108 protein-coding genes and 1 pseudogene (2 of these 109 only partly in view) are annotated in these 112,123 nt (G+C 71.0%); 47 read left to right on the plus strand and 62 right to left on the minus strand.

Features of this window, described 5'->3' with window-relative positions; translation table 11 throughout:
• The 5 genes from ACQB60_RS00535 to ACQB60_RS00555 all read left to right on the plus strand — a co-directional run.
• On the plus strand, positions 1-342 hold the 3' portion of the coding sequence (locus tag ACQB60_RS00535; RefSeq protein ID WP_496923782.1) for a GNAT family N-acetyltransferase. It extends 231 nt beyond the left edge of the window; 342 of the gene's 573 nt are visible here — the last part of the coding sequence; its start codon lies beyond the left edge, outside the window; the stop codon is at positions 340-342.
• Between the two features lie 82 nt (positions 343-424).
• On the plus strand, positions 425-1,423 hold the full coding sequence (locus ACQB60_RS00540) for a hypothetical protein (protein ID WP_496923783.1): 999 nt from the start codon (positions 425-427) through the stop codon (positions 1,421-1,423).
• Positions 1,420-2,733 (plus strand): sensor histidine kinase, encoded by a 1,314-nt coding sequence (locus tag ACQB60_RS00545; protein WP_496923784.1) that lies wholly within the window; start codon positions 1,420-1,422, stop codon positions 2,731-2,733. The genes ACQB60_RS00540 and ACQB60_RS00545 overlap by 4 nt, the downstream gene beginning before the upstream one ends.
• A gap of 16 nt (positions 2,734-2,749) precedes the next feature.
• Positions 2,750-3,427 carry a response regulator transcription factor gene (locus ACQB60_RS00550; RefSeq protein ID WP_496923785.1) on the plus strand — a complete coding sequence of 226 codons (678 nt, stop codon included), beginning with the start codon at positions 2,750-2,752 and terminating at the stop codon, positions 3,425-3,427.
• A gap of 93 nt (positions 3,428-3,520) precedes the next feature.
• Positions 3,521-4,969 carry a peptidoglycan D,D-transpeptidase FtsI family protein gene (locus tag ACQB60_RS00555; RefSeq protein WP_496923786.1) on the plus strand — a complete coding sequence of 483 codons (1,449 nt, stop codon included), beginning with the start codon at positions 3,521-3,523 and terminating at the stop codon, positions 4,967-4,969.
• 62 nt (positions 4,970-5,031) lie between these two features.
• On the opposite strand, the gene ACQB60_RS00560 is transcribed toward ACQB60_RS00555, so the two are convergent.
• Together ACQB60_RS00560 and ACQB60_RS00565 are read right to left on the minus strand one after the other, a co-directional pair.
• Complete coding sequence (locus tag ACQB60_RS00560; protein ID WP_496923787.1) at positions 5,032-5,832, minus strand: HAD family acid phosphatase; 801 nt, start codon at positions 5,830-5,832, stop codon at positions 5,032-5,034.
• 124 nt (positions 5,833-5,956) lie between these two features.
• Positions 5,957-6,556, minus strand: a complete 600-nt coding sequence (locus tag ACQB60_RS00565) for a TIGR03086 family metal-binding protein (protein ID WP_496923788.1) — start codon at positions 6,554-6,556, stop codon at positions 5,957-5,959.
• A 156-nt stretch (positions 6,557-6,712) separates the two neighbouring features.
• On the opposite strand from ACQB60_RS00565, the gene ACQB60_RS00570 reads away from it, so the two are divergent.
• Positions 6,713-7,921, plus strand: coding sequence for an MFS transporter (locus ACQB60_RS00570; RefSeq protein ID WP_496923789.1), 1,209 nt, complete (start codon positions 6,713-6,715; stop codon positions 7,919-7,921).
• On the opposite strand, the gene ACQB60_RS00575 is transcribed toward ACQB60_RS00570, so the two are convergent.
• The 4 genes from ACQB60_RS00575 to ACQB60_RS00590 all read right to left on the minus strand — a co-directional run bounded on the left by ACQB60_RS00575 (position 7,896) and on the right by ACQB60_RS00590 (position 12,857).
• Entirely contained in the window at positions 7,896-9,218 is a 1,323-nt protein-coding gene (locus ACQB60_RS00575) for a S28 family serine protease (RefSeq protein WP_496923790.1), read from the minus strand. The two genes, ACQB60_RS00570 and ACQB60_RS00575, sit on opposite strands and share 26 nt — an antisense overlap.
• Before the next feature lie 103 nt (positions 9,219-9,321).
• A complete protein-coding gene (locus tag ACQB60_RS00580; protein WP_496923791.1) occupies positions 9,322-10,671 on the minus strand; it encodes a S28 family serine protease in 1,350 nt (449 codons plus the stop codon).
• A 72-nt stretch (positions 10,672-10,743) separates the two neighbouring features.
• Complete coding sequence (locus ACQB60_RS00585) at positions 10,744-11,916, minus strand: hypothetical protein (protein ID WP_496923792.1); 1,173 nt, start codon at positions 11,914-11,916, stop codon at positions 10,744-10,746.
• Positions 11,913-12,857 carry a 5-dehydro-4-deoxyglucarate dehydratase gene (locus ACQB60_RS00590; protein ID WP_496924742.1) on the minus strand — a complete coding sequence of 315 codons (945 nt, stop codon included), beginning with the start codon at positions 12,855-12,857 and terminating at the stop codon, positions 11,913-11,915. The genes ACQB60_RS00585 and ACQB60_RS00590 overlap by 4 nt, the downstream gene beginning before the upstream one ends.
• Before the next feature lie 253 nt (positions 12,858-13,110).
• On the opposite strand from ACQB60_RS00590, the gene ACQB60_RS00595 reads away from it, so the two are divergent.
• The gene (locus ACQB60_RS00595; RefSeq protein ID WP_496923793.1) at positions 13,111-13,935 is read left to right on the plus strand and encodes an NAD-dependent epimerase/dehydratase family protein; all 825 of its coding nucleotides are present in this window, start codon (positions 13,111-13,113) and stop codon (positions 13,933-13,935) included.
• A 118-nt stretch (positions 13,936-14,053) separates the two neighbouring features.
• Positions 14,054-15,247: an alpha/beta hydrolase family protein gene (locus ACQB60_RS00600; RefSeq protein ID WP_496923794.1), complete on the plus strand. Its 1,194-nt coding sequence runs from the start codon at positions 14,054-14,056 to the stop codon at positions 15,245-15,247.
• 25 nt (positions 15,248-15,272) lie between these two features.
• Here the strand turns inward: ACQB60_RS00600 and lysA are convergent, their stop codons facing one another.
• On the minus strand, positions 15,273-16,619 hold the full coding sequence (gene lysA, locus ACQB60_RS00605; RefSeq protein ID WP_496923795.1) for a diaminopimelate decarboxylase: 1,347 nt from the start codon (positions 16,617-16,619) through the stop codon (positions 15,273-15,275).
• 14 nt (positions 16,620-16,633) lie between these two features.
• A complete protein-coding gene (locus ACQB60_RS00610) occupies positions 16,634-16,984 on the minus strand; it encodes an SAV_915 family protein (protein WP_496923796.1) in 351 nt (116 codons plus the stop codon).
• 440 nt (positions 16,985-17,424) lie between these two features.
• Here ACQB60_RS00610 and ACQB60_RS00615 point away from each other — a divergent pair, with 440 nt between their 5' ends.
• The 8 genes from ACQB60_RS00615 (at position 17,425) to ACQB60_RS00650 (ending at position 25,192) form a co-directional block, all read left to right on the plus strand.
• Entirely contained in the window at positions 17,425-18,195 is a 771-nt protein-coding gene (locus tag ACQB60_RS00615) for a DeoR/GlpR family DNA-binding transcription regulator (RefSeq protein ID WP_496923797.1), read from the plus strand.
• A 115-nt stretch (positions 18,196-18,310) separates the two neighbouring features.
• The gene (locus tag ACQB60_RS00620; protein ID WP_496923798.1) at positions 18,311-19,687 is read left to right on the plus strand and encodes an ABC transporter substrate-binding protein; all 1,377 of its coding nucleotides are present in this window, start codon (positions 18,311-18,313) and stop codon (positions 19,685-19,687) included.
• Positions 19,684-20,631, plus strand: coding sequence for a carbohydrate ABC transporter permease (locus ACQB60_RS00625; protein ID WP_496923799.1), 948 nt, complete (start codon positions 19,684-19,686; stop codon positions 20,629-20,631). The genes ACQB60_RS00620 and ACQB60_RS00625 overlap by 4 nt, the downstream gene beginning before the upstream one ends.
• Entirely contained in the window at positions 20,628-21,461 is an 834-nt protein-coding gene (locus ACQB60_RS00630; protein ID WP_496923800.1) for a carbohydrate ABC transporter permease, read from the plus strand. Before ACQB60_RS00625 ends, ACQB60_RS00630 begins: the two co-directional genes overlap by 4 nt.
• Positions 21,458-22,447, plus strand: a complete 990-nt coding sequence (locus tag ACQB60_RS00635) for a zinc-dependent alcohol dehydrogenase family protein (RefSeq protein WP_496923801.1) — start codon at positions 21,458-21,460, stop codon at positions 22,445-22,447. Before ACQB60_RS00630 ends, ACQB60_RS00635 begins: the two co-directional genes overlap by 4 nt.
• A 60-nt stretch (positions 22,448-22,507) precedes the next feature.
• Positions 22,508-22,729, plus strand: coding sequence for a hypothetical protein (locus ACQB60_RS00640; RefSeq protein WP_496923802.1), 222 nt, complete (start codon positions 22,508-22,510; stop codon positions 22,727-22,729).
• Between the two features lie 72 nt (positions 22,730-22,801).
• A complete protein-coding gene (locus ACQB60_RS00645; protein ID WP_496924743.1) occupies positions 22,802-24,043 on the plus strand; it encodes a TerD family protein in 1,242 nt (413 codons plus the stop codon).
• A gap of 135 nt (positions 24,044-24,178) precedes the next feature.
• The gene (locus ACQB60_RS00650; protein ID WP_496923803.1) at positions 24,179-25,192 is read left to right on the plus strand and encodes a DUF4073 domain-containing protein; all 1,014 of its coding nucleotides are present in this window, start codon (positions 24,179-24,181) and stop codon (positions 25,190-25,192) included.
• Positions 25,193-25,214: 22 nt separating this feature from the next.
• Here ACQB60_RS00650 and ACQB60_RS00655 read toward each other — a convergent pair whose 3' ends face one another.
• The gene (locus ACQB60_RS00655; RefSeq protein ID WP_496923804.1) at positions 25,215-26,675 is read right to left on the minus strand and encodes an alkaline phosphatase PhoX; all 1,461 of its coding nucleotides are present in this window, start codon (positions 26,673-26,675) and stop codon (positions 25,215-25,217) included.
• A gap of 118 nt (positions 26,676-26,793) precedes the next feature.
• Between ACQB60_RS00655 and ACQB60_RS00660 the strand changes: the two genes are divergently transcribed.
• The 4 genes from ACQB60_RS00660 to ACQB60_RS00675 all read left to right on the plus strand — a co-directional run bounded on the left by ACQB60_RS00660 (position 26,794) and on the right by ACQB60_RS00675 (position 29,742).
• Complete coding sequence (locus tag ACQB60_RS00660; protein ID WP_496923805.1) at positions 26,794-27,561, plus strand: SDR family NAD(P)-dependent oxidoreductase; 768 nt, start codon at positions 26,794-26,796, stop codon at positions 27,559-27,561.
• A gap of 331 nt (positions 27,562-27,892) precedes the next feature.
• Entirely contained in the window at positions 27,893-28,042 is a 150-nt protein-coding gene (locus ACQB60_RS00665; RefSeq protein WP_384839985.1) for a hypothetical protein, read from the plus strand.
• 78 nt (positions 28,043-28,120) lie between these two features.
• A complete protein-coding gene (locus tag ACQB60_RS00670) occupies positions 28,121-29,263 on the plus strand; it encodes a chymotrypsin family serine protease (RefSeq protein WP_496923806.1) in 1,143 nt (380 codons plus the stop codon).
• 29 nt (positions 29,264-29,292) lie between these two features.
• Positions 29,293-29,742 carry a hypothetical protein gene (locus ACQB60_RS00675; RefSeq protein WP_496923807.1) on the plus strand — a complete coding sequence of 150 codons (450 nt, stop codon included), beginning with the start codon at positions 29,293-29,295 and terminating at the stop codon, positions 29,740-29,742.
• Positions 29,743-29,834: 92 nt separating this feature from the next.
• Here ACQB60_RS00675 and ACQB60_RS00680 read toward each other — a convergent pair whose 3' ends face one another.
• Entirely contained in the window at positions 29,835-31,295 is a 1,461-nt protein-coding gene (locus ACQB60_RS00680; protein ID WP_496923808.1) for a hypothetical protein, read from the minus strand.
• Between the two features lie 252 nt (positions 31,296-31,547).
• Here ACQB60_RS00680 and ACQB60_RS00685 point away from each other — a divergent pair, with 252 nt between their 5' ends.
• On the plus strand, positions 31,548-33,386 hold the full coding sequence (locus tag ACQB60_RS00685) for a DUF8508 domain-containing protein (RefSeq protein ID WP_496923809.1): 1,839 nt from the start codon (positions 31,548-31,550) through the stop codon (positions 33,384-33,386).
• A 28-nt stretch (positions 33,387-33,414) separates the two neighbouring features.
• Here ACQB60_RS00685 and ACQB60_RS00690 read toward each other — a convergent pair whose 3' ends face one another.
• Positions 33,415-34,155, minus strand: a complete 741-nt coding sequence (locus ACQB60_RS00690; RefSeq protein WP_496923810.1) for an SRPBCC family protein — start codon at positions 34,153-34,155, stop codon at positions 33,415-33,417.
• A gap of 254 nt (positions 34,156-34,409) precedes the next feature.
• Between ACQB60_RS00690 and ACQB60_RS00695 the strand changes: the two genes are divergently transcribed.
• Positions 34,410-34,880, plus strand: a complete 471-nt coding sequence (locus tag ACQB60_RS00695; RefSeq protein ID WP_496923811.1) for a GNAT family N-acetyltransferase — start codon at positions 34,410-34,412, stop codon at positions 34,878-34,880.
• Between the two features lie 45 nt (positions 34,881-34,925).
• Here ACQB60_RS00695 and ACQB60_RS00700 read toward each other — a convergent pair whose 3' ends face one another.
• Entirely contained in the window at positions 34,926-35,678 is a 753-nt protein-coding gene (locus ACQB60_RS00700; protein WP_496923812.1) for an SDR family NAD(P)-dependent oxidoreductase, read from the minus strand.
• Positions 35,679-35,846: 168 nt separating this feature from the next.
• On the opposite strand from ACQB60_RS00700, the gene dapA reads away from it, so the two are divergent.
• Entirely contained in the window at positions 35,847-36,764 is a 918-nt protein-coding gene (gene dapA, locus ACQB60_RS00705; RefSeq protein WP_496923813.1) for a 4-hydroxy-tetrahydrodipicolinate synthase, read from the plus strand.
• An 80-nt stretch (positions 36,765-36,844) separates the two neighbouring features.
• Positions 36,845-37,159, plus strand: coding sequence for a hypothetical protein (locus ACQB60_RS00710; RefSeq protein WP_496923814.1), 315 nt, complete (start codon positions 36,845-36,847; stop codon positions 37,157-37,159).
• Positions 37,160-37,301: 142 nt separating this feature from the next.
• Here ACQB60_RS00710 and ACQB60_RS00715 read toward each other — a convergent pair whose 3' ends face one another.
• From ACQB60_RS00715 to ACQB60_RS00735, 5 genes and pseudogenes are all read right to left on the minus strand, one after another.
• Positions 37,302-38,543, minus strand: a complete 1,242-nt coding sequence (locus ACQB60_RS00715; protein ID WP_496923815.1) for a tyrosine-type recombinase/integrase — start codon at positions 38,541-38,543, stop codon at positions 37,302-37,304.
• Positions 38,543-38,737, minus strand: a complete 195-nt coding sequence (locus tag ACQB60_RS00720; RefSeq protein ID WP_496923816.1) for a helix-turn-helix domain-containing protein — start codon at positions 38,735-38,737, stop codon at positions 38,543-38,545. The genes ACQB60_RS00715 and ACQB60_RS00720 overlap by 1 nt, the downstream gene beginning before the upstream one ends.
• Positions 38,734-40,123 (minus strand): annotated as a pseudogene (gene repSA / locus ACQB60_RS00725) (replication initiator protein RepSA). Before repSA ends, ACQB60_RS00720 begins: the two are co-directional and overlap by 4 nt.
• A gap of 35 nt (positions 40,124-40,158) precedes the next feature.
• Positions 40,159-40,911 (minus strand): hypothetical protein, encoded by a 753-nt coding sequence (locus ACQB60_RS00730; RefSeq protein WP_496923817.1) that lies wholly within the window; start codon positions 40,909-40,911, stop codon positions 40,159-40,161.
• Entirely contained in the window at positions 40,908-41,237 is a 330-nt protein-coding gene (locus tag ACQB60_RS00735) for a hypothetical protein (RefSeq protein WP_496923818.1), read from the minus strand. Before ACQB60_RS00735 ends, ACQB60_RS00730 begins: the two co-directional genes overlap by 4 nt.
• A 223-nt stretch (positions 41,238-41,460) precedes the next feature.
• Between ACQB60_RS00735 and ACQB60_RS00740 the strand changes: the two genes are divergently transcribed.
• Both ACQB60_RS00740 and ACQB60_RS00745 read left to right on the plus strand, forming a co-directional pair.
• Positions 41,461-42,303 carry a GntR family transcriptional regulator gene (locus tag ACQB60_RS00740; RefSeq protein WP_496923819.1) on the plus strand — a complete coding sequence of 281 codons (843 nt, stop codon included), beginning with the start codon at positions 41,461-41,463 and terminating at the stop codon, positions 42,301-42,303.
• A 14-nt stretch (positions 42,304-42,317) separates the two neighbouring features.
• Entirely contained in the window at positions 42,318-42,824 is a 507-nt protein-coding gene (locus ACQB60_RS00745) for a nucleoside deaminase (protein ID WP_496923820.1), read from the plus strand.
• A gap of 1,627 nt (positions 42,825-44,451) precedes the next feature.
• Here the strand turns inward: ACQB60_RS00745 and dapD are convergent.
• Both dapD and ACQB60_RS00755 read right to left on the minus strand, forming a co-directional pair.
• Entirely contained in the window at positions 44,452-45,441 is a 990-nt protein-coding gene (dapD, locus tag ACQB60_RS00750) for a 2,3,4,5-tetrahydropyridine-2,6-dicarboxylate N-succinyltransferase (protein ID WP_496923821.1), read from the minus strand.
• A 9-nt stretch (positions 45,442-45,450) separates the two neighbouring features.
• Entirely contained in the window at positions 45,451-46,773 is a 1,323-nt protein-coding gene (locus tag ACQB60_RS00755; protein ID WP_496923822.1) for an MFS transporter, read from the minus strand.
• A gap of 67 nt (positions 46,774-46,840) precedes the next feature.
• Between ACQB60_RS00755 and ACQB60_RS00760 the strand changes: the two genes are divergently transcribed.
• Positions 46,841-47,737, plus strand: a complete 897-nt coding sequence (locus ACQB60_RS00760; protein WP_496923823.1) for a winged helix-turn-helix transcriptional regulator — start codon at positions 46,841-46,843, stop codon at positions 47,735-47,737.
• Here ACQB60_RS00760 and ACQB60_RS00765 read toward each other — a convergent pair.
• The 12 genes from ACQB60_RS00765 to ACQB60_RS00820 form a co-directional block, all read right to left on the minus strand.
• Entirely contained in the window at positions 47,709-48,296 is a 588-nt protein-coding gene (locus ACQB60_RS00765) for a TetR/AcrR family transcriptional regulator (protein ID WP_496923824.1), read from the minus strand. The two genes, ACQB60_RS00760 and ACQB60_RS00765, sit on opposite strands and share 29 nt — an antisense overlap.
• Complete coding sequence (locus ACQB60_RS00770; RefSeq protein ID WP_496923825.1) at positions 48,296-48,616, minus strand: DMT family transporter; 321 nt, start codon at positions 48,614-48,616, stop codon at positions 48,296-48,298. Before ACQB60_RS00770 ends, ACQB60_RS00765 begins: the two co-directional genes overlap by 1 nt.
• Before the next feature lie 110 nt (positions 48,617-48,726).
• Complete coding sequence (locus ACQB60_RS00775; RefSeq protein ID WP_496923826.1) at positions 48,727-49,098, minus strand: VOC family protein; 372 nt, start codon at positions 49,096-49,098, stop codon at positions 48,727-48,729.
• A 45-nt stretch (positions 49,099-49,143) separates the two neighbouring features.
• On the minus strand, positions 49,144-50,466 hold the full coding sequence (locus tag ACQB60_RS00780; protein ID WP_496923827.1) for a hypothetical protein: 1,323 nt from the start codon (positions 50,464-50,466) through the stop codon (positions 49,144-49,146).
• Between the two features lie 219 nt (positions 50,467-50,685).
• On the minus strand, positions 50,686-51,024 hold the full coding sequence (locus ACQB60_RS00785) for a metal-sulfur cluster assembly factor (RefSeq protein WP_030687191.1): 339 nt from the start codon (positions 51,022-51,024) through the stop codon (positions 50,686-50,688).
• Complete coding sequence (sufU, locus tag ACQB60_RS00790; protein WP_496923828.1) at positions 51,021-51,488, minus strand: Fe-S cluster assembly sulfur transfer protein SufU; 468 nt, start codon at positions 51,486-51,488, stop codon at positions 51,021-51,023. Before sufU ends, ACQB60_RS00785 begins: the two co-directional genes overlap by 4 nt.
• Positions 51,489-51,503: 15 nt before the next feature.
• Positions 51,504-52,760: a cysteine desulfurase gene (locus ACQB60_RS00795; protein WP_496923829.1), complete on the minus strand. Its 1,257-nt coding sequence runs from the start codon at positions 52,758-52,760 to the stop codon at positions 51,504-51,506.
• A complete protein-coding gene (gene sufC / locus ACQB60_RS00800) occupies positions 52,757-53,521 on the minus strand; it encodes a Fe-S cluster assembly ATPase SufC (RefSeq protein ID WP_496923830.1) in 765 nt (254 codons plus the stop codon). Before sufC ends, ACQB60_RS00795 begins: the two co-directional genes overlap by 4 nt.
• A 7-nt stretch (positions 53,522-53,528) precedes the next feature.
• Complete coding sequence (locus tag ACQB60_RS00805; protein WP_496923831.1) at positions 53,529-53,846, minus strand: bifunctional 3-phenylpropionate/cinnamic acid dioxygenase ferredoxin subunit; 318 nt, start codon at positions 53,844-53,846, stop codon at positions 53,529-53,531.
• Entirely contained in the window at positions 53,843-55,024 is a 1,182-nt protein-coding gene (gene sufD / locus ACQB60_RS00810) for a Fe-S cluster assembly protein SufD (protein ID WP_496923832.1), read from the minus strand. The genes ACQB60_RS00805 and sufD overlap by 4 nt, the downstream gene beginning before the upstream one ends.
• 71 nt (positions 55,025-55,095) lie before the next feature.
• The gene (gene sufB, locus ACQB60_RS00815) at positions 55,096-56,520 is read right to left on the minus strand and encodes a Fe-S cluster assembly protein SufB (protein WP_496923833.1); all 1,425 of its coding nucleotides are present in this window, start codon (positions 56,518-56,520) and stop codon (positions 55,096-55,098) included.
• The gene (locus tag ACQB60_RS00820; protein ID WP_496923834.1) at positions 56,517-57,254 is read right to left on the minus strand and encodes a helix-turn-helix transcriptional regulator; all 738 of its coding nucleotides are present in this window, start codon (positions 57,252-57,254) and stop codon (positions 56,517-56,519) included. The genes sufB and ACQB60_RS00820 overlap by 4 nt, the downstream gene beginning before the upstream one ends.
• Positions 57,255-57,426: 172 nt before the next feature.
• On the opposite strand from ACQB60_RS00820, the gene ACQB60_RS00825 reads away from it, so the two are divergent.
• Complete coding sequence (locus ACQB60_RS00825; protein WP_496923835.1) at positions 57,427-58,233, plus strand: AAC(3) family N-acetyltransferase; 807 nt, start codon at positions 57,427-57,429, stop codon at positions 58,231-58,233.
• 3 nt (positions 58,234-58,236) lie between these two features.
• On the opposite strand, the gene ACQB60_RS00830 is transcribed toward ACQB60_RS00825, so the two are convergent.
• On the minus strand, positions 58,237-59,016 hold the full coding sequence (locus ACQB60_RS00830) for a formate/nitrite transporter family protein (protein WP_496923836.1): 780 nt from the start codon (positions 59,014-59,016) through the stop codon (positions 58,237-58,239).
• A gap of 111 nt (positions 59,017-59,127) precedes the next feature.
• Between ACQB60_RS00830 and ACQB60_RS00835 the strand changes: the two genes are divergently transcribed.
• The 3 genes from ACQB60_RS00835 to ACQB60_RS00845 all read left to right on the plus strand — a co-directional run bounded on the left by ACQB60_RS00835 (position 59,128) and on the right by ACQB60_RS00845 (position 61,926).
• Positions 59,128-60,051 (plus strand): ABC transporter ATP-binding protein, encoded by a 924-nt coding sequence (locus ACQB60_RS00835; protein WP_496923837.1) that lies wholly within the window; start codon positions 59,128-59,130, stop codon positions 60,049-60,051.
• Entirely contained in the window at positions 60,048-60,818 is a 771-nt protein-coding gene (locus ACQB60_RS00840; protein ID WP_496923838.1) for an ABC transporter permease, read from the plus strand. The genes ACQB60_RS00835 and ACQB60_RS00840 overlap by 4 nt, the downstream gene beginning before the upstream one ends.
• 100 nt (positions 60,819-60,918) lie before the next feature.
• Positions 60,919-61,926 carry a COX15/CtaA family protein gene (locus ACQB60_RS00845; RefSeq protein WP_496923839.1) on the plus strand — a complete coding sequence of 336 codons (1,008 nt, stop codon included), beginning with the start codon at positions 60,919-60,921 and terminating at the stop codon, positions 61,924-61,926.
• On the opposite strand, the gene ACQB60_RS00850 is transcribed toward ACQB60_RS00845, so the two are convergent.
• The 3 genes from ACQB60_RS00850 to ACQB60_RS00860 form a co-directional block, all read right to left on the minus strand.
• Entirely contained in the window at positions 61,906-63,003 is a 1,098-nt protein-coding gene (locus tag ACQB60_RS00850) for an amidohydrolase family protein (RefSeq protein ID WP_496923840.1), read from the minus strand. The two genes, ACQB60_RS00845 and ACQB60_RS00850, sit on opposite strands and share 21 nt — an antisense overlap.
• 112 nt (positions 63,004-63,115) lie before the next feature.
• Positions 63,116-63,478 (minus strand): hypothetical protein, encoded by a 363-nt coding sequence (locus tag ACQB60_RS00855; RefSeq protein ID WP_496923841.1) that lies wholly within the window; start codon positions 63,476-63,478, stop codon positions 63,116-63,118.
• A 106-nt stretch (positions 63,479-63,584) separates the two neighbouring features.
• Positions 63,585-64,538 carry a heme o synthase gene (locus ACQB60_RS00860; protein WP_496923842.1) on the minus strand — a complete coding sequence of 318 codons (954 nt, stop codon included), beginning with the start codon at positions 64,536-64,538 and terminating at the stop codon, positions 63,585-63,587.
• Between the two features lie 468 nt (positions 64,539-65,006).
• Here ACQB60_RS00860 and tkt point away from each other — a divergent pair, with 468 nt between their 5' ends.
• From tkt to pgl, 5 genes are read left to right on the plus strand one after another with little or no spacing between them, the layout of a single operon-like run.
• Positions 65,007-67,100 carry a transketolase gene (gene tkt, locus ACQB60_RS00865; RefSeq protein ID WP_496923843.1) on the plus strand — a complete coding sequence of 698 codons (2,094 nt, stop codon included), beginning with the start codon at positions 65,007-65,009 and terminating at the stop codon, positions 67,098-67,100.
• A gap of 35 nt (positions 67,101-67,135) precedes the next feature.
• A complete protein-coding gene (gene tal / locus ACQB60_RS00870) occupies positions 67,136-68,254 on the plus strand; it encodes a transaldolase (protein ID WP_496923844.1) in 1,119 nt (372 codons plus the stop codon).
• Between the two features lie 4 nt (positions 68,255-68,258).
• Positions 68,259-69,791, plus strand: coding sequence for a glucose-6-phosphate dehydrogenase (gene zwf, locus ACQB60_RS00875; RefSeq protein ID WP_384843724.1), 1,533 nt, complete (start codon positions 68,259-68,261; stop codon positions 69,789-69,791).
• The gene (gene opcA, locus ACQB60_RS00880) at positions 69,788-70,810 is read left to right on the plus strand and encodes a glucose-6-phosphate dehydrogenase assembly protein OpcA (protein ID WP_496923845.1); all 1,023 of its coding nucleotides are present in this window, start codon (positions 69,788-69,790) and stop codon (positions 70,808-70,810) included. The genes zwf and opcA overlap by 4 nt, the downstream gene beginning before the upstream one ends.
• The gene (gene pgl, locus ACQB60_RS00885) at positions 70,807-71,589 is read left to right on the plus strand and encodes a 6-phosphogluconolactonase (protein WP_496923846.1); all 783 of its coding nucleotides are present in this window, start codon (positions 70,807-70,809) and stop codon (positions 71,587-71,589) included. Before opcA ends, pgl begins: the two co-directional genes overlap by 4 nt.
• A gap of 67 nt (positions 71,590-71,656) precedes the next feature.
• Here the strand turns inward: pgl and ACQB60_RS00890 are convergent, their stop codons facing one another.
• The 14 genes from ACQB60_RS00890 to ACQB60_RS00955 form a co-directional block, all read right to left on the minus strand.
• Complete coding sequence (locus ACQB60_RS00890) at positions 71,657-72,151, minus strand: DUF2087 domain-containing protein (RefSeq protein WP_496923847.1); 495 nt, start codon at positions 72,149-72,151, stop codon at positions 71,657-71,659.
• A gap of 219 nt (positions 72,152-72,370) precedes the next feature.
• The gene (locus tag ACQB60_RS00895) at positions 72,371-72,643 is read right to left on the minus strand and encodes a hypothetical protein (RefSeq protein WP_496923848.1); all 273 of its coding nucleotides are present in this window, start codon (positions 72,641-72,643) and stop codon (positions 72,371-72,373) included.
• Between the two features lie 32 nt (positions 72,644-72,675).
• A complete protein-coding gene (gene pgi / locus ACQB60_RS00900) occupies positions 72,676-74,328 on the minus strand; it encodes a glucose-6-phosphate isomerase (protein ID WP_496923849.1) in 1,653 nt (550 codons plus the stop codon).
• 189 nt (positions 74,329-74,517) lie between these two features.
• On the minus strand, positions 74,518-74,853 hold the full coding sequence (locus tag ACQB60_RS00905) for an RNA polymerase-binding protein RbpA (protein WP_003957010.1): 336 nt from the start codon (positions 74,851-74,853) through the stop codon (positions 74,518-74,520).
• Between the two features lie 237 nt (positions 74,854-75,090).
• Positions 75,091-75,324 carry a preprotein translocase subunit SecG gene (secG, locus tag ACQB60_RS00910; RefSeq protein ID WP_384843709.1) on the minus strand — a complete coding sequence of 78 codons (234 nt, stop codon included), beginning with the start codon at positions 75,322-75,324 and terminating at the stop codon, positions 75,091-75,093.
• Between the two features lie 158 nt (positions 75,325-75,482).
• Positions 75,483-76,259 carry a triose-phosphate isomerase gene (gene tpiA, locus ACQB60_RS00915; protein ID WP_384843706.1) on the minus strand — a complete coding sequence of 259 codons (777 nt, stop codon included), beginning with the start codon at positions 76,257-76,259 and terminating at the stop codon, positions 75,483-75,485.
• 6 nt (positions 76,260-76,265) lie between these two features.
• On the minus strand, positions 76,266-77,477 hold the full coding sequence (locus ACQB60_RS00920; protein WP_496923850.1) for a phosphoglycerate kinase: 1,212 nt from the start codon (positions 77,475-77,477) through the stop codon (positions 76,266-76,268).
• A gap of 99 nt (positions 77,478-77,576) precedes the next feature.
• On the minus strand, positions 77,577-78,587 hold the full coding sequence (gap, locus tag ACQB60_RS00925) for a type I glyceraldehyde-3-phosphate dehydrogenase (RefSeq protein ID WP_496923851.1): 1,011 nt from the start codon (positions 78,585-78,587) through the stop codon (positions 77,577-77,579).
• Between the two features lie 509 nt (positions 78,588-79,096).
• On the minus strand, positions 79,097-80,086 hold the full coding sequence (gene whiA, locus ACQB60_RS00930) for a DNA-binding protein WhiA (RefSeq protein ID WP_384843697.1): 990 nt from the start codon (positions 80,084-80,086) through the stop codon (positions 79,097-79,099).
• Positions 80,077-81,105 carry a gluconeogenesis factor YvcK family protein gene (locus tag ACQB60_RS00935; RefSeq protein WP_496923852.1) on the minus strand — a complete coding sequence of 343 codons (1,029 nt, stop codon included), beginning with the start codon at positions 81,103-81,105 and terminating at the stop codon, positions 80,077-80,079. Before ACQB60_RS00935 ends, whiA begins: the two co-directional genes overlap by 10 nt.
• Positions 81,102-82,037 carry an RNase adapter RapZ gene (rapZ, locus tag ACQB60_RS00940; RefSeq protein WP_496923853.1) on the minus strand — a complete coding sequence of 312 codons (936 nt, stop codon included), beginning with the start codon at positions 82,035-82,037 and terminating at the stop codon, positions 81,102-81,104. Before rapZ ends, ACQB60_RS00935 begins: the two co-directional genes overlap by 4 nt.
• On the minus strand, positions 82,034-84,109 hold the full coding sequence (uvrC, locus tag ACQB60_RS00945; RefSeq protein ID WP_496923854.1) for an excinuclease ABC subunit UvrC: 2,076 nt from the start codon (positions 84,107-84,109) through the stop codon (positions 82,034-82,036). Before uvrC ends, rapZ begins: the two co-directional genes overlap by 4 nt.
• 84 nt (positions 84,110-84,193) lie before the next feature.
• Positions 84,194-85,021, minus strand: a complete 828-nt coding sequence (locus tag ACQB60_RS00950; protein ID WP_496924744.1) for a hypothetical protein — start codon at positions 85,019-85,021, stop codon at positions 84,194-84,196.
• Positions 85,022-85,026: 5 nt separating this feature from the next.
• Positions 85,027-85,698 carry a C39 family peptidase gene (locus ACQB60_RS00955; RefSeq protein WP_496923855.1) on the minus strand — a complete coding sequence of 224 codons (672 nt, stop codon included), beginning with the start codon at positions 85,696-85,698 and terminating at the stop codon, positions 85,027-85,029.
• Positions 85,699-85,927: 229 nt separating this feature from the next.
• Between ACQB60_RS00955 and ACQB60_RS00960 the strand changes: the two genes are divergently transcribed.
• Positions 85,928-86,917 carry a hypothetical protein gene (locus ACQB60_RS00960; protein WP_496923856.1) on the plus strand — a complete coding sequence of 330 codons (990 nt, stop codon included), beginning with the start codon at positions 85,928-85,930 and terminating at the stop codon, positions 86,915-86,917.
• 80 nt (positions 86,918-86,997) lie between these two features.
• On the opposite strand, the gene ACQB60_RS00965 is transcribed toward ACQB60_RS00960, so the two are convergent.
• On the minus strand, positions 86,998-87,420 hold the full coding sequence (locus tag ACQB60_RS00965; protein ID WP_496923857.1) for a Rieske (2Fe-2S) protein: 423 nt from the start codon (positions 87,418-87,420) through the stop codon (positions 86,998-87,000).
• A 212-nt stretch (positions 87,421-87,632) separates the two neighbouring features.
• Here ACQB60_RS00965 and ACQB60_RS00970 point away from each other — a divergent pair, with 212 nt between their 5' ends.
• On the plus strand, positions 87,633-88,559 hold the full coding sequence (locus ACQB60_RS00970; protein WP_496923858.1) for a carbohydrate kinase family protein: 927 nt from the start codon (positions 87,633-87,635) through the stop codon (positions 88,557-88,559).
• 60 nt (positions 88,560-88,619) lie between these two features.
• Here ACQB60_RS00970 and ACQB60_RS00975 read toward each other — a convergent pair whose 3' ends face one another.
• Positions 88,620-89,477, minus strand: coding sequence for a helix-turn-helix domain-containing protein (locus tag ACQB60_RS00975; protein WP_496923859.1), 858 nt, complete (start codon positions 89,475-89,477; stop codon positions 88,620-88,622).
• Between the two features lie 101 nt (positions 89,478-89,578).
• Between ACQB60_RS00975 and ACQB60_RS00980 the strand changes: the two genes are divergently transcribed.
• On the plus strand, positions 89,579-90,148 hold the full coding sequence (locus ACQB60_RS00980; RefSeq protein ID WP_496923860.1) for a YceI family protein: 570 nt from the start codon (positions 89,579-89,581) through the stop codon (positions 90,146-90,148).
• 116 nt (positions 90,149-90,264) lie between these two features.
• Here the strand turns inward: ACQB60_RS00980 and ACQB60_RS00985 are convergent, their stop codons facing one another.
• Both ACQB60_RS00985 and uvrA read right to left on the minus strand, forming a co-directional pair.
• Positions 90,265-91,047: a crotonase/enoyl-CoA hydratase family protein gene (locus ACQB60_RS00985; protein ID WP_496923861.1), complete on the minus strand. Its 783-nt coding sequence runs from the start codon at positions 91,045-91,047 to the stop codon at positions 90,265-90,267.
• Positions 91,048-91,168: 121 nt separating this feature from the next.
• The gene (uvrA, locus tag ACQB60_RS00990) at positions 91,169-94,213 is read right to left on the minus strand and encodes an excinuclease ABC subunit UvrA (RefSeq protein WP_496923862.1); all 3,045 of its coding nucleotides are present in this window, start codon (positions 94,211-94,213) and stop codon (positions 91,169-91,171) included.
• 224 nt (positions 94,214-94,437) lie between these two features.
• On the opposite strand from uvrA, the gene ACQB60_RS00995 reads away from it, so the two are divergent.
• Both ACQB60_RS00995 and ACQB60_RS01000 read left to right on the plus strand, forming a co-directional pair.
• Entirely contained in the window at positions 94,438-95,163 is a 726-nt protein-coding gene (locus ACQB60_RS00995; protein ID WP_496923863.1) for a maleylpyruvate isomerase family mycothiol-dependent enzyme, read from the plus strand.
• 9 nt (positions 95,164-95,172) lie between these two features.
• Entirely contained in the window at positions 95,173-95,829 is a 657-nt protein-coding gene (locus ACQB60_RS01000; RefSeq protein WP_496923864.1) for an MBL fold metallo-hydrolase, read from the plus strand.
• Between the two features lie 45 nt (positions 95,830-95,874).
• On the opposite strand, the gene aroQ is transcribed toward ACQB60_RS01000, so the two are convergent.
• A complete protein-coding gene (aroQ, locus tag ACQB60_RS01005; protein ID WP_496923865.1) occupies positions 95,875-96,357 on the minus strand; it encodes a type II 3-dehydroquinate dehydratase in 483 nt (160 codons plus the stop codon).
• Positions 96,358-96,455: 98 nt separating this feature from the next.
• Here aroQ and ACQB60_RS01010 point away from each other — a divergent pair, with 98 nt between their 5' ends.
• Both ACQB60_RS01010 and ACQB60_RS01015 read left to right on the plus strand, forming a co-directional pair.
• The gene (locus ACQB60_RS01010; RefSeq protein ID WP_496923866.1) at positions 96,456-97,514 is read left to right on the plus strand and encodes a S66 family peptidase; all 1,059 of its coding nucleotides are present in this window, start codon (positions 96,456-96,458) and stop codon (positions 97,512-97,514) included.
• Between the two features lie 83 nt (positions 97,515-97,597).
• The gene (locus tag ACQB60_RS01015) at positions 97,598-98,896 is read left to right on the plus strand and encodes an MFS transporter (RefSeq protein WP_496923867.1); all 1,299 of its coding nucleotides are present in this window, start codon (positions 97,598-97,600) and stop codon (positions 98,894-98,896) included.
• Here the strand turns inward: ACQB60_RS01015 and ACQB60_RS01020 are convergent.
• The 7 genes from ACQB60_RS01020 to ACQB60_RS01050 form a co-directional block, all read right to left on the minus strand.
• Positions 98,886-99,986 carry a calcium:cation antiporter gene (locus ACQB60_RS01020; protein ID WP_496923868.1) on the minus strand — a complete coding sequence of 367 codons (1,101 nt, stop codon included), beginning with the start codon at positions 99,984-99,986 and terminating at the stop codon, positions 98,886-98,888. The genes ACQB60_RS01015 and ACQB60_RS01020 overlap by 11 nt on opposite strands.
• Positions 99,987-100,045: 59 nt before the next feature.
• Positions 100,046-100,348 carry a hypothetical protein gene (locus ACQB60_RS01025; protein WP_496923869.1) on the minus strand — a complete coding sequence of 101 codons (303 nt, stop codon included), beginning with the start codon at positions 100,346-100,348 and terminating at the stop codon, positions 100,046-100,048.
• A gap of 126 nt (positions 100,349-100,474) precedes the next feature.
• Positions 100,475-101,464: a TerC family protein gene (locus ACQB60_RS01030; protein ID WP_496923870.1), complete on the minus strand. Its 990-nt coding sequence runs from the start codon at positions 101,462-101,464 to the stop codon at positions 100,475-100,477.
• 234 nt (positions 101,465-101,698) lie between these two features.
• Positions 101,699-103,654: a TerD family protein gene (locus tag ACQB60_RS01035; protein WP_496923871.1), complete on the minus strand. Its 1,956-nt coding sequence runs from the start codon at positions 103,652-103,654 to the stop codon at positions 101,699-101,701.
• A 50-nt stretch (positions 103,655-103,704) separates the two neighbouring features.
• On the minus strand, positions 103,705-104,283 hold the full coding sequence (locus ACQB60_RS01040; RefSeq protein WP_384843638.1) for a TerD family protein: 579 nt from the start codon (positions 104,281-104,283) through the stop codon (positions 103,705-103,707).
• Positions 104,284-104,410: 127 nt separating this feature from the next.
• A complete protein-coding gene (gene uvrB, locus ACQB60_RS01045; protein ID WP_496923872.1) occupies positions 104,411-106,570 on the minus strand; it encodes an excinuclease ABC subunit UvrB in 2,160 nt (719 codons plus the stop codon).
• Positions 106,571-106,618: 48 nt separating this feature from the next.
• Entirely contained in the window at positions 106,619-107,506 is an 888-nt protein-coding gene (locus ACQB60_RS01050) for an MHYT domain-containing protein (protein WP_496923873.1), read from the minus strand.
• A gap of 272 nt (positions 107,507-107,778) precedes the next feature.
• On the opposite strand from ACQB60_RS01050, the gene ACQB60_RS01055 reads away from it, so the two are divergent.
• From ACQB60_RS01055 to ACQB60_RS01065, 3 genes are all read left to right on the plus strand, one after another.
• Positions 107,779-108,705: a glycerophosphodiester phosphodiesterase gene (locus tag ACQB60_RS01055; RefSeq protein WP_496923874.1), complete on the plus strand. Its 927-nt coding sequence runs from the start codon at positions 107,779-107,781 to the stop codon at positions 108,703-108,705.
• Between the two features lie 48 nt (positions 108,706-108,753).
• Positions 108,754-109,323, plus strand: a complete 570-nt coding sequence (locus ACQB60_RS01060; protein WP_496923875.1) for a methylated-DNA--[protein]-cysteine S-methyltransferase — start codon at positions 108,754-108,756, stop codon at positions 109,321-109,323.
• A 118-nt stretch (positions 109,324-109,441) separates the two neighbouring features.
• Positions 109,442-110,731, plus strand: coding sequence for an MFS transporter (locus ACQB60_RS01065; RefSeq protein WP_496923876.1), 1,290 nt, complete (start codon positions 109,442-109,444; stop codon positions 110,729-110,731).
• 30 nt (positions 110,732-110,761) lie between these two features.
• Here ACQB60_RS01065 and ACQB60_RS01070 read toward each other — a convergent pair whose 3' ends face one another.
• Entirely contained in the window at positions 110,762-111,136 is a 375-nt protein-coding gene (locus ACQB60_RS01070) for a cupin domain-containing protein (RefSeq protein WP_496923877.1), read from the minus strand.
• 95 nt (positions 111,137-111,231) lie between these two features.
• Between ACQB60_RS01070 and ACQB60_RS01075 the strand changes: the two genes are divergently transcribed.
• A protein-coding gene (locus ACQB60_RS01075; RefSeq protein WP_496923878.1) for a pseudouridine-5'-phosphate glycosidase crosses the window boundary here: on the plus strand, positions 111,232-112,123 show its 5' portion. Its footprint extends 17 nt past the window's final position; 892 of the gene's 909 nt are visible here — the first part of the coding sequence; its start codon is at positions 111,232-111,234; its stop codon lies beyond the right edge, outside the window.

Raw genomic sequence — 112,123 nt, forward strand, 5'->3', positions numbered from 1 at the left:
GACGGCGACGTGGCGGGGCACGCGGGGGTGTGGGGCGAGCGGGGCCGCCGCGAGGTCACGTACTGGGTGGACCGCTCCCAGTGGGGCCGGGGCATCGCCACGGGGGCGCTGCGGCTGCTGCTCGCGGAGATCGTGGAGCGGCCGCTGCGGGCGCGGGCCGCTGCGGACAACGCGGGGTCGCTGCGGGTGCTGGAGAAGTGCGGGTTCCGGCCGGTGGGGCGGGAGCGGGCGTACGCGCATGCGCGGGAGGGAGAGGTGGAGGAGGTACTGCTGGTGCTTTCCCCGGGGCAGGCTGTCCCCGCCCGTCCGGCGACCGAGGACGACGCGCGCAGCGCCGAATGACGGTGCCGCCTCCCCCACGCGGCGGAGGCGGATCATCGGCGGGCAGGATGTCCGGCGGCCCCGGCCACGCGAGTGTGGACGTATGACGCCGACGACCCTCCTCCCCGCAGCCACCGCCACCAGCGACGCCCCCCGGCGAACCTGGCGCGCCCGCCGCGCCCTGCGCACCCTCGCCATCGCCGCCTGCCTCCCCTACATCGCCCTCAAGATCGCCTGGGTCGCGGGCAGCCACATCGGCATCCCCGACGGCAGCTCGCTGCTCGACCACCGCGCGACCATGGTCGTCGCCAACAGCGTGACGATCCTGATGGACGCCGCCGTCGTCGCCCTCGCCCTCCTGCTGACCCGCCCCTGGGGCCTGCGCGTGCCCGCCTGGCTGCTCGGGCTGCCGATGTGGGCCGCGAGCGGGCTGCTCGCGCCGATCATGACCGGGTACCCGCTGCAACTGCTGGTGAAGGCGGCGGGCGGCACCGTGAACAAGCCCGCGGACACGGGGCGCAGGGCGTTCCTCGACGACTGGGTCTTCGGCGTCGTCTACACCGGGTTCATCCTCCAGGGCCTCGCCCTCGGCACCCTCTTCGTGCTGTACGCCCGGGACCGCTGGGGCCACCTGTGGCGGGGCAGGGTGCGGGACCTGCCGGGCAGCGCCACGGGCCACACGCAGCGCACCCTCGCCGTGGCCGCCGCCGTCGTCGCGCTGTTCCCGGTGGTGACGCACCTGATGTGGGCCTGCGACTCGCGGTGGGGGCTGAGCGAGAGCCGCTCCGGCGGGCTGACCAGCGACGCCCACGTCCTGGAGGCCATGTACGCGGTCTTCCTGCTGGCCGCCGCGGCCGGCGGCCTCCTGCTCGCCTTCCGGGCCGGGCGGACGCTGCCCGTGAAGGTGCCGCTCGCCCTGGCCTGGGTGGGCTCCGGCGCCGCGGCCTGCTGGGGCGGCTGGCTCGGCCTCGCCGCGGTCAGCGGGGTCTCCGAGCAGCCCACGCCGGTCATGAACCTCACTTACGCTGGGCACATGATCGTCGGGATCCTCGTCGCCGCCATCGGTGTGCGGCACTTCAGGGAACGGGCGAACGCCGCGTGAACTCCCGCGTACGGGCCGCGAGTTCGGCCCTGTTCGGGCACCGGGCGCGCCGCCGCTGGATCCATCTGATCCTCGGCGGCGCGCTCGCCATGCCGTACGTCCTCGTGGGCTCCGTCATCATCGGTCCGCTCCTCGGCGACGGCGCCATCCTGAGCTCGATCGGCTCCCAACTCCTCTCCTTCGCCATCGGGTTGCCGCTCGCCGCCGTCACGGCGCTGTTCCCGCTGACCCGGCCCATGTCCGCGGCGGCGGTGCGGGCGCTGTGCGCGGTGCCGGACGAGGCGCTCGCGGACGGGCCCGCGCGATCCCGGGCCGCGAAGCAGCGGACCGTCGCCTGGTTCACGCTGCACCTGGGGTTCGGCGGCGTGATCAGCGGGATGTCGATCGCGCTGCCCCCGTTCGCGCTGTTCCTGATCGCCCTGCCGTTCGCCGCCCTCCTCACCGGCAGCAGGCTCGGGCTTCCCCCGCACCTCGACCACACCTGGGTGCTGGCCGTCGCCCCGGTCGCCGGTGTGCTCTTCCTGGTGGCGCTCGCGGCGTGCGCGGCGGCGGCCGGGGGGCTGCTCGCCCGCTGGGCGCCCGCGCTGCTCGGGCCGACCCCCGCCGACCGGCTCGCCGAGGCCGAGCGGCGCGCCGCCGACCTCGCCGTGCGCGGCCGCATCGCGCGCGAGCTGCACGACTCGGTCGGCCACGCGCTGAGCGCCGTGACGCTCCAGGCGAGCGCGGCACGCCGGGTCCTGGACCACGACCCCGAGTTCGTGCGGGAGGCGCTCGCCGCCATCGAGGACACCACCCGGCGCACCGTGGGCGAGCTGGACGCGGTCCTCGGGGTGCTGCGCGAGGCGGGCGACGCCGGGTCCACCGCGCCCGCCCCCACCCTCGCCGCCGACCTCGACGGGCTGCTCCGGCGCACCCGCGCGGGCGGCCTGAAGGTGAGCGCCGACATCGGCCTGGACCCGGCGGAGCTGCCGCCGCTGGTCTCCCGGGAGGCGTACCGCATCGTGCAGGAGGCGCTGAGCAACGCGCTGCGGCACGGCGGCGAGGGCACCGACGTCACCCTGCGCATCGCCCGCGACGGGACCGACCTGGCCATCAGTGCCGAGAACCCGCTGCCGCCCCACTCCCCGGGCGCCCGCCCCGGCGGCGGTCACGGACTGCGCGGCATCGCCGACCGGGCCCGGGTGCTCGGCGGCGCCGCCGAATGGGGTCTCCCCTGCTCGAACGAGGTTGAGAGCTTGGGGAAGGAGCCCGACTCCGCCGCCGGGCTGTGGCGGCTGACCGTACGACTTCCGCTGAAGGGACATCCGTGACCGTGAAGGGACATCCATGACCGAGCCCGCCCGCGACCGCCTCCGCATCGTCCTCGCCGACGACGAGCGCATGGTGCGCACCGCGCTGCGCGCGATCCTCTCCGCCGAGCCGGGCCTGGAGGTCGTGGGCGAGGCGGCGAACGGCGCGGAGGCCGTCTCCGTCGTGCGCGACCTGGAGCCCGACGTGGTGCTCATGGACGTCCGGATGCCGGAGATCGACGGGATCCGCGCCACCGAGCAGATCCTCAAGGGCATGGCGCGCCCGCCCCGGATCGTCGTCGTGACGACCTTCGAGAACGACGCCTATGTGTACGAGGCGCTGCGCGCCGGCGCCTCCGGGTTCCTGCTGAAGCGGGCCGACGCGGACGAGCTGGTGCAGGCCGTGAAGCTCGTCGCGCGCACCGACTCGCTGCTCTTCCCGGCCGCCGTGCGCGCCCTGGCCGCCGAGCACGCCCGCGCCCGGCCCGCCGCCCCGCCCTGGGTGGCCCGGCTCACCGGGCGTGAGCACGACACCCTGCGCCTGATGGCCGAGGGCCTGACGAACGCGGAGATCGCCGCGCGCCTCGGGGTCGGCCCCGCCACGGTGAAGACCCATGTGGCCGGGATCCTGTCGAAGACGGGGGCCCGGGACCGCACCCAGGTGGTGATCGCGGCGTACGAGGCGGGACTCATGAACGACCGCAATGGTTCCTGAGCACCCGGTGAGAACCTGAGAACTCACTGAGAAAACCGCCACAACCGCGCCAGAGTGGAACGAATCGCTCCACCCCGCTCGTCATCCCGTGAGATGAACAAGACGATCAGGCGCGTCTCGGTCTTCACACTGCTCCTCGTCCTGGCCCTGCTGGTCCGGGTGAGCTGGGTGCAGTTCTACGAATCGAAGGCGCTCGCGGACGACAAGCACAACCGGCGCAACGCGATAGAGCAGTACGCGTACCCGCTGGGCAACATCATCGTGGGCGGTGACTCCATCACCGGCTCCGCGCGGACGAAGGGCGGCGACCTCGCGTACAAACGCACCTACAAGAGCGGTTCCCTGTACTCGGCCGTGACCGGCTACAGCTCGCAGGTGTACGGCGCCACGCAGCTGGAGGGGATCTACAAGGACATCCTCGACGGCACGGACACCCGCCTGAAGAACCCCCTGGACGTCCTGACCAACAAGCGCGCCGACCCCGGTGACGTGGTCACGACCATCGACCCGGCGGTGCAGAAGGCCGGCTACAAGGCGCTCGGGGACACCAAGGGCGCGGCCGTCGCCATCGACCCGAAGACCGGCCGGATCCTCGGCATGGTCTCGACGCCGTCGTACGACCCGTCGAAGATCAGCGGGTCCACCGACGGCGACGCCTGGAAGAAGCTCCAGGCGGACAAGGAGAAGCCGATGGTGAACCGCGCGCTGCGCCAGCCGCTGCCGCCCGGCTCGACCTTCAAGCTGGTCGTCGCGGCCGCCGCCCTGGAGGACGGCCTGTACGGCTCGGTGGACGCCAAGACGAACAGCCCGAACCCGTACCGGATGCCGGGCACCGTCACGGACCTGAGGAACGAGAACCCGTCGGCCCCCTGCGAGAACGCCGACATCCGCACGGCCCTGCAGTACTCGTGCAACAACGTCTTCGGCAAGATGGCCGTCGACCTGGGCCAGGACAAGGTCAAGTCGATGGCGGAGAAGATGGGCTTCAACGCCGACAAGCTGGACATCCCGGTGCGGGCGGGCGAGAGCGTCTACCCGTCGAAGATGAACAAGTCGCAGACGGCCCTGTCCGGCATCGGCCAGTTCGACGTGACGGCGACGCCGCTGCAGATGTCGATGGTCTCGGCCGCGATCGCCAACGGCGGCGAGCTCGCGAAGCCGCACATGGTCTCGCAGGTCACCGACTCCTCCGGCAACGAGCTGCAGAAGTTCGGCGACGGCGACAGCCAGCGGGTGATGAGCGAGTCCACCGCCGAGGGGCTGCAGTCCGCGATGCAGACGGTCGTCGAGAAGGGCACCGGCACCAACGCCAAGATCAGCGGCGCGACGGTCGGCGGCAAGACCGGTACGGCGCAGCACGGCGAGAACAACAGCAAGACGCCGTACGCCTGGTTCACGTCCTACGCCAAGGGCAGCGACGGCAAGGAGGTCGCCGTCGCGGTGATGATCGAGGACTCGGGCGCGGCCCGCGCCGAGGTCAGCGGCAACGGCCTGGCGGCGCCGATCGCCAAGGCGATGATGCAGGCGGCCCTGAAGGGCTGACGGGCGGCGGGGGCGCCCCGGGACGGGGCGCCCCCGCCGGGCCCGGCCTGTCTGGACCCGGTCTACTCCACGAAGTACGTCGGGTTCGGGAGCTTGTACGTCTTGTCCGCGTAGCCGCCCGCGAGGTCCGATGCCTGGTCGCCGAAGCTGCCGACGATGTCGTAGCCCGTCGACTCGATGTGCTTGCGGGTGCCCTCCTTGAACTGCACCGTGTCGCACTTCCAGGCGGCGGGCGTCGCGCAGTGGCTCAGGTACGCGGGCGGGTTGGGCTTGTTCTTGGTGAAGACGTGCGTCGGGTCGAGCTTCGTGTCGTAGCCCGCCCTGGCGAGGTTGGTGACGGCGCCCTCGCGCTGCGACTCGGCGAGGCCGGTGAGGAAGAAGACCTCGACGCCCTTGCTCTTGGCGTACTTCACGAGCTGCGGCATGCCGAAGACGGCGGGCCGCTTGGCCGCCTTGACGTAGGCGTCCCAACTGTCGTTGTTGTACGTGAAGTTGGTGCGCTTCTCGTAGTCGAAGCTGAGCAGCGCGGTGTCGTCCACGTCCAGGACGATCGCGGGCTTCTTGCCGTGCTTGCCCTTCCCGGCGTGCGCGGCGGCCCGCTTGATGTCCTTCTTGGCCTTGGCCTGGATGCGCGCCAGGTCCTTGGCGTACGGGCTGTCGGGCGAGGAGTGCCACACGCCGTCGGCGTCCTGGGAGGCGCCGTAGTACTCGTCGATCTGGCGGACGAGCAGGGCGATGTTCTGGGGCTCCGAGGTGTGCCGGGCCCCGGCGTTGTCGGCGGTGGCGGCGCCGGTGCCGTAGAGGGCGGCGCCGGCGACGGCACAGGTGGTGGCGATGCCCGCGATGCGCAAGGACTTCCGCATAGAGCGATTCTCCCGATCTGGGGTCTGGTGCTGCTGATCTCTCTCAGCAGGTCAACGACTGTCTACGCGCATCACACGCCCGCCCACCAGACGCTGCCCGTACCCTTTACTCGATCGTTAGGCCCTACGGGGTCCAGCGCGGGTCCCGGCCGCTCAGGCCGAGCACCCGGTCAAGGAGCGGCGCGTCGTCCGGCACCGCCACGGGCGGGCCGAACGGGCCCTCGCCGGGCGGCAGTTCGGCGAAGGTGCCGATCAGGCCGTGGCAGGTCTCGACGTCGGCCGGGGCGGGGGCGTACTCCTGGCCGGTGGCACGGGCCAGGTCCCAGCCGTGCAGCAGGAGTTCGTCGAGGACGACCGTCGCGGCGACCGCGCCCGGCATGGTGAAGCCGCCCGCCTGGGTCTCGCCCGCCCAGGCCGCCGGGTCGCGCCACGCCTCCACCAGGCCGTCGAGGTGCCCCGGCAGCCGGGTGCGCCAGTCGTCCGGCAGCTCGGGGATGTCGCTCCCGGGGGCGCCTTCCGTGACCGGCCCGAGGTTCTTGCGGGCCACGTCCTGGAAGGCCCGGCTCAGGTGCACCACGTGCGCCAGCAGCCGGTCGACGCGGAACTCCGAGCAGGGGGTGGGCGCGTCGAGGCGGTCGTCCGCGACGCTCTCGGCGATCCGGGCCATGAGGCGGGCCTGCGGGGCGAGGTCGAACATTTTGGCCGTGGGGGTCGCTTCCGTCATGGGTTCCTCCGTGGGTCCTGGGTCCTGGGTCCGGGCCCGGTCCGGGTCCTGGAAGGTAGACCTCAGGCGTGGCCCGAACTCATCGGCGCACGGGAGGTGTTCCTAGGGCGACTGCCCGATCCGGCGGCGGGGGCCTTACGGCCAGCATCACCCACCATGACGACGACGTTCGGGCGGATCCTGCGGGACCGCAACGCGGGGCTCTATCTGGGCGCCGTCCTGGTGTCGGGCTTCGGGTCCACGGCGATGTGGCTGGCCTCCGGGATCTGGGTGAAGGAGCTGACCGGCTCCAACGGCCTCGCCGCGCTCTGCCAGCTCGCCCTCTGGCTGCCCACGCTCCTCGGCCCCCTGCTCGGCACGCTCGCCGACCGGACCCGGCGCAGACCGCTGCTCGTCGCGGTCAACCTGGGCCTCGCCGTGCTGCTCCTGCCCCTGTTCGCGGTCGACGCGGCGGACCGGCTGTGGATCCTCTTCGTGGTCCTCGTCGCGTACGGGGCGTGCGGCGTCGTCGCCGACGCGGCCGAGGCCGCGCTGGTGGCGACGGCCGTCGACAAGGAACTGCTCGGGGACTTCAACGGGCTGCGGATGTCCGCGAACGAGGGCATGAAGCTGGTCGCGCCGCTCGCCGGGGCGGGGCTCTTCGCCGCGTACGGGGGCTCCCGGGTGGCGCTCCTGGACGCGGTGACCTTCGTGCTCGCCGCCGGGATGTACCTGCTGCTGCGGGTGCGGGAGAGCACCCCGGTGCGGGACGCGGCAGGGTGGCGGGCCCAGACCGCCGAGGGGGCACGGTACCTGTGGGGGCACCGGGAGCTGCGGCCGCTGGTGCTCGCGGGCGGCCTGACGATGCTGGCCTCGGGGCTGGGCTCGGGCACGCTCTACGCGATCATCGACGGGCTCGGGCACTCCCCCGCGTACTCGGGGGTGCTGTATGTGGCGCAGGGCGCGGCGACGGTGCTGCTGGGGGCCGTGTCGGGGCCGGTGATGCGCCGCTTCGGGGAACGCGTGTTCGCGGGTGCGGGTATCGCGCTCACCGGTCTGTCGGCGGCGCTCCAGGCGCTGCCCAGCGACGCGGCGGTGCTCGCGGGGAGCGTCGCGAACGGTCTCGGCCTGCCGTGCGTACTGATCGCGGGGCTCACAGTGGTGCAGCGCCGGACCCCCGACGCCCTCGTCGGCCGGGTCGCGGCCACCGCCAACACCCTGATGTTCGCGCCCACCGCACTCGGCGTCGCCTTCGGCGCGGTGCTCGTCGAGACGGTCGACTACCGGCTGCTGCTGCCCGCCCTCGCGGGGGCGCGGCTGCTGGTCGCCGCGCCCCTGCTCAAGTCCCGGACAAAGACGGCTACTTCACGTCCGCCCAGCGCTTGACCGTGGCGACCGCCTCGGCCAGCTGGGCGGGCGGCAGCTTCTCGATCGCGTTCGCGTGGTTGGCGCCGGGTGCGACATAGCGGTACGAGTCGTGCTTGCTGGGCGTGAATTTCTCCGCGCTCCAGGGGTCATTCTCGGCGTAGATGAACATCATCCGCTCGCCCTCGGTCTTCACCCAGCGGTCGACGTCGGTGGCGGTCCTGCCGTCGTAGCGGCCGCGCAGGGCGGCGGGCAGCAGCGAGTTGGGCTGCCGCAGGCCGGGGTAGCGGCGCAGGCCGTCGAGGTGCTCGAACCTCAGGTCTGCCCAGCCGAGTTGGGTGGCCGCCTGGCGGTTGTAGGGGTCGCCCACGTTGGCCCCGGGGGCGTCGTCCGCCGCAATGGCGAGGCCGTGCTCCTTCGACCAGGAGTACAGCTCGTCGTCGGTGGCCTTCTTGGCGTCGGGCACGGTCGCGCAGTGTCCGTCCTCCACGTACTGCCAGAAGCCCCACACCTGGTCGAGGACGGCGTACTCGTAGGCGCGGTCGACGGTCCCGAGGCCCTTCTCGAAGGAGGCGCCCTCGGCCTTCGCCTGCGCCGCGAACTTGGGGAGCAGCGCGTCGCGGCGCACGAGCATCTCGCGCTGCACGGCGTTCAGGGCGTCCCGGCACGCACGCGTGCCGACCGTCCTGAAGAAGCGCTCGTAACCCCGGTCGCCCCGGGCCACGGTGTCGTTCGGCGCGACCACCGCGACGACCCCGTCCAGGTCCTCGGGGTAGTAGCGCTCGTGGTACGTCACCGTGTCGCCGCCCTTGCTGCCGCCGGCGCCGATCCAGTTTCCCTTCTCGACGGTGCGCAGGGCCTGCGTGAGGCGGTGCTCGTCGGCGGCCTCCTGCTGGACGGTGAGCCTGGACCAGTCGTCGCCCGCGGCTCCGGCAGGGCGGGACTTCCCGAAGTAGCGGTGTTCCAGGCTGACTTGGTTGCCGTCGACCATCTGCGTGAGGGGCGTGACATCGGAGAGCAGCGCGTAGCCGCCCGTGAGGAGAACCGTCGGCTTGTCCGTGGCCTTGTGCCACAGGGTCAGCCGCTGGGTGAAGGTGCCCGCGCCGGGGTCGTCGTGGTCCACGGGCTGCTCGTAGGTGAGCTCGTACAAGGGGTGGCCCGCCTGGTCCTGCACTCCGGTGACCGTCATGCCCGGCAGCGATTCGAGCCGTTCGCGGAAGTCGTCGGCAGCGGCGGCCGTGGCCGTCGGCCCGGCGAGCACCGCCGAACCCGCCATCAGTCCGGCACAGACCAGCGTGGATATCCCCTTGTTGCGCACCTTGGTGCCTCCTTGGGCTGAAGTGACGCCTGGTAAAGAAAGTGTAAACGGCAGCCACTTCAGCCCTACGGGCACCCCTTGCCCAAGTCCCTTTCCAGATGGGCTACTTCACGTCGGCCCACCGCTTGATGGTCGCCACCGCCTCCGCCTGCTGCTTCGCGGGCAGCTTGGCGATGGACGCGCCGTGGTTGGAGCCGGGCACCACATAGCGGTGGGAGTCTCGGTGGCTGGGGGTGAACTTCTCGGCGCTCCACGGGTCGTTCTGCCCGTAGACGAACATCATCCGCTCGCCCTTGGTCCGCACCCAGCGGTCGACTCCGGCGGTGGTCCTGTTGGAGTAGGTGCCGCGCATCGCGGCCGGGAGCACCGAATTGGGCTGGTAGATGTCCGGGTAGTGGCGCACGCCCTTGAGATGCTTGAACTTGAGGTCGGCCCAGCCGAGTTGGGTGGCGGCCTGGCGGTAGTAGGGGCCGGTGCCGTTGGTGCCGAGGTCCTCGTCCCGGTACACGCTGAAGCCGTGCTTCTTCGACCAGGAGTACAGCTCGTCGTCGCTCGCCTTCTTGGCGTCGGGGACGGTCGGGCAGTCGGCGGCGGTGCCGCCCTGCCAGAAGTTCCACACCTGGTCGAGGACCGCGAACTCGTAGGCCCGGTCGGTGGTTCCGAGCGTCTCCTCGAAGGTGTTGCCCTCGGCCTCGGCGTCCGCCTCGAACTTGGGGAGCAGCGTCTCCCGGCGCAGCAGCATCTCGCGCTGCACCGCGTTCAGGGCGTCCCGGCACGCGCGCGTGCCGACCGTCCTGAAGAAGCGCTCGTAGCCGCTGTCGTCCTTGTTGTTCGCGTCGTTCGGGGCGACGAAGGCGACGACCGCGTCCAGGTCCTTCGGGTAGAAGCGCTCGTGGTACGTCGCCGTCATGCCGCCCTTGCTGGCCCCCGTGCCGAGCCACTTGCCCTTCTCGACGGTGCGCAGGGCCCGGGTGATCCGGTGCTCGTCGGCGGCCTCCTGCTCGACGGTCATCTTGGACCAGTCGTCGCCCGCGGCTCCTGCGGGGCGGGACTCCTCGAAGTAGCGGTGTTCGACGCTGACTTGGTTGGCGTCGATCAGCTTGGTGAGGGCGGTGGTGTTCGAGGCGAGGGTGTAGCCGCCGGTGTAGAGGACGGTCGGCTTGTCAGTGGCCTTGTGCCACAGGGTGAGGCGCTGGGTGAAGGTGCCCGCGCCGGGGTCGTCGTGGTCGACGGGCTGCGCGTAGGTGAGGGAGTAGAGGGGGTGGCCCTCGACCTCCTTCACCGCGGTGACCTTCATGCCCGGGATGTGCTCCAGGCGGTCGCGGACGTCGTCGGCCCGGCCGGAGCGGGCGGGGGCGCCGCCCTGCGCCGTGGCGGACGCCGATCCGGCGAGCACGGCGGTGCCCGCCATGAGCCCGGCGCAGACCAGCGCGGATATTCCCTTGGTACGCACCGTTCCTCCGATGGTGATCGGTTGTGGTGATCAGTGTGCTGATCAGCCGTGGTGCGCGGATCGTAACCGTGATCACTCCGGTCGCGACAGGGTCTCCCGCAGCGCAGCCCGGACGAGGGCGAGGTCCGTGTCCGAGGCCAAACCGGCGTGGTAGAGCCGCAGTTCGCCGGCGCCGAGCTCCGCCGCGCGGGCCGCGTCCCGGGCGAGCGCGGCCGGGCTTCCGCCCATCCCGGAGACGACGGTGAAGTTGGCGGCCACCACGCCGCGGCCCTGCGCGGCGAACGGCTCCAGGGCCCGGGTGCCGCCCGTGCACGGGACGACCACGCCGTCCGCCACGGACAGGATGTGTTCCGGGTCCACCCCGGCGTTGGCCCCGCAGCGGTACGTCAACGGATCGGCGTGCAGCAGCACTTGGAAGTCCTCGGGGGCGGCGGCCCGTACCGCCGCGACACACTCCTCCTGGAGGGTGCGCGCCGCTTCCTCGCGCCACGCGCGCGTGGCGGCCGCCGTCCCGTCGCCGAGCAGCTTCTCGACCCCGGCCCACCCCTCGGTGGGCTCCTCCCCCTGCCATACGGGTTCCAGGGCGCCGCGGACGCGCACCGCGAGCCCGTCCGGGTCCAGGCCGTGCCGCGCGTACCCCGCACGGCAGTCGGCGCAGAAGCAGAGCGACATCAGATACTGCCCGGCCTCCCCCACGTCGACCCCGGCGGTCTTGTCGTGGGCGTGCAGGTGCGCGAGCCCGTACCAGCCGCAGGACTCCAGCTCGGTGCCGCGTGCCCCGGGCCGCACCGCCGCCTCGGCCGCGAGGGCGACGAGGTACGCGCGCGTGGCGGGCTGTGCGATGCAGGGCGCCCACGGGTAGCGGTCGCCGTACGCGTTCACCACGGCGGTATGCGGATGCTCGGCGCCCAGGCGGGAGTTGTGGGCGAGCACGACCCAGGTGTGCACGTCGAGCCCGGCCTCGGCGAGGGCATGGGCGGCCTCCCCGTAGGAGTCGCCGGGGGCCCACTCCCCCGCCGGGTACGGGCGCAGCTCCCGGCCGTCCCAGCGCGCGCCGGGCTCGTACAGGACCGCCGCGTGCTCCGCCGTGACGACGCGGTGGCGCGGGTGGCGCGGGGTGAGGGCGCGGGTGGAGTGGTAGGCGGCGGCGAGGGTGACCTGCTGGACGCCGAGGTCCGCGGTGCGGGCGGCGGCCCCGGGGTCGCCGGCGACGTCCCACGGGTACAGGAAGGCGGCCGCCCTCACACGCCCTCCCCGAGCAACGCGCGGCCGCGCTCGACGAGTTCGGCGAGCCGCTTGACGTGCTCCTCGGCGGGCTCGTGCAGCGGCGGCCGGACCGGCCCGACGTCGAGGCCGCCGAGGCGCACCCCCGCCTTGACGAGCGAGACGGCATAGCCGCGGCCCTCGTTGCGCAGGTCCACGAAGGGGCGGTAGAAGCCGTCGAGGAGGCGGTTCGCGGTGGTGTCGTCGCCGGAGTTCAGGGCCCGGTGGAAGGCGAGTGCGATGTCGGGCGCGAAGCAGAAGACGGCCGAGGAGTAGAGGGTCACGCCGATGCCCCGGTAGGCGAGGCCGGTGAGCTCGGCGGTCGGCAGGCCGTTGAAGTAGAGGAATCCGCCCGGGACTTCGGCGCGCACGGCGCTGACGGTGCGCTGCATCAGGTCGAGGTCGCCGACGCCGTCCTTGAAGCCGATGATGCCCTCGGTGCGGGCGAGGCGGACCACGGTCTCGGGGGTGAAGACGGCGTTGTCGCGCTGGTAGACGACGAGTTCGAGGGAGGTGGCTGCGGCCAGCTCGGCGTAGTGCCGCAGCAGCCCCTCCTGCCCGGCCACGACGAGGTACGGGGGCATGGCGAGCAGCCCGTCGGCGCCCGCCTCCTCGGCGAGGCGCGCGTACCGCACGGCGAGCGCGGTGCCGTACCCGGCGCCGGCGACGACGGGGACGCGGCCCGCGGTCTCCTCGACGGCGGCCCGCACGCAGTCCTGGAACTCCTCGGGTGTGAGCGCGTGGAACTCGCCCGTGCCGCAGCAGGCGAAGACCGCCGCCGCGCCCGCGTCGACGCCCGCGCGCACGTGTGCGCGGAAAGCTTCGAGGTCGACGGCGCCTTCGGGCCCGAAGGCGGTGACCGGGAAGAACAGCGGCCCGCTGGGGATGCTGAGCCGAGCGGCGAGGGACACTGGGGGCGGCACTGACGTCACGGGCTCTCCCTATGCGTGCACGTTTCTGATCCGCGTCCATATTCCTGAACGCGCCTACGCTAAGACGCCGCCACGAGCGCGGTCAAGCGCGCGCACGCGCGACGAACTCGCGACTCAGGACCGGAGTTGCCTCCTCCGCGTCCCCTCGGCACCCCCGCGCCACCCTTGACTCGGCACCCCCGAGATCTCTACGTTGTCCACGGATGTGAATGCGGTACACCATTTCGTACGAGGAGATCCCCTCATGCCCGCTCCCCGCACCGTCCTGCTCACCGGCGCCGCAGGCGGTCTCGGCACCCTGATGCGGGGGCTGCTGCCCGCCTACGGCTACGCGCTGCGGCTGCTCGACGCGCGCCCCATCGAGGGCGAGCCGGAGGCCGTCACGGCGGACCTCGCGGACCGGGAGGCGATGCGGGAGGCGATGCACGGAGTGGACGCGGTGCTCCATCTCGCGGGCATCTCCCTGGAGTCCACCTTCGACAAGATCCTCACGGCGAACATCCAGGGCACCCACAACCTCTACGAAGCCGCGCGCGAGGCGGGCGTGGGCCGGGTCGTCTTCGCCTCCTCCAACCACGCGGCGGGCTTCACGCCCCGGCCGACCGGCCCCTATCCCCTGCCCCAGGAGGCGTTGATCCCCATCGACACCCCGCGCCGCCCCGACACCTTCTACGGCCTGTCCAAGTGCTTCGGCGAGGACCTCGCCCAGCTGTACTGGGACCGGCACGGCCTGGAGACGGTGTCGGTGCGGATCGGCTCGTGCTTCATGGAGCCGACGAGCGTGCGCATGCTGTCGGTCTGGATGTCGCCCGGCGACGGTGCCCGGCTCTTCCACGCGGCCCTCACCGCCGAGGACGTCGGCCACACGGTGGTGTACGGCTCCTCCGCCAACACCCGCCTGTGGTGGGACCTCGACCCGGCCCGGGCGCTCGGCTACGCGCCGCAGGACGACTCGGAGCCGTACGCGGACAAGCTCGTCGCCGAGCAGGGCGAGCTCGACCCGGCCAACCCGGACCACGCCCACCTGGGCGGGCACTTCTGCACCCACCCGCCGGTCTGGCCGTACTGACCGGATTCAACTCATCCTGTGGGAGCACCGGTTGGGGCTCCTCGTCCCCCCGTGGAGGCAGGCAGCGTCACACCGTGGCCTGACGCCCTGAACCGTCCCGCGATCTAGCGTCATCGGCATGACTCCGACTCGCAGTCGCACCCGCAACCGTGCCGTCGTCACCGTGCTCGCCCTGAGCCTCGCGCTCCCGCTCGCCGGGGCGGGCGGCGCGTTCGCCCTGCCCGTGGACACCGCCCCCGGCCGGGCGTCGACGGCCCCCGCCGCACCCCGGATCGAGCTGCCCCGCCCGACCGGCGAGCACGCGGTGGGACGCGACACCCTGCACCTCGTCGACAAGAGCCGCCGCGACCCCTGGGTGCCGTCGGCGGGCGCCCGGGAGCTGATGGTGTCGATGTTCTATCCGGCCAAGGGCCACGGCGGGCGCCCCACTTCGTACCTGAGCACCGAGGAGGCCCGGCTCCTCCTGGAGGCCAAGGGCCTCGGCGACAAGGCACCCCCGCAGGCCGTCAGCGCCACCCGTACGCATGCGCGCGGCGGAAGCCGCCCCGCGCGGGGGACGTTCCCGCTCGTCGTGCTCTCGCCCGGCTTCACCATGCCGCGCGCCCTCCTGACGAACCTCGCCGAGGACCTGGCGAGCCGCGGCTACGTCGTCGCGACCGTCGACCACGCCTATGAGTCGACGGGCACGGCCTTCCCCGGCGGGCGGATCCTCACCTGTGCCGCCTGCGACTCCCTGGAGGACCCCGCCGCCGGGAAGAAGACCACCGAAGGGCGGGCCGAGGACCTCTCGTTCGTGCTCGACCGGCTGACCGGCCGCCACCCCGCATGGCGGCACGCCCGCATGATCGACCGCGAGCGGATCGGTGCCGCCGGGCACTCCATCGGCGGAGCCGCCGCCCTCGCGACGATGACCACCGACCGCCGGGTCCGCGCCGGGGTGAACATGGACGGGTCCTTCCACACCACACCGAAGGGACTCGGCAAGCGGCCGTTCATGATGCTGGGCACCCAGAACATGCACCACCCGGGCGGGAGGGACGAGAGCTGGGACAAGACCTGGGCGGGCCTGAACGGCTGGAAGCGGTGGCTCTCGGTGACCGGCACCGGCCACAGCTCGTTCACGGACGCCCCGGTCCTGCTCGGACAGCTCGGCATCGACGACCCCGAGGCACCCCTGTCCTGGCAGCGCTCGGAGGAGATCACCCGGGCCTACGTCGCGGCCTTCTTCGACCAGCACCTGAAGGGCGAGCACCAGCCGCTGCTCGACGGCCCGACGGCACCGAACCCGGAGGTCGTCTTCCAGCGGCCCTGACGCCCGCCCCGCAAGGGCTCGCTCCCTACAGCCCCACGTCCCGCGCCCGCAGGTCCTCCAGGGACTCCCTGCGCACCAGGAGCCGGGCCAGGCCGTCCGCCACCGCCACCACCGGCGGGCGGCCCACCAGGTTGTAGCCGGACGCCATCGACAGGTGGTAGGCGCCCGCGACCGGCACGGCGAGCAGATCGCCGGGGTGCACGTCCTCGGGCAGCGGCACGTCGGCGGCGAGCACGTCGCCCGCCTCGCAGTGCCGGCCCACCACCGTGACGGGGTGCGCGGGCGCCGCCGAGTGGCGGCCGACCAGGCGCGGCGTGTAGCGGACCCCGTACAGGGCGGGCCGCGGGTTGTCGCTCATGCCGCCGTCGACGGCGACGAACACCCGCGTCCCGGTGCGCTTCACGGCCAGCACCCGGTACAGGGCGATGCCCGCCGAGGCCACCACCGCCCGCCCCGGCTCCACGGCGAGGCGGGGCACCGGAAGGCCCACCTGGGCGCAGCCGTCGGCGAGTTCGCGGCGCACCCTGCGGGCCAGCTCGGGCACGTCCAGGGGGTGCTCGCCGGGGCGGTAGGCGACCGCGTGGCCGCCGCCGAGGTCCAGCTCGGGCAGGGTGACGCCGTGCCGGTCACGGATCCGGGCCATCAGGCCGACGAGGTGGCGCACCGCCATCACGTACGGCTTCGGGCTGTCGATCTGGGAGCCGATGTGGCAGTGCAGCCCGGTCAGTTCGAGCCGGGGCTGCTCCAGGAGGCGGGTCACGGCGTGCATGGCCGAGCCGTCCGCGATGGACAGGCCGAACTTCTGGTCTTCGGTGCCGGTGCGGATCGCGGCGTGGCCGCCCGCGGCGACGCCGGGCACCACGCGCACCATGACGCGCTGCGCGGACTCGGCGGGCACGTTGGCCGCGAGCCTGCTGATCTCACAGGTGCTGTCCACGACGATGCGGCCGACGCCGAGGCGCAGCGCCGCGCGCAGGTCCTCGGGGCTCTTGGCGTTGCCGTGGAAGACGATGCGCTCGGGCGGCAGGCCCGCGACGACGGCGAGCTCCAGCTCCCCGGCCGAGCACACGTCGAGCCCGAGCCCCTCCTCGTGCACCCAGCGGACCATGGCCCGGCAGAGGAACGCCTTGGCCGCGTACAGCACGTCGGCGTCGGGGAACGCGGCCCGGTAGGTGCGGCAGCGCTCGCGCACCTCGGCCTCGTCGAGGACGTAGACGGGGGTGCCGAACCGCTCGGCCACCTCGTGGAGTTCGACGCCGCCGACGGTGGGCAGGCCCTGCTCGCCGGGGGTCGTGGAGGCGGGCCAGACCGCGAGGTCGTCGCCGGAGGGGTCCTCCGGGAGGTGCGCGGTGGCGATGGTGGTGACTGCCATGGTGGTCCGTCCCCTCAGCCGATGGTCACGGTGGCGCGCGGGCCGGGCGCGGCGGAGCGTGTACCGATGGGCGCCGGTGCGGTCAGGCGCGGGTCGACGGTCAGCTCGGTGACGCCGACCGGGCGGGTCAGCTCGCGCAGCGCGGGCTCGGCGAGCCGGATCCAGGCGTGGGCCGGGCCGAGGGCCGCGGCCAGGAGGCGCTCGCTGGTGAAGCCGACGGCGGTGCGGCCGCCCATCGGGGTGCGGAAGATGCGGGCCGCGCAGGCCCCGGCTCCCGGCCGGACGGGGACGAACAGGGGTCCGGCCGGGGTGCGTTCGAGGGGCTCGGAATCTCCGGCATCCCCGGCTTCGATGCGGTGGGTCATGGTGACGGCTCCTGACGTACTGCTCGGTCACTGAGCGGACGCGGCGGCGAACTCCGCGTCCCGGCACCGACGTTATGCCCGCCCGCCCCCTGATCCGCCCCGCCGGTAACGCACTGTTGACGCTCCGTGGGGACTTCTTGACGCGGCTCCCCCACCCGCCCCTTACCGGCACCCGGGCAGCGAACGGGCAGCCCCGGCCCCCCAAGCGGGCAGGGCTCTGCCCGCTTCCGCGCCGCCCCGCAGGTCCGCGGCGGGCGGCCGCCCCGGCAAGCGGGCACACCCGGGCACCATCGGGCGCGCAACAGACCTGGTCAGGCCGGTGGGCCCGCTGTAGAAACTCTTCAGGGCCGACGCCGGGCCCGAACGGGCAGCGGCGCGAAGCCGCGAGAAGCAGCGGAAAGCAGCTGGAAGCCGCGGAGAGCAGCAGGGCACACAGGGAGGTGCGGGCCATGAGCGCCGAGGAACGCCAGCGGGAGATCGTCCGGGCGGCACGCCGCACCGGCAGCGTCGACGTCACCGTGCTCGCCGCCCAGCTGGGCGTCGCGAAGGAGACCGTGCGCCGCGACCTGCGCGCCCTGGAGGACCACGGACTGGTCCGCCGCACCCATGGCGGGGCCTATCCCGTGGAGAGCGCCGGGTTCGAGACGACGCTCGCCTTCCGCACCACCATGCACGTCCCGCAGAAGCGGCGGATCGCGGCCGCGGCCGTCGAACTGCTCGGGGACGCCGAGACGGTCTTCGTCGACGAGGGGTTCACCCCCCAGCTGGTCGCCGAGGCGCTGCCCCGGGACCGCCAACTGACCGTCGTCACCGCCTCGTTGGCGACGGCGGGCGCCCTCGCCGAGGCCGAGAACGTCACGGTGCTGCTGCTCGGCGGCCGGGTGCGGGCGGGCACGCTCGCGACGGTCGACCACTGGACCACCAAGATGCTGGCCGGCTTCGTCATCGACCTGGCGTACATCGGCGCCAACGGCATCTCCCGCGAGCACGGCCTGACCACGCCCGACCCCGCCGTCAGCGAGGTCAAGGCACAGGCGATGCGGGCCTCCCGGCGCACCGTGTTCACGGGCGTGCACACCAAGTTCGGGGCGGTCAGCTTCTGCCGGTTCGCGGAGGTCGCCGAGCTGGAGGCGATCGTCACGAGCACCGCCCTGCCCACGTCCGAGGCCCATCGCTACGCCCTGCGCGGACCCCAGGTCATCCGCGTCTGACCGCACGCCCTCGCCCGTCCCCCCGGGGTGCCGCACACCTTCCGTGCGCCCCTTATCCCCTCTTATCTCCCTTCACCTCCCCATGCGTCACACGTCATACGTCCAGGAGCGATCCATGCGAACCCAGAGCCGACGGAGGTCCCGCGCACTGCTCGCGCCGGCCGCCGCGGGGGCGCTGCTCGCCCCGCTGCTCACCGGCTGCTGGGCCGGTGCGGGCGGGACCGGGTCAGGCGGCGACTCCCTCAACGTCCTCATGGTCAACAACCCGCAGATGACCGAGCTCCAGAAGCTCACCGCCGCGCACTTCACCAAGAAGACCGGCATCAAGGTGAACTTCACCGTGCTGCCCGAGAACGACGTCCGCGACAAGATCAGCCAGGACTTCGCCAACCAGGCGGGCCAGTACGACGTCGCCACGCTCAGCAACTACGAGATCCCCATCTACGCGAGGAACGGCTGGCTGCACGAGGTCGGCTCGTACGCACGCAAGGACCGGGCCTACGACGAGCGCGACGTCCTGCCGTCCATGCGGCAGTCCCTCACCGGGAACGACGGCAAGCTCTACGGCCAGCCCTTCTACGGGGAGTCGTCCTTCCTGATGTACCGCAAGGACGTCTTCGCCCAGAAGGGCCTGACCATGCCGGAGCACCCCTCCTGGCGGCAGGTCGCGAAGCTCGCCGCCCAAGTGGACGGCGCCCGGCCCGGGATGAAGGGCATCTGCCTGCGCGGACTGCCCGGCTGGGGCGAGCTGATGGCGCCCCTGACGACGGTGGTCAACACCTTCGGGGGCACCTGGTTCGACAAGGACTGGAAGGCCCGCCTGGACTCCCCCGAGTTCGAGAAGGCGACGCGCTTCTATGTGGACCTCGTCCGCGACCACGGCGAGTCCGGCGCCGCCCAGTCCGGCTACGCCGAGTGCCTCAACAACCTCACCCAGGGCAAGACGGCGATGTGGTACGACGCCACGGCCGCCGCGGGTTCCCTGGAGTCGGCCAAGTCCCCGGTCAAGGGCAAGATCGGCTACGTCCCCGCACCGGTCGAGCGCACGAAGAGCTCCGGCTGGCTCTACACCTGGGCGTGGGGCCTGCAGAAGGCGTCCCACAACCCCGACAAGGCGTGGAAGTTCATCTCCTGGGCGTCCGGCAAGGAGTACGAGAACCTGGTCGGCGAGAAGACCGGCTGGTCCAACGTCCCGGCGGGCAAGCGCGCCTCGACCTACGCCAACCCGGCGTACCGCAAGGAGGCCGCCGCCTTCCAGGACGTCACCCGCGCCGCCATCGAAGGGGCCCGCCCCCGCGACCCCGGCGTGCAGCCGCGGCCCGCGCCCGGCATCCAGTTCGTCGGCATCCCCGAGTTCACCGACCTCGGCACCCGGGTCTCCCAGGAGATCAGCGCGGCCATCGCCGGACGCCAGTCCGTCGGATCGGCCCTGGAGAAGTCGCAGCAGCTCGCCGAAGAGATCTCCGAGGAGTACGAGGGGCGAGGCCGATGACCGTCACAGCGAGCACCACCGTCACGCCCACGCGCGCGCCCGCCGCGAAGAAGGCGCCACCGGGACGGCTGCGCGCCTGGGCCACCCGGGCCCCGCTCCTGCCCGCCCTGATCTTCATGATCGCGGTGACCCAACTGCCGTTCGTGGCCACCCTGGTGATCTCCTTCTTCGACTGGAACGCGCTCTACCCGGACGCCCGCCGCTTCACCGGCCTCGCCAACTACCACGACGTCCTCACCGACCCGGACCTGCGCAAGTCCGTCTTCACCACGATCCTGCTCACCGCGGCCGTGGTGATCGCGAGTCTGGTCATCGGGCTCGGCCTCGCGCTGCTCCTGGACCGGAGGTTCCGCGGCCGCGGACTGGTCCGCACGCTGCTCATCGCGCCGTTCCTGCTGGTCCCCGTGGCGGCCGCGCTGCTGTGGAAGCACGTGCTCTACAACCCCGAGTACGGCCTCTTCAACGGCCTCCTGCACTGGGCCGGCGGCGACTCGGCGGCCCAGCCCGACTGGATCTCCCACACCCCGCTGCTCGCCGTCGAGGCGTCGCTGGTGTGGCAGTGGACGCCCTTCATGATGCTGATCCTGCTCGCGGGCCTGCAGAGCCGCGACCCCGAACTCATCGAGGCGGCCCGCATGGACGGCGCCGGCAACTGGCAGGTGTTCCGCCACCTGACCCTCCCCCACCTGCGCCGCTACCTAGAACTGGGCGCCCTGCTCGGCTCGATCTACATCGTGCAGAACTTCGACGCGGTGTTCACCATCACCTCCGGCGGCCTCGGCACGGCCAACCTCCCGTACACCGTGTACCAGAGCTTCTACCAGGCCCATGAGAACGGCCTGGCGTCGGCGGCGGGCGTCCTCGTCGTGATCGGCTCGATCCTCATCGCGACGTTCGCGCTGCGGGTCGTGTCGTCCCTGTTCCGCGAGGAGACGTCCCGATGAACCCCTCAACCGGCTTCAAGGGCAAGGGCCTCGGCCTGGCGGCCTGGCTCGCCGGGATCCTCTTCTTCCTGCCCATCGCCTGGATGACGCTGACGTCCTTCCATTCCGAGGAGGACGCCGCCACCAACCCGCCCTCGCTCGCCGCCTCGCTCACCCTCGACGGCTACCGCGACTTCTTCGGCGCGGGCGGCGGCGCGAGCCCCTGGCCCGCGCTGATCAACTCGACGGTGGCGTCCGTGGTCTCCACGGTCTGCGTCCTCCTCCTGGCCCTCCCCGCGGCCTACGCGCTCTCCATCCGCCGGGTCCGGAAGTGGACGGACGTCCTGTTCTTCTTCCTGTCGACGAAGATGCTGCCGGTCGTGGCGGGCCTGCTGCCGATCTACCTCTTCGCCAAGAACACCGGGATGCTCGACAACATCTGGCTCCTGGTCATCCTCTACACATCGATGAACCTGCCGATCGCCGTGTGGATGATGCAGTCGTTCCTCGCCGAGGTGCCCAAGGCGGTCATCGAGGCCGCGCAGATCGACGGCGCGCGCCTGCCCGTCATCCTCGCCCGGGTCGTGGCCCCCATCGCCCTGCCCGGCATCGCGGCGACGGCCCTGATCTGCTTCATCTTCAGCTGGAACGAACTGCTCTTCGCCCGTGTCCTGACCGGGGTCGTCGCGTCGACCGCCCCCGTCTTCCTGACCGGATTCATCACCAGCCAGGGCCTGTTCCTGGCGAAGGTGTGCGCCGCGTCGCTCGTGATCTCCCTGCCGGTGCTCGCCGCGGGGTTCGCCGCCCAGGACAAGCTGGTCCAGGGCCTGTCGTTGGGAGCTGTCAAGTGAAAGCCGCCATCATCGAGTCCGTGGGCAAGGCCGTCGTGGGCGAGGTGCCCGACCCCACCCCCGGCCCACGGGACGTCGTCGTGGAGGTGGCGGCATGCGGCCTGTGCGGAACCGATCTCCACATCCTCCAGGGCGAGTTCGCGCCCACGCTGCCGGTGGTGCCCGGCCACGAGTTCGCGGGCGTCGTGGTGGGGCGGGGCAGCGAGGTGCGCGAGCTGTCCCCGGGCGACCGGGTGGCGGTCGACCCCTCCCTCCACTGCCACGAGTGCCGCCACTGCCGGGACGGGCGCGGCAACCTGTGCGAGCGCTGGGCGGCGATCGGGGTGACCACGGCGGGCGGCGCGGCCCAGTACGCGCTCGCCCCCGCCGCGAACTGCGTCCGGCTGCCCGACCACGTCCGCACCCAGGACGCCGCCCTGATCGAACCGCTCTCCTGCGCGGTCCGCGGCTACGACGTCCTGCGCACCCGCCTCGCCTCCCGTGTCCTGATCTACGGCTCCGGCACGATGGGCCTGATGATGCTGGAGCTCGCGAAGCGGACGGGCGCGGCGAGCGTCGAGGTGATCGACCTGAACGCGGAACGCCTGGCGACGGCACGGCAGTTGGGGGTCTCCGGGGCCGCCGCGCACGCGGACGAGCTGGACCGGCCCGGCGACTGGGACGTGGTGATCGACGCGACGGGGAACGCGGCGGCGATCCAGGACGGCCTCGGCCGCGTGGCCAAGGCGGGCACCTTCCTCCAGTTCGGCGTGGCGGACTACGCGACCCGGGTCACGATCGACCCGTACCGGATCTACAACCAGGAGATCACCATCACGGGGTCGATGGCGGTCCTGCACAGCTACGAGCGGGCGGCGGAGCTGTTCGCGGCGGGGGTCCTCGACCCGGACGTCTTCATCAGCGACCGGATGCCGCTGGCGGACTACCCGGCGGCCCTCGACCACTTCGCCTCGGGGGCGGGCCGCAAGACGGTGGTGGTGCCGTAAAGCGGTGGTGGTGCCGTAAAGCGGTGGTGGTGCCGCAGCCCCCGCCGTACTCTCCACGGCATGCCGAGACCTCAGGGATTCACGTACGACGTGCGGGGCGACGGGACCGTCGTGATCACGCACGGCCCGCGCACCGCGAGCACGCTGCGCGGTCCGCGGGCCTCGGAGTTCCTCGCCGAGGTGGAGTCCGGCGACGCACAGCTGGTGATGGCGCGCTGGACGGGCAACTACAAGCGGGGCAACGAGAGGGCGGCCCGCCGCCACCCGCGCAACGCGGGCTGAGCCCACTCAGGAAAAAGCCGTGGGTAAGGGAACGGTAAAGCGGGCCCGGTCGTTACCCGGGGCATGACCGCTATGACCCCTGGCTCGAACATCCCGCTCACCGCCACTCGCGTGGCAGTGGACGTCTCCGCCCCCGTGCGCCTCGACGTCTCGGGCCTCCTGCTCACCGCCGACGGCAAGGTGCGCTCGGACGACGACTTCATCTTCTTCAACCAGCCCTCGGGCCCCGGCGTCACCTACCGGTCCGGCGGCGGTACGACGCCCGACGTGATCACGGTCGACACCGCCTCCGTCCCGCCCGGCATCGAGAAGATCGTCGTCACCGCGAGCCCGGACGCGGCCGGCCAGACCTTCCAGGGCATCGAGCCCACCGCCACGATCCGGAACGCGGACGACGGCTCGGTCCTCGCCACCTTCACCCCGCCGCAGCTCGGCACCGAGACCGCCCTGGTCATCGTCGAGGTCTACCTCCGGGGCGGCGCGTGGAAGGCACGCGCGGTCGGCCAGGGCTATGCGAACGGCCTCGCGGGCATCGCCACCGACTTCGGCGTGAGCGTCGAGGAGCCCGCCCCGGCGGCCGCCCCGGCCCCGGCCGCACCCGCCGCCCCGCCCGCCGCCATGGCTCCCCCGTCCGGCCCCCCGGTCCAGGGCCCGCCCCCGCCGGCCGCGGCCGACCCCCGTCTCGCCGCACCCCCGGCGGCCCCCGCCGCCCCCGCGCCGCCCGCCCCCGGCGCCGGGAAGATCAACCTCGACAAGGGCCGCGTCAGCCTCCAGAAGAACCAGACCGTGTCCCTGGTCAAGGCGGGCCGCCCGCTGCTCGCGCAGGTCAAGATGGGCCTCGGCTGGGAGCCCGCGTTCCGGGGCAAGGACATCGACCTGGACGCCTCCGTCATCGCGTACGGCCCGCAGCGCAACCACATCGACAGCTGCTACTTCGGCAAGCTCTCGATCCTGAACGGAGCGGTGAAGCACTCCGGCGACAACCTCACGGGCGAGGGCGGCGGTGACGACGAGGTGATCGTCGTCGACCTCGGCCGTCTCCCCCAGGAGGTCACGGGCCTGGTCTTCACGGTGAACTCGTTCTCGGGCCAGAAGTTCACCGAGGTCGCCAAGGCGTACTGCCGTCTGATCGACGCGGCGACCAACGAGGAGCTGGTCCGCTTCGACCTCACCAACGCCGAGTCGCAGACCGGCGTGATGATGGCGAAGCTGGTCCGGCAGTTCTCCGGCGAGTGGGACATGACGGCCATGGGCGACTTCGTGAAGTCCCGTACGGTCCGCGGGATGGTGAAGCCCGCCGCGCAGGCGCTGTAGGGCCCGCGCGCCGGATCCTGCCGCGGTCGCGTTCGGCGCCCGCCCCGCGCGGGCGCCGAATGATCTCCGAGAGTCCAAGCACCGGCCCTCCGCAGTCCAAATCCCCGTCGCCCAGGGGCCGTTACCCTGCCGCGCATGACGAACCCCACGCGTCCTTCCGGCCCCGCCCTCCCCCACGCGGCGGGCCACGCCTCCGGCCCCTCCCGCAGGAGCATCCTCACCGCGGGCGGGCTCGCCCTCGCCACCGTTCCGCTCGCCGGGCTCACCGCCGCGCAGGCCGCCGCCCGGCCCGCGCGCGCCGCGGCCGCCGCCTCGCTCGACGTGATCAGCGACATCCAGGGCGACCTCGGCGACCTCGGCACGGCCCTCGACCAGCTCGCCGGGCTCGGCACCTCCGAGGCCCTCGTCATCGCGGGCGACCTGGTCGCCCAGGGCACGCAGGCGCAGTACGAGGACCTGTACGCCACACTCGCCGACCACCGGCACCCGGAGCGGGTGCTCGCCGCGCTCGGCAACCACGAGCAGTACAACGCGGACCCGTTCGACACCCAGGTCAAGCGGTTCCTCCAGTACACCGGCATGCCCGACGTCTACTCACAGACCACGGCGGCCGGGCTCCCCCTCCTGTTCATCGGCACCACGGCACCCGCGAAGAACGGCACCAACCCGCCCTTCGTCACCCTCGGCGCCTCTCAGCTCAGCTGGCTGGACTCGGCGTTGAAGTCCCACGCCGACAAGCCGTACGTCCTCGTCTTCAGCCACCATGTGCTGCCCGGCTCGGTCTCCGGCACCACCGGATCCGACGCGGCCCGCTTCTACGACCAGGACTTCGTCGACGAGTCCGAGCTGCTCACCATCCTCGGCGCGCACCCGAACGTCGTCTTCTTCTCCGGCCACACCCACTGGGACCTGAACCGCTCCGACTGGGCCGCGAAGAAGGTCGTCCAGGGCGGCGACCCGAAGGGCTTCACCGTCGTCAACACCGGCTTCATCCAGACCATGTTCGGGCCGGACGGCAGCGGCGGCGAGACCCCGGGCTCCGGTGCGGAGTCCCAGGGTCTGCGCGTGCTCCTTGGCACGGACGGCAAGCTGACGGTGGAGTCCCGCGACTTCCGCCGCAACAAGCTCATCCGCACCCTGACCGTCTGAACCCCACGGCCCCGGAGCGGCGTCAGCGGCGCTGGCGCCGCCACGGTCCCGTGATCGCCAGCATGATGCCCGGCGTCTGGATGTTGGCGTACAGGGTCTTGCCGTCGGGCGAGAAGGTGACACCCGTGAACTCGCTGTACTCCGGCTTCTCTTCGGTGCCAATGTTGAGCTCGTTGCGCGCGATGGGATACGTGCGGCCGCTCTCCGTCGCGCCGAAGAGGTGCTGGATCCCTTCGCCGTCCTCGGCGATGACGAGCCCTCCGTACGGGGAGACCGTGATGTTGTCGGGCCCGTCGAAGGCGCCGTCTTTCGCCGGGTCGGGGTTGACCCCGAGGAGCACCTTCAGGGTCAGGGTGCGGCGCGACGGGTCGTAGAACCAGACCTGGCCGTCGTGCTGGACGGGGCTCTCTTCGCGGGCGTACGAGGAGACGATGTACGCGCCGCCGTCGCCCCACCACATGCCTTCGAGCTTGCGGGCGCGGGTGATCTCGCCGTCCTTGAACTGCCTCCGCACCGGCACGGTCTTCGCGTCGCGGTCGGGGACGTCCACCCAGTCCACTCCGTACACGGTGCCGATCTTCGTGGCGCGGGACAGGTCGTCGACGAAACGGCCGCCGGAGTCATAGCACTTGGGGGCCTTGAGGGCACCCGCGTCGTCGGCGAGCGTGCACAGCCTGCCGCGGCCGTGGTGGAAGCCATGCGGCGGAGTCCAGCGGTAGAGCAGGCCGTTGGGGCCCGAGGCGTCCTCGGTGAGGTAGGCGTGGCCGCGCTTGGGGTCGATGACGACGGCCTCGTGGGCGTACCGGCCGAATGCCTTGACGGGCTTCGGGTCACGGTTCGCGCGCCGGTCGAGCGGGTCGACCTCGAAGACGTAGCCGTGGTCCTTGGTCATGCCGTTCTTGCCGGCCTTGTCCTCGGTCTCCTCGCAGGTCAGCCAGGTGCCCCAAGGGGTGCGCCCGCCCGCGCAGTTGGTGGCGGTGCCCGCGATGCCGACCCACTCGGCGACCTGTCCGTCGGGGCGGACCTCGACGACGGTGCAGCCGCCGGCGGCCGCCGGGTCGTAGACGAGCCCCTCGGTGAGCGGGACGGGGTACTTCCAGTCGGCGCGGGGGCCCTTCAGCTCGTGGTTGTTGACGAGGAGGGTGGTGCCGCGGGGGCCGGGGAAGGTGGCGGTGCCGTCGTGGTTGGACGGCGTGAACTCGCCGCTCTCCAGCTTCGTCTTGCCGCTGTAGGTGATGACCTTGTACGAGAAGTGGGCGGGCAGCGCGAGCAGGCCCTCCGGGTCGGGGACGAGCGGGCCGTAGCCCGGGCCGCCGTGCCCGTGACCGTGGCCGTCCGCCCCGTCCGCGCCCGCCACCTCGTCCGTCTCGGTGGCGGCGAGCGCACCGGGCGCGGTGGCGAGCGCACCGACGCTCCCGGCCAGGGCGACCCCGGCACCGGTGAGCGCGGATCGTCTGGCGAAGTCCCTGCGGGTGAGCGTCATCGTCTCTCCTTCAGCGCGCGTACGACCGGGCTGCTGTCGGCGTCACGTTCCCGCTCGCGTATAAACGGCGGTTGAACGCTGTCCGACTTCAGGGGACCACTTCCGGAGGTTTTCACCCATGACTCTGCCCGCCACGGGACGCCGTGTCCTCATCAGCGGAGCCTCGCGCGGGCTCGGCCGGGCGCTGGCCCAGGCGTTCGCGGCGAACGGCGACCGGGTGGCCGTGCACTTCGGCTCCCGCGAGGAGGAGGCCCGCGCGACCCTGGACTCGCTGAGCGGGGACGGGCACGTCCTGGTGGGCGGCGACCTGGCGGACCCGGCGGGCGCCGCCGCCGTCGCGGACCGGGCGGCCGAGTCCCTCGGCGGCCTCGACGTGCTGGTCAACAACGCCGCCGTGAACCTGCCGCACCCGCTCGCCGACACCTCGTACGAGGACTGGGCGGAGCTCTGGCAGCGGCACGTGTCCGTCAACCTCCTCGCCACGGCGCATCTCAGCCACCTCGCGGCGCACCGCATGATCGGGCAGGGCACCGGCGGCCGGATCGTCAACATCGGCTCGCGCGGCGCCTTCCGGGGCGAGCCCGACCACCCTGCGTACGGGGCGACGAAGGCCGCCGTGCACGCGCTCGGGCAGTCGCTCGCCGTCTCCCTCGCGCCGCACGGCATCGCGGTGGCCTCGGTGGCGCCCGGCTTCTTCGCGACCGAGAGGGTGGCGCACCGGCTGAGCGGGGCGGAGGGCGAGGCGATCCGCGCCCAGAGCCCGTTCGGGCGCGCGGGCACCGCCGAGGAGATCGCGGACGCCGTGCTGTGGCTGGCCTCGCCGCTCGCGGAGTGGGCCTCGGGGACGGTCCTGGACCTCAACGGGGCCTCGCACCTGAGGACTTGAGGTCTTGAGGTCTTGAGGTCTTGAGGTCTTGAGCGAGGACTTGAGCGGCCAACCGTTGGCCAGGGCTGCTGTTCAGTGAGTGGTTGGAAGAATCTTCGTAAAGAAGGTCAACAGCAGCAGAAAGGCCCTAAAGCCAAGATTTCGCGCAGAACATCTTGACCCCGGATGCACACCGCAATAGACAGCACCTACCTGTTACCTGCATCACCCGTCGTGGGGAGGCGAGCCGGTGGACGCTCATCGCGCACGCAGCCTCCATGAGAGCCGGCTCATGCGGCTGGCCAATGTGACCGGAGTCGGTACTGGGAGGGACGAGCACACAGGTGGGGACGTGATCATCGTCTTCGTCTCCCAGAAGGTGCCCCGTGACCGGCTCCGCAGAGAAGACGTGGTTCCCGATGAGCTCGACGGCGTGCCGGTGCGCGTGCTCGCGATCGGTGAAGTGAGCGCTCAGGACGGTCAGTTGGACGATCCGTCGTGAGGGCTTCGGCCTAGGGATTGACGGAACCTCTTCATTCAGGGGAAGAGGTGATCGGGCGTGGTCAGCCAGCCCGAATTGATGCGAGGTCCCACTGGGGGGCAGCTCAGCGACAGTTCGCGCCAGCAGGCGCTCTCCGACTTCATGCGGCGCGATCAGCCGCTCGCCAACGTCGTCGGCTACGGCCACGGCGTGAAGTGGATCGACGGACAGCCGACCGGTGAGCCCGCCGTGCTGGTGTTCGTCACCCAGAAGGTGCCCGAGTCCATGCTGCCGGAGCGGGACGTCGTCCCGCGCACGATGGACGACGGCACTCCCACCGACATCGTCGCGGTCGGCCATGTCGCCGCGCAGCGCCAGCAGCAGCGCAAGGCGGGCAGCGGCCGCATCGAGGACGTCGGCTCGCTGCGCGCGGACGGCGGCGTCGAGGAACAGCTCGCCCGGCTGTCCCAGCCGCTGCTCCAGGAGTCCGGCACGCTCGGCGTGTTCGAGCCGCAGATCCTCAAGCGCCGGATGCGGCCCGCGCCGTCCGGCATCTCCGTCGGCAACGTCAAGGTGACGGCCGGCACGCTCGGCAGCGTGGTCTACGACTTCCTGCCCGGCGCCACCGTGGACCCGCCGGCCGCCGGGCTCGGCATCCCGTCGAAGTTCTACATCCTCTCCAACAACCACGTGCTCGCCGACTCCAACCGCGCCCAGCTGGGCAGCGCCATCGTGCAGCCCGGCGTCTTCGACGGCGGGCAGGACCCGGCGGACCGCATCGCGACCCTGGAGCGCTTCGTCACCATCCAGTTCGCTCCGCAGATCCCGCTGGAGCGGCACAACAACGTGGTGGACTGCGCGCTCGGCACCGTCGAGTTCCAGGACGCGACCCGCGAGCAGTACTTCAGCGGCGCCCCGCGCGCCTGGCGCCGCAAGTGCAACGTCGCCGTCGGCGACCGGGTCAAGAAGACCGGCCGGACGACGAACGTCTCCTTCGGCCGCATCCTCGCGGTCGACGCGACGATCGACGTGAACTACGGCACGGCGGGCACGGCCCGCTTCAAGGACCAGATCCTGACGACGGCCATCTCCGCGGGCGGCGACTCCGGGTCCCTGGTGACCTCGCTCGACAACGTCGCCCTGGGTCTGCTCTTCGCCGGTTCCTCCACGGTCACCGTGGCCAACCACATCGAGAACGTCCGCGCGCTGCTGCGCGTGGAGATCGCCGAGCAGCTGGCCTGACGGCCGTGGCTTCATGAAGGGAGGCTTCCATGACCACTCAGGCACGTAAGCAGAAGGGCCAGACCCGCGCCGAGCACCGCTTCCACAACCCGCAGGGGGCGGAGGTCAAGACGCGTGACGAGGCGTTCGCCACGCAGGCCGTGGAGGTGTCGGCCGAGGCGGTGCAGACGGACGCCAAGCTGACGCTGCACAACGGCGCGGTCACGTTCGAGATGACGGTGAAGTACAACCCCAACACCTATCCGTTCGTGATCACCGGCGGCCAGATCACCTCCGGCATCTGCGGCGCCCCGTGGGACATCACGGGCGGCTCCATGGGCACCTCGCTGCGCCTGGACGCCAAGCGCGCCGGGCAGGGCTCCTGCGCCAACACGATCACGATCGTGGGCCAGTTCCAGAACCCGCCGTCGTACCGCGGCACCTACGGCTTCGACGGCCAGTCGTCGTCGTTCAACCACACGACGCGGTACCAGTGCTAGCGCCGTAGCCCGGCAGAGCAGTGGGGCCCGCCTCCTCCCGGGACGGGCCCCACACACGCGTACGGAAGCGACTCAATTCCCTTGCTGGGAGCTCAATTCCCTTGCTGGGAGCGCGCCTTGAACGCCGCCTTACGGGCCTCCTTGGCCACCTTCTTGTCCGGGTGCAGGCGTCCCATCGCCTCCAGGACGTCCGCCGTGGCCGGGTGGTCGACCCGCCAGGCCGCCGCGAAGAACCCGCTGTGCTGCTCGGAGAGCCCCTCCACCAGGCCCTGCAGCTCGTCCGAGTTGCCCTCGGCCGCGAGCTGCGCCGCCAGGGTGTCGACGGTCAGCCAGAAGATCATGTCCTCGGAGGGCGGCGGCACGTCGGTGGCCCCGTGCTCGGCCAGCCAGACCCGGGCGAGACCGCCGAGCTCCGCGTCGTCGAGGACCTCGCGCAGCGCGGGCTCGGCCTGCGCCCCGGCCAGCGAGAGGGCCTGCTGGCAGCGGAGCCGGCGCAGCGGGGCGCCCTCGTCCGAGCCGCGCGCGGCGGCGAGCAACTCCCGTGCGGCGTCCAGCGGTTCGCGGCGGGTCAGCCACTGCTCGATCTCGGCCTGGGCGGCGGCCTGCGGGAAGCCGGAGGTGCCGTCGAGCAGCGCGTCGGCGCCCTTGTCCGCGAGGTCGCCGACGGCGGGCGCGTCCACCCCCGCCTCCAGCATCCGGGCGCGGAGCCCGTACAGGCCGAGGGGGGTGAGGCGGACCATGCCGTAGCGGCTGACGTCCTCGTCCTCGATCGGCTCGGGCGGCTGGTTCTCGTCGATCTCGGCCATCAGGGCCTCGTCGACCGGCTGGTACTCGACGAGCCCGACCGGCTCCAGGACGCGGAACTGGTCGTCCAGCTTCATCATCGCGTCCGACACCTGCTCCAGGATGTCGTCGGTGGGCTCGCCCATGTCGTCGGGCACGATCATCGACGCGGCGAGCGCGGGCAGCGGCACCGGGCCCTCGGCCGCGGCGCCCGCGTCCTCGCTGACGGTCAGCAGGTAGAGGTTGCCGAGGACGCCGTCGAGGAACTCGGCCTCCGCCTCCGGGTCCCAGCCCAGCGCGTCCAGGTCGATCTCGCCGCCCTCCTCCAGGGCGTCGACGAGGTCGTCGAGGTCGGGCACCGAGGCGTCGGCGAGGATCGTCTCCAGGGCGGCGAGCCAGACGCCGAGGACGTCCTGCGGGCTGCCCGAGGTGACCAGGGCGAGCTCCTCGCCCGCGGTGACGGTGCCCTCGGCGTCCTCGTCGGCCCCGTCCTCCGGGTCCGTGACCTCCACCAGGCCCGTGTCGACGGCGACCCGCCACGCCTCGCTGGTGTACGCGGCGGCGTCCTCGCCGGTGAGGCCCAGCTCGGCGGCGGCCGCGGGCAGCTGCTCGTCGACGAGCTCACCGCCCGCGCCGACCCGGGTCCCGGGCCCCGCCCAGCGGGCGAGGCGGACGGCGCGGGAGAGCAGGGGGGAGGCGAGCGCGGCCCGCGCGAGTTCCGCTTCGGAGTGCAACAGCACCGGCGGCAGGGAGGCGGGGCTTACGGACATCGGCTGGTTCTCCTAGGTACGGACGGTGCGGCTGGCTGAAGCCTAGACGGATTTCAACCTATGCGGCCCGGTTCATGTCCCTGTCAGTCAACGGGTTCACCAAGACATAGGGATACGTACACCGCTATACCCCGGCCGGAACCTTGACAACTCCCCTGCTCACACAAGAGATTGACGCGCGTAGAGCGCCCGCACGGCCCTGCACCGCCGCATCCTTCCCTGCCGGAATCCGCCCCTCCCCGGAGCTCCCTCATGTCCTCCATACCGAAGTCCACCGCCATCGCCGCCGTCGTCGCCACCGCGCTGTCTGCCGGACTGCTCGTCGCGACCTCCTCCACGGCCTCCGCCGACGAGGTCCGCGTCCACGACATCCAGGGCACCACCCGCCTCTCCCCGCTCGCGGGCAAGGAGGTCACGGATGTGCGCGGGATCGTCACCGGCGTCCGCGACCACGGCTCGAAGGGCTTCTGGATCCAGGACCCGAAGGCCGACGACGACCCGGCGACCAGCGAGGGCGTCTTCGTCTACACCGGCTCCGCGGCACCCGCCGTGAAGCCGGGCGACGCCGTCCGCGTCTCCGGCACCGTCGCCGAGTACGTGCCCGGGGGCGCCGCCTCCGGCAACCAGTCCCTCACCCAGCTGACCAAGCCGCAGGTCACGGTCGAGTCGTCCGGCAATGCGCTGCCCGCCCCGGTCACCCTCGACGCGTCGTCCGTGCCCGCCGCGTACACCCCCAAGGGCGACCCGGCCAAGGACGGCAGCATCAACGGCCTGACCCTGCGCCCGCGTTCGTACGCCCTGGACCGGTACGAGTCCCTGGAGGGCATGAACGTCCGCGTGGGCAGCCCGCGCGTGGTCGGCGCGACCGACGCGTACCACGAGCTCTGGGTGACGGTGAAGCCGAAGGAGCACCCGGTGCGCCGGGGCGGCACGCTCTACGGCTCCTACGCGGCGCAGAACACCGGGCGCCTGCAGATCCAGCAGCTCGCCCCGGTCGCCGAGCACCCCTTCCCCGAGGCGAACGTCGGCGACACTCTGTCCGGCACCTCCGAAGGCCCCCTGGACTTCAACCAGTTCGGCGGCTACACCCTCGCCGCGCGCGAGCTCGGCACGGTCAAGGACGGCGGCCTGGCCCGCGAGAGGACGCGCAAGCAGCGCTCCGGCGAGCTGGCCGTGGCCACGTACAACGTGGAGAACCTCGACCCCACCGACCCGCAGAAGAAGTTCGACGCGCTCGCGGGCGCCGTGGTCACCAACCTCGCCTCGCCCGACGTCCTCGCCCTGGAGGAGATCCAGGACGACAACGGCGCGAAGAACGACGGGACGGTCACCGCCGGCCAGACCCTGAAGAAGTTCACGGACGCGATCGCCGCGGCGGGCGGCCCGCGCTACGAGTGGCGCTCCGTCGACCCGGAGAACAACAAGGACGGCGGCGAGCCCGGCGGCAACATCCGCCAGGTGTTCCTCTTCAACCCGAAGCGGGTCTCCTTCACGGACCGCGCCCCCGGCGACGCGACGACCGCGACCGGCGTCACCAAGGCGCACGGCAAGGCGGCCCTCACCCACTCGCCCGGCCGGATCGCCCCCTCCGACGCGGCCTGGGCGGACAGCCGCAAGCCCCTCGCGGGCGAGTTCACCTTCCGCGGCCGCACCGTCTTCGTGATCGCCAACCACTTCGCGTCCAAGGGCGGCGACGAGGGCCTGACCTCGCAGCACCAGCCCCCGGCCCGCTCCTCCGAGGCGAAGCGGCTGCGCCAGGCCCAGGCGGTCAACTCCTTCGTGAAGGACCTCCGCAAGGTCCAGAAGAACGCGGACGTCGTCGCGCTCGGCGACATCAACGACTTCGAGTTCTCGGCGACGGCGGGAGCCCTGCAGGACGGCGGCGCCCTGAGCTCGGCGGTCAAGTCCCTGCCGCGCGCGGAGCGTTACTCCTACGTCTACCAGGGCAACTCGCAGGTCCTCGACCAGATCCTGACCAGCCCCGGGGTCGGCTCGCCCGGCGACTTCAGTTACGACAGCGTGCACATCAACGCGGAGTTCGCGGACCAGAACAGCGACCACGACCCGCAGGTCCTGCGCTTCAAGCCGTAGCGGCGGTCGTGTTCACGGCCGCCCCTCCTCACCCGTAGAGGGCGAACAGCCAGTCCCGCCAGGCGAGTTCGTTGTGCTTCGCGTCGGCGTGCGGTGCGAAGTCGTGGACGCTCACGCCGACCGGGCCGCCGAAGTGGTTGCGCCCGAAGAAGCGGTACAGGGCGTCCTCCGTGCGCAGCCCGATGAAGCAGCGGGTGCGGAAGTCGAGGATCGCGTCGAGGGGCCCGCCGGGGGCGTCCACCCGCAGGCGGGCGCCCTCGGCGGCGTCGGCCGGCAGACACAGCTCCCGGCCGAGCGCCTCGAAGGCGTCCGGGGTGGTGGAGGCGGCCGGGCCGTGGACGGAGGCGAAGACCGCGAGGCGGCCCGGGAAGTACGTCAAGTACTGGCGCAGGGTGTGCAGATAGAAGTCGGTGTGGCGGCTGGCGGCGTCGTAGAGCATGTCCCAGTCGGCTGTGAACGCCCCGCTGTGCGCGTACCGCACCCAGGACCGCCGGCCGCCGTCGCGCGGCTCGATCCTCTGGTCCAGCTCGTTGCGGCTCTGCCCCGGCGGCAGCCCGTCGGGGCCGTCGGTGCGCCCGGTGAGCCGGTGCGGCGGCTCCCACCGCGTCACGGTCCCGCCGAAGGGCGCGGCGCCGCCCACCCGGGGCTCGTACTCCAGCGGCCACAACCAGCCACCGGTGCCGATGGTGAGGGCGTCCCACACCTCCCCCGGGGCGGCGTCGACCTCGAACTCCCTGACGATCTCGAATTCCTTGCCGTCGCCGCTCATGACGCCTCCTGACCGCACCCGCCACCGCCGTCCCCCGCCACGGTCGCACCCTCACCCCTCCCCCTCCACCCGAGAGCCCCCCTCCGCGCCCGCTGGCCGGAAATCTACGCTCAGCGCGGTAGCGGGGCGTACACGAACTGGTACCGCCCCGGGAACTCCCCGGCCGGGGCCCGCCCGGCCCCGTACGACCCGAGAGCAAACCAACCACGACCCGAGGGCGCCCCGAGCACGACCCGCGTGCGACACTCCCGGCCATGCCCCTCCCCGCCGCGCCCGAGCCCGTCCTCCGCCCCGCCACCCGCGCCGACCTGCCTGCCGTCCTCGCCCTGCTCGCCGACGAGGACCGCACCGTCGACCCGTCGGCGGTGGCCGTGGGCGCCGCGCACGAGCGGGCCTTCGCGGCGATCGAGGCGGACGCGCGCAACGAGCTGCTGGTCCTCGACGACGGGCACGGCACCGTCCTCGGCTGCCTCCAGGCCACGTACATCCCAGGCCTCGGCAAGGGCGGCGCGGAGCGGGCGCTCGTCGAAGCGGTACGGGTCCGGGCGGACCGGCGCGGGGCCGGGCTCGGCCGGACCCTGATGGAGCGCGCCGTCGAGCGGGCCCGCGCCCGCGGCTGCGCCCTCGTCCAGCTCACCAGCGACAAGCGCCGCGAGGACGCCCACCGCTTCTACGTCTCGCTGGGCTTCGCACGCAGCCACGAGGGCTTCAAACTGAGCCTCTAGTACGGCCAGCACGGCCAGTACGGCAGGCAGGGGCGCAGCAGCGGCTCACAGCAGGTGGCCGCCGCCGTCCACGAGGAGGACCTCGCCCGTGATGTACGCGGAGTTGGCGAGGTCGAAGACGGTGCCCGCGATGTCCTCGGGCTGCCCGACCCGGCCGAGGGGCAGCCGCGCCGCGACGTCCTTCATGGCCTGGTCGATGCCCTCGACGCCGTCGAACCACGGGGTGTCGATCATGCCGGGCGCCACCGCGTTGACCCGCACCTCGGGGCCGAGCGTCTTGGCGAGCAGCTTGGTCATGTGGTTCACGGCGGCCTTGGTGACGGCGTAGGGGATGGAGCTGCCGTTCGGCCGGACGCCCGCCTGCGAGGAGACGTTGACGACCGCGCCCGCGCCGCTCGCCTTCAGGTGGGGCGCGGCGGCCGTGATGGTCTGCCAGACCCCGATGACGTTGACGTCGTACAGCTCGCGCCACACGTCGGGGCTCGCGGCCTCCAGGTCGGCGTGGTCGATGAAGCGGGTCGCACCCGCGCAGTTGACGAGGAGGTCGAGCCGCCCGTACGTGTCCACGGCGGCCTGGACCAGACGCTTGGCGTCGGCCGCGTCGGCGACGCTCGCCTGCACGTAGACGGCGTCGGGGAGTTCGGCCGCGAGCCGCTCGCCCGCCTCGGCGGAGCGCGCGGAGTTCACGACGACCCGGAACCCGGCCCCGGCCAGGCGGCGGGCCACGGCGGCGCCGATGCCGGACGACGACCCGGTGACCAGGGCGACGCGCTGCTCCTGCTGACTGCTGCTGCTCATGCTGTTGTTCCCATCAAGTCGGCCTGCCGACGCCCGCGCCGATCATGCCAGACACCGCCGGACCCGCCGCACGGAGCGGCAGAGCCCCTCCATTCCGTAGCGATGCTCCCTATCACCTCGTAGAAGAATTAAGTGGAGCTTCACGACGACGGTGCCGAGACTGCCGTTATGACCCTCACCGACCCCGCACGCCCGGCCCCCTTCGGCCGCGCCCTCTGCGCCATGGTCACGCCGTTCACGGACGGCGGCGCCCTCGACCTCGACGGCGCCCAGCGCCTCGCCGCGCACCTGGTGGACGGCGGCTGCGACGGCCTCGTCCTGTCCGGCACCACGGGCGAGTCCCCGACCACCTCGGACGCCGAGAAGTCGGCGCTCGTACGGGCCGTGGCCGAGGCGGTCGGCGACCGGGCGCACGTCGTGGCGGGCGTCGGCACCTCCGACACCCGGCACACCGTCGAACTGGCCCTCGCGGCCGAAAAGGCCGGCGCCGACGGCCTGTTGGTGGTCTCTCCGTACTACAGCAGGCCCCCGCAGGACGCCGTGGAGGCGCACTTCCGCGAGATCGCGGACGCCGCCGGGGTGCCGGTGCTCCTGTACGACATCCCGGGCCGCACCGGCACCCGCATCGAGCCGGAGACGCTGCTGCGCCTCGCCGGACACCCCCGCATCGTCGGCGTGAAGGACTGCGCGTACGACGTCCTCGGCTCGACGAAGGTCATCGCCCGCTCGGACCTCGCGTACTACACGGGCTGCGAGGAGTACGCGCTGCCGCTGTACGCGCTCGGCGGCTCCGGGTACATCAGCACGGTGGCGAACGCGGCGCCGGGCCCGATGCGCTCGATCCTCGACGCGTACGACCGCGGCGACACGGCCCGGGCCCGCCTCGCGCAGCAACGGGCCACCCCGCTCATCGAGTTGATGATGGCGTCGGGCCTGCCGGGCACGGTCACCGCCAAGGCGCTCCTCACCTCCCTCGGCCTGCCCGGCGGCCCGGTGCGGGCACCGCTGCGGCCCGCCGGGCGGGAGGCGGCCGAGGAGCTGCGCGCGGCGTACGAGGCGCTGACGGGGTCACTGATCTCCCCTTGACAAACACGGGTGAAATGGCCCGATCTGTACGTTTCTTGGTGTCAGCGAAAACCGAGGGCCCAAGGAGTCCTGTGATGAACATGAGCAAGCGCATTGCGATCGGTTCGGCTGCTGTCCTGTGCGGCACGCTCGCGATCGGCGGCGTCGCCAACGCCGCCTCCGGCGCGACCCACCAGGAGCGCGCGCACGACCACAGCCAGACGGTCAAGCGGTCCGGCGACGTCGACCACATCCCCGCGAAGAAGGCGTCCGACCTCACCGACGCCAAGGACAACAACAAGAGCGGCAAGGGCCACAAGGACGGCATCGCCCCCGCGAGCCCGTCCAACCCGTACAGCCAGACCGTCGAGATGCCCGCCGGGACGGACGCGATCCCGGGACACCCCGTCAAGTAGCCCACGCACCACGCACCACGCAGCCACACGGCCACGCACACGAGCGCCCTCCCCGGCCGCCTCAGGGCCGGGGAGGGCGCTCGTACGTACCCGTCGCCGAGGGTCAGTTGTGGCTGTTCTGATGCCGCCGCAGGCCAGAGGTTCAGTCTTCCCCCTGGGCCGTCTCGGGGCCGTCATCCGCTTCAGCCTCGCCTCGGAAGACACGATCAACGGCGGCCCGAGTCCGGATCTCACTCGTCGGCATGAGGTGGGTGTACGTCCGCAGCGTGAAGCTCGGATCATGGTGTCCGAGGTACTCGCTCAGGGCCTTGATGCTCTCCCCCGCGTCGAGGAGAACCGAGGCGTAGAAGTGCCGTAACGCGTGCATGCCGTTCTCACGACCACGCGGCACACCAGCGGCCCGAAGCGCCGGTTGCCACACCTTCTCGTTGAAGCGAATCCGGCGCAGTGCCTTGCCAGTGACGCTGACGAAGAGGAGCGAAGCCGACACCGGCGGACCGTCCAAGGTCTTCCAGGGCAACGTGATCTCCACCGGCTCATGCCGCGTGATGTGGGCCGCCAACGCGAAGCTCACAGTCTCAGGCAGCGGGACGTTGCGTTCCTTGCCGCCCTTGGGAGGCCCGAACACCGGACGCGTTCCCTGGATGAGCTTGACCTGACGAACCACGTGCATGGTGCCGCCAAGGAAGTCGACGTCTTCGACCGCAAGCCCGAAGATCTCACCTTGCCGAAGTCCGCATCCGGCACCGACCGCGATCATCTCTTGGTACTCATCCGGCAGAGCCTCATGAAGCGCCATGACGCGCTCTGAAGACCACGGCTTGACCTTGCGAGGGTCCAGACGCGGGGCCCGGACCGAACGCGCACGGCAAGGATTCTCAGCGATGATCCGGTCTTCCACGGCGGCCGTGAAGACTGCGGAGACGTTGGCGAAGATCGAGCGCCGATAGGAGGCAGCGCGACCCGTCGCCTCCAACTGCCGCATCCACACACGCAAGTGAGACGGCCGGAAGGCCGCCATGGGGCGATCACCCAGGTACGGAATCGCATGCACCCTGAGCCGGATCTCGACGCTTTCGCGGGTCACAGGGTCCGTAGTGAGGGCACTCATCCACGTCTTCGCGTACTGGCCGAAGGTCACGGCACCGGCCGCCGGATCGATGTAGCGCCCCTGGGACACGTCCGCCTCGATGTTGGACAACCAGGTCTCGGCCTTGCGCTTCTGCCTGTCCGGGAAGCTTTTGGACTTCTCGGAGCCGTCGGGGGCGATGTAGCGGGCGCGGTAGCGCAGGCCGACGCCGTAGCGGTCGGTCTTCGTCTTGACCGGCTTGCCATCCGGTCCGGTATCGACCTTGAACCAGCGGTCTTGGATGTGTCCGGCCATCAGGCGGCCCTCTCCATCTGGGACTGGACCCAGACGCGTACGTCTTCGGGGTCGTAACGAAGGTGTCGGCCGACGCGGAAGCCACGCGGTCCGGTGTGCTTGCGGCGCCACTGGTAGACCGTCTCCAGCGGGACGCCTAGGAGATCGGCCACGTCGACTGGGGTGAGGTAGCGAGGCGGGAGCGGGCGGCTCATGCGCACACCTCCCAGTCCTCTGGGTCGGGTTGGTCAGCCAGGGCCTCGCGGGCGGTTTCGCGGTTGGTCCGGATGTCTTCGGCGATGGAGGCGGCGAGCCAGGATTCTCCGGGGGTGTGGCCGTGCCCGGCGTAGGTCCAGTGGGCGAGCACCAGCGTGGAGCCCTCCGCGTCGTCGATCTCGGGCAGGCCCCGTTCCCGGCGTTCCTGGTGGGCGCGGTAGTCGGCACGGACCTGGCGGCGTTCGGTGAAGGTGGACGAGTAGCAGCGGGACTTGGTCAGGAAATGCCCGCGAAAGCCGAGCATGTGAGGACCAGTGGGCCAACAGCCGGTCCGGGTAGGCGTCGTCCAGGGCCCAGCAGGCTTCGATCAGGCGTCGTGTGTGGGTGGGCAGGTCGGGCAGCTTGTCGAGTTCGGCCAGCTCTCCGACGCGGCGGTCTACGGTGCCGGTGGTCTCGGCGGCCTTGGTGGCGTACTTGGCGACATAGGAGGCAACGGCGCCGTCGGTGAGTTCGACTCCGGCGAGGCTGCCGATGGGCTGGACGTCGACTTGGGTTCCCCAGCGCAGGGAGCGTCCAGGGAAGGCGCCGGCGGGCGGCACGGATACGGCAACCCGGGCAGCGGCGGCCCGGATGCTGTCGCCCAACAGGTCGAGCGTCGCCCAGGCAGGAGGCTCGGCGGTGGCCCCATCCGGTCCGTCGAGGCGGATCACGGCATGGAAGTGGACGGCGCCGCGCTTCTGGAACTCAGCAACCTTGCCGAACGAGATCCGGCAGTGCTCGAGGAGCTCCCGTTGAGTGAGGCCCGCGTGGGCGGCGACCTCTCGGCGCAGGTAGATGGTGAAGCGCTGCCAGAGCTGGCCCGCATGGTTGTTCCACAGCACCGCGCCCGCATAGTCGTAGGCGCCCGGATCGAGGGCAGTGCCCAGGGCCGGGTCATCTTCGCCATGCCGTAAGCCGCAGCGGCAACGGCCGGTGTCGGGGCGGTTGTGGACCGGGCCGAAGGACGGGGCGGTGAGGGTGACGAAGGCCCCGGGGTGGGCCCGCACCTCGCCAGGGATGCCCATGCGGGTGTCTCCGGTGATCCCGGCCCGGATCAGGTGGAAGGCGTCCCCGGCGTAGGTCCAGGCGCAGGAGGGGCAGCGAGAGGCCCGCCGATTGCCGCAGGCAACGCGCAGGGTGCCACCCGGTTCGTCGGCCGTCGAGTACGCGTACAGGACATCACCGGTCTTGGCGTCCCGGGTGACCGTCTGGCCTTGCAGGCGGATCGGACTGGCACAGCCGCCCGTGCGCTTGATCTGCTCTTGCCAGCGGTCGAAGCCCGGGGAGTTGGCCACCCGCAGCATGTCGGCCAGCGTGAGGGGGTCGGTGCCCAGGGCCGCCGCCATGTCGGTGACGGCGGCCGGGGGGACAGGGAAATGGGTCACGCGGTCACCGCCCGCAAAGAGACGACCGGGACGGGCACATAGGGTTCGGCGCTCATCATCAGGTGATCGAGGCTGGCCAGGTAGCCACCGGTCAGCGGTGCCGGGCCCAGGCGGCGCAGGTGCAGCACCGGGGCCAGGGACGGGATCAGCCCGTCGACGGGGGTGGAGACCAACAGGTCATCGTCGGCGCGCAGCACATCGGCGCTCAGGCCCGCATGGGTGGAGACGTGGATGCCGGGCACGTCGGTCAACTGCGTGAGCAGGTCGGCGACATGGGCGGCCCGTCCGGTGACCGCCTCGGGGATCACGAGGCGGACGCGTACTCCGGCGGTGGCCTTGGCGGTCAGGAGGTGGGGCAGGTCGCCGACGACATGGGCGAGGAAGGCCAGGTTCACGATCGCGAGGTCCAGAGTGAGAGTCGCGGAGTCGAGGACCGTGCGCCATAAGTCGAGCGGGACGACGGTCCGCGTCGCGTACGCAGCGACCACCTCGTCTTGCGGCGTCGGGGTGGAGCGGTGGCGTTCGGCCATCCTGGGCCACAGGTGATGGGGGTCGGCGTCCAGGAGCTTCGCGGCGGCGTGCGCGTGCCGGGCGTGCGGGGTGCGGTTCAAGGAGAGCCAGCGCTCAGCGCTCTTGACGTCGATACCGACGTGCCGGGCCAGGGCCTCGATGGTCACGTTGGCGGTGGTCATCGCGCCACGCAGTCGCTCATTGCCGGTGCGGTCGGTGCGTTCCAGGACGGTGGTCATGCCGCCACCGCCCCACGGTCCAGGGCGGCCAGATGACGGCGAACCTGAGCGAACTGGCGCTTGGTCAGGGTGCAGTGAATCAGCCGGTAGGTGTCGAACCGGTCCCGGTGCGTGTCCCATGCCTCGGGGGTGGCGGTGTCTGTCTCGCAGCGCTGCCAGAAGCTCACCAAGTGGCAGGTCTGGTCGATGAGTTCGGCCAGGCCCAGCCGGTTCACTCCGTCGACCATGAACGCGGCGAGCTTCGCCAGGTCTGGGCGCGACTCGTGCACCCAGTCCGAGGCGTACAGCGCCAACAGCAGGGACACGGGCGGCAGTTCTGCGATCACGGCCGGAGACAAGGCCACAGGTCGCGAAGCGGTCAGCGTCGCAGGCATGATGGAACTTCCCTTCATAGGGACCAGGGGCGACGCATCTGCTTGGCGGTAGGGGCGTCGCCCCGCCTTTGGCTTTCGCGAGTTTGCCCACAAACCCACGAAGCTGAAGCTAGACCTCTCAGGACGTCCACGCAAGGGTTTGCCCACAAACTGACGAACCTGCAAGGATGGAACCATGGAGCAGCCGCAACGCACCGCCGTGGACCCGCCGATCCATCTGAAGATCGCGGATGACATCCGCATGCAGATCGAACGTGGTGACCTGGCCCCCGGCGACTCGCTACCGACGCTGAACGACATCTCCGACCGCTGGAAGTGCTCCATCAACTCCGCGCGGGGAGCCATCGCGCTGCTCAGGTCGCAGGGACTGATCACAAGCGGGCGAGGGAAGGCGCCCCTCGTCCGCATCCCGCCCGGGAAGGTGGTGCGTTCCTCCGACCGACACCAGGCGGAAAAGGATCTCGCCTATCGGCCCGAAGAAGAGCGTGCCAAGGTCGGCGAGGCTGAGACGAACCTAGGCATGTCGATCGAGGACCAGCAGTTCTCGACGCGCTACGACATCGTGGAAGCCAGTTCCGAACTCGCCGAGCTATTCGGGATCTCACCGAAGGACGAGGTTCTCCGGCGACACTTCGAGGCGACCGACGAAGCAACTGGGCACCTGTTGTCGTTCAGCACCTCGTACATGCCCAAGGATCTGGTGAGCGCGAACCCTGCACTCCTCGATGAACGGAACGAGCCGTGGCCAGGCGGTACTCAGCACCAGCTCTCAACCGTTGGGGTTGAGGTGATGTGCATGGTGGATCAGGTCACGGCCCGGATGCCAACGACGGTCGAGGCCCAGCGGTGGGGGCTCCCCGATGGAGTGCCACTGATCATCTGCCGTCGGATCTCACTCGACGCCGACGACCGCAACATTGAGATCTCCGACGCCACTTACCCCGCCGACCGCACCGAACTCCGCTTCGTGACACCGCTCAAGCCCTGGCCCGAGAAGCCGACAGCCACCAAGGCGTAGGAAGGTCGAGAGCCATGCCAACCGCCCTGAGCAGCACCGACCAAGAGTTCCTGAAGCACGCGATCTCCATCTCACGTCATGCGCTGGAGGACGAAGGGAAGACCCCCTTCGGCGCCATCGTCGTAGTGGGCGGATCGATCGTCGGCGAGGGAACGAGCAGCGTGGTCGAGCTGCGTGACCCCACCGCGCATGCCGAAGTCATGGCGCTAAGAAGCGCGGGCGAGAAGCTGGAGCGGCATCTCTTTGAAGACGGCGTTATGTACAGCAGCAGCGAGCCTTGCCCCATGTGCCTGGCGGCTTGCTACTGGGCACGTGTACCGCGCCTTGTATTCGGGGCGACGAGCCTTGACGTGGCCAAGATGGGCTTCGAAGACTTGCAGTTCTACCGGGAGTTGGCACGTCCAGCCGATCAACGGTTCCTTCATGAGGATGCCGCAGTTGGACCGCTCCGCGATGAGGCGGCCAGTGTGCTTCAGGCGTGGGCGGCGAAGCTCCCCGAGCGGGTACAGCCCAAGCTCTAGAGGCGCCGCCGCAGAGGCCGTTACAGGTTTCTCTACATCATCAAGGGCTCGCTGCGCTCGCGGTACGGGGCTTGGGCCCATGGCATCGATCATTGCCAACCCAACCGCCCAAGGGGGCTCTTCGGCGGATCAACGGCCGCTTCCGGCCCGCCGATCCCCGCCACCATGATCCGGCCTGAGAGGGGAGAAGCGTTCCGCATCTGTAGGACGACCAGGCGCAGGCACAAGAACACCCCTTCAAGCCCACCAGGCCCGAGCCGTCCCCAAAGGGGATCAATCCGAAGGACCGAGGGCCCCACCGAGGGGGCGGGGCGCCGGTCGGCCGCCCCGCCCCTTAGCCTGTCTCCGCCGCACGGCGCGAGCCGTCCGCCCGTCACCCACCCCAAAGGGCCAAAACCCAGCACCGGGCCATAGCGGTACAGGGGAATGCCGCACCACAGGTCAACGACGCTTTGGGCTACCGAATAGGCCGGATCATGGTGGCGGGGATCGGCGGGCCAACGCAGCCAGATCCGCACCGCCCCACCGGACCGCTGATCACCAGGGCCAGCCCCCGGACGCGGACCGCGGCCATGAAGGTGGGGGAAACCCCGTCGTGGCCGGGGCGGTCGGCTCCACGGCTTTAGGCAGCCACTTTGGGGCGAGCCTCGAAGATCATGGCCCCAACGTCGTGCTTTAACGGGCAGGTCCACAGACTGCCCGACTCGCCGGAAGCTTAAGGGGCCATGATCACTCGCCCCAAAGCAGCTCCCGCCCAAACCCGCTCCACCGACCTTGCCCTGAAAGCCTGCTAGTTACATTCAGGTGAAGTGTTCTGGGATTACTTCAGACTCTGACTGCGCATTACCTCCAGCTGGTGCACGTAAGAATCGTATCGTCCCCCTTGTATGTCCCTACCCTGATACCCACGCCGTAGATGCCCCCACTATCCGAAGCGTGAGTTTTCCACTCCTGATCCTTCTTTGCCCCCCTCTTATTCGCATGGAAGGGCCAGTACTTCACGCTGCCATCCCTCTTTTGGGTGAGTAGCCGAACGCCCGCATACTTACCATCAGCGCGAGAGTCGTACACGCTTATCCTGACGCCGATGCGCCCCGTTGTCCCTTTGGAGTAATTCTTTACCTGCAGAAATCCATTAGCCCCAAACCCTCCACAACTGCGAACAACTGTTGCGGCACTGGCCGGAGATTGCACTAGGGCAGTCAAAGCCACAGCCGATATCCCAATGCCAAGAATCTTTAGCCTCTTGTTCACACCGATCCCCCACGTCCGTAATCACGAAAGAAGTCAACACTTTGCATCGGCGCCCCCTTAGCGTCAAGGGTTGTTTCGCGCCCACGTGGCCACTTTTGAGCCACGGCTCCTAGGGGTGACATCTACTGGGTATCCAGCAGCGCAACAACCACAGCAACCCACACCAGCGTTAAGGAAGTTGGACCGGGCGACGTCAGCAGTCATGTAGTGGCGAATGAGATGCCAGAAGCCGTGCACGCACAAGCGCCCTCCCGGGCCGTCCTCGGGCCGTGGAAGAGCGCTCAGCGATGACCAACGCTGACAACTGCCGACAGCTCAACAGCAGTTCAGAGCGATGATCGAGTAGGCGGCCGCACGTCACGGCCGCCATTGATCAGTTGTGGCTGTGCAGAACCTCGTTCAGGCCGCCCCACACCGCGTTGTTCGGGCGGGCCTCGACCGTGCCCGTGACCGAGTTGCGGCGGAAGAGGATGTTCGAGGCGCCGGAGAGCTCGCGGGCCTTGACGATCTGGCCGTCGGGCATCGTGACGCGCGTGCCGGCCGTGACGTACAGACCGGCCTCGACGACGCACTCGTCGCCGAGCGCGATGCCGACACCGGCCTCGGCGCCGACCAGGCAGCGCTCGCCGATGACGATGCGGACGTTGCCGCCGCCGGAGAGCGTGCCCATCGTGGAGGCGCCGCCGCCGATGTCCGAGCCGTCGCCGACGACGACACCGGCGGAGATGCGGCCCTCGACCATCGACGTGCCGAGCGTGCCCGCGTTGAAGTTCACGAAGCCCTCGTGCATGACCGTGGTGCCCTCGGCCAGGTGCGCGCCGAGGCGGACCCGGTCGGCGTCGGCGATGCGCACGCCCTTCGGAGCGACGTAGTCCGTCATGCGCGGGAACTTGTCGATCGAGGTGACCTGGAGGTGCAGGCCCTCGGCGCGGGCGTTCAGGCGCACCTTCTCGACGTCGTCGACGGCGACCGGGCCGAGCGAGGTCCAGGCGACGTTGGCGAGGAAGCCGAACTGGCCGTCCAGGTTCAGGCCGTGCGGCTTGACCAGGCGGTGGGAGAGCAGGTGCAGCCGCAGGTAGACGTCGTGGGCGTCCAGCGGCTTGTCGTCGAGGGAGGCGATGACCGTGCGCACGGCCACGACCTCGACACCGCGCCGGGCGTCGGGCCCGACCGCCTTCGCGGCGCCCTCGCCGAGCAGCTCCACGGCCCGCTCGGCGGACAGCCGCTCGGACCCGGCCGGGCCGGGCTCGGCGACCAGCTCGGGGGCGGGGAACCAGGTGTCGAGAACGGTGCCGTCGGCGGTCACGGTGGCGAGACCCGTCGCAACGGCGCCGGTGGTACGAGTAGCAGTCGTGTCGGTCATGGGTGAAACCTAACCGGAGGGGCGGCGCGCGGGCGAACCGGTCTCAGGGAGCGGGCCGCCGGAGCCACCAGGGCCGCCGGGGCTCCCCGGGCCGCCGGAGCCACCAGGGGCGCTCTCGCCCGCCACCGCCACGGGCACCTCCCCGGACCGCGGCCCCGGCACCCCCGCCCGGCGCCGCCCGGCGAGGAGCACGAGCACCCCCGCCACCCCCGCGAGCCCCGCACACAGCGGCCACAGCAGCCCCGGCGCCACCGAGTAGAGCGCGCCGCCGAGGGGCGCGGAGAGCACCACTCCGCTCACCGAGACGCCCGAGTACAGCCCCTGGAAGCGGCCCTCCACCCCCGCGGGCGCGTGGTCGGCGACGTACGCGGTGGCGGTGGTCTTGTAGAGGATCTCGCCCGCGGTGAGCAGCAGCATCATGGCGACGGCCGTCCCGAGCGCCGTGCCCGCGGCGAGCACCCCGTACCCGGCGCCCACGAGCAGTAGCCCGCAGCCGACGATCCGCAGCGGCGCCCGGCCGCGCAGGGCGAGCGTGACGGGGAGTTCGAGGAGCAGGATGACGCCGCCGTTGATCGCGAGCAGCCAGCCGTAGACCCCGGTGTCCAGGCCGTGGCGGCCGAGGTCGAGCGGCAGCGTGGAGTACTGCTGGCGGTAGACGAGGTCGGTGACGAGGATCGCGGCGAACAGCAGGACGACGGTCGGCCGCGCCCGCAGCTCCGCGAACACCCCGCGCCCGCCACCGCCCCCGGGGCGCGCCGCGCTCCGGGCCGCCCCGCGCGCGGGCAGCACCCGCGCGGCGTACGCGGCGAAGACGAGGGTGCCGATCCCGTCGACGACGAACATCACCGCGTACGAGGCGTGGGCGATCAGGAGCGCGCCGAGCGGGGGCCCGGCCGTGAAGCCCGCGTTGGCCGCGAACCGCATCACGGCGAAGCCCTGCCGCCGCCCGCCCTCGGGGACGGTCGCGGCGACGAGCGCGCTGTTGGCGGTGCGCACGCACCCGCCCGCGTACTGGCTGAGCACCGGCACGACGTAGAGCAGCACGAGCGGCAGGACGGGCAGCGCGAGCACCCCCGCCCCGCTCACCAGGGATCCGACGAGCAGCACCCGCCGGTGCCCGAACCGGTCCCCGAACCAGCCGCCGGTGAAGTTCCCCGCGACCATCCCGGCGCCGCCGATGCCGCTGATCAGGCCCGCCTGCGCGACGGAGAGGCCGCGCTCGTGCGTCAGGTAGACGAAGAAGTAGACGAACGTGAAGGCCACGACCATGTTGAAGAACTGGCCCGCCGCCAACAGCCACACCGTGCGCGGCACGTCCCGAAGCGCCTTCACTCCGCCTCCCCCAGTCGGCCCATGCAGTGAGTTCCTTCTGGGAACGGACTATGTCAGCATGGGCGTCATGGCGCAACGGACCCGGCTCGACGACACGCACTGCGCCATCGCGCAGGCCCTGGACGTCGTGGGCGACTGGTGGACCCTGCTGATCGTGCGCGACACGGCCCGCGGGCTGCACCGCTTCGACGAGCTGCAGCGTGAACTGGGCGTGTCCCGCAAGGTGTTGACGGAGCGGCTGCGGCTCCTGGTGGAGGCGGAGGTGCTGTCCCGCGTGCCCTACCAGGAGCACCCGCCCCGGCACGAGTACCGCCTCACGCCGCGCGGCCGCGCGCTGCTCCCGGTCCTGGTGGCGCTGCAGGACTGGGGGGACACCTGGGTCCTCGGAGAGGGAGAGATGACAGCGACGACCCCGACGGCGGCCTCACAGGAGGCGCGGCGCGTCCACGAGCTGCTCGGCACCCGCCTGCCACGCGGACTCCGACTGCTCGACCACGAAGGCGAGTTGCGGGACCCGGTGGCGCCGGACACCCCGTACACGGTCCTGTACTGCTTCCCCGGCGCCTACGCCCGCAAGGACGCCTATCCGCCGGGCTGGGCCGGGATCCCGGGGGCACCCGGCTGCACCCTGGAGTCCTGCACGTACCGCGATCAGCTGGCGGAGTTCACGGCGGCGGGCGCGACCGTCCACGGCGTCTCCACCCAACGCCCCGACGAACAGCGGGCGTTCGCCGCCAAGGAGCGGCTGCGCTTCCCGCTCCTCTCGGACGCGGACCTGGCCCTGACGGCGGCGCTGCGGCTGCCCACGTTCCGCGCGGCGGGCGTGAGCCGCCTCAAGCGGCTGACCCTGGTCGTGGACCGGGAGCGGGTCGTGCAGGAGGTGCAGTACCCGGTCACGGATGTGACGGCGAGCGTGGCGGCGGCGCTCGCGACGGTCAACCGCCTCGCGTCGGCCGCGAGTTGACCACGAGCCGGTTGAGCATCTCGCACGCGTACGCCTCGTCGTAGGGCGTGTCCGTGAGCAGCACCTGCAGGCAGATCCCGTCCATCAGCGCGGACAGGGCCCGCGCGGTGACGGCGTCGGTCCGCTCGGCGAGGACCTCGGTGAGCCCGTGGCACCACTCGGCGGCCACGGGCCGCAGCGCGGGCCGCCGCAGCGCCGCCAGATAGAGCTCGTACTCCAGCTCGACGCCCGTGCGCTCGCCGCCGAGCCACTCCCCGAGCAGCCCGGCGAGCTCGCCCGCCAGATCGGCCTGCGGATCCTCAAGGCCGCCCCGCCCGGCCACGACCTTGGCGAAGCCTTCGTTGGTCTGCCGCAGCGCCGCGACCATCAGTTCGTCGAGGGTCTTGAAGTGATAGGTGGTCGACCCGAGCGGCACATCGGCCTCGGCGGCGACAGAGCGATGACTGAGCCCGCCGATGCCCTTCTCGCCCACCACCCGGATCGCGGCGTCGATGATCCGCTGCCGCCGCTCCGGGTCGTAGCGCCGCCCGCCGCCACGGGCCGCGCTCCCGCCGCCCATCAGTGCGCCCCGCCCAGATTGAGCACGACCACCCCGGCGATCACGAGCACGATCCCCAGCACCTTCACGAGGTTGGTCGACTCCCCCAGGAACAGCATCCCGATCCCGGCGACCGCGGCGGTCCCGATCCCCGCCCAGATCGCGTACGCGGTCCCCACCGACAGCGTCTTGAGCGTCTGCGCGAGCAGCGCGAAGGCCAGCAGATACCCCACGACGGTCACGAGCGAGGGCCACAGCTTGCTGAACCCATCGCTGTACTTCATGGCCGTCGTCCCGGCCACCTCCGCCGCGATGGCCGCGGCCAGCAGTCCGTACCCCATGCGTACGAGTGTACATATCGATGCGTACGGGCGTACACAAAATCCCGCGTACGCAGAATCCGGCGTTCGCAGAATCCCGCGTACGCAGAATCCGGCGTTCGCAGAATCCGCTACTGGAACGCGATCAGCGACCGCTTCGGCCGCAGCACACAGAACTCATTGCCCTCGGGGTCGGCGAGCACCACCCACCCGGCCTCCGCCCCCTGCCCGACATCCACCCGCCGCGCCCCCAGCCCGAGCAGCCGCTCGACCTCGGCCTCCTGGTCGTCCGGGGCGAGGTCGAGGTGGAGCCGGTTCTTCACGGACTTCCCGTCGGGACTCGGCATGAAGCAGATCCCGACGGGCGCCGACGCGTCGGTCCCGATGACGACCTCGCGCTCCCGCTCGGAGAGCACCTTCCAGTCGAGGACCCGGCACCAGAAGCGGGCGAGCCCCGGCAGGTCGTGGGCGTCGATGACGATGTGGTGCAGTGCGAGTGCCATGCTCCAACTATCGCGCCAACCGGGCCAACCGCCGCCCGGACACGGCTACTTGGTCACCGTGAACCACGTCGCCCGCGACTTCTTCCACTCCGCGTGGGCGAGGTCCTTCGCCTCCGTGCCGTCCCCGTAGAGGTCCGCGGAGCCGCAGTCGGTGACGAGCTGGGCACGGGCACCGGGCACGCTCAGATCGGGCACGTCCACGACGGCCTCCCAGCCGCCCGGATCACTCGTGGGCAGGTCGGCCCGCTTGACGGGGGCGTGGCCGGGGACACCGTCCCACTGGTAGAGGGCGTAGGGGTCGGAGTTGTCGTCGGCGGCCCAGCTCCCGGCGACGATCAGATACTGGTCGGCCGCGTTCTTGCGGATGTCACGGATCGACAGCCCGCCCAGATCCAGCTCGACCGGCTCCCCGAAGGCGGCCTTCGCCCCGCCGGCCACCACCTTGTCGATGTTGGTGACGGGCACGATCAGCGCCTTCCCGCCGTCCTTCGGCGGCACGAGCGGCGCCCGGAACCCGATGTACGCGGTGGTGCTCGACCCCGGCGCGAACTCCAGCCCCTCCACGTTGAACCCGTCGATCTGCTTGGGCACTTGGCCACTGGCCGTACCGGCCGCGAACCCCAGCCGGTCCCCGTGGTCCTTGTCCCACGCCACGAGATCGTCCCGCAGCTTCTTGTACGCGCCGCCGAGCGCGAGCGACGTGTTCGCACCGCTGCCCGTCACCTTCGTGGTGAAGACGGTGTTACGGGGTGCCTTGTACTCACCGCTCTTGTTGTTGCCGAGCGACCCGGTCCAGTAGATGGTGTCGCCGACCCGCGCGGCCCCCTCGATGTCGACCTCCTTCGACACCCCGAGCCCGGAGCTGAAGTCCCAGGTCTTCACGGGCGCCCCGGACACCGAACGGTCGTACAGGCGCAGCACGTTGGACTCGTCGTCGGCCACGACCGCATACCCGCCGCCGACGTCCACGGCCGCCGACGCGTCGCTCGACCCGGTGAAGTACCGGCTGTCGGCGCCCTGTTGGACCGCCCCGGACGCCGCGTAGTGCAGCGTCGCGGTGGCCGTGCCCCCGTCCGGCCCGGTGACCTTCAGGGTCAGGTCCGTGTACCCCTTGCCCCGCGCGTCGACCGAGACCTGCCGGGTGGCCCCGGTGCCGGTCACGGCGACGTCGCCCGGGGCGGCCACCGACGCCTTGCTGGACGCCGTCGCGGCCACCGTCAGCTTCGAGGCGTCTGTGCCGCTCTGCCCCACGGTCACGGTCACCGTGGGATCCCCGTCGGCGCCGACCGCCCCCGAGAGATAGGACGCCGAGAGGGAGATCGTCGGCGTGCCGTGACTCGACGCGTGCGCGGGCATGTTGAGGCTCATGGCGGTCAGCGTAAGAACGCCGCTCGCCAGGGCAATGGCCGTACGCCGGGACGGGGAAACGTAAGTCCGCACTGGGGTCCTTTCGACGGTGCTGTGTCGTCGAGAACCCTCAATCACCTGCGCCAACCAGGGGGGTACGCCCTACAGACGCAAGGTGAACAGAACGCGGTTCGGCCCCCTGTGCCACCAGGCACAGAGGGCCGAACCACCAGCAATCCCTCAGACGTTGAAGCCGAGCGCCCGCAGCTGCTCCCGACCGTCGTCCGTGATCTTGTCCGGGCCCCACGGCGGCATCCAGACCCAGTTGATCCGCAGCTCGTTGACGATCCCGTCGGTCGCGGACTTCGCCTGGTCCTCGATCACGTCGGTCAGCGGGCAGGCCGCCGACGTCAGCGTCATGTCGATCGTCGCGATGTTCGCGTCGTCGACGTGGATGCCGTAGATCAGGCCCAGGTTGACGACGTCGATGCCCAGCTCGGGGTCGACGACGTCGTACAGCGCCTCGCGGACCTCTTCCTCCGAAGCGGGCTTCGTGGTGAGGGTCTCGTTCTCGCTCATGCCGTCTTCCTTTCAGCGTCGGCGTCGCCCAGTGCCTGCGCCGTCGCGTCCTTCCACGCCATCCAGCTCAGCAGAGCACACTTCACGCGCGCGGGGTACTTGGAGACCCCGGCGAACGCGACCGCGTCCTCCAGGACCTCCTCCATCTCGTCGTCCGGCTCCAGCTTGCCCTTCGACTGCATCAGCTCCAGGAACACGCCCTGGATCTTCTGCGCCTCCGCCAGCTCCTTGCCGACCAGCAGGTCGTTGAGGACCGAGGCGGACGCCTGGCTGATGGAGCAGCCCTGGCCCTCGTACGAGACGTCGGCGATGGTCGAGCCGTCGTACTTCACGCGCAGCGTGATCTCGTCGCCGCACGTCGGGTTGACGTGGTGCACCTCGGCGTCGCCGTCACGCAAGCCCCGGCCGTGCGGGTGCTTGTAGTGGTCCAGGATAACTTCCTGGTACATCGAATCCAGCTTCACGTCTCAGCCAGCTCCTCAGCCGAAGAAGTTCCGTACGTGCTCCAGGCCGTCGACGAGCGCGTCGATCTCGCCGGGCGTGGAGTACAGATAGAACGACGCTCGCGTGGTCGCGGGAATTCCGTAGCGCAGGCAGACCGGCCGGGCGCAGTGGTGGCCGACCCGGACCGCGATGCCCTCCTCGTCGAGGACCTGGCCCACGTCGTGCGGGTGGATGTCCCCGAGCGTGAAGGAGATCGCGGCGCCGCGGTCCTCGGCCGTGGTGGGGCCGATGATGCGCAGGTCGGGGACCTCGGTGAGCCGCTTCACCGCGTACTCGGTGAGGGCGTGCTCATGCGCGGCGATCTTGTCCATGCCGATGGCGCTGAGGTAGTCCACCGCCGCACCCAGGCCGATGGCCTGGGAGATCGGGGGCGTGCCCGCCTCGAACTTGTGCGGCGCGGGCGCATACGTCGAGGAGTGCATCGAGACGGTCTCGATCATCTCGCCGCCGCCGAGGAACGGCGGCAGGTCCTCCAGGAGCTCCTGCCGTCCCCACAGCACGCCGATGCCCGTCGGGCCGCACATCTTGTGGCCGGTGAAGGCCACGAAGTCGGCCTGCAGCGCCTGCACGTCGAGCGGCATGTGCGGAGCGGCCTGCGAGGCGTCGAGCAGCACCAGGGCGCCGACCTCCTGGGCGCGGCGCACGATGGCCTCGACCGGGTTGACGGTGCCCATGATGTTGGAGACCAGCGTGAAGGAGACGATCTTCGTCTTCTCCGTGATGACCTCGTCGATGTTGGACAGGTCGAGCCGGCCGTCGTCCGTGAGGCCGAACCACTTCAGCTTCGCGCCGGTGCGCTGCGAGAGCAGCTGCCACGGAACGATGTTGGAGTGGTGCTCCATCTCCGTGATGACGATCTCGGTCTCGTGGTCCACGCGGTAGGGCTCGTCGGCCCAGCCCAGCATGTTCGCCACGAGGTTGAGCGACTCCGACGCGTTCTTGGTGAAGATCACCTCGTCGCGGCTCGGTGCGTTGATGAAGGACGCGACCTTGTCACGGGCGCCCTCGTACAGCGCCGTGGCCTCCTCGGCGAGGACGTGCACGCCGCGGTGAACGTTGGCGTTGTGCTGCTCGTAGTACTCGTTCAGTACGTCGAGGACCTGGCGCGGCGTCTGGGAGGTCGCCGCGTTGTCCAGGTACACGAGCTTCTTGCCGTCGTGGATCTGGCGATCCAGGATCGGGAAGTCCTTGCGGATCGCCTCGGTGTCGAGGAGGCCCGGCAGCTGTGTCACGCGGATGCGCCACCCTTCGTGTAAGCCTCGTAGCCCTCGGCCTCGAGCTTGTCGGCAAGCTCGGCGCCGCCGGACTCGGCGATGCGGCCGTTCGCGAAGACGTGCACGAAGTCGGGCTTGATGTAGCGCAGGATGCGCGTGTAGTGCGTGATCAGCAGGGTGCCGACCTCGCCCGTCTCGCGGACGCGGTTGACGCCGTCGGAGACCTGGCGAAGCGCGTCGACGTCGAGGCCGGAGTCGGTCTCGTCGAGGATCGCGATCTTCGGCTTGAGGAGCTCCATCTGCAGGATCTCGTGGCGCTTCTTCTCACCGCCGGAGAAGCCCTCGTTCACATTGCGCTCGGCGAAGGCCGGGTCCATCTGGAGCTGCTCCATCGCGGACTTGACCTCCTTCACCCAGGTGCGCAGCTTGGGGGCCTCGCCGCGGATCGCCGTCGCCGACGTGCGCAGGAAGTTGGAGACCGAGACGCCGGGGACCTCGACCGGGTACTGCATGGCCAGGAACATGCCGGCGCGGGCGCGCTCGTCGACGGACATCTCCAGGACGTCCTCGCCGTCGAGGGTCACGCTGCCCTGGGTGATCGTGTACTTGGGGTGACCCGCGATGGAGTAGGCGAGCGTCGACTTGCCGGAGCCGTTCGGGCCCATGATGGCGTGGGTCTCGCCCTGCTTCACGGTCAGGTCGACGCCCTTGAGGATCTCCTTCGTGGCGTTGTCGGCCTCGACGGTGACGTGCAGGTCCTTGATTTCAAGCGTTGCCATGGGTGCCTCAGGACTCCTGGGAGAGGGAGACGAGCACGTCGTCCCCTTCGATCTTTACGGGGTATACGGGGACGGGGCGCGTCGCGGGAAGGCCGGACGGCTTGCCGGTGCGGAGGTCGAACGCGGAGCCGTGCAGCCAGCACTCGATCTGACAGTCCTCCACCTCTCCCTCGGAGAGGGAGACGTTCGCGTGCGAGCAGATGTCGTTGATCGCGAACACCTCGCCCTCGGTGCGGACGACCGAGACCGGCGTGCCGTCGAGTTCCACCCGCTTCGGGGTGTCCTCCTCCAGCTCGCTCAGCCCACAGGCGCGTACGAAGGTCATGCGACCGTGGCCTCCAGCTCCTCTTCGATCTTCGCGATGAGGCGCTCCTCGACGTCCGGCAGGCCGATCTGCTGGACCAGCTCGGCGAAGAAGCCCCGGACGACCAGGCGGCGGGCCTCGTCCTCCGGGATGCCGCGGGACTGGAGGTAGAAGAGCTGCTCGTCGTCGAAGCGGCCGGTCGCCGAGGCGTGGCCCGCCCCGACGATCTCGCCGGTCTCGATCTCGAGGTTCGGCACGGAGTCGACGCGGGCGCCGTCGGTCAGAACCAGGTTGCGGTTCATCTCGTACGTGTCCGTGCCCTCGGCGGCGGCCTCGATGAGGACGTCGCCGATCCACACCGCGTGGGCGTCGTCGCCCTGGAGCGCGCCCTTGTAGACGACGTTCGACTTGCAGTGCGGGGTGTTGTGGTCGACCAGGAGGCGGTGCTCCTGGTGCTGGCCCGCGTCGGTGATGTAGAGGCCGAAGAGCTCGGCCTCGCCGCCGGTGCCCGCGTAGTTGACGCGCGGGTGGAGGCGGACGACGTCGCCGCCGAAGGTGACGACCACGGACTTGAAGGAGGCGTCGCGGCCGATCAGCGCGTTGTGCTGGGCGACGTGCACCGCCTTGTCGTCCCAGTCCTGGACGGAGACGACGGTCAGCTTGGCGCCGTCGCCGACGACGAAGTCGACGTTGGCGGCGAGCACCGCGTCACCGGTGTGGTCGATGACGACGAGGGCCTCGGCGAACGCGCCCAGCTCGACGACCTGGTGGGCGAAGGCGGTGCCGCCCTCGCCGTGCACGGCGATCCGGATCGGCTCGGTGAGCACCGTCTCCTTGGGGACGGTCACGACGGACGCCTTCTCGAAGGACGAGTAGGCCTGCGCGGCGACGCGGTCGACGGGCTTGCCCGCCTTGCCGACGCGCGCGTCGTCCCGGCCGACGGTCTCCTGGGTGACGCCCTCGGGCGCGGTCACCTCGACGCGGATGCCGCCGCTCGCGGCCGCCGTGCCGTCGTGCAGCCCGCGCAGCCGCTCCAGCGGCGTGAACCGCCACTCCTCCTCACGGCCGTGCGGGACCGGGAAGTCGGCCACGTCGAAGGACGGGGGCGCGCTCATGCGGGTGGCGACGGTGGACTCGGCGGCCACCGCGATGGATCCGGCGGTGGTCGACCCCACCGGGATGTTCTGGGCCTCAGCCATGGCTGTCGTCGTGCTCTCTCTCTGCGTTAAAGAAGTCTGCTCGCTGCTACGGGAGTCGGCGGCGGCCGGGACTAACCGACCGCGCCCTCCATCTGCAGCTCGATCAGCCGGTTCAGCTCCAGGGCGTACTCCATGGGCAGCTCCTTGGCGATCGGCTCGACGAAGCCGCGCACGATCATCGCCATGGCCTCGAACTCGGTCATGCCGCGGCTCATCAGGTAGAAGAGCTGGTCGTCGGAGACCTTGGAGACGGTGGCCTCGTGGCCCATGGAGACGTCGTCCTCACGGACGTCCACGTACGGGTACGTGTCGGAACGCGAGATCGTGTCGACGAGCAGCGCGTCACAGAGCACGTTCGACTTCGATCCGGCGGCGCCCTCACCGATCTCGACGAGACCGCGGTAGGAGGTACGGCCGCCGCCGCGCGCCACGGACTTCGACACGATGTTGGAGGACGTGTTCGGCGCCATGTGGACCATCTTGGAACCGGCGTCCTGGTGCTGGCCCTCGCCCGCGAAGGCGATGGAGAGCGTCTCGCCCTTGGCGTGCTCGCCCATCAGGTAGACGGCGGGGTACTTCATCGTCACCTTGGAGCCGATGTTGCCGTCGATCCACTCCATGGTCGCGCCCTCGTACGCCACGGCGCGCTTGGTGACCAGGTTGTAGACGTTGTTCGACCAGTTCTGGATGGTCGTGTAGCGGCAGCGGGCGTTCTTCTTGACGATGATCTCGACGACCGCGGAGTGCAGCGAGTCCGACTTGTAGATCGGGGCGGTGCAGCCCTCGACGTAGTGCACGTAGGCACCCTCGTCGACGATGATCAGGGTCCGCTCGAACTGGCCCATGTTCTCGGTGTTGATGCGGAAGTACGCCTGCAGCGGGATCTCCACGTGCACGCCCTTCGGCACGTAGATGAAGGAGCCGCCGGACCACACCGCGGTGTTCAGCGAGGCGAACTTGTTGTCACCGGCCGGGATGACCGTGCCGAAGTACTCCTTGAAGAGCTCGGGGTGCTCCTTCAGGGCCGTGTCGGTGTCCAGGAAGATGACGCCCTGCTCCTCCAGGTCCTCGCGGATCTGGTGGTAGACGACCTCGGACTCGTACTGCGCGGCGACACCGGCGACGAGGCGCTGCTTCTCCGCCTCGGGGATGCCGAGCTTGTCGTACGTGTTCTTGATGTCCTCGGGCAGGTCCTCCCAGGACTCCGCCTGCTTCTCCGTGGAGCGCACGAAGTACTTGATGTTGTCGAAGTCGATGCCCGAGAGGTCCGAGCCCCAGTTGGGCATGGGCTTCTTCTCGAAGAGCTTGAGGCCCTTGAGACGGAGCTTGGTCATCCACTCCGGCTCGGACTTCTTGTCGGAGATATCGCGGACGACGTCTTCGTTGATACCGCGCTTGGCTGCGGCACCGGCGGTGTCGGAGTCGGCCCAGCCGTATTCGTACTTGCCCAGGCCCTCGAGCTCAGGGTGGGCAGTCTCCTCGATGGGGAGAGTCATGCGGGGTTCCTCCCGGCCGTGCTTGCAGATGCGTTATCGGTGGTCTTGGTGGCGATCTTCGGGATAAAAGTCGTGCAGACGCCGTCGCCGTGGGCGATCGTGGCCAGCCGCTGAACGTGCGTTCCGAGCAGGCGGGAGAAGATCTCCGTCTCCGCCTCGCAGAGCTGCGGGAACTGTTCGGCGACGTGGGCGACGGGGCAGTGGTGCTGGCACAGCTGCTCGCCGACCGGGGCGGTGCGCGCCGTAGCAGCGTACCCGTCGGCGGTCAACGCCTTCGCCAGAGCCTCGGTGCGCTCCTCGGGGCGGGCGGCCTCGATCGCTTCGCGGTAGGCGCCGGCCTGGGCGGCGATGCGGGCGCGGGCGAAGGCCACCACGGCCTCGTCCCCGGCCGCGCCGTCTCCGGCGCTCTTCGCAATCCAGCGCAGGGCGTCGACAGCGAGCTTGTCGTAGGACTGGTCGAAGGCGTCCCGGCCGCAGTCCGTGAGCGCGAACACCTTGGCCGGGCGGCCGCGGGTGCGCGCCCCGTAGACCCGCTTCTCGCGGGGCTCCACGACGTCGTCCGCGACCAGCGCGTCGAGGTGACGGCGGACGGCGGCCTGAGTGAGGCCGAGGCGCCCGGCGAGGTCGGCCACGGTGGACGGGCCGTGGTCCAGGATGGAGCGCGCGACCCGGTTGCGAGTGGACCGCTCACCGGTCGCGAGATCCTCCTGGGGAGCCCCGCCAACGTTTTTCACAACGCCATTGTTGCGTAATTCCTCAGGGCCTGACAACCCGTGCCCGGATCACCGCCCGGTGCGCTGCATCACTTAGGCAAACCTAAGCTGACCTGCGAAAACGATCTTTGATCGATCATGTCGAGGGGAATTCAGTGGCGGTTCACGAGCCGCTCGGGAAGACTCCGGAAGCATGCCCACACCCCCTCCCACCGGCCCTTTGTGCACCCGCGACTCGCTCGCCGAGGAGCTGCGCTCGGCCGGTGTCAAGTCCGGCGAGACACTCCTCGTGCACACCTCGCTCAGCGCCCTCGGCTGGGTCAGCGGCGGCCCGGTCGCGCTCGTCCAGGCCCTGCTCGACGCGGTGGGTCCGCAGGGCACGCTGGTGGTCCCCACGCAGACCGGGGACAACTCCGACCCCGCGCAGTGGCAGAACCCACCCGTGCCCGAGAGCTGGTGGCCCGTGCTGCGCGCGACCATGCCCGCGTACGACCCGCTGACCGCGCCCTCCTTCGGCGTGGGCGTCGTCCCGGAGACCGTGCGCACCTGGCCCGGCGCCCTGCGCAGCGCACACCCGCAGGCGTCCTTCGCCGCACTCGGCCCCGCCGCCGCCACGATCACCTCCGGGCACGCCCTGGACTCCGGCTTCGGCGAGCACAGCCCGCTGGCCCAGTTGGAGAAGGCGGGCGCCCGCGTGCTGCTCCTCGGCGTGGGCTACGCCTCCTGCACCGCCTTCCACCTGGCCCAGTACCGGATCGCGGGCCCCCGGACCGAGAACTCGTTCGCGATCACGACGCCGCAGGGGCGCCAGTGGACGACCGTGCGGGAACCGGACACCCCCAGCGACCGCTTTGCGGAGCTCGGCGCGGCCTTCGAGCGGGACACGGAGGTCGTACGGGGGTCCGTGGGCGCCGCCGCCTCACGGCTGTTCCCGCTCGCGGACGCCGTCGCGTACGCCGAGCGGTGGCTGCCCGGGCACCCTCCGCACGCCGCCTCGTAGCCCTCAGAGGTCCTCTTCGCGCTCCGGGCGCCCCATGAACCAGTACGAACCGGCGACCAGGAGACCGCCGCCGACGATGTTGCCCGGCACCGTGAACAGCAGGTTCCGCAGCAGGTCGCCCCAGCCCGCGCTGCCGTCGAGGATGCCCATGGAGAACAGCGCCATGTTCGCGACGCAGTGCTCGAAGCCGACCGCGACGAAGACGAGGACCGGGATCCACAGCACGAAGATCTTCGCGCCGTCCCCCTTGGCCCGGTAGAACATCCAGATCGCCAGGCAGACGAGGAAGTTGCAGAGCACCGCGCGCCAGAACAGCTGACCGCCGTCGAGCGCGGCCTTGCCGTGCACCATCTCGGCGAGCATCGCGCGCGCGGGTGCGCTGGAGGTGACTCCGGAGGCGTGCACCATCGCGCTGAAGAGGAACGCCCCGACGAAGTTGCCGGCCAGGGACAGCACCCAGCTGCCCACCAGGTCCCGCGCTCCGGTCCGGCCGGTGAGCGCCCCGATCAGCATCACCATCACGTTGCTGGTGAAGAGCTGGGCGCCCGCGAACATCACGATGGTCAGCGCGATCGGGAAGACGAGCCCTTCCAGGAGCTTCACCGACGACGAACCGGCCGCCACGAAGGGCGAGATGGCGACAAGGAGAAGCACTTCGCCGACGCCTATGTAGGCGCCCGCCAAAATCGCGGAGACGAAGTAGCGCGGAGTGCGCCGCAGGTCGTGGGCCTTGTGGGCGGCCTGCGCTGATGTTTCCTCGACGTTCTCCGCAATGGTGGTCACATATCGACGTTAGGTCCGGCTCCGGCACTGTATGACCGGAAAAGGTCACCAAGGAGAGGACCGCCGCCCCGGGCGCCCGGGACCTCGGGCCCGTCCCTAGACTGGCTCACCATGCGAAGCGAGCCCGTCCTCCAGATCACGGATCTGGTGAAGCGGTACGGAACCAAGACCGCGGTCGACGGTCTCAGCCTCACGGCCGGGGCGGGCATCACCGCCGTCCTCGGCCCGAACGGCGCCGGCAAGACCACCACCATCGAGACCTGCGAGGGCTACCGGAAGCCGGACTCCGGCACCGTCCGCGTCCTCGGCCTCGACCCGGCGCGCCAGGCGGCCGCGCTGCGCCCCCGCCTCGGCGTGATGCTCCAGTCCGGCGGCGTCTACTCCGGCGCCCGCGCCGACGAGATGCTCCGGCACGTCGCCAAGCTGCACGCCCACCCCCTCGACGTGGACGCGCTCATCGAGCGGCTCGGCCTCGACAGCTGCGGCCGCACCACCTACCGGCGCCTTTCGGGCGGCCAGCAGCAGCGGCTCGCCCTCGCCATGGCCGTCGTCGGCCGCCCCGAACTCGTCTTCCTCGACGAGCCCACCGCGGGCCTCGACCCGCAGGCGCGCCGGGCCACCTGGGACCTCGTGCGCGATCTGCGGCGCGACGGCGTGAGCGTCATCCTCACCACGCACCACATGGACGAGGCCGAGCAGCTCTCCGACGACGTCGCGATCATCGACGCGGGCCGGGTCATCGCCCAGGGCACCCCGGAGGAGCTGTGCCGCGGCGGCGCCGAGAACACGCTGCGCTTCACGGGCCGCCCGGGACTCGACGTGGCCTCGCTCCTCAAGGCGCTGCCCCCGGACTCGGCGGCGGCCGAGCTCACCCCCGGCTCCTACCGCGTCTCCGGCGAGGTCGACCCGCAGCTGCTCGCCACCGTCACCTCCTGGTGCGCCCAGCACGGGGTGATGCCGGACAAGATCTCCGTCGAACGCCACACCCTCGAAGACGTCTTCCTGGAGCTCACGGGTAAGGAGCTGCGCGGATGAGCGCCGCCGGTACGTACACGCCGAAGCCGGGCGCCGCCCCGCTGCCCCGCATGATCGCGGCGCAGGCGGTCCTGGAGACGAAGATGCTGCTGCGCAACGGCGAGCAGCTCCTCCTCACGGTCGTCATCCCCACCCTGCTCCTGGTGCTCTTCTCGGCCGTCGACATCGTCGACACGGGCAAGGGCAAGTCGGTCGACTTCCTCACGCCCGGCATCCTCGCGCTCGCCGTGATGTCGACGGCCTTCACGGGCCAGGCCATCGCGACGGGCTTCGAGCGGCGGTACGGGGTCCTCAAGCGGCTCGGCGCCTCGCCGCTCCCCCGCTGGGGCCTGATGACGGCGAAGACCGTGTCGGTGCTGGTCACCGAGGTGCTCCAGATCGTGCTCCTCACGGCGATCGCGTTCGCGCTCGGCTGGTCCCCGCACGGCAACCCCGCCGCCGTGCTGATGCTGCTCGTCCTCGGCACCGCGGCCTTCTCCGGGCTCGGCCTGCTGATGGCGGGCACCCTCAAGGCGGAGGCGACGCTGGCCGCCGCGAACCTGGTCTTCCTGCTGCTCCTGGTGGGCGGCGGCGTGATCGTGCCGCTCGACAAGTTCCCGGACGCGGCCCGGTCGGTGCTCGGCCTGCTGCCCATCTCGGCGCTCTCGGACGGCCTTCGGGACGTGCTGCAGCACGGCGCCGGGATGCCGTGGGGCGACCTCGGAATCCTCGCCGTCTGGGCGGCGTTGGGGCTCGGCGCGGCAGCACGCTTCTTCCGCTGGGAGTAACTCCCCCTCGTAACTCCCCTGCTGCCTCCCGGAGTAAGGCGCGTCACAAAAGCACCGCATACGTCCCCCTCGTGAAGCCGTGCACAAGCGGACCCCTACGATGGGGCCCGTGCCAAACGTGACCCGGGCCGACGCCGTCGCCTTCGTGCGCAATCCGCTCGCCTACATCGCCGAGCGCTGGACCCCCGCCCAACGGACCGTCCAGCGCGCGGCCCTGCTCTCCCTCGCGATGACGGTGGTCATCGTGGTGACGGGCGGCGCCGTCCGGCTGACCGGCTCGGGGCTCGGCTGCCCGACCTGGCCCAAGTGCACGGACGAGTCCCTGACCGCGACCAGCGAGATGGGCTTCCACGGAGTCGTCGAGTTCGGCAACCGCATGCTGACGTACGTGCTGTGCGCGGTCGTCGGCTGGGCGATCATCGCGGCCCGCTCCCAGAAGCCGATGCGGCGCAGCCTCACCCGGCTCGGCTGGGGCCAGTTCTGGCTGGTCATGGGCAACGCCGTGCTCGGCGGCATCGTGGTCCTCGTGGGCCTCAACCCCTGGACCGTCGCGGCCCACTTCCTGCTCTCCACCGCGCTGATCGCGCTCGCCGTCACGATGTGGCAGCGCACCCGCGAGGGCGACGCCGAGCCGCGCCCGCTGGTCGGCAAGGCCGTGGCGCAGCTGGTGTGGTTCCTGGTCGCCGCCTCCGTGCTGCTGATCGCCGTGGGCACCGTCGTGACGGGCTCCGGGCCGCACGCGGGCGACTCCAGCGAGGTGCCGCGGATGGGCTTCGACTGGGAGACGGTCAGTAAGCTGCACGCGGTCCTCGCGTGGATCGTGGTGACGCTGACGTTCGCCCTGTGGTTCGTCCTCAAGGCGGTCGACGCGCCGCGCGGCCCGCTGGCGCGCACCCGCGAGCTCTTCCTGATCCTCCTGGCCCAGGGCGTGATCGGCTACGTCCAGTACTTCACGGACCTGCCGGAGATCCTGGTCGGCCTGCACATGTTCGGCTCGTGCCTGGTGTGGATCGGCGTGATGCGCGTGCTGCTGTCGCTGCGCGAGCGGCCCGAGCTCACCGTCGACGTACCGGCCCAGGCGGACGACTCACGGCTCTCCACCGTCTGACAGCGCGTACACCCGCCGCGCGTTCCCGGCGGCCACAAGCCCCGCCACCCGCTGCGCGTCGCCCAGCGACCACGCCCCCTCGGCCACCCATGTCCCGAGCACCCGCCCCAGGGACTCCCGGAACAGCTGCGCCCCCACCACGTGCAGCTCGGGCAGGCCGTGGGCGCCGCTGGAGAAGAGCAGCTTGCCGAAGGGCGCCAGCTCCAGGACCTCAGCGAGCACCTCGGCGGCGCGCGCCCCGGTCCGTACGAGGGCGGGGCCCACATCCGCGTACACGTGCGGGAAGACCCCGGCGAGGTGCGCGGCGTTGCGGTGGTGCGGATAGCCGTGCAGCAGGACCAGGTCGGTGCCGAGCCCGACCGTGGCCCGCGCGAACTCGCCGAAGTGCGCCTGCGGGTCGGCCGCCCCGGCGTGCAGCTGCAGCGGCAGGCCCGAGGCCACCGCGATCCACAGCAGGTGCCGGAGCAGCACCGGGTCATCGAGGGCCCCGCCCACCTGCCGCCCGGCCAGCCAGCGCCCGACGGCGCCCCGCACCTCGCCGGGGCCCGGTGGTTCGGGGGCGAGGGCGAGGCCGTGCCGTACGCCGGCGACAGAGGTGAAGGCGACGGCTCCGGCGGCGGCGCCGTGCACGGACTCGGCGAGGTTGGCCAGAAACGAGTCGACGGTGCCGGAGGTGTCGGCGACCTGCTCGGCCAGTAATTCCAGGCGCACGATCTCGCGGGCCTGCGCGTCCCCCGTGGACGCCATCTCGCTGGGTCCGGTGAGGTCCCCGGGCAGCCCCGTGTCGACGAGGTACGTGGTGATGCCGCTCCCCCGCAGCAGCCGCCGCCCCGCCTCCATGACGCCGAGCTCGCGGCGCCGGGCCAGGTAGCGGGCGGGCGGGCAGTGGGGTTCGAGCCCGAGCAGCGGCGGGCACCAGCGGCGCACCGCGAAGCCGGTCTGGGTGTCGAAGAAGGTGGTGCCGGGGGCGGGCGGGCCCTCGCCCCCGCCGAGGTGGGCCTCGAAGGTGCCGAGGCCCAGCTCCGTACGGAGCACGCCGTGGCAGTACTGGTCCACCAGGGATGGCGTTTCGATCATCCGGGCTCCTGGTGAGTGGACCGTGCTTCTACGGTCCTAACGGGTGACCCGGGCGTCAGGTGTTGCTTTCGGTCAGTCGCACAGAGGCACGCGGTGCCAGCCGTGCCGGGGGTCAGCCGTTGCTCGGGCCGCCGACCTGGATCCCGGCCATCCGCGACCACTCGTAGGGCCCGGTGCGCACCTTGGCGGCGAACTCGCCGTCGAACTCCTCGTGCACGGTGATCCCGGCCTTCTCCACGGCGCTCTGCGCGATGGCGTAGGTGGGGGCCACGAGGTCGCCCCAGCCGCCGTCCTCGCCGACGAGCACGATGCGGGTGCCGTGCTCGCCGATGTACGAGACCTTGCCCTCGGCGCCGCCGTGGGCGCGGGCGAAGGTGCCGATCTCCTTGGCCAGCCGGGCGGCCTTGCGCTCGGCCTTCGCGGCCTGCTTGGCGTCGTCCGTCGTGTTCTCGTCCGTCTGCTGCGTGTCTGCCATGGGCAGGATGCTACCGACGGGTAGATCAACTGGCGACGGGCGGGGCACGTGGCTTTGAACACCACGTGCCCCGCCCGTCGGCGGAGTCGTCACCCCTGGAAGGGGATCAGCGCAGGAAGGGGTCCACCGCCACCGCCACGAAGAGCAGCGAGACATAGGTGATCGACCAGTGGAAGAGCCGCATCTCCTTGAGCTTGCCGCCCGTGACCTCGGCCTTCGCGCGGTTCTGCAGGCTGTGCGCCTCCCACAGCCACCAGCCGCCGGTGGCGAGGGCGACCACCGTGTAGAACCAGCCGGTGTAGCCGAGCGGCTGGAGCAGCAGCGAGACGCCGACCATCACCCAGCTGTAGAGGACGATCTGGCGGGCGACGACCTTGTTGGAGGCGATGACCGGCAGCATCGGGACGCCCACGCGCGCGTAGTCGTCCTTGACCTTCATGGAGAGCGGCCAGTAGTGCGGCGGCGTCCAGAAGAACATGACGAGGAAGAGGATGACCGGCGCCCACGACATGGAGTTGGTGACCGAGGACCAGCCGATGAGGACCGGCATGCAGCCCGCGATGCCGCCCCACACGATGTTCTGCGAGGTGCGCCGCTTCAGGATCATCGTGTAGACGACCACGTAGAAGAGCAGCGCGCCCAACGACAGCCACGCGGACAGCCAGTTGACGGCCAGGCCGAACAGGAGCGTGGAGACTACGGCGAGCGTGATGCCGAAGGCCATGCACTCGCGGGGGCTCACCATGCCGGTGACCAGCGGCCGTTGCGACGTGCGGTCCATGAGGGCGTCGATGTCGCGGTCGATGTACATGTTCAGCGCGTTGGCGCCGCCCGCGGAGAGGTAGCCGCCCAGGCAGGTCAGGAAGACCAGCCGCAGGTTGGGCACCCCTTGCTCGGCGAGGAACATCACCGGCACGGTGGTGATGAGCAGCAGCTCGATGATCCGCGGCTTGGTCAGCGCCACAAAGGCCCTGACACGGGCCCCGACCGGCCGACGGCCAGAGCTCTGGCTCGTCCCCAGCACCCCCGGTGGACGGGATTCGACGGCCGTCACGCACACCCCTGACAGAGACTCCCAGCGAGCCGCGTCGGACGTTCAGACATGAAGATCCGGTAAAGGCTCGCGCGTACCACGCCACTGTAGACGTTGCCCATACCTGGCCCTTCGCGGGGGTGGGGTCGTGTTGGGGGACGTGTCGAAGGGCCTCGCGCGCCACGCGTCGGGGCAATTCCGGATAACCGGAATAGCCGCCTCAGGAGTGGCCTCCGGAAGCGGTCTTCGGAGGGCGCTTCGGAGAGCTCTTCAGAGGGCTTCGCGGAAGTGGCCAAATGAGCACCCCGAAGTTCACATGGTCGCAGCGGGACAGCCCGTTCGGGAGGCGGAAGTGACGTAGTCGCGGGAGTCTGGAATGACTCCGGAATGACTCGAAAAAATGCACGTCTTTCCAGCGGTAGGCTCGACAGCGCCGGGTGAGATCACACGCCGGCTTCGACATGTAGAGCATGTGGAGAGGAGCCCTGACCCAGGGTGAGCACCAAGCCGACCACCACAGACCTCGAGTGGACCGAACTGGACCAGCGGGCCGTCGATACCGCCCGCGTCCTGGCCATGGATTCCGTACAGAAGGTCGGCAACGGCCATCCTGGTACGGCCATGAGCCTCGCGCCCGCCGCGTACACCCTTTTCCAGAAGGTGATGAGGCACGACCCGGCGGACGCCGACTGGACCGGCCGTGACCGGTTCGTCCTCTCCGCGGGCCACTCCTCCCTGACCCTGTACGTGCAGCTGTACCTGGCCGGCTTCGGCCTGGAGCTGGACGACCTGAAGGCGTTCCGCACCTGGGGTTCGAAGACCCCCGGTCACCCGGAGTACGGCCACACCGTCGGGGTCGAGACGACGACGGGCCCGCTGGGCCAGGGCGTCGCCAACGCCGTGGGCATGGCGATGGCCGCCCGCTACGAGCGCGGCCTGTTCGACCCGGAGACGGCGCAGGGCGAGTCTCCCTTCGACCACTTCATCTACGCGATCGCCGGCGACGGCTGCCTGGAGGAGGGCATCTCCGCGGAGGCGTCCTCGCTGGCCGGGCACCAGAAGCTCGGCAACCTGATCCTGCTGTGGGACGACAACCACATCTCGATCGAGGGCGACACGGAGACGGCGATCTCCGAGGACACCGTGAAGCGGTACGAGGCGTACGGCTGGCACGTCCAGCGCGTGGAGCCCAAGGAGAACGGCGACCTGGACCCGGCCGCGCTGTTCGCCGCGATCCAGCAGGCGAAGGCCGTCACGGACAAGCCGTCCTTCATCGCGATGCGCTCGATCATCGCCTGGCCCGCCCCCAACGCGCAGAACACCGAGGCCGCGCACGGCTCGGCGCTCGGCGACGAGGAGGTCGCGGCCACCAAGCGCGTCCTCGGCTTCGACCCGGAGCAGAACTTCGAGGTCGCCGACGAGGTCATCGCCCACACCCGCAAGGCACTTGACCGGGGCCGTGAGGCCAAGGCCGAGTGGGAGAAGGGCTTCGCGGCCTGGCGCACCTCGAACGCGGAGCGCGCCGCCGAGTTCGACCGCATCTCGGCGGGCGAGCTCCCGGCGGGCTGGGAGGAGAAGCTCCCGGTCTTCGAGACGGGCAAGGGCGTCGCGACGCGCGCCGCGTCCGGCAAGGTGCTGCAGGCCCTCGGCCCGGTCGTCCCCGAGCTGTGGGGCGGCTCCGCCGACCTGGCCGGGTCGAACAACACGACCATCGACAAGACGAGTTCGTTCCTCCCGGCGGACAACCCGCTGCCCGAGGCGGACCCGTACGGCCGGACGATCCACTTCGGCATCCGCGAGCACTCCATGGCCGCGGAGATGAACGGCATCGCGCTGCACGGCGGCACCCGCATCTACGGCGGCACCTTCCTGGTGTTCTCCGACTACATGCGCAACGCCGTCCGGCTGTCCGCGCTGATGCACCTGCCGGTGACGTACGTGTGGACGCACGACTCCGTGGGACTCGGTGAGGACGGCCCGACGCACCAGCCGGTCGAGCACCTGGCCTCGCTGCGTGCCATCCCGGGCCTGAACGTGGTGCGCCCGGCGGACGCCAACGAGACCGCGGTCGCCTGGCGCGAGATCCTCAAGCGCTACACGAAGGTCTACGGCAAGGGCGCCCCGCACGGCCTCGCGCTGACCCGCCAGGGCGTGCCGACCTACGACCGCGAGCTCACCGAGGGCGCGGCCAAGGGTGGTTACGTGCTGTTCGACGCCGAAGGCGGCGAGCCGCAGGTGGCCCTGATCGGCACCGGCTCCGAGGTGCAGCTCGCCGTCGAGGCGCGCGAGCAGCTGCAGGCCGCGGGCGTCCCGACCCGGGTGGTCTCGATGCCGTCCGTGGAGTGGTTCGAGGAGCAGGACCAGGCGTACAAGGACAGCGTCCTGCCGCCCGCCGTGAAGGCGCGCGTGGCGGTCGAGGCGGGCATCGGCCTGACCTGGCACCGCTACGTCGGCGACGCGGGCCGCATCGTTTCCCTTGAGCACTTCGGCGCTTCCGCGGACGGCAAGGTCCTCTTCCGCGAGTTCGGTTTCACTGCCGAGAACGTGGCGGCGGCCGCCCGGGAATCGATCGACGCAGCTCAGCGCTGACGCCCATATACGACCAAGTAGGAGATGTATTTTCCATGACAGACGCACTCAAGCGCCTCTCCGACGAAGGCGTCGCGATCTGGCTGGACGACCTGTCGCGCAAGCGGATCACGTCCGGCAACCTCGCCGAGCTGATCGACCAGAGCCACGTCGTGGGCGTCACGACCAACCCGTCGATCTTCCAGAAGGCGATCTCCAGCGGTGACGGCTACGAGCAGCAGGTCGCCGACCTCGCCGCCCGCGGCGTCACCGTCGAGGAGGCGATCCGCATGATCACGACGGCGGACGTCCGCGACGCCGCCGACATCCTGCGCCCGGTCTTCGACGCGACGGGCGGCCAGGACGGCCGCGTGTCGATCGAGGTCGACCCGCGCCTGGCCCACAACACGGCGGCCACGGTCGCCGAGGCCAAGCAGCTGGCGTGGCTGGTGGACCGCCCGAACACGCTCATCAAGATCCCGGCCACCAAGGCGGGCCTCCCGGCGATCACCGAGGTCATCGGCCTCGGCATCAGCGTCAACGTGACGCTGATCTTCTCCCTGGAGCGCTACCGCGCGGTCATGGACGCCTTCCTCGCGGGCCTGGAGAAGGCCAAGGAGCGCGGCCTGGACCTCTCCAAGATCCACTCGGTGGCGTCCTTCTTCGTGTCCCGCGTGGACACGGAGATCGACAAGCGCATCGACAAGCTCGGCACCGACGAGGCCAGGGCCGCGCGCGGCAAGGCCGGTCTCGCCAACGCCCGCCTCGCCTACGAGGCGTACGAGGAGGTCTTCTCCTCCGACCGCTGGGCCGCCCTCGACAAGGCGCAGGCCAACAAGCAGCGTCCGCTGTGGGCCTCGACCGGCGTGAAGGACAAGGCGTACAAGGACACCCTGTACGTGGACGACCTGGTCGCCCCGAACACGGTGAACACGATGCCGGAGGCCACCCTCGAGGCGGCCGCCGACCACGGCCAGATCACCGGCAACACCATCGCCGGGACGTACGACCAGTCGCGCGCCGAGATCGCGGCCGTCGAGAAGCTCGGGATCTCCTACGACGAGGTCGTGCAGCTGCTCGAGGACGAGGGCGTGGAGAAGTTCGAGGCGTCCTGGAACGACCTGCTCAAGTCGACCGAGGCAGAGCTCAAGCGCCTCGCCCCCTCGGAGGGCTGAAACCTTGACCGCAGTACATGGAGCGAATCCGCTCCGTGACGCCGCGGACCGACGGCTCCCGCGTATCGCGGGGCCGTCGGGCCTGGTCATCTTTGGCGTCACGGGCGATTTGTCCCGCAAAAAGCTGATGCCCGCCGTGTACGACCTGGCCAACCGGGGCCTGCTGCCGCCGGGCTTCTCCCTCATCGGCTTCGCCCGCCGGGAGTGGCAGGACGAGGACTTCGCGCAGGAGGTGCACGACGCGGTCAAGCAGCACGCGCGCACGCCCTTCCGCGAGGAGGTCTGGCAGCAGCTCATCCAGGGCATGCGCTTCGTCCAGGGCAACTTCGACGACGACGACGCCTTCGAGGCCCTGAAGAAGACCATCCAGGACCTGGACCAGGCCCAGGGCACGGGCGGCAACTTCGCCTTCTACCTCTCGGTCCCGCCGAAGTTCTTCCCGCAGGTCGTCCAGCAGCTCAAGAAGCACGGGCTCGCGGACGCCCCGGAGGGCTCCTGGCGGCGCGCCGTCATCGAGAAGCCGTTCGGCCACGACCTGGCCTCGGCGCAGGACCTGAACGCGATCGTGCACGAGGTGTTCGCCCCGGACCAGGTGTTCCGGATCGACCACTACCTCGGCAAGGAGACCGTCCAGAACATCCTGGCGCTGCGCTTCGCCAACCAGATGTTCGAGCCGATCTGGAACCGGTCGTACGTCGACCACGTGCAGATCACCATGGCCGAGGACATCGGCATCGGCGGCCGCGCCGGCTACTACGACGGCATCGGCGCCGCCCGAGACGTCATCCAGAACCACCTGCTCCAGCTGATGGCGCTGACCGCCATGGAGGAGCCCGCCTCCTTCGACGCGGACGCGCTGGTCGCGGAGAAGGCCAAGGTGCTCGGCGCCGTGCGGCTGCCGAAGGACCTCGGCGCGGACACGGTGCGCGGCCAGTACGCGGCCGGGTGGCAGGGCGGCGAGAAGGCCGTCGGCTACCTCCAGGAAGACGGCATCGACCCCAAGTCGAAGACCGACACGTACGCGGCCATCAAGCTGGAGGTGGACAACCGCCGCTGGGCGGGCGTGCCCTTCTACCTGCGTACGGGCAAGCGGCTCGGCCGCCGGGTCACGGAGATCGCCGTCGTCTTCCAGCGGGCGCCCCACTCCCCCTTCGACCACACCGCCACCGAGGAGCTCGGCCAGAACGCGATCGTGATCCGCGTCCAGCCGGACGAGGGCATCACGGTCCGCTTCGGCTCCAAGGTGCCGGGCACGTCGATGGAGATCCGGGACGTGTCGATGGACTTCGCGTACGGCGAGTCCTTCACCGAGTCCAGCCCGGAGGCGTACGAACGCCTCATCCTGGACGTCCTGTTGGGCGACGCCAACCTCTTCCCGCGCACCGAGGAGGTCGAGCTCTCCTGGAAGATCCTCGACCCGATCGAGGAGTACTGGGACAAGCACGGCAAGCCCGCGCAGTACCCGTCCGGGACCTGGGGCCCGGTCGAGGCGGACGAAATGCTCGCACGAGACGGACGGAGCTGGCGTCGGCCATGAGGATCGACCTGACGGACACCACGTCCAGCAAGATCAACAAGGCGCTCGTACAGGGGCGCAGGGCGATCGGCACCCCGGCCGTGGGCATGGTGCTCACCCTCGTCATCGTCACCGACGAGGAGAACGCCTACGACTCCCTGAAGGCCGCCAACGAGGCGTCCCGCGAGCACCCCTCGCGCACCCTCGTGGTCATCAAGCGCGCCGCCCGCTCCCCGCGTGACCGCATCACCTCGCGGATCGACGCGGAGGTGCGGGTCGGCGCGGACGCGGGCACCGGCGAGACGGTGATCCTGCGCCTGTACGGCGAGGTCATCAACCACGCCCAGTCGGTCGTCCTGCCGCTGCTCCTGCCGGACGCCCCCGTGGTGGTCTGGTGGCCGGTGAACGCGCCGCTGGACCCGGCCAAGGACCCGCTGGGCGCCCTGGCCCAGCGCCGCGTCACGGACACGTACGCGGCCGAGCAGCCGATCCAGGAGCTGACCGCCCGCGCCGAGGCGTACCACCCCGGCGACACGGACCTGTCCTGGACCCGGATCACGCCGTGGCGCTCCATGCTCGCGGCCGCCCTGGACCAGGTCGCGTGCAACGTGACGTCGGTCGAGGTGGAGGGCGAGGAGTTCAACCCGAGCGTCGAGCTGCTCGCGATGTGGCTCGCCGACCGGCTGGACGTCCCCGTGAAGCGGTCGCTCTCGGCGGGCCCGGGTCTGACCGGCGTCCGCATGGAGACGAGCTGCGGACCGATCGTCCTGGACCGGGCGGACGGCTCGCTGGCCACGCTCTCCATCCAGGGCCAGCCCGACCGCGCGGTGGCGCTCAAGCGCCGCGAGACGGCCGAGCTGATCGCGGAGGAGCTGCGCCGCCTCGACCCGGACGACACCTACGCCTCGGCGCTGAAGTTCGGCGTCGACCGCCTCGGTGAGCCGTCCGACCAGACGACGGTGCCTGCCGCGGAGACGTCCGAGCCGAAGAAGGCGGCCCCGGCGAAGAAGGCCGCGGCCAAGAAGGCGGCCACGAAGTGACCGCGTCCACGCCGCAGCTCGTCGTCCACCGCGACAAGGAGCTGATGGCGCAGGCCGCGGCGGCCCGCCTCATCACGAAGATCGTCGACGCACAGTCCGCCCGGGGCTACGCGTCGGTGGTCCTCACCGGCGGCCGCAACGGCAACGGCCTGCTGGCGGCGCTGAGTTCGGCCCCCGCGCGGGACGCGATCGACTGGTCGCGCCTGGACCTGTGGTGGGGCGACGAGCGCTTCCTGCCGGACGGCGACCCGGACCGCAACTACACGCAGGCCCGCGAGGCGCTCCTCGACTCGGTGCCGCTCGACCCGGCGCGGGTGCACCCGATGCCCGCGTCGGACGGGCCGTACGAGGTGGAGGCGGCCGCGGAGGCGTACGCGGCGGAACTGGCCGCGGCGGCAGGACCCGAAGACCACGGCCCCGTGCCGACCTTCGACGTCCTGATGCTCGGCGTGGGCCCGGACACCCACGTGGCGTCCCTCTTCCCGGAGCTGCCCGCGGTCCGCGAGACGGAGCGCACGGTGGTGGGCGTGCACGGCGCCCCGAAGCCCCCGCCCACCCGCGTCACCCTCACCCTCCCCGCCATCCGCTCCGCCCGCGAGGTGTGGCTGCTGGCGGCGGGCGAGGACAAGGCGAAGGCGGCGGCGATCGCGCTGTCCGGGGCGGGCGAGATCCAGGCCCCGGCGGCGGGCGCCCACGGCCGGTCCCGCACCCTGTGGCTGCTGGACTCGGCGGCGGCGTCCCAGCTGCCCCGAGACCTGTATCCCCCGGCATCGTCGTGACGGCCTGACGGCCTGACGGCCACCGCACGCGCAGGGCCCCGCACCGACTCCAACCGGTGCGGGGCCCTTACGCGTTGAGGGCGGCGCCGACGGCCCGGCGGTAGCTGCTGCCGTCCCGGGACCGGACCAGCAGACCGTCGCTGACGCAGTGCCGGCGCAGCGCGGCGGTGTCGTCATGGACCGTACGGAACGCCTCGTTGACCTCGCGCTCGCTGTAGCTGCGGTCCTCGTCGAAGAAGGTGCCGGTGAGGTGCACGAGCAGCTCGTGCCGCACGGCGGTGCGGACCGGGATGGAGGTGAGCCGCCCCCGGGCGAAGAACCCCGTGAGCCGGCGCGGCACCGCCATCGGCAGCTCGGCCGGGTGCTCGCGGCGGAAGACGGCGGGGTCGGCGTACAGCGACCCGTCGGGCCGCCGCTCGACGAGCCCCGCGGCGACCAGCCGGCCGAGATGTCTGCGCGCCTCCGGCGCCGCCTCCTCGCGCGGTGGCAGCTCGTCGAGCACGATGCGCGCGTACAGCCGGAGCCGCTCGGGATCGGCGAGAGCGGCCAGGAGCTGGTCCATGGCGGGAGGTCCTTCCGGTGGGCGACATCACAGCCGCAGCAGTCTCACCCGCCGGAAGGCACCCCCGCACCTGATTAAGCGGCGCCCGGCACCGGGGACCGGCGATCAACACCCGCGCGGCGCAGGGCACTTGGCGGACCAGCCCCGGTCAGAACCCGTCACAGGTGGCAGTGGCGAACGTCCCGCCGGCCGTGGCGGTGCGGGTGGTGCCGTCAGCGGTCACCTTGCAGTGGACGGTGCCGCCGGATGCCCCGTGGTGACGACGAGCGTGCCGCCCCTGACGAAGCCCTTCGTCTTCTCTTCCTTGTGCCACGTCGGGTTCACGTCGCTCAGCTGGTTCCGGGAGAGGCCGCCGTCGCCGTAGGTCGAGTAGGTGATCGTGACGTCCTCGGCGTCGCCGGTCACGTCGTACGTGACCGTGATCTCCCGCTTCGACTCCTTGTCGACCTCGTGCCCGATGCTCGTTGAGCGAAAGGGCGCCCCCGACCACACGGGTCGGGGGCACCCTCCGGTCAGGCCGGGGATCAACGCCCGCGCAGCTCCCGGTACTTGGCGACCAGCGCCGTCGTCGACGCGTCCAGGCCCGGTACGTCCGCGCCCTCCGTCAGGGCGGGCTCGACGCGCTTGGCGAGGACCTTGCCGAGTTCGACGCCCCACTGGTCGAAGGAGTCGATGTTCCACACCGCGCCCTGGACGAACACCTTGTGCTCGTACAGCGCGACGAGCTGGCCGAGGACCGAGGGGGTCAGGGACTGCGCCAGGATCGTCGTCGTGGGGTGGTTGCCCTTGAACGTCTTGTGCGGGACGAGCTCCTCGGCGACGCCCTCCGCGCGGACCTCGTCCGGCGTCTTGCCGAACGCCAGCGCCTGCGTCTGCGCGAAGAAGTTGGCCATCAGGAGGTCGTGCTGGGCGACCAGGCCCGGCAGCAGATCGGCGACCGGCTCGGCGAAGCCGATGAAGTCCGCCGGGATCAACTTCGTGCCCTGGTGGATGAGTTGGTAGTAAGCGTGCTGGCCGTTGGTGCCGGGCGTGCCCCAGACGACCGGGCCGGTCTGCCAGTCGACCTGCTCGCCGTCACGGCCGACGTACTTGCCGTTGGACTCCATGTCCAGCTGCTGCAGATACGCGGTGAACTTGGAGAGGTAGTGCGAGTACGGCAGCACGGCGTGCGACTGCGCGTCGTGGAAGTTGCCGTACCAGATACCCAACAGACCCATCAGCAAAGGCACGTTGGACTCGACGGGCGCGGTGCGGAAGTGCTCGTCGACGAGGTGGAAGCCGTCGAGCATCTCGCGGAACGCGTCGGGCCCGATGGCGATCATCAGGGAGAGACCGATCGCCGAGTCGTACGAGTAGCGGCCGCCGACCCAGTCCCAGAACTCGAACATGTTGGCCGTGTCGATGCCGAACTCGGAGACCTTCTCGGCATTGGTCGACAGCGCCACGAAGTGCTTGGCGACGGCTTCCTGACCGGCCCTCAGCTCGGTCATCAGCCAGGCCCGCGCCGACGTCGCGTTCGTGATCGTCTCGATGGTGGTGAAGGTCTTCGAGGCGATGATGAAGAGGGTCTCCGCCGGATCCAGGTCCCGCACGGCCTCGTGCAGGTCCGCCCCGTCCACGTTCGACACGAAGCGGACCGTGAGGTCGCGGTCGGTGAAGGAGCGAAGGACCTCGTACGCCATCGCCGGACCGAGGTCGGAGCCGCCGATGCCGATGTTGACGACGTTCTTGATGCGCTTGCCGGTGTGGCCCGTCCACTGGCCCGAGCGGACCTTCTCGGAGAAGGCGCTCATCTTGTCGAGGACGGCGTGGACACCCGGCACCACGTTCTCGCCGTCGACCTCGACGACCGCGTCGCGCGGGGCGCGCAGCGCGGTGTGCAGGACCGCGCGGTCCTCCGTGGTGTTGATCTTGTCGCCGCGGAACATGGCGTCGCGCAGGCCGAAGACGTCCGTCGCGGCGGCCAGCTCGCGCAGCAGCCGCAGCGTCTCGTCCGTGACGAGGTGCTTGGAGTAGTCGATGTGCAGATCACCGACCTGGAGGGTGTACGAGGAGCCGCGCGCCGGATCCTGCGCGAAGAGCTCGCGCAGCTGCACCTCCCCCAGCTGCTCACGGTGCTTGGCCAGCGCCGTCCACTCGGGCGTCTGATTGAGCCTGGCACGGCTTTCTGCGTTCATCTCGGACTTCAGCCTTCTCTCGCACCTGTGTACGTACCTTGCCCCGCTGCTCTCTCCAACCTAATTGATCAGAGACCGGTATGAGACCTCGAGGGACATCTGTCCGGACACGTCGCGAGAAAGAGGCATCCACGCCGGGAAAAGGACACCGGCCGGACACCCTTTCGGTGCCCGGCCGGTGTCCAATGGCTAGATCTCGCCCCGCAGTTTGGCGAGCGCCTCCGCGAGAATCGCCTCGCCGTCCGCGTCGCTGCGCCGCTCCCGTACGTACGCGAGGTGCGTCTTGTACGGTTCGGTGCGCGGCGGGTCCGGCGGGTTGTCCCGGTCCTGACCGGCCGGAAAGCCACAGCGGGGGCAGTCCCAAGTGTCGGGAACCTGCGCGTCGCTGGCGAAGCTGGGCTGCGTCTCGTGCCCGTTGGAGCACCAGAAGGAGATGCGCAGTCGCGGCGCGGACTCGCCGCGCTCGGCCTCGCCCATCGGCCCCGCCCCGACCCGACTTCCTCGGATCGCGTTGCCACTTGCCACGGTCGTAACTCCCTGCGTGATGGTGCTGCCTGTGTCGAACAGCGGCTGCGCCGCGGGGTCGGGCTCCGGCTCCGCTGCGGGCGCCTCAGTCTACGTAAGGCCCAACGCGCGTCCAGTGTTTGGAGTTACACCCCACTCACGACGCAAGCCCCATGATAAGCCGCGCTCGTCGACGCGTACTGAACATGGGGCTTGGGGTGATGCTTTGGGAAGGTGCCAATTCGGCCGCTGTGAACGTCAGGGAGTGTTCGACTTCATCAGCAGGCCGAGCACGACAATGCAGGCGAACCAGAGCAGACCGACCACGACGGTGATGCGGTCCAGGTTGCGCTCGGCGACCGAGGAGCCACCGACGGACGACTGCATGCCGCCACCGAACATGTCGGAGAGACCGCCGCCCTTGCCCTTGTGCATCAGCACCAGCAGCATCATCAGAGCGCTGAAGACGATCAGGGCGATCGAGAACCCCATAACCACGGCTGGACCAACTTCCTCGGATCTGGATCGACGACGGGGGCCGGGTAGTACCACCCGGCCCCCGCAAGGGTACGTCGTCTCGGCGCCGGAGCATACTCGCCGGTCGCCGAACGGGCTCAGGCCCGGCGGATCACCGGGCGCTCACCAGGCGCTCACTGGTCGGCGAACCGGACGATCTTGACGAACTCCTCGGAGTCCAGCGCCGCGCCGCCCACCAGGGCGCCGTCCACGTCGGGCTGCGCCATGATGTCGGCGACGTTCTTCGCCTTCACCGAGCCGCCGTACTGGATGCGGACCTTGTCGGCGAGCTCCTGCGAGTACAGCTCGGCCAGGCGGCCGCGGATCGCACCGCAGACCTCCTGCGCGTCCTCGGGGGTGGCGACCTCGCCGGTGCCGATCGCCCAGACCGGCTCGTACGCGATCACGATCGACTCGGCCTGCTCGGCCGGGACGTCCTTGAGGGCGCCGTCCAGCTGGTTCAGCGTGTACTGGACCTGCTGGCCCGCCTTGCGGATGTCCAGGCCCTCGCCGACGCAGAGGATCGGGGTCAGGCCGTGCTTGAAGGCGGCCTGCACCTTGGCGTTGCAGAGCTCGTCGGTCTCGTTGTGGTACTGGCGGCGCTCGGAGTGGCCCACGGCCACGTACGTGCACTTCAGCTTGGCCAGCATCGGGCCCGAGATCTCGCCGGTGTAGGCGCCGGAGTCGTGCGCCGAGATGTCCTGGGCGCCGTACTTGATCTTGAGCTTGTCGCCGTCGACCAGGGTCTGCACGGAGCGCAGGTCGGTGAAGGGCGGCAGGACCGCGACCTCGACGGCCTCGTAGTCCTTGTCGGCGAGCGCGAAGGCGAGCTTCTGGACGTGGGCGATGGCCTCGAGGTGGTTGAGGTTCATCTTCCAGTTGCCCGCCATCAGCGGCGTACGGGTGGTCATGCGGGGTCAGTCCTCCAGTGCGGCGAGGCCGGGGAGCGTCTTGCCCTCGAGGTATTCGAGGGAGGCGCCGCCGCCGGTCGAGATGTGGCCGAACTTCGTCTCGTCGAAGCCCAGGTTGCGGACGGCGGCGGCGGAGTCGCCACCACCGACCACGGTGAAGCCCTTGCTGTCGAGCAGGGCCTGCGCGACGGCGCTGGTGCCGCCGGCGTAGTCGGGGTGCTCGGCGACGCCGACCGGCCCGTTCCAGAAGACGGTCTCGGCGTCGACGATCTTCGAGGCGAACAGCTCGCGGGACTTGGGGCCGATGTCCAGGCCCTCCTTGTCCGCGGGGATCTTGTCCGCGTCGACGGTCTCGAAGTCGGCCGGGGCCTTCGTCTTCAGGTCCGGGAAGTCCTTGGAGACCAGGACGTCGACGGGCAGCACGAGCTCGACGCCGTTCTTCGCGGCGCGCTCCATGTACTCCTTGACGGCCGGGATCTGGTCCTCCTGCAGGAGGGAGATGCCCACCTCGTGGCCCTGGGCCTTGAGGAAGGTGTACGCCATGCCGCCGCCGATGAGGAGACGGTCGGCCTTGCCGAGCAGCTCGTCGATGACGGCGAGCTTGTCGGAGACCTTGGCGCCGCCGAGCACGACGGTGTACGGGCGCTTGACGTCCTCGGTGAGCTTCTTCAGGACGCCGACCTCGGTGGCGATGAGGTAGCCCGCGTAGTGCGGCAGCTTGCCCGGGAGGTCGTACACGGAGGCGTGCTTGCGGTGCACGGCGCCGAAGCCGTCGCCCACGTAGACGTCGGCGAGAGCGGCGAGCTGGTCGGCGAAGGCACCGCGCTCGGCGTCGTCCTTGGAGGTCTCGCCGGCGTTGAAGCGCAGGTTCTCGATGACGGCGACCTGGCCGGGCTGCAGGCCGTCCACCGCGTCGTGCGCGGCGGGGCCGACGGTGTCCTGCGCGAACGCGACGGGCGCGCCCAGGAGTTCACCGAGCCGCTCGGCGGCGGGCAGCAGCGAGAAGGCCGGGTCCGGGGCGCCCTTGGGGCGGCCCAGGTGCGAGGCGACGACGACCTTGGCGCCCGCCCCGGCGAGGGCCTTGACCGTCGGCAGGACGGCGCGGATGCGGCCGTCGTCGGTGATGGTGCCGTCGGCGAGCGGCACGTTGAGATCGGCGCGGACGAAGACCCGCTTGCCGTCGACGCCTTCGGCGAGAAGTTCGTCGATCGTCTTCATGACTGGACTCCTTGGGTGGGCTGACGCACAACAGGGCCCGTACGGCGCGGCGTTGCGCGGTACGGACCCTGTGCTCACATCTAGATGCCTGCTCCGGGCTTAGAGCTGGTTGCCGACGAAGACCGTGAGGTCGACGAGGCGGTTGGAGTAGCCCCACTCGTTGTCGTACCAGCCGAGGATCTTCACCGTCTTGCCTTCCTGGACCATGGTCAGGGAGGAGTCGAAGGTGCAGGAGGCCGGGTCGCTGACGATGTCGGACGACACGATCGGGTCCTCGGTGTAGAAGAGGATGCCCTTGAGGGCGCCGTCGTCGGCGGCCTTCTTGAACGCGGCGTTGACCTCGTCCTTGGTGACCTCGCGCTGGAGCTCCACGACCAGGTCGGTGGCCGAGCCGGTCGGGACCGGGACGCGCATCGCGATGCCGTCGAGCTTGCCCTTGAGCTGCGGCAGGACCAGGGCGGTGGCCTTGGCGGCACCGGTCGTGGTCGGGATGATGTTCTCCGCGGCGGCGCGGGCGCGGCGCAGGTCGGAGTGCGGGAAGTCCAGGATGCGCTGGTCGTTCGTGTACGCGTGGACCGTCGTCATCAGGCCCTTGACGATGCCGAAGTTCTCGTCGAGCACCTTCGCCATCGGCGCCACGCAGTTGGTGGTGCAGGAGGCGTTCGAGATGACGTGGTGGTTGGCCGCGTCGTACTGGTCCTGGTTGACGCCCATCACGATGGTGATGTCCTCTTCCTTGGCCGGAGCCGAGATGAGGACCTTCTTGGCGCCGCCGGCGATGTGCTTCGCGGCGTCGGCCTTCTTGGTGAAGATGCCGGTGGACTCGATCACGATGTCGACGCCCAGCTGACCCCACGGGATGTCGGCGGGGTTGCGCTCGGACAGCACCTTGATGGTGTGGCCGTCGACGGTGATGGTGTCCTCGGTGTGCGACACCTCGGCCTTGAGGCGGCCCAGAATGGTGTCGTACTTCAGCAGGTGCGCCGTCGTCGCGGTGTCACCCAGGTCGTTGACAGCCACGATCTCGATGTCCGCACCCTGGTCCAGCAGCGCGCGGAAGTAGTTGCGCCCGATGCGGCCAAAGCCGTTGATGCCTACGCGGATCGTCACGAACCGATCTCCTCGTTAGGTACGCCGGGTTTCGACGCCGGCGAGTTGTATGGGATGTCCCCGACCGAGTCCGACCCTACCTCTCTGCGGGCCTCGGGGTGACATCGAGAGCGCCCGGACGCGGCACCGCGGGCCGTGCCGCCGAGGCGCCGCCGGGCCTCGGGGGACCTTGGTCCCGGCTACGCAGCGTCAACACCGCGCCGGGGGCGCCTTCTTGCCCGTACGTCCGGTCCCTTCCGTATCCCGCCCGGACCTCACCCACTCCGCCCGGCACCTGCGCGAACCCCTCCCCGGACCGCCCGCCGTCACGTGCTGTGACCGTCGCACGGGGTGTCCGGAGCTCACGGTCCGTGGTCCATGTGCCCTCGAAGTCGGGACTTGTGGCCGGTGACTCCGGCAAGTCCGCGGACGTGCCGGAGCCGCCGGCGCCCGAGGGCGGCGGCGGCTCCGTGCGGTGTCCGTGGCGGGAGACGGGGCGGGCGGCGGGGCGGCCCGACGGGGTGGGCCCGTCAGACCGCGAGGTTCTCCGCCATCTCCTCGCTCAGGTTCGACTCCGTGCCCGGGATGCCGAGGTCCTGGGCGCGCTTGTCGGCCATGGCGAGCAGGCGGCGGATGCGGCCCGCGACAGCGTCCTTGGTCAGCGGCGGGTCGGCGAGGGCGCCCAGCTCCTCCAGGGACGCCTGCTTGTGCTCCATGCGCAGCCGTCCGGCGGCCGCGAGGTGCTCGGGGACCTCGTCGCCGAGGATCTCCAGGGCGCGCTGCACACGGGCGCCCGCGGCGACGGCGGCGCGGGCCGAGCGGCGCAGGTTCGCGTCGTCGAAGTTGGCGAGGCGGTTGGCGGTGGCCCGGACCTCGCGGCGCATCCGCCGCTCCTCCCAGGCGAGCACCGACTCATGGGCGCCGAGGCGGGTCAGGAGCGCGCCGATCGCGTCCCCGTCCCGGACGACGACGCGGTCCACGCCGCGCACCTCGCGGGCCTTCGCGGCGATGGAGAGGCGGCGGGCGGCGCCGACGAGCGCGAGGGCGGCCTCGGGGCCCGGGCAGGTCACCTCCAGGGAGGAGGAGCGGCCGGGCTCGGTCAGCGAGCCGTGCGCGAGGAACGCCCCGCGCCAGGCGGCCTCCGCGTCACAGGTGGCCCCCGAGACCACCTGCGGCGGCAGGCCGCGGATGGGGCGCCCGCGCCCGTCCACCAGACCGGTCTGGCGGGCGAGTTGGTCGCCGCCCGCGACGACGCGGACGACATAGCGGGAGCCGCGGCGCAGCCCGCCGGGAGCCATCACGATCAGCTCCGAGCCGTGCCCGAAGATCTCCAGGATGTCCCGCTTCAGCCGCCGCGCGGCCATCGCGGTGTCCAGCTCCGCCTCGATCACGATGCGGCCGCTCACCAGGTGAAGGCCGCCCGCGAACCGCAGGATCGCCGAGACCTCTGCCTTCCTGCAGCAGGTCCGGGTGACGGGGAGCCGGGAGATCTCGTCCTTCACCGCTGCCGTCATCGCCATGGGCCGATCCTTCCATGCATCCGAAAAATACGGTCGTACGCGGCTGCCAGGAGCTCCGGATCGTGCCTTGGAGTTCCGTCGGGCCGGGCCACCGGCGCCAGCTCGACCGTGGCGCCGAACCGCTTGGCGGCGTCGGTCAGGGATGCACGGTCGGGCACGGCGGCCTCGTCGGCCAGCACCACGTCCAGGGCGAGTTTAGGGGCGTGTCGGGCCAAAACCTCCAAATGACGCTGCGGAGAGAAGCCATCGGTTTCTCCGGGCTGCGGGGCGAGGTTGAGCGAGAGGACCCGGCGCGCCTTCGTCTCCGTCAGTGCGTCCAGGAGCTCGGGCACGAGCAGATGCGGGATGACGGAGGAGAACCAGGAGCCGGGGCCGACCACGACCCAGTCCGCGTCCAGGACGGCGGCGACCGCCTCGGGGACGGCGGGCGGGTCGTGCGGGACGACGTGCACGGACTGCACCTCGCCCGGGGTGAGGGCGACGGTGGCCTGGCCGCGGACCGTGTCCACGTCGTCCGGGCGGTCCGGGTCGTGCCCCTTGACCAGGGCCTGGAGCTCCAGGGGCACCGCCGACATGGGCAGCACCCGGCCCTGCGCGCCGAGCAGCTTGCCGACCAGGTCCAGGGCCTGGACGTGGTCGCCCAGCTGTTCCCACAGGGCGACGATCAGGAGGTTGCCGACGGCGTGCTCGTGCAGCTCGCCCTGGGACTTGAAGCGGTGCTGGATGACGCGGGCCCAGGTCTGGCCCCAGTCGTCGTCGCCGCACAGGGCCGCGAGGGCCTTGCGGAGGTCGCCGGGGGGCAGCACGCCCAGCTCGTCGCGGAGCCGTCCGCTGGAGCCACCGTCGTCGGCGACCGTCACCACGGCGGTGAGGTCGCCGGTGATGCGGCGCAGGGAGGCCAGCGAGGCGGACAGGCCCATGCCGCCGCCGAGCGCGACGACCTTGGGCTGCGCCCCGCGCTTGCGGCTGCCCAGGCGGCTGAGGCGGATCATGTTGCTGGCCCGGCGCGTGGGGCTCATTCGCGCCCCATGTCCCGGTGGACGATCACGGTCTCGACGCCCTCGGAGGCCAGGCGCGCGGCGAGCTTCTCCGACATGGCGACGGAGCGGTGCTTGCCGCCCGTGCAGCCGACCGCGATCGTCACGTACCGCTTGCCCTCGCGCCGGTAGCCGGCGGCGATGAGCTGGAGCAGCTCCGCGTACCGGTCGAGGAACTCCTTGGCGCCGGGCTGGTTGAAGACGTACGCCGCCACCTCCTCGTTGAGGCCGGTGTACTGGCGCAGCTCGGGCACCCAGTGCGGGTTGGGCAGGAAGCGCATGTCGACGACGAGGTCCGCGTCGACCGGCAGGCCGTACTTGAAGCCGAACGACATGACCGTGGCCCGCAGTTCGGGCTCCTCCTCGCCCGCGAACTGGGCGTCCATCTTGGCGCGCAGCTCGTGCACGTTCAGGCTGGAGGTGTCGATGACCAGGTCGGCGTCGCCGCGCAGCTCGCGCAGGAGCTCGCGCTCGGCCGCGATGCCGTCGACGATGCGGCCGTCGCCCTGGAGGGGGTGCGGGCGGCGCACCGACTCGAAGCGGCGCACCAGGGCGTCGTCGGAGGACTCCAGGAAGACGATCCGCCGGGTGACGTTCTTCGCCTCCAGGTCGGCGAGGGACTCGCGGAGGTTGTCGAAGAAGCGCCGGCCGCGGACGTCGACGACGACCGCGATGCGGGCGACATTGCCCTGCGAGCGGGCGCCGAGCTCCACCATGGTGGGGATCAGCGCGGGCGGCAGGTTGTCGACGACGAACCAGCCGAGGTCCTCCAGACACTTCGCGGCGGTGCTGCGCCCCGCGCCCGACATCCCGGAGATGATCACCAGCTCGGGGATCGCCGCGTCGGGGGCTCCCGGTGACTCGATGGCCGTGCCCGTACTCACTTGTTCTCCGCCTTCGCCGTGCTCGGTCATGTCTCTTGCCCCCGTCGTTCCGCTTCGGGGCCCGCGGTCGCGAGTTCCCCGTTCTCCTGCGCGGCCGCACCTGATTCGGCCGCTTCTTCTTCCATGATCTCTCCGGTCGCGGTGTTCACCGCCGGGGCCGCGGGTGCCGCCTGCGCGAAGGCCGCCACGACGGCCTCAGCGGTCTTGCGGCCCACGCCGGGGACCTCACAGATCTGGTCGATTGTCGCGGATCGGAGCTTTTTCACCGAACCGAAGTGCTTGACCAGGGTCTGCTTGCGAGCCTCGCCGAGCCCGGGCACCGAGTCGAGGGGGCTCGCCCGGAACCGCTTGGCCCGCTTGCTGCGCTGGTAGGTGATCGCGAAGCGGTGCGCCTCGTCGCGTACGCGCTGCAGCAGGTAGAGGCCCTCGCTGGTGCGCGGCAGGATCACCGGGTCGTCCTCGCCCGGCACCCAGACCTCTTCGAGGCGCTTGGCGAGGCCGCACACCGCGATGTCGTCGATGCCGAGCTCGTCCAGGGCCCGCTGGGCGGCCGCGACCTGCGGCTGCCCGCCGTCCACGACGACGAGCTGCGGCGGGTACGCGAACTTCTTGGGGCGCCCGTCCTCCTCGGTGAGGGCTTCCTTGGCCTCCGCCGCGCCCTCGGGGGACTCGGCGGACTCGGGGGACCACTCCCCTGTCCTCTCCTTGTCGGCGAGGTACCGCTTGAAGCGGCGGGTGATGACCTCGTGCATGGAGCGGACGTCGTCCTGCCCCTCGAAGCTCTTGATCTGGAAGCGGCGGTACTCGCTCTTGCGCGCGAGCCCGTCCTCGAAGACGACCATGGAGGCGACCACGTCGTCCCCCTGCAGATGCGAGATGTCGTAGCACTCGATACGGAGGGGGGCGCTGTCGAGCTCCAGGGCGGCGGCGATCTCCTCCAGGGCGCGGGAGCGCGTGGTGAGGTCGGAGGCGCGCTTCGTCTTGTGCAGGACGAGGGACTGCTGGGCGTTGCGCGCGACGGTCTCCATGAGGGCCTTCTTGTCGCCGCGCTGCGGGATGCGCAGCGAGACGTTCGACCCGCGGCGGCCGGTGAGCCACTCCTGGACCGGCGCTATCGGGTCGGGCAGCGCGGGGACGAGCACCTCCTTCGGCACGGCGTCGCCGCTCTCCTCCCCGTACAGCTGCTGGAGCGCGTGCTCCACGAGGTCTCCGGTGGTGACCGCCTCGACCTTGTCGGTGACCCAGCCGCGCTGGCCGCGCACCCGGCCGCCGCGCACGTGGAAGATCTGCACGGCCGCCTCGAGCTCGTCCTCGGCGACGGCGATGAGGTCCGCGTCCGTGGCGTCGGCGAGGACGACGGCGCTCTTCTCCATCGCCTTCTTCAGGGCGTCGATGTCGTCGCGCAGCCGGGCCGCCCGCTCGTACTCCATCTCCTCCGCGGCGTCCGTCATCTGCCGCTCCAGGCGGCGGATGAACGTGCCGGTGTGCCCCGCCATGAACTCGCAGAAGTCCTCGGCGAGTTCACGGTGGTCCTCGGGCGAGATCCGGTCCACGCAGGGAGCCGAGCACTTGCCGATGTAGCCGAGCAGGCAGGGGCGGCCGGTGCGGGCGGCGTTCTTGAACACCCCGGCGGAGCAGGTGCGGACGGGGAAGACGCGCAGCAGCAGGTCGACGGTGTCGCGGATCGCCCACGCGTGCCCGTACGGGCCGAAGTAGCGCACGCCCTTCTTCTTCTGGCCGCGCATCACCTGCACGCGCGGGAACTCCTCGTTCATCGTCACCGCGAGGTACGGATAGCTCTTGTCGTCGCGGTACTTGACGTTGAACCGGGGGTCGAACTCCTTGATCCAGGAGTACTCCAGCTGCAGCGCCTCGACCTCGGTGCTCACCACCGTCCACTCGACGGAGGCGGCGGTGGTCACCATCGAGCGCGTGCGGGGGTGCAGGCTCGCCAGGTCCTGGAAGTAGTTGGCGAGGCGCTGGCGCAGGCTCTTGGCCTTGCCGACGTAGATCACCCGGCGGTGCTCGTCGCGGAATTTGTAGACCCCCGGCGAGTCGGGGATCTGTCCCGGCTTGGGGCGGTAACTGGAGGGGTCTGCCATGCGGGACAGCCTACTGGCGGCCGCTGACAGGGCGGGGCCCGCCGGGGCCCCGCCCTGTTTCCCTCCCCTTCCTCGGCCGGTTCCTCAGCCGAGGCGGCGCGAGCGGCGCCGGACCACCGCGATCCCGGAGAGGCCGAGGGCAACGGCCGCCCCCACTCCGGCCACGGCGGAGACGACGGTCAGCGGTCCGTCGGCGGACGTCCCGGTGGACGAGGCCGACTCGCTCCCGCTCGGCCGGGCGCCGAAGCCGCCCGCCTTGCCGGACTTCGCGTAGCCCGAGCCGGGCAGCTTGTCGCCGTACTCCTTGTGGACCCGCTTCTGGTAGGCGGCGACCGACGTCCCGCGCGCGCCGATCGCGCGCACCGCGTCCGCGTCCAGGGGCAGCACGCGCGTGCGTGCCTGCACGTACCAGGCGTTGATCTGCGGCTCGTGGAAGACGGTGCCTCCGGGGAGCTTCTTGGCGCCCGCGCGCGCGTAGCGCGTCTCGTCGTCGCCGGTGGCGATGTTGACGACCTTCCAGGAGGTGCCCTGCTTCGCGGTCCACAGGGAGGCCCGCTGCCCGTCCGCCGAGACGGCCTCGCTGGCGAGGAACTGCAGCCGGCCCACGGGCGCGTCCTTCTTGCCCGCGACGAACTCCGGCGAGAGGTAGTACACGGGCACGGCCGCGCCCTCCACGCGCGGGTGGGCCGCCTTCTTGCTGACGGCTCCGTCGCGGGCGAAGAAGCGGGACAGGGTGTCGAGGGTCGCGGGCGCCGTCGCCGCCTCGTGCGCGGCGCTGCGGTTGGCGGCCGAGGGGGCGGTGGGCCGGGCGGGCTCGGCGTGCGCGTACGGCGCCGCGAGGCCCAGCAGGAGCGTGGCCGCGGAACCGGCCAGCCCGGCCTTCAGGAGGGTGTGCGGAAGCCTTCTGGTCATCGCGCTCACGCCCCGATCCCGTAGAGAGAGTGGGTCCAGGAGAAGGTGTTGTTGTCGACGTACCAGGCGTGCGAGGCCCAGTTGTAGCGGTCGTTGGAGGGCCACGGATCACCCCAGTACACCCAGCTGTTGGCGTCGTCGTAGCCGTAGAGGACGTGCATGTGGCCGCCGCCGTTGGACCACTGGATGCGGGTCTCGACCGGGCGGCCCGCGTCGATCTCGGACTTCACGGTGGAGTAGCGCAGCCAGCCGCTGACGTACCTGCCGGGGTTGATGCCCGCCCAGTCGAGGCCGTCCTGCACATTGCCGAGCGTGGCCTGGTTGTTGGGGCAGGTGCTGCCCTGCTGGCGGCCGAACGCGGCGTTGCAGAACTGGTTCTGGCTGTAGTTCTTGCCGAGGAAGGTGGCGATGGTGTTGCCGGCCGCGGCCCAGCACCAGTTGGTCTTCTGCTGGGCCTGCATGGTGATGTTGAGTCGCTTGGCGGCGAGGGCGCCCACGTCCGAACTGCCGGTCGTCGTGGACGTCGTGGACGCCGTGGGCATGGCGGCCGCGGCGGGGGCGTGGGCCGGGGCGGCGGTCGCGGTGGCGGTGGCGGGTGCCACGAAGAGGGCCGTCGCGACGGCGGCGACCGCGGACAGGCGTCTCAGCCTGCTGGTGCTGCTGGTTCTGTGGCGCATCGCGTTCCTCCCGAGGGGGGTGGGGAGTGGTGGAGGAGCGCGTCCGGACGCTGCGATTGAGCATCGAGTGTTGTCGGGAGCAGGTCAACACGCTTCAATGCGGGATGACTTGGGCCGTGAACGGCGGCGTACGGATGTGAACGGGGGCCGTACTCCCACCTGGTGGCCCGCTCCGACCGGCGAGAACGCGCGGACGGCCGAAGTGAACGTTCACAGAGGGAGCACTGCAGTGCGGAACGGCACACAGCTCGCGGACGGCGCACCGACGGAGCGGGACAGCACCGCGCCCGGCGCGCGCGGCAGCTCCCCCGACCTGGAGGCCGCCCTGCGGACCGGCCCCTTCCACATCGCCCTGCGCACCGCGATCGCCGCCCGCCGCCTCCCCCTGCAGCGGGTGCGCCACCACCTCGCGCGCCACGGCGTCAACGTCGGCGTCACGAGCCTCAGTTACTGGCAGCAGGGCGCCCGCCGCCCCCAGCGGCCCGAGTCACTGCGGGCCGTGCGCGCCCTGGAGGAGATACTCCGGCTCCCCGAGGAGTCCCTGATCCGGCTGCTCGCCCAGCCCGCGGAGCGCGCCGACCGGGAGCGCCCGGCGGCCCGTTCGTACCGCTCCCTGGTGGAGGCGTCCGACGTCCTGCAGTCGCTGCTCGCGGAGCTCGGCTCGCCGCTCGACGGCGGCCTGCACACCATCGGCCACCACGAGCGCGTCCGCATCGGGCAGGGCCGCGAACTCCTCGGCCGCGACTCGCAGCACGTGGTCCGCGCCCACAAGGACGACATCGACCGCTACCTGGCCATCCACCACGGCGACCCGGGCTGCGACCCCGAGCGGATGACCGTACGGGCCCTGGAGAACTGCCGTACGGGGCGGGTGCGCTGGCATCGGGCGACGGGTGTGCTCGTCGCGGAGCTCCTCTTCGACGCCCGGCTGCGCGCGGGCGACACCCACCTGTTCCGCTACGGCTTCGAGGACGGCACGGCGGGGGTGAGCTCCGAGTACCAGCGGGGCTTCAGCTTCGCGGGCGGCCAGTACGCGCTCCAGATCCGCTTCGCCGAGCAGGCCCTGCCGGTGCGCTGCCACCGCTTCACCCAGCACTCGGCGGCCGCTCCGCGCGGCGGCGTCCGGGAGTTGACGCTCAGCGGCAGCCACCGCTCGGTGCACCTCGTGGAGCCGCAGGTGCGAGCCGGGATCGTGGGGATCGGCTGGGACTGGGAGTGACGCGGGCGGCCGTCAGGCCCCCCGGCCTCGCGTCGCCAGGCCCCCGGCCTCGCGTCGTCAGGCCCCCCGGACTTGGATCGTCAGGCCCCGGGCCCCGCGATGATCTTGCCCTTCTCGACCTTGACCGGGAGCTCCTGCAGCGGCGCGGTCGCCGGGTCGTGCAGCACCTTGCCGCTGGTGGCGTCGAACTGGCTGCCGTGGCAGGGGCAGATGAGCTTGTGCCCCTCCAGCTTGTTGATGGGGCACTTGGCGTGGGTGCAGATCGTGCTGAACGCCTTGTACTCGTTCTCCGCGATCCGGCTGACCACCACGTTCTCGTCGGTGTAGAGCTTCGAGGCGCCCACCGCCACCTCGTCCTGCTTGCCCAGGTCCACCGGAGCGGTCGGCGCCGACCGGTTGCCGCCGCCGTCGTCGGACGAGCAGGCGGTGAGCCCGATCCCGGCAGCCGGGACGAGGGCGGCCGCACGCAGCACGGAACGGCGGGCGGGGGGCGTGCCGGGCATGGTGTCTCCACAGGTCAGCGGGGCAACAGTGACGGAAGTGACCATACCGGTGCGAGGGGTGCGGCCCGGGTGGGGCACGAGCGTGCCCGAGTGACGCCCGTGTCCGCCCTTACGGGCACGGGAGCCCTAGGGTCTGACGGAGAGTCCGGGCCGCGGCCCGGGGCCTGCCCGAGAGCAGCACTCGCACCGCCACGGAGCCGGAGGAACGTGCCGTGATAGTCGTCGCCGGAGAGGCCCTGATCGACCTGGTGCCGCACGGGGAGCCGGAAGGCACCGGCCCCGGCGGGCTGCCCGCGCTCGCGCCGCGGCTCGGCGGGGGTCCGTTCAACACCGCGGTGGCGCTCGGCCGCCTCGGCGCTCCCGTCGCGTTCGTCTCGCGGGTCTCCCGGGACGGGTTCGGGGAGGCGCTGCTCGGGGGCCTGCGCACGGCGGGAGTCGACGTGTCGTACGTGCAGCGGGGCGCCGAACCGACGACGCTCGCCGTGGCCTCGATCGGCGCGGACGGCTCGGCCGGGTACTCCTTCTACGTCGAGGGCACCGCCGACCGGCTCTTCGAAGTGCCCGGGCAACTTCCGCGCGAGATACGGGCGATGTCGTTCGGGACCTGCTCCCTCGTCCTGGAGCCGGGCGCGAGCGCGTACGAGGAACTGCTGCGCGCCCAGGCCGCACGCGGCGTCTTCACGGCGCTCGACCCCAACATCCGGGCGGTGCTCATCCCGGACGCGGACGCCTACCGGGCCCGCTTCAAGAGCTGGCTGCCGTCGGTGTCGCTGCTCAAGCTGTCGCAGGAGGACGCCGACTGGCTCGGCGGGAGCCCGCAGGAGTGGCTGGCGGCGGGGCCCGCGGCCGTGGTGGTGACGCGGGGCGGCGCGGGACTCTCGGTGCACACGCGCGCGTGCGGGGAGGTACGGGTGCCGGGTGAGCAGGTCGCCGTGGTCGACACGATCGGCGCGGGCGACACCGTCAACGCGGCACTGCTGCACGGGCTCTCGGCCCGGGACGCGCTGTCGGCCGAGGCCGTGGAGGCCCTGTCCGGCGACGCCTGGGCCGAAGTGCTGCGGTTCGCGGCGCGCGCGGCGGCGGTCACGTGTTCCCGGGCGGGCGCCGAGCCGCCGTACGCGCGGGAGTTGGGGCTCTGAGGGGCGCCTCCCCCAGGGTGGCTCCCCCAAGGCGCTTCCCCTCGGGGCGGCTCCGGTCGGTCAGCCCGACACCGCGCGCAGGCCGCCCGGCTTGCGGCCGTCGAGCCGGTCGAGGGCCGCGGCCGTGGCGTCGTCGTCCGGCAGGTACACGACGAGGCGCTGCTGGTCGCTCTCCGCCAGCGTCAGGGTCTCGTACGCCAGGCAGAGGCCGCCCGCCTCGGGGTGGTGCAGACGATCGACCCCGGTGCGCCGGGGCAGCCGGGGCGCGCTCTTGAGGCGCTCGGCGAACGGGCAGCCCGCCATGACCGTCAACTCGTCGATGAACCCCTTGACATGGGGGTCGGCGGGCGGGGACTCGGTGCGCAGGTAGGCAAATTGCTCGTCCGCCACGCGGTCCCAGTCGGGGTAGGCGTGCCGGGCGCGGGCGTCGGTGAAGACGAACCGGACGAGGTTGGGTTCGTGCTCGTCGAGCAGGCCGAGGGGGCGCACGATCCGCTCGTAGCCGGTGGTGTGCGCGAGGACGTCGCCGAGGCGGTTGAGCAGGACGGCGGGGGCGGGCTCCAGTCGGTCGAGGAGGGCGCGCACCGTGGGGCGGACCGTGCGGGTCGGCTCGGGCGCTCCGGCGCAGCAGATGGCGTCGGCTCCGTGGGCCTTCTCCAGTCGGTGCAGGTGGATGCGCTCGTCCAGGGTCAGGCGCAGCGCGTCGGCGAGAGCGCCGAGGACGGGGGACGAGGGGTGGCGGTCGCGGCCCTGTTCGAGCCGGGTGAGGTACTCGACGCTGATTCCGGCGAGGGTGGCGACCTCGGAGCGGCGCAGCCCGGGGGTGCGGCGGCGGGGTCCGGTGGGCAGGCCGACCTCCGTGGGTGTGACGGCTTCGCGCCGGGCGCGCAGGAACAGTCCCAACTCGTTGTCGCTCACCGTTCGAACGTATCAGCAGGTTTCACGCGGAGGGTGGCCCTGTCACTACCAGTCTCGGCCCGGCCTTCCTCGTGCCGTCGCGGCGCCGCAGAGTGGTCGGCATGACTACTGAGACCGGAACGCCGTCCACCGCCCCCGCCCAACTGCCGCTGCCCGCGGGCCGCTGGGAGTACGACCCGCTGCACTCCGCCGTGAACTTCTCCATCCGCCACCTGGGCATCTCGAAGGTGCGGGGCCGCTTCACCGAGGCGACGGCCGAGCTGGTGGTGGGCGAGACGGCCGAGACGACGACGGTCGGCGCGACCATCGCCCTGGCCTCGATCGACACCGCCAACGCGGACCGGGACGCGCATGTGCGCGCCTCCGACCTGCTGGATGTGGAGAAGCGCCCGACGATGACGTTCCGCTCGACGCGGGTGGCGGGTGCGGGTGAGGAGTGGACGATGGCGGGCGAGCTGACCATCGGCGAGGTGACCCGTCCGGTGTCGCTCGCCGTGGAGTTCGGCGGCCTGCAGAACTTCCCCGGCGACGAGCGCCGCCGGGCCGGTTTCGAGGCGAACGGCGAGATCCGGCGCAGCGAGTTCGGGCTCGACTTCGCGCCCGGACTGCTCGGCGAGGTCGTGAAGATCCAGCTGGACATGCAGTTCGTGGAGCCCGCGAAGGCCGAGTAGAGGGCCCATTGACGGGCTCGCCACTGTCGGGTTCACCGCTGACGGTTCGCCGCCATCGGGGTTCGCCGCTGACGGGAGTCGTCGCTGACGGGAGTCGTCGCTGACGGGCTTCCTCGCTATCGGGGTTCTTCGAAGGCGCCGTGCCGGCCCGCGCCCGACGCGAATCTCGCCGCCCCGTCGGCGGCTTCCTTGAGCGACCGCAGCCCGTGCGTCAACTCGCCTGCCAGGGCGGCCCCTTCGGAGAGGCCGCCCTGTTCGCGTACGGAGAGCCGGTCCTCTCGCAGGCAGGTCTGCGGGAACGCGGCGAGCTGGGCGGCCAGTTCCTCGGCCGCCGCGCGTGCGGTGCCGTTCGGCACGACCCGGTTGACCAGGCCCATGCCGAGCGCCTCGGCGGCGGCCACCGGGCGACCGGTGAGGATGAGGTCCATGGCGTGCGACTCGCCGATGAGGCGGGGCAGCCGCACCGTGCCGCCGTCGATGAGCGGGACGCCCCAGCGGCGGCAGAAGACGCCGAGCACGGCGTCGTCCTCGGCGACGCGCAGGTCGCACCAGAGGGCGAGTTCGAGGCCGCCCGCGACGGCGTGCCCGGAGATGGCCGCGATGACCGGCTTGGACAGCCGCATCCTGGTGGGCCCCATCGGCCCGTCCCCGGCCGCCGGGCCCTCGACCTGCGTGATCTCGTTGCTGTCCGGGGTCGCCATGGCCTTCAGGTCGGCGCCCGCGCAGAACGTGCCGCCCTCGCCCCACAGGACGGCGACGGAGGCGTCCGGGTCGGCCTCGAAGTCCCGGAAAGCACCGGCGAGGGCCCGCGCGGTGGGCCCGTCGACGGCGTTGCGCACCTCGGGGCGGGACAGCACGACGGTGGTGACGGGTCCTTGGCGTTCGCTGCGTACGGGCATGCGGACCAGACGACCACGCCCCGCCCTCATGGACAAGACGTCCACGGGGGCGGGGCGTTGGCGATTCGTCCGTGCCGCTCAGCCGGCTCAGCTGCTCGGCCCGACGGCTCGGTCCTGCGGCTCAGCTCTTCCGCGCGCGGGTCGCCTTCTTGGCGGGCGCCGCCTTCTTCGTGGCGGTCACCTTCTTCGTCGCCGTCTTCCTCGCGGGGGCCTTCTCCGCCGCCGTCACCTTCTTCGCGGGTGCCTTCTTGGCGGCTGCCTTCTTCGTGGCCGTCTTCTTCGTGGCCGTCTTGCGCGCCTGGGCGGGCACCGCGTCGCTGATGCGGTCGGCCGCGAGGATGTCCCTGAGGAACTTGCCGGTGTGGCTGGTCGGGACCCCGGCGACCTCTTCGGGGCTGCCCTCGGCGATGACCAGGCCGCCGCCGCTGCCGCCCTCGGGGCCCATGTCGACGACCCAGTCCGCGGTCTTGATGACGTCGAGGTTGTGCTCGATGACGATGACCGTGTTGCCCTTGTCCACGAGGCCGGAGAGGACGGCGATGAGCTTGCTGATGTCCTCGAAGTGCAGGCCGGTGGTGGGCTCGTCCAGGACGTAGACGGTGCGGCCCGTGGAGCGCTTCTGCAGCTCGCTCGCCAGCTTCACGCGCTGGGCCTCGCCGCCGGAGAGCGTCGGCGCGGACTGACCGAGGCGGACGTAGCCCAGGCCGACGTCGTTGAGCGTCTTCAGGTGGCGGGCGATCGCGGGCACCGCCTCGAAGAAGCCGAGGGCCTCCTCGATGGGCATGTCGAGCACCTCGGCGATGGACTTGCCCTTGTAGTGCACGTCCAGCGTCTCGCGGTTGTAGCGGGCGCCGTGGCAGACCTCGCACGGGACGTACACGTCCGGCAGGAAGTTCATCTCGATCTTGATGGTGCCGTCACCGGAGCAGTTCTCGCAGCGGCCGCCCTTGACGTTGAAGGAGAAGCGTCCGGGGAGGTAGCCCCGCACCTTCGCCTCCGTCGTCTCCGCGAAGAGCTTGCGGACGTGGTCGAAGACTCCGGTGTACGTCGCCGGGTTCGACCGCGGGGTGCGGCCGATGGGCGACTGGTCCACGTGCACGACCTTGTCGACGAGGTCGTCGCCGTCCACGCGCGTGTGCCGCCCGGGGACGTTCCTCGCGCCGTTCAGCTCGCGGGCCAGGTGGGTGTACAGGATGTCGTTGACCAGCGTCGACTTGCCGGATCCCGAGACACCCGTGACGGCCGTGAGGACGCCGAGCGGGAAGGAGACGTCGATGTCCTGGAGGTTGTTCTCGCGCGCCCCGTGCACCGTGAGCCGACGCGAGGGGTCGGCGGGACGGCGTACGTCCGGGACCGGGATGGCCTTGCGGCCCGACAAGTAGGCGCCGGTCATGGACTGTTGGTTGCCGAGCAGCTCCTTCAGGGAGCCGCTGTGCACGACCTTGCCGCCGTGCTCACCGGCGCCGGGGCCGATGTCGACGACCCAGTCCGCCACCTTGATGGTGTCCTCGTCGTGCTCGACGACGATGAGGGTGTTGCCCATGTCGCGCAGCCGGACGAGGGTCTCGATGAGGCGGTGGTTGTCGCGCTGGTGGAGGCCGATCGACGGCTCGTCCAGGACGTAGAGCACGCCGACGAGGCCGGAGCCGATCTGGGTGGCCAGGCGGATGCGCTGGGCCTCGCCTCCGGAGAGGGTGCCCGCCGCGCGGTTCAGCGAGAGGTAGTCCAGGCCGACGTCGACGAGGAAGCGCAGCCGCTCGTTGACCTCCTTGAGGACGCGCTCGGCGATCTTCTTGTCGCGGGCGCCCAGCTTGAGCTCGGCCAGGAAGTCCGCGCAGTCGCTGATCGACATCGCGGAGACCTCGGCGATGGACTTCCCCATGACCGAGACGGCCAGGACGATCGGCTTGAGGCGCGTGCCCTCACAGGTGGGGCAGGGCACCTCGCGCATGTAGCCCTCGAAGCGCTCGCGGCTCGCATCGCTCTCGGCCTCGCTGTGGCGCCGCTTCACGAAGGGGACGGCGCCCTCGAAGGCCGTGGTGTACACGCGCTCGCGGCCGTACCTGTTGCGGTAGCGCACCTCGATCTGGGTCTTGTGGCCGTGCAGGAGGGCCTTCTTGGCGCGCTGCGGGAGGCCGGCCCAGGGCATGTCGGTGGAGAAGCCGAGGGCGTCGGCGAGGGCTCCGACGAGGCGGCCGAAGTAGTCCTTCGTATGACCGTGCGACCACGGGTGGATGGCGCCCTCGTCGAGCGACTTGTCCTCGTCCGGGACGATCAGCTCGGGGTCGACCTCCATGCGCGTGCCGATGCCGGTGCAGTCGGGGCAGGCGCCGAAGGGCGAGTTGAAGGAGAAGGAGCGGGGCTCGAGCTCTTCGAAGGACAGGTCGTCGTACGGGCAGTAGAGGTGCTCCGAGTACATGCGCTCGCGCTCGGGGTCGTCCTCCGGGAGGTCGACGAAGTCGAGCACGACCATGCCGCCGGAGAGACCGAGGGCCGTCTCCACGGAGTCGGTGAGGCGGCGCTTGGCGCCCTCCTTCACCGTGAGGCGGTCGACGACCACCTCGATGGTGTGCTTCTCCTGCTTCTTGAGCGTGGGCGGCTCGGAGAGCTGGATCGTGGCGCCGTCCACCCGCGCGCGGGAGTAGCCCTTGGTCTGGAGGTCGGCGAAGAGGTCGACGAACTCGCCCTTGCGCTCGCGCACCAGCGGCGAGAGGACCTGGAAGCGGCTGCCCTCGGGAAGCTCGAGCACCTTGTCGACGATGGCCTGGGGCGACTGGCGCGCGATGGGGCGGCCGCACTGGGGGCAGTGCGGCTTGCCGATGCGGGCGAAGAGCAGCCGGAGGTAGTCGTAGACCTCGGTGATGGTGCCGACCGTCGAGCGCGGGTTGCGCGAGGTCGACTTCTGGTCGATGGAGACCGCCGGGGAGAGGCCCTCGATGAAGTCCACATCGGGCTTGTCCATCTGGCCGAGGAACTGGCGGGCGTACGAGGACAGGGACTCCACGTACCGGCGCTGGCCCTCGGCGAAGATCGTGTCGAACGCGAGCGAGGACTTTCCGGATCCGGACAGACCGGTGAAGACGATGAGCGAGTCACGCGGGAGGTCGAGCGAGACGTTCTTGAGATTGTGCTCGCGCGCGCCACGGACGATGAGACGGTCGGCCACGCCGGTCCGCACCTTTCTTGAGGGAGGTGACAGAGGCACGGAGCCCCCATCGCTCAAAGAGTAGGGGGAGCCACTGACAACGCCGGTCGGATTCCCTGGTTGGTAACAAACCCCGCCTGCCAAGAATGCCCGACGCCTCGGCCGAGCTTATAGCACGGGCTTTCGATTTACGGGACCGATCCGCCACCTTCACCCGAAGGTGTGGCGGGGCTATCGTCAGGGCCATGATCGATCATGCGCATGACCTGGCGTCTGTACGTGACGCGACCGACCGGCTGCTCGCCGCAGCCGCCAAACTGGACAACGCCTCGGTGGCCGAGCCGTCACGGCTGCCGGGCTGGACGCGCGGCCACGTCCTGGCCCACCTGGCGCGCAACGCGGACGCGCTCGTCAACGTCCTCACCGGGCGGCCCATGTATGTGAGCGCCGAGGCGCGGGACGCGGACATCGAGCGGGACGCGCCGCGAGGGCCGGCGGAGCAGCTGGCGGACATCCGGGAGAGCGCGGAGCGCTTCGCCGCGCAGGGGGCGGAGCCCGCGGACTGGTCCCGCACCGTCGAGCTGCGCAACGGGATCACGGACTCGGCGTCCAACGTGCCCTTCCGGCGCTGGATCGAGGTGGAGCTGCACCACGTGGACCTCGGCATCGGGTACGAGCTGGAGGATCTGTCGGCGGAGTTCACCCAGCGGGAGATCAACTTCCTCGCCGCCCGGTTCCGGAACGCCCCCGGTCTGCCCGCGATCGCGATCAGGCAGGACGACGGCCGGACGCTCTTCACAGGCGCCGTCGAGAGCGTCACGCCGGAGCAGATCGAGAGCGGCCACAAGCACACCTGGGACATCACCGTGAGCGGCCACCAGGCCGACCTCCTCGGCTGGCTCGCAGGCCGCCGTGACGGCTCCGCCCTCACCCCCGAAGGCGGCCCCCTGCCCTCCCTGCCCCCGCTATAGGCTGCCTCCATGACGTACAGCGGAGCAGTGAAGGTCGGCGGTCCCGCGGATGTGCACGAGCTGCAGGACCTGATGATCTCGAAGGTCGCGGTCGGGCCGATGAACAACAACGCCTACGTGCTGCGCTGTCGGGCCACGGACGAGCAGCTCCTGATCGACGCGGCGAACGAGCCGCAGACGCTGCTGAACCTCATCGGGGGCGACGGCATCACGGCCGTCGTCACCACCCACCAGCACGGCGACCACTGGCAGGCCCTCTCGGAGGTCGTCGCGGCGACGGGCGCGCGCACGTACGCCGGGCGTGAGGACGTCGAGGGCATCCCGGTGCCGACGGACGTGGCGGTCGACGACGGGGACACGATCCGGTTCGGGCGCATCACGCTCACCGCCCGCCACCTGGTGGGCCACACCCCGGGCTCGATCGCGCTCGTCTACGACGACCCGCACGGTCACCCGCACGTCTTCACCGGCGACTGCCTCTTCCCCGGAGGCGTCGGCAACACCTGGAAGGACCCGGAGAAGTTCGCGAGCCTCATCGAGGACGTGGAGACGAAGGTCTTCGGGACGCTGCCGGACGAGACGTGGGTCTACCCCGGGCACGGCAACGACACGACGCTGGGCGCCGAGCGCCCGCACCTGCCGGAGTGGCGCGCACGCGGCTGGTGAGCCGAACGGCGCCGGTGAGCCGAACGGGCCCAACAGGTACGGGAGTTACCCGGCGGCGGGAGCGGTGGCGGCGGTGACGAGCGCCGCCACGCGCTCCACCCCGAACACGTACCCCTGGACGCCGCATCCCGCGATCACGCCGTCCGCGCGCTGCGACACGTAGCTGTGGTGCCGGAACGCCTCGCGCTGGTGGATGTTGGAGATGTGGACCTCCACCACCGGGAGGCCGTCGCAGGCGTTGAGTGCGTCCAGAATCGCGACCGACGTGTGGGAGTAGGCGGCAGGGTTGATGACGATGCCCGCGTGGTGCTCGCGCGCCTCGTGGATCCAGTCCACCAACTCACCCTCGTGGTTGGACTGCCGGAGGTCGACGGTCCCGCCGTGCGCGGCGGCCGCCTTGGCACACAGGGCCTCGACGTCGGCGAGCGTGTCGGAGCCGTAGATCTCGGGCTGGCGCTTGCCCAGGAGGTTCAGGTTCGGCCCGTTCAGGATCATGATCGGGGCGGTGGCCAGGGTGCGGGCGGTCATGCGGTCCTCCAGTGGGTCGGCGCCTGAGGGAGGTCTATCACGGCACCCGTAAGGAATCTCACGTGCGGTCTTCGTAGGGGGCTGTCTACGCTCCCGCCATGAACGTCTCCCCTGAAGAGCCCGTCTATCCGCCGAAGCCGTCCCCCGGCGACCGCGTCGCGGTCCTGTCCCCCTCGGCGGGACTGCCCGGACTGTTCCCGCTCCCCTACGAGTTGGGGCTGCGTCGGCTGCGCGAGGAGTTCGGCCTCGAACCGGTGGAGTATCCGACGACCCGGAAGATGGGTGCGAGCGCCGAGGAGCGGGCCGCCGACATCAACGCCGCGTTCGGCGATCCCGGCATCAAGGCGGTCATCGCGAGCATCGGGGGCGACGACCAGATCACCGTCCTGCCGCATCTGGACCGGGAGCTGATCCGGGCGAACCCGAAGCCGTTCTTCGGGTTCAGCGACAACACGAACCTCCTCGCCTATCTCTGTGACGCGGGCGTCGTCGGCTTCCACGGCGGCAGCGTGATGTGCGAGTTCGGCCGCCCCGGCGCCATGGCCGGTCCGACGGCGGACTCGCTGCGGGCCGCGCTGTTCAAGCCGGGGCCCTACGAGCTGCGCCCCGCCGAGCGCTTCCGCGACGTCGACCTGCCGTGGGACGACCCGGCGAACTTCGCGGGCGAGCCGCCGACCGAGCCGGCCGGCGGCTGGACCTGGCGCCGCCCCGAGCGCGTCGTGGAGGGGCGCTCCTGGGGCGGCAACCTGGAGATCCTGTCCTGGCTCCTGATGGCGGACCGGGCGATCGCCGCGGACCTGTCCACGTACGACGGACGCGTGCTGTTCCTGGAGACCTCCGAGGAACTCCCCGCCGCCGAAGAGGTGTTCCGCGTCCTGCGCTCCATGGGCGAGCGCGGTCTGCTGAGCCGCTTCCCCGCCCTCCTGATGGCCCGCCCCAAGCGCCAGTCGCTCACGCAGCGCAACGACGCGGCGGCCCGGGAGGCATACGCGCGCGGGCAGCGGGAGGCCGTGCTGCGGGCCCTCGACACCTACGCGCCGGACACGATGGCCGTCTTCGACGTGGACTTCGGGCACACGGACCCGCAGGTGGTGATCCCGTACGGGGGCGTGGTGCGGGTGGACGGGCCGGGGCGGCGCATCACGGTCACGTACTGACCCGTGCCCTGAGCGCGCCCTGGTGTGCGCCGGGCTTCCGCACGCCCCCGTAACCGACGGTGACGGCGGGTAGTTGACGCGGCATGCGTACCGCTACGTCACCCCCCGCTCCCCCGTCCCTGCCCCGGCTCGCCGCCGCCTCGCTGGTCGGGACCGCCATCGAGTTCTACGACTTCTTCGTCTACGGCACCGCGGCCGCCCTAGTGCTCGGGCCGCTGTTCTTTCCGAGCTTCTCGCCGCTGGCGGGAACTCTCGCGGCCTTCGCGACATTCGGAGTGGGCTTCGTGGCGCGGCCGCTCGGTTCGATGCTCTTCGGGCACATCGGGGACCGGCGGGGGCGGCGGCCCGTGCTCATCGGCTCGCTGCTGCTCACCGGGGTCGCGACGGTCGCGGTCGGCTGCGTGCCGACGTACGAGGCGATCGGAACCGCCGCTCCCGTGCTCCTCCTTGTGCTGCGTTTCCTCCAGGGGCTCGGGCTCGGCGGCGAGTGGGGCGGTGCGGTGCTGCTGACCGCCGAGCACGCCCCGCCCGAGCGGCGCGCACTGTGGTCGAGCTTCCCGCAGATCGGGCCGTCCCTGGGGTTCCTGCTCGCCAACGGCATCATGCTGGCGCTCTCCGCGACGCTCACCGACGCGGAGTTCGCGGCCTGGGGGTGGCGGGTGCCGTTCTGGGTGGCCGGAATCCTCGCGGTGGCCGGGCTCGCGCTGCGCACCTCGCTCGCGGAGAGCCCCGATTTCCTGGAACTCGACGAGCACGCGCGCGTGCCGCTCGCCGAAGTGGTGCGCGGACACTGGCGGTTGGTGCTGCTCACGGCGGGCGCCCTGGCCGTCGGGTACGCGGTGTTCTACGCGGTGACGACCTGGTCGCTCGCCTACGGAGTGGAGCAGCTCGGGGTGAGCCGCACGGTCATGCTGACCTGCATCATGGCGGCCGTCGTGGTGAAGGGCTCGCTGACTCCGGTGGTGGCGCTGCTGGGTGACCGCTTCGGGCGGCGGCCGCTGTGTCTGGCGGGCTCGGCGGCCGCGGCCCTGTGGATGTTCCCGATGGTGGCGCTGCTCGCGACGGGGCAGCCGCTGCTGATGTTCTGCGGCTTCCTGGGGGCACTGCTCGCGTTCATCACGATGTTCGCGGTGATCGCCGCGTATCTGCCGGAGCTGTACGCGCCCCGGGTCCGGTGCACGGGCGCGGCGGTGGGCTACAACCTGGGCGGGGTGCTCGGGGGCGCGCTCACGCCGATCGTGGCGACGGCCGCGGCGAGTGGCGAGGGGACGCCGTGGGGTGTCGCGGCGTATCTGACGGGCGTCGCGCTGCTGAGCCTGGGGTGCTTCGCGCTGCTCCCCGAGACGCGTCCGGCGCCGGAGACGGTGCCGGTCACGGCGTGACGGCGAGCTCCAAGTAGGCGGCGAAGAGCACCAGATGGACCCCGCCCTGCAAGGGAGTGGCCCGTCCCGGGGCGACCGTGAGCGTGCTGACGATCACCGTGAGGGTGAGCAGCACCATGTGGGTCGCGGACAGGCCGAGGACCAGCGGCCCCGACAGCCAGACCGTCGCGACGGCCACGGCGGGGACGGTCAGGCCGATGCTGGCCATCGCGGAGCCGAGGGCCAGGTTGAGGCTGGTCTGGACGCGGTCGCGGCGGGTGGCGCGCAGCGCGGCGATGGTCTCGGGGAGCAGGACGAGCAGGGCGATGACCACGCCGACCACGGCGTGCGGCATCCCCGCGTTCTCCACGCCCGACTCGATCGTCGGCGAGACGCCCTTGGCGAGCCCGACGACGCCGATCAGGGCGAGCAGGAGCATGCCCACGCTGATCAGGGCGGTGCGCGAGGAGGGCGGTTCGGCGTGGTCGTCGGCGTCGACGACATGGCCGTCGCGGGTGATCGGCAGGAAGTAGTCGCGGTGGCGCACGGTCTGGGTCGCGACGAACAGCCCGTACAGCGCGAGCGAGGCGACGGCGGCGAAGACCAGCTGGGACGTGGAGTACTCGGAGCCCGGCTGGCTGGTGGTGAACGTCGGCAGGACGAGGCCGAGGGTGGCCAGCGTGGCGACGGTGGCGAGGGCCGCGCCGGTGCCCTCGGGATTGAAGACGGCCATGCCGTGGCGGAGGGCGCCGACCAGCAGGCAGACGCCGACGATGCCGTTGCAGGTGATCATCACGGCGGCGAAGACGGTGTCGCGGGCCAGGGTGGCACTCTTGTCGCCGCCGTCGGCCATGAGAGTGACGATCAGCGCGACCTCGATGATCGTGACCGCGACGGCGAGGACCAGCGAGCCGAAGGGCTCACCCACCCGGTGGGCGATCACCTCTGCGTGGTGGACGGCGGCGAGGACCGCGCCGGCCAGGACCAGGGTCACCAGGGCGACGACGATGCCGGACAGGTCCCGGCCCCAGGTGAGGGCGAGCAGGACGGCCGCGATGACCGGCACCACGGCCGTCCACTGCGTGACGAGCGGGCGGAGCCGAGTGATCATGCCTCCGATGGTCTCCCGGAGGCCCGGGGGCCGCTACTTCAGCGGCATACGGACGTTCGTCACTTCAGCTCGGTCATCTCCCGTACGTCGCAGTCGGTGAAGACGGGCGGGCGCGTGCACATCGCCACGAGCCGCTCGGAGAGCTGCTGCGTCTCGGGGCGTTCGTTGTTGCGGGCCGCGTCCTCGTGCGAGGCGAATTCGACGATGACGAGGTGGCGCCGCGGGTTGCCGCGGTCCTGGAGGACGATCCGGTGCGTGGGGCCGCCCTCGTGGCCGGCGTACTGCTGGTCGAACTGGCCGATCAGCTCCCGCATCTCGTCGATGCGGTCGGTTTCGAAGTCGATGATCTGGCAGAACCTCATGGTGCCTCCCCTGGCCCGCGCGCCCCGGGTGGACGCCGCGCCCACCCACAAACAAGCACCGGGAGCGGTACGCGACAATCAGCCGCGCACCGCTCCCGGTGCCGATAATTCCTACGCCCGACGCGGTCAGGCTTCGATGCTGTCCTTCTGAGCCGTTTCGGCGGCTTCCCGCTCCTCCTGCTTCTTGGAGGCGATCAGGCTGGTGATCGTGGTGATCACCAGGACGCCGCAGATGACGCCGAGCGAGACCGGGATGGAGATCTCGGGGACGTGCACCCCGTTCTCGTGCAGGGCGTGCAGGACGAGCTTCACGCCGATGAAGCCGAGGATGACCGACAGGCCGTAACTGAGGTGGACCAGCTTCTTCAGCAGACCGCCGATGAGGAAGTACAGCTGCCGCAGGCCCATCAGGGCGAAGGCGTTGGCGGTGAAGACGATGTACGGGTCCTGGGTGAGGCCGAAGATCGCGGGGATCGAGTCCATCGCGAACAGGACGTCGGTCATGCCGATGGCGAGCATGACGACCAGGAGCGGCGTCATGATCTTCTTGCCGTGCTCCACGATGAAGAGCTTCGTGCCGTGGTACCGGTCGGCGACGCCGAACTTCTTCTCGATGGACTTCAGGAGACGGTTCTCCTCGAACTCCTCGTCCTCCTCGTCGGAGCGCGCCTCCTGGATGAGCTTCCAGGCGGTGTAGATCAGGAACGCGCCGAAGATGTAGAAGACCCAGGAGAAGCTCGCGATGATCGCGGCGCCGGCGGCGATGAAGATCGCGCGCAGGACCAGGGCGATCAGCACGCCGAAGAGGAGCACGCGCTGCTGCAGGTGGGTCGGGACCGAGAACTTCGCCATGATCAGGATGAAGACGAAGAGGTTGTCGACGCTGAGCGACTTCTCGGTGATGAAGCCCGCGAAGAACTCTCCGGACGCCTGGCTCTCGCCCGCGACGAGCAGGCCGATGCCGAAGAGAACGGCGAGCACGATCCAGACGACCGTCCAGATACCGGCTTCCTTGATCGACACGTCATGGGGCTTGCGCCCGATGAAGAAGTCGACCGCGATCAGGGCACACAGACCAACGATGGTCAGTACCCACAGGGTCATTGAAACGTCCACTGCGCCTCCGGCGTCGTACGGCTACTTGATCAGCGTCGTCGCTGCCGGAGGTCTCTTCCACCCGAGGCGCTCAGCGCGCTCTGCCGGGCCGACGCCCCGGGACCGATGGCGGTCCGTATTGACGGGTACGTCGCGTACGGGAGTACTCCCCTCCGCAGGAAGAGAGTACGCGAATTACCAAGGTTAGGTAAAGGGGATGGCAAACAAGAGCCAAAAGACCTGGTCAGGTGGTCTCTACTGGGAACGCCCCCTGGTCCTGCGGGCCTCTGCGACCTTGGCCAGGACGTCCTCCAGGACGCGGCTGCCCGCGGGGGCGGCCGGTGGCTCGTACGTCCACGCGTGCCCCACCCACGGGTCGGCGAGGTGGTCGTCAGGCACCGGCGTCAGACGGAGCAGGGAACGCCAGAGCGGGTCGAGCAGCGGGCCGTACCCCGCGGCGTCCTCCCGGTCGGCGACCAGCATGAGGTGGACGCCGACGGCCGGGCCCTCGTCGGCGAGGTAGCGGAGCTGGGTGACCGCGCGGTCATCGAAACCGTGCGGGAAGTCGTTGACGATCAGGAGCTGCTCGGCGGTGTCCACGTCCGGGGGCAGCGAGTCGGCGGCGCCGCCGCGGACGGCCATCTGCACCAGGTCGACGCGCTGGGTGAGCCGGGCCAGGACGGCGGAGACACCGGCGGCCCCGGAGGCGGGCGGCTCGTCCAGGACACCGGAGGCGACCAGCGGGGCGAGGGCGCCCGTGGCGCTGCCCGCCGGGTCGATGACGTGCACCGCGAACTCCCGCGCGGGGTAGACCGCGAGGAGCCGGGCGGCATGGGCGACGGCGCTCTCCATGGCGCGGCGGCGCAGCTCGTCGGCGTCGGCCAGCGAGTCGGCGGCGGAGCGGCCGCTGTCGATCCACAGGCCGCGCTCCAGGGGCAGCCGGACGAGCATCGGGATCCGCAGGTCGGGCGTCTCGGCCAGGCTGAGGTCGCCCAGGCGCAGCGCCATCGGGATCTCGAACGGGGCGCGGTAGCCCTGCCAGACGGGGTTGTCCCAGGAGGCGTAGGCCGGGGGCAGCGCGGGCTCGACCACGTCGGACTCGGCGGTGAGCTGGGCCAGGTCGCGGTCGAGGGCGGCGCGGGCCTGGTCGACGAGGTCGGCGTGCTTGGCCTGGGCTGCCTCGCGCGCGGCGTCGCCCGCTCCCCCGATGCGGCTGCGCGGGTCGGACAGGGCGCGGTCGAGCTCCTGCTCCATGCGGGAGTCGGCGAAGTCCACGGCGCTGCGGTACGCGGAGACCGTGCGGGCCAGGTCCTCGAACATGCCCCACACCTGGTTGTAGAGCCGCTCGTCCATGGACCAGCCGGTCGCGTCGCCCGCCACCGGCTGGGCGGGCTGTCCGGGGGCGGCCGGGGGCGCGGTGGGCGCGGGCGGCGGCGGGGCGGTGGTCGAGCGGCCGGGGTGGGTGTAGTTGACGGGGCCGCCGGTGGGGGCGGGGGCCGGGGCGGGCGCGTCCGCCGGGGCAGTGTTCGACGGGCCGTCGGCGGACGGCTGTACGGACGGAGAGGTGCCGTCGGCGAGCGGTGTGCCGTTGCCCTGGGTCGCCGTGCGCACGCGGGCCTCGTCCGGCGGGCGCGGGGGCGGGGCGGCGACCGAGCGGGCGAGGCCCTGCGCCACCGCCTCGTTGATGGTGCCCGCGAGCTCGCGGGCCTGGGGCAGGCCCTGGTCGACGAGCATGTCGGCGAGGCCGCCCGCGTAGCCCTGGCCGACGGCGCGCACCTTCCAGGCGCCCTGCCTGCGGTAGATCTCCAGGGCGACGACGGCGGACTCGGCGTCCAGGTCCGTGATCGTGTAGCTGGCGACCTCGGTGCCGTCGAGTCCGGTGACCGCGACGAAGGGGGCGGCCAGGGCGCCGAAGCGGACCGGGCCGCCCACGCCGACGGGGAGCGAGAGCAGCACGTTGACCTGGTGGACGGCGTCCGGGACGGCGTCCAGGTCGACGGCCAGGCGGTGGTCGGCGGCCGCCTGCTTGGGCACTTCGAGGCCGGGCAGGGTGGGGGCGCCGGGATGGGCCACCCACTCGGTCCCGCGCACCTTGCCCTGGTCGTCGCAGAGCGTGGCCCCGGCCACGATCGGCTTGCCGACCGAGACGCGGATTTCCAGTCGGTTCCCGGGGAGCGGATGGTTCTGCCCCCGGACCAGTTCGGCCGTCATCGCCTTCGTCCCCCTCGTCAGGCTTCTCTCAGCGCCGTACAGGCAGTGCTCTACAGGTGCGGCAGGATCGCCGGCATCAGGTCCTGGAACGTCCGGCCGTTCGCGGGGTTGCCGAGAGCCGTCATCTGCCAGCCGCCGCCCACCCGGTGGACCTTCGCCATGATCTGGGCGGTGTACTGGCCGCCCCCGTCCAGGGTGTAGCGGGCCAGCTCCTGGCCGTTGGTCTCGTCGACGATGCGGCAGAAGGCGTTCTGCACCTCCTGGAACGTCTGGCCGGTGAACGAGTTCACCGTGAAGACGATCTGGTCGATGTGGACCGGGACCCGCTGCAGGTCGACGAGGATGGACTCGTCGTCGCCGCCCTGGCCCGCGCCGCCGACCAGGTTGTCGCCGGTGTGCCGGACCGAGCCGTCGTCGCTGACCAGGTGGCGGAAGAAGACCACGTCGACCGGCTGCTTGTCGGCGAAGAGCACCGCCGACGCGTCCAGGTCGACCTCGCGGGTGCGGGAGCCGAACAGGCCGCGCCTGGGGGCCGCCTGCCAGCCGAGACCCATGCGCACCGCGGTCAGGGCGCCCCCGTCGTTCTTCTGCAGGCTGATGGCCTGACCCTTGGTCATGTTGACCGTCACGCGCTGTCCCCTCTCGAACTGCCCTGGGCGACCGCTCTGTCGGCGCGGTCGCCCAGCAACCCTATGCACTGGCGCGGACGGCTCCGCACCCCGGGCAGGACTTTGTGTCGGTCCTGCAACACACCGGCTATGCCTGGCCCGCCTCCCTCATCTGACGAAGCTCCTTCTTCATCTCCGACACCTCGTCCCGCAGGCGCGCGGCGATCTCGAACTGCAGGTCGGCGGCGGCCGCGCGCATCCGCTCGGTCATCTCCTCGATCTGCTCGGCCAGTTCGGCGGCGGGCCGGTCCGTGGGGACCTTCGCCGCGGCCTTGCCCTTGGCGGGCTTGGTGGCCTTGGCGGTGGCCGCGCCCGCCTTGTCGTGGGCGCCGCCGAGCGAGGGGACGGGGGCCTTGGCGCCCTTTCCGTCCTTCGACTTGCGGTAGTTGGAGCCGAGCAGCTGCTCCGTGTCGACCTCTTCGCGGGCGATCGTGGCCACGATGTCGTTGATCTTCTTGCGGAGGGGCTGCGGGTCGATGCCCTTCTCCTTGTTGTACGCGATCTGCTTCTCCCGGCGGCGGTTCGTCTCGTCGATGGCCTTCTCCATCGCCGGGGTGATCTTGTCGGCGTACATATGGACCTGGCCCGAGACGTTGCGCGCCGCGCGGCCGATGGTCTGGATCAGCGAGGTGCCGGAGCGCAGGAAGCCCTCCTTGTCGGCGTCGAGGATCGCCACCAGGGAGACCTCGGGCAGGTCGAGGCCCTCACGCAGCAGGTTGATGCCGACCAGGACGTCGAACTCGCCGGCGCGCAGCTCGCGCAGGAGCTCGACGCGGCGGAGCGTGTCCACGTCGCTGTGCAGATAGCGGACCTGGATGCCCAGTTCGAGGAAGTAGTCGGTGAGGTCCTCGGCCATCTTCTTGGTGAGCGTGGTGACCAGGACGCGCTCGTCCTTCTCGGTGCGCGTGCGGATCTCGTGCACCAGGTCGTCGATCTGGCCCTCCGTGGGCTTCACGACGACCTCCGGGTCGACGAGGCCGGTGGGGCGGATGATCTGTTCCACGTAGCCGTCGCCGCGCGACAGCTCGTAGTTGCCCGGGGTCGCGGAGAGGTAGACGGTCTGGCCGATGCGCTCCTGGAACTCCTCCCACTTCAGCGGGCGGTTGTCGAGCGCGGAGGGCAGCCGGAAGCCGTGGTCGACGAGGGTGCGCTTGCGGGAGGCGTCGCCCTCGTACATCGCGCCGATCTGCGGGACCGTGACGTGCGACTCGTCCAGGACGAGGAGGAAGTCGTCCGGGAAGTAGTCCAGGAGGGTGTGCGGCGGGGTGCCGGGGTCGCGGCCGTCGAAGTGCATCGAATAGTTCTCGACGCCGGAGCAGGAGCCGATCTGGCGGAGCATCTCCAGGTCGTACGTGGTGCGCATGCGCAGGCGCTGGGCCTCCAGCATCTTGCCCTGCTTCTCCAGCTCGTCCAGGCGCTCCGTGAGCTCCTTCTCGATGCCGTTGACCGCCTTCTCCATGCGCTCCGGGCCCGCCACGTAGTGCGAGGCCGGGAAGACGTAGAGGTGGTCGTCGTCGCTGATGACCTCGCCGGTGAGGGGGTGGAGCGTGGAGAGGGCCTCGATCTCGTCGCCGAACATCTCGATGCGGACGGCCAGTTCCTCGTAGACCGGGAAGATCTCGATGGTGTCGCCGCGGACGCGGAAGGTGCCGCGGGTGAACGCCACGTCGTTGCGCGTGTACTGGATGTCGACGAAGCGGCGCAGCAGCTGGTCGCGGTCGATCTCGTCGCCGACCTTCAGGGGGACCATGCGGTCCACGTACTCCTGCGGGGTGCCGAGGCCGTAGATGCAGGAGACGGAGGCGACCACGACCACGTCACGCCGCGTGAGCAGGGAGTTCGTCGCGGAGTGGCGGAGGCGCTCCACCTCCTCGTTGATCGAGGAGTCCTTCTCGATGTAGGTGTCCGACTGCGGGACGTACGCCTCGGGTTGGTAGTAGTCGTAGTACGAGACGAAGTACTCGACCGCGTTGTTCGGCAGGAGCTCGCGGAACTCGTTGGCCAACTGGGCGGCCAGCGTCTTGTTCGGCGCCATCACGAGCGTGGGGCGCTGGAGCTTCTCGATCATCCACGCGGTGGTGGCCGACTTTCCGGTACCGGTCGCGCCGAGCAGGACGACGTCCTTCTCGCCTGCTCGGATGCGCTGGTCCAGCTCGGCGATGGCCGTCGGCTGGTCGCCGCTGGGCTGGTACGGGCTGACGACCTCGAAAGGTGCCACCGTGCGTTCGATCTTGGATACGGGCCGCATGGAAACCACCGTACGACTCCCCACTGACAACCGGGTCCGATCAGCGGCTCAGTGCTTCTGCGGGCTGCGGCGGCCGGGCCGGGACGGGGGCCTGCGGCCGATGCGCGGGGGGCGGCGGTCGCCGGAGCGCGGGACCGCGCGGTCGCCGGAGCGGGGCACGGGGTAGGGCGGGCGGCGGGCGCTCATGTGGGCCTTGGTGTCGGCCTTGCCCATGACCATCAGCGGGTCGAACATCACGACCACGCCCGCGAGCAGCAGGAAGGCGAGCGGGCCGATCATCATGGGCGCGAGCAGCTCGGCGGGCGAGTCACCGGGCGGCAGCGCGGTCGAGCCGTGCAGATGGACGCTGAGGGCGGCCATGCCCGTGTAGTGCATGCCGGTCACGGCCAGGCCCATGACGAGGCTGGCGCCGAGGCTCCACAGGAAGCCCCTGACCTGAGCGGCGGCCCAGAGCGCCGCGCAGGCGGCGACGACCGCGATGACGACGGAGGCGGAGACGGTGAGGGTGTTGTACTGCAGCGTCCCGCGTAGACGCATACCGGCCATTCCCAGATAGTGCATCGACGCGACGCCGAGCCCGGTGATGGTGCCGCCGGTGAACAGGGCCGTCCCGGTCGCGCCGCGGTAGCCGACGATGAAGATCCCGATGCCGACCATCACGATGGCGACGGCCAGGCTCGCGAAGGTGGTGGCCTTGTCGTAGTGGATGGGGACTTCCTTGACGGTGAAGCCCATCATCGCGATGAAGTGCATGGTCCATATCCCGGAGCCGATTGCCGCCGAGCCGAGGGCGAGCCAGCCGGGCCGCCAGGACTGGGCGACAAGGAGGGATCTGGTCGTGCAGCGCAGTCCGAGCGCGCCGCCCAGACAAGCCATCAGGTACGCCACTACCGGGGTGACGACTCCGTAGCTGAAACCGTCGACCGTGCCCTGCATCCGCGGTTGCCTTTCCGCCTGTTGTGCCTGAATACCCCGGACCGTCCCAGCCCGTCCCCCGACGCCGGGAGACCGACCGCGGGCTGAGGCAGAGAGTAAAGCTCACTCCGGAACGTACGAACGATTTTCCGGCAAAGAAACCCAACCCCCGCGCGTGGGGTTCACGTCTGGGGCAACTCCGTTCAACCTGTGGCCATCCTGCACCTGTCTCCCGTTGGCCCAGCGCTGTCACCCTCGACCGGTCTGTGATCGCACGAACGCGAGGAGTACCCGTGTACGCACGCGCCGCCGCTGCCACCACCGCCGCCCTGCTGGGCGCCGGTGCACTCGTCCTCCCCTCCGCCACCGCCACCGCCTCCGCCGCGCCCGCTTCGAAGGCGTCGGCTCCGTCCGCCGCCGCCTCCATGGCGGGCAAGCACGGCAGGCCCCTGGTCGTCGCCCACCGCGGCGCCTCCGGTTACGCGCCGGAGAACACTCTCGCAGCCATCGACAAGGCCGCTGACATGGGGTTCCGCTGGGTCGAGAACGACGTCCAGCGCACCAAGGACGGCGAGTTGGTCATCATGCACGACGACACCTTGAAGAGGACCACCGACGTGGAGGAGGTCTTCCCGGACCGGGCCCCGTGGAAGGTCTCCGACTTCACGGCGGCGGAGATCGCGAAGCTCGACGCGGGCAGCTGGTTCGACCCCAAGTACGCGGGGCAGCGCGTGCCGACGCTGAAGCAGTACATGAACCGGGTCGAGCGCAACCACCAGAGCCTGGTCTTCGAGTTCAAGAAGCCCGAGCTCTACCCCGGCATCGAGAAGCAGGGGCTTCAGGTGCTGCGCCGGACGGGCTGGCTCGACAAGCACCACGTGAAGCGGAAGCTCGTCATCCAGAGCTTCAGCGCGGACAGCGTGAAGACGGTGCACGCCCTTCGGCCGGACATCAAGACGGGCTTCCTCGGCACGCCCAAGGCCGCCGAACTGCCCGCGTACGCGGAGTTCTCCGACCAGATCAACTCCTCGCACACGACGATCTCCGACGACTACGTGTCCGCGATCCACGCGCTCAAGGGCCCGCACGGCAAGCCCCTGGAGATCTTCACGTGGACCGTCAACGACGCCCCGGCCACGAAGCGGGTGGCGGGCTTCGGCGTGAACGGGATCATCACCAACGTGCCCGACGTGGTGCGGTCGGCGCTGCGCGAGGGCTAGTCCCCGAGGCCAGGGCCGCTGTCAGTGCCCCGTCGTACGGTGGTCCGCATGAACGCCACTGGGCAGGACGCCACCGGGCAGGACACACAGCGGCTCGTCTGGGCCGTCGTCGGCAGCGACATCGGCCCGCTGCTGCTCGCCGCGACGGAGGACGGCTTGGTGAACGTCGTCTTCCACGCGGCCGGGGACGTGCGCGACAAGGCGCTCGAGCGGCTCGCTTCCCGTCTGGGGACCGAGCCGGTCAAGGCGCCCGGCTCCCCGCTGCTCGCCGAGCCCATACGGCAGTTGAGGGCGTACTTCGCGGGCGAGCGGCGCGACTTCGAGCTGCCCCTGGACTGGAGCCTGATCGCGGGCTTCAACCGCCAGGTGCTGCGCGAGCTCGCCACCGGCGTCCCCTACGGCACGGTCGTGGGCTACGGGGACCTGGCGGGCCGCGTCGGCCAGCCCGGTGCGGCCCAGGCCGTGGGCATCGCGATGGGCGCCAATCCCCTGCCCGTGGTGGTGCCGTGCCACCGGGTCGTGGAGAGCGACGGCGGCATCGGCGGGTTCGGCGGCGGCCTGGAGACGAAGCGGCAGCTGCTCGCGCTCGAAGGGGTGCTGCCGCAGCCGCTGTTCTGAGGGCACGCCCGCTGCTCTGAGGGCACGCCCGCTGCTCTGAGGCCGCGGCCGCCGCCCTTCCGAGGCGGCCCGCGCTCACCTATGTTCCGCTGTCAGTGCGGGCTGCCACACTGCGCCGGTGCTCATACCGAACTCCGCCGAGCGGCGGCCCGACGCCACGCCCGTGGCGACAGCAGACCTGCCCGCGCTGCGGCGCCGGACCTCCGCCGTCCTGATCGCGAGCCAGATACTCGGCGGGCTCGGGACCGCCACGGGCATCGCGCTCGCCGCGGTGCTGGCCAAGCGGGTCAGCGGGGACGAGGCGCTGTCCGGTCTCGCGTCCACCGCGAGCGTCGCCGGGTCAGCGGTGCTCGCGGTGCCGCTGGCCGCCCTGATGACGGCGCGGGGGCGGCGGGCCGGGCTCGTACTGGCGTATCTGATCGGCGCGTCGGGGGCCGTCGTCACGGTGGTGGCCGCCGTCGCGGGGATCTTCCCGCTGCTGCTGCTCGGGCTCGCCGGGTTCGGCGCGGCCTCCACGGCCAATCTGCAGGCCCGGTACGCGGCGGCCGACCTGGCCGAACCGGCGCACCGCGCGCGGGCCATCTCGAACGTCGTGTGGGCCACCACGATCGGCGCGGTGGCCGGACCGAACATCGCGGCGCCCGCGGGCCGCAGCGTCTCGGGGCTCGGCATCCCCGCGGAGGCCGGGCCGTTCGTGTGGGCGACGGGGGTGTTCCTGATCGCGGCCGTGGTGGTGCAGCTGCTGCTGCGCCCCGACCCGCTGCTCGCCGCGCGCGCCCTGGCAGCGGAGGCGGAGCAGTCCGCCGAAGGGCGTTCCATCCGGGCCGGGTTGGCGGCCGTGGCCGCCTCGCCGCGGGCCCGGCTCGCGCTCGTGACGGTCGCCGTGGCGCACACCGTGATGGTGTCGGTCATGTCGATGACGCCGGTGGACCTGGGGCACCACGGCGCGAGCATCGACCTCATCGGCCTGGTGATCAGCGGGCACATCGCGGGGATGTACGCGTTCTCGCCCGTCATGGGGTATCTGTCCGACCGACTGGGGAGGTTCGCCGTGATCGGGCTCGCGGTGGGGCTGCTCTCCTGTGCGGCGCTGCTCGCGGGGACGGCGGGCGGCAGCCACGGGCAGATCGCCGCGGGGCTGTTCCTGCTGGGGCTCGGCTGGTCGGCGGCGCTCGTGTCGGGCTCGGCGCTGCTCACCGACTCCGTGCCGCAGGCCGCGCGCCCCGCCGCCCAGGGCCTGTCGGACCTGACGACGAGCGCGGCGGCCGGCGTGGGCAGCACGGTGGCGGGCCTGGTGGTGGCGACGGCGAGCTACGCCTGGCTGAACCTCGCGGCGGCGTCCCTGCTGCTGCCGCTCGCGGGGCTCGCCCTGTTCACACCGCGCCCGAAGGACGTCAAGAAGCCCTAGCAGTAAGGACGTTCAGGCGCGTGAGGGAGTTCAGGGGAGCGTGATGTGGTACGCCTTGCGCAGCGTCTCGTGCACGGTCCACGTCGTGCGGTCGCCCTCGCGCAGGACCGCCGCGACGCCCGGACGGAGCTCCAGGGTCGTGCCGCCCTCGACCTCGACGGTGGCGCGCCCGCTGACGACCACGAAGAGCTCGTTGGCCTCGGTGTCGGTGACCACGCCCGGGGTGATCTGCCAGATGCCGCGCAGCTGCTTGCCGTCGGCGGACTCCCACAGCACCTTCCCCGTGACGACCGGCGTGCCGGAGACGATCTGCGCGGGGTCGAGCGGCTCGACCTCCAGCTCGACATCCGGAATGTGGACGGCGAAGGAGCCAACGGCGGCGACGGACTGATCATTTGTGGTCATGGCCGGTCACCCTAGCTGCCGTGGTGCGCGGGGTTTGGCGGGGCCCACCGCCCGCCAGGGATGAGGAAGAGACCCGACAGGCAGGAGGCAGGCCCGTGTTGGTGGTGTCCGAAGAGGTGCGGGAAGCCGTCGCGGCGCGACGGCCCGTGGTGGCCCTGGAGTCCACGATCATCGCGCACGGGCTGCCGCGCCCGCGCAATCTCCAGGTGGCGCGGGAGCTCGAGGACGTCGTACGGGAACAGGGAGCCGTGCCCGCGACGATCGCCGTCCTGGACGGGCGGCCCCACGTGGGCCTGGACAAGGGCCAGTTGGAGCGGATCGCCAGCCAGGAGGGGCTGCGCAAGCTGGGCCACCGGGACCTGGCGCTCGCCGTCGCGACGGGTGCGAGCGGGGCGACCACGGTGTCCGGGACGGCGCTGCTCGCCGCGCGCGCGGGAGTGCGGGTGTTCGCGACGGGCGGGCTCGGCGGGGTGCACCGGGAGTGGACCGCGACACAGGACGAGTCCGCGGACCTGGGGCTGCTCGCCCGCACCCGGATCACGGTCGTGTGCGCGGGCGTGAAGTCGATCCTGGACGTGGCCGCGACGCTGCAGCGCCTGGAGACGCTGGGCGTCGCCGTGGCCGGGTACGGCACGGACCGCTTCCCCGGCTTCTACCTGGCCGACTCCGGGCATCCGGTCGACTGGACCCTGCGGACGCCGCGGGAGGTGGCCGAGGTGATGCGCGCCCACGATCAACTGGGCGTCCCGGACTCGGCGTTGATCGTGGCGAACCCGGTGCCCGAGGCCGAGCAGCTCGATCCCGCCCTCCACGCGCGCGTGCTGGCCGACGCCCTGCGGGCCTGCGACGAGCGGGGCATCTCGGGGCAGGCGGTCACGCCCTTCTTGCTGGACTACCTGGCCCGGCACACCGAGGGGGCGTCCTTGGCGGCCAACCTCGCGGCGGTACGGGGGAACGTGCAGGTCGCGGGGCAGGTGGCGGGGGCCT

Source organism: Streptomyces odontotermitis, assembly GCF_050510915.1.
Lineage (GTDB): Bacteria > Actinomycetota > Actinomycetes > Streptomycetales > Streptomycetaceae > Streptomyces.

Bases quoted from the DNA above. Each gene is read 5' to 3' on its own strand.
- sufB (WP_496923833.1), bottom strand. From the start codon at position 56,520: ATGACTCTCCCCATCGAGGAGACTGCCCACCCTGAGCTCGAGGGCCTG.
- dapA (WP_496923813.1), top strand. From the start codon at position 35,847: ATGACCCTCACCGACCCCGCACGCCCGGCCCCCTTCGGCCGCGCCCTC.
- ACQB60_RS01070 (WP_496923877.1), bottom strand. From the start codon at position 111,136: ATGACCACAAATGATCAGTCCGTCGCCGCCGTTGGCTCCTTCGCCGTC.
- ACQB60_RS00840 (WP_496923838.1), top strand. From the start codon at position 60,048: ATGAGCGCCGCCGGTACGTACACGCCGAAGCCGGGCGCCGCCCCGCTG.
- ACQB60_RS00715 (WP_496923815.1), bottom strand. From the start codon at position 38,543: ATGGCCGGACACATCCAAGACCGCTGGTTCAAGGTCGATACCGGACCG.
- ACQB60_RS00550 (WP_496923785.1), top strand. From the start codon at position 2,750: ATGACCGAGCCCGCCCGCGACCGCCTCCGCATCGTCCTCGCCGACGAC.
- ACQB60_RS00950 (WP_496924744.1), bottom strand. From the start codon at position 85,021: ATGACCAGAAGGCTTCCGCACACCCTCCTGAAGGCCGGGCTGGCCGGT.
- sufC (WP_496923830.1), bottom strand. From the start codon at position 53,521: ATGGCAACGCTTGAAATCAAGGACCTGCACGTCACCGTCGAGGCCGAC.
- ACQB60_RS01035 (WP_496923871.1), bottom strand. From the start codon at position 103,654: ATGACGGCCGAACTGGTCCGGGGGCAGAACCATCCGCTCCCCGGGAAC.
- ACQB60_RS00700 (WP_496923812.1), bottom strand. From the start codon at position 35,678: ATGAGCAGCAGCAGTCAGCAGGAGCAGCGCGTCGCCCTGGTCACCGGG.
- ACQB60_RS00855 (WP_496923841.1), bottom strand. From the start codon at position 63,478: ATGGCAGACACGCAGCAGACGGACGAGAACACGACGGACGACGCCAAG.
- ACQB60_RS01050 (WP_496923873.1), bottom strand. From the start codon at position 107,506: ATGCAGGGCACGGTCGACGGTTTCAGCTACGGAGTCGTCACCCCGGTA.
- ACQB60_RS00920 (WP_496923850.1), bottom strand. From the start codon at position 77,477: ATGAAGACGATCGACGAACTTCTCGCCGAAGGCGTCGACGGCAAGCGG.
- ACQB60_RS00645 (WP_496924743.1), top strand. From the start codon at position 22,802: ATGACCCCTGGCTCGAACATCCCGCTCACCGCCACTCGCGTGGCAGTG.
- ACQB60_RS00935 (WP_496923852.1), bottom strand. From the start codon at position 81,105: ATGAGCCCCACGCGCCGGGCCAGCAACATGATCCGCCTCAGCCGCCTG.
- ACQB60_RS00690 (WP_496923810.1), bottom strand. From the start codon at position 34,155: ATGAGCGGCGACGGCAAGGAATTCGAGATCGTCAGGGAGTTCGAGGTC.
- ACQB60_RS00555 (WP_496923786.1), top strand. From the start codon at position 3,521: ATGAACAAGACGATCAGGCGCGTCTCGGTCTTCACACTGCTCCTCGTC.
- ACQB60_RS00650 (WP_496923803.1), top strand. From the start codon at position 24,179: ATGACGAACCCCACGCGTCCTTCCGGCCCCGCCCTCCCCCACGCGGCG.
- ACQB60_RS00540 (WP_496923783.1), top strand. From the start codon at position 425: ATGACGCCGACGACCCTCCTCCCCGCAGCCACCGCCACCAGCGACGCC.
- uvrC (WP_496923854.1), bottom strand. From the start codon at position 84,109: ATGGCAGACCCCTCCAGTTACCGCCCCAAGCCGGGACAGATCCCCGAC.
- ACQB60_RS00825 (WP_496923835.1), top strand. From the start codon at position 57,427: ATGCCCACACCCCCTCCCACCGGCCCTTTGTGCACCCGCGACTCGCTC.
- ACQB60_RS00730 (WP_496923817.1), bottom strand. From the start codon at position 40,911: ATGACCACCGTCCTGGAACGCACCGACCGCACCGGCAATGAGCGACTG.
- ACQB60_RS00850 (WP_496923840.1), bottom strand. From the start codon at position 63,003: ATGATCGAAACGCCATCCCTGGTGGACCAGTACTGCCACGGCGTGCTC.
- ACQB60_RS00805 (WP_496923831.1), bottom strand. From the start codon at position 53,846: ATGACCTTCGTACGCGCCTGTGGGCTGAGCGAGCTGGAGGAGGACACC.
- ACQB60_RS00710 (WP_496923814.1), top strand. From the start codon at position 36,845: ATGAGCAAGCGCATTGCGATCGGTTCGGCTGCTGTCCTGTGCGGCACG.
- ACQB60_RS00560 (WP_496923787.1), bottom strand. From the start codon at position 5,832: ATGCGGAAGTCCTTGCGCATCGCGGGCATCGCCACCACCTGTGCCGTC.
- lysA (WP_496923795.1), bottom strand. From the start codon at position 16,619: ATGGCAGTCACCACCATCGCCACCGCGCACCTCCCGGAGGACCCCTCC.
- ACQB60_RS00625 (WP_496923799.1), top strand. From the start codon at position 19,684: ATGACCGTCACAGCGAGCACCACCGTCACGCCCACGCGCGCGCCCGCC.
- ACQB60_RS00775 (WP_496923826.1), bottom strand. From the start codon at position 49,098: ATGGCACTCGCACTGCACCACATCGTCATCGACGCCCACGACCTGCCG.
- dapD (WP_496923821.1), bottom strand. From the start codon at position 45,441: ATGACCGACACGACTGCTACTCGTACCACCGGCGCCGTTGCGACGGGT.
- ACQB60_RS00685 (WP_496923809.1), top strand. From the start codon at position 31,548: ATGTCCTCCATACCGAAGTCCACCGCCATCGCCGCCGTCGTCGCCACC.
- ACQB60_RS00640 (WP_496923802.1), top strand. From the start codon at position 22,508: ATGCCGAGACCTCAGGGATTCACGTACGACGTGCGGGGCGACGGGACC.
- ACQB60_RS01015 (WP_496923867.1), top strand. From the start codon at position 97,598: ATGCGTACCGCTACGTCACCCCCCGCTCCCCCGTCCCTGCCCCGGCTC.
- ACQB60_RS00965 (WP_496923857.1), bottom strand. From the start codon at position 87,420: ATGCCCGGCACGCCCCCCGCCCGCCGTTCCGTGCTGCGTGCGGCCGCC.
- ACQB60_RS00695 (WP_496923811.1), top strand. From the start codon at position 34,410: ATGCCCCTCCCCGCCGCGCCCGAGCCCGTCCTCCGCCCCGCCACCCGC.
- ACQB60_RS00660 (WP_496923805.1), top strand. From the start codon at position 26,794: ATGACTCTGCCCGCCACGGGACGCCGTGTCCTCATCAGCGGAGCCTCG.
- ACQB60_RS00570 (WP_496923789.1), top strand. From the start codon at position 6,713: ATGACGACGACGTTCGGGCGGATCCTGCGGGACCGCAACGCGGGGCTC.
- ACQB60_RS00780 (WP_496923827.1), bottom strand. From the start codon at position 50,466: ATGAGCCTCAACATGCCCGCGCACGCGTCGAGTCACGGCACGCCGACG.
- ACQB60_RS01020 (WP_496923868.1), bottom strand. From the start codon at position 99,986: ATGATCACTCGGCTCCGCCCGCTCGTCACGCAGTGGACGGCCGTGGTG.
- ACQB60_RS00600 (WP_496923794.1), top strand. From the start codon at position 14,054: ATGACTCCGACTCGCAGTCGCACCCGCAACCGTGCCGTCGTCACCGTG.
- rapZ (WP_496923853.1), bottom strand. From the start codon at position 82,037: ATGACCGAGCACGGCGAAGGCGGAGAACAAGTGAGTACGGGCACGGCC.
- ACQB60_RS01000 (WP_496923864.1), top strand. From the start codon at position 95,173: ATGACGTACAGCGGAGCAGTGAAGGTCGGCGGTCCCGCGGATGTGCAC.
- tal (WP_496923844.1), top strand. From the start codon at position 67,136: ATGACAGACGCACTCAAGCGCCTCTCCGACGAAGGCGTCGCGATCTGG.
- ACQB60_RS00630 (WP_496923800.1), top strand. From the start codon at position 20,628: ATGAACCCCTCAACCGGCTTCAAGGGCAAGGGCCTCGGCCTGGCGGCC.
- ACQB60_RS01060 (WP_496923875.1), top strand. From the start codon at position 108,754: ATGAACGCCACTGGGCAGGACGCCACCGGGCAGGACACACAGCGGCTC.
- ACQB60_RS00595 (WP_496923793.1), top strand. From the start codon at position 13,111: ATGCCCGCTCCCCGCACCGTCCTGCTCACCGGCGCCGCAGGCGGTCTC.
- ACQB60_RS00785 (WP_030687191.1), bottom strand. From the start codon at position 51,024: ATGAGCGAGAACGAGACCCTCACCACGAAGCCCGCTTCGGAGGAAGAG.
- uvrB (WP_496923872.1), bottom strand. From the start codon at position 106,570: ATGCGGCCCGTATCCAAGATCGAACGCACGGTGGCACCTTTCGAGGTC.
- ACQB60_RS00835 (WP_496923837.1), top strand. From the start codon at position 59,128: ATGCGAAGCGAGCCCGTCCTCCAGATCACGGATCTGGTGAAGCGGTAC.
- ACQB60_RS00620 (WP_496923798.1), top strand. From the start codon at position 18,311: ATGCGAACCCAGAGCCGACGGAGGTCCCGCGCACTGCTCGCGCCGGCC.
- ACQB60_RS00745 (WP_496923820.1), top strand. From the start codon at position 42,318: ATGCCAACCGCCCTGAGCAGCACCGACCAAGAGTTCCTGAAGCACGCG.
- ACQB60_RS00610 (WP_496923796.1), bottom strand. From the start codon at position 16,984: ATGACCCACCGCATCGAAGCCGGGGATGCCGGAGATTCCGAGCCCCTC.
- opcA (WP_496923845.1), top strand. From the start codon at position 69,788: ATGAGGATCGACCTGACGGACACCACGTCCAGCAAGATCAACAAGGCG.
- ACQB60_RS01010 (WP_496923866.1), top strand. From the start codon at position 96,456: ATGAACGTCTCCCCTGAAGAGCCCGTCTATCCGCCGAAGCCGTCCCCC.
- ACQB60_RS00675 (WP_496923807.1), top strand. From the start codon at position 29,293: ATGACCACTCAGGCACGTAAGCAGAAGGGCCAGACCCGCGCCGAGCAC.
- secG (WP_384843709.1), bottom strand. From the start codon at position 75,324: ATGGGGTTCTCGATCGCCCTGATCGTCTTCAGCGCTCTGATGATGCTG.
- ACQB60_RS00740 (WP_496923819.1), top strand. From the start codon at position 41,461: ATGGAGCAGCCGCAACGCACCGCCGTGGACCCGCCGATCCATCTGAAG.
- ACQB60_RS00720 (WP_496923816.1), bottom strand. From the start codon at position 38,737: ATGAGCCGCCCGCTCCCGCCTCGCTACCTCACCCCAGTCGACGTGGCC.
- ACQB60_RS00985 (WP_496923861.1), bottom strand. From the start codon at position 91,047: ATGCCCGTACGCAGCGAACGCCAAGGACCCGTCACCACCGTCGTGCTG.
- tpiA (WP_384843706.1), bottom strand. From the start codon at position 76,259: ATGACCACCCGTACGCCGCTGATGGCGGGCAACTGGAAGATGAACCTC.
- ACQB60_RS00670 (WP_496923806.1), top strand. From the start codon at position 28,121: ATGCGAGGTCCCACTGGGGGGCAGCTCAGCGACAGTTCGCGCCAGCAG.
- ACQB60_RS00565 (WP_496923788.1), bottom strand. From the start codon at position 6,556: ATGACGGAAGCGACCCCCACGGCCAAAATGTTCGACCTCGCCCCGCAG.
- ACQB60_RS00845 (WP_496923839.1), top strand. From the start codon at position 60,919: ATGGGGCCCGTGCCAAACGTGACCCGGGCCGACGCCGTCGCCTTCGTG.
- ACQB60_RS00995 (WP_496923863.1), top strand. From the start codon at position 94,438: ATGATCGATCATGCGCATGACCTGGCGTCTGTACGTGACGCGACCGAC.
- whiA (WP_384843697.1), bottom strand. From the start codon at position 80,086: ATGGCGATGACGGCAGCGGTGAAGGACGAGATCTCCCGGCTCCCCGTC.
- aroQ (WP_496923865.1), bottom strand. From the start codon at position 96,357: ATGACCGCCCGCACCCTGGCCACCGCCCCGATCATGATCCTGAACGGG.
- sufD (WP_496923832.1), bottom strand. From the start codon at position 55,024: ATGGCTGAGGCCCAGAACATCCCGGTGGGGTCGACCACCGCCGGATCC.
- pgi (WP_496923849.1), bottom strand. From the start codon at position 74,328: ATGAACGCAGAAAGCCGTGCCAGGCTCAATCAGACGCCCGAGTGGACG.
- ACQB60_RS01025 (WP_496923869.1), bottom strand. From the start codon at position 100,348: ATGAGGTTCTGCCAGATCATCGACTTCGAAACCGACCGCATCGACGAG.
- ACQB60_RS00980 (WP_496923860.1), top strand. From the start codon at position 89,579: ATGACTACTGAGACCGGAACGCCGTCCACCGCCCCCGCCCAACTGCCG.
- ACQB60_RS00655 (WP_496923804.1), bottom strand. From the start codon at position 26,675: ATGACGCTCACCCGCAGGGACTTCGCCAGACGATCCGCGCTCACCGGT.
- ACQB60_RS00765 (WP_496923824.1), bottom strand. From the start codon at position 48,296: ATGGGCGGCGGGAGCGCGGCCCGTGGCGGCGGGCGGCGCTACGACCCG.
- ACQB60_RS00680 (WP_496923808.1), bottom strand. From the start codon at position 31,295: ATGTCCGTAAGCCCCGCCTCCCTGCCGCCGGTGCTGTTGCACTCCGAA.
- ACQB60_RS00955 (WP_496923855.1), bottom strand. From the start codon at position 85,698: ATGCGCCACAGAACCAGCAGCACCAGCAGGCTGAGACGCCTGTCCGCG.
- ACQB60_RS00760 (WP_496923823.1), top strand. From the start codon at position 46,841: ATGGCGCAACGGACCCGGCTCGACGACACGCACTGCGCCATCGCGCAG.
- ACQB60_RS00770 (WP_496923825.1), bottom strand. From the start codon at position 48,616: ATGGGGTACGGACTGCTGGCCGCGGCCATCGCGGCGGAGGTGGCCGGG.
- ACQB60_RS00890 (WP_496923847.1), bottom strand. From the start codon at position 72,151: ATGGACCAGCTCCTGGCCGCTCTCGCCGATCCCGAGCGGCTCCGGCTG.